The sequence below is a fragment of the Flavobacterium sp. NRK F10 genome (genome assembly GCF_024054235.1).
In the GTDB taxonomy this organism is placed as follows: Bacteria; Bacteroidota; Bacteroidia; order Flavobacteriales; family Flavobacteriaceae; genus Flavobacterium; species Flavobacterium sediminis.
In genome coordinates this window covers 2,358,549-2,473,891 of record NZ_JAMXLC010000001.1, presented here as the reverse complement: position 1 = coordinate 2,473,891, position 115,343 = coordinate 2,358,549, and the positions used below count along the sequence as shown (strand labels likewise).

General features: G+C 35.2%; 111 protein-coding genes, 5 tRNA genes and 1 riboswitch (1 of these 117 only partly in view). Of the genes, 41 read left to right on the top strand and 75 right to left on the bottom strand.

All coding sequences use genetic code 11. The features are described from left to right. From NHF50_RS11175 to NHF50_RS11145, 7 genes are all read right to left on the bottom strand, one after another. Positions 1-235, bottom strand: partial view of a hypothetical protein gene (locus NHF50_RS11175; protein ID WP_109569742.1) — the 5' portion only. 131 nt of this gene lie to the left of the window's left edge; only the first 235 of its 366 coding nucleotides appear in the window; its start codon is at positions 233-235; the stop codon falls past the left edge of the window. Between the two features lie 11 nt (positions 236-246). Further along, positions 247-993, bottom strand: a complete 747-nt coding sequence (locus tag NHF50_RS11170) for a hypothetical protein (protein WP_146193456.1) — start codon at positions 991-993, stop codon at positions 247-249. 107 nt (positions 994-1,100) lie between these two features. Next, complete coding sequence (locus NHF50_RS11165) at positions 1,101-1,877, bottom strand: LytTR family DNA-binding domain-containing protein (protein WP_252776472.1); 777 nt, start codon at positions 1,875-1,877, stop codon at positions 1,101-1,103. Positions 1,878-2,064: 187 nt separating this feature from the next. After that, positions 2,065-3,069, bottom strand: coding sequence for a sensor histidine kinase (locus tag NHF50_RS11160; RefSeq protein WP_170108202.1), 1,005 nt, complete (start codon positions 3,067-3,069; stop codon positions 2,065-2,067). 132 nt (positions 3,070-3,201) lie between these two features. Further along, positions 3,202-3,735: a hypothetical protein gene (locus NHF50_RS11155; protein WP_252776471.1), complete on the bottom strand. Its 534-nt coding sequence runs from the start codon at positions 3,733-3,735 to the stop codon at positions 3,202-3,204. 167 nt (positions 3,736-3,902) lie between these two features. Then, the gene (locus NHF50_RS11150) at positions 3,903-4,259 is read right to left on the bottom strand and encodes a response regulator transcription factor (RefSeq protein ID WP_109569737.1); all 357 of its coding nucleotides are present in this window, start codon (positions 4,257-4,259) and stop codon (positions 3,903-3,905) included. A gap of 2 nt (positions 4,260-4,261) precedes the next feature. Then, positions 4,262-6,190, bottom strand: a complete 1,929-nt coding sequence (locus NHF50_RS11145; protein ID WP_252776470.1) for an ATP-binding protein — start codon at positions 6,188-6,190, stop codon at positions 4,262-4,264. 385 nt (positions 6,191-6,575) lie between these two features. Here NHF50_RS11145 and NHF50_RS11140 point away from each other — a divergent pair, with 385 nt between their 5' ends. Beyond that, the gene (locus NHF50_RS11140; RefSeq protein ID WP_252776469.1) at positions 6,576-6,797 is read left to right on the top strand and encodes an LLM class flavin-dependent oxidoreductase; all 222 of its coding nucleotides are present in this window, start codon (positions 6,576-6,578) and stop codon (positions 6,795-6,797) included. 54 nt (positions 6,798-6,851) lie between these two features. Here the strand turns inward: NHF50_RS11140 and NHF50_RS11135 are convergent, their stop codons facing one another. From NHF50_RS11135 to NHF50_RS11115, 5 genes are all read right to left on the bottom strand, one after another. Next, complete coding sequence (locus NHF50_RS11135; protein WP_252776467.1) at positions 6,852-7,283, bottom strand: hypothetical protein; 432 nt, start codon at positions 7,281-7,283, stop codon at positions 6,852-6,854. A gap of 17 nt (positions 7,284-7,300) precedes the next feature. Continuing rightward, positions 7,301-7,990 carry a hypothetical protein gene (locus NHF50_RS11130; protein ID WP_109569732.1) on the bottom strand — a complete coding sequence of 230 codons (690 nt, stop codon included), beginning with the start codon at positions 7,988-7,990 and terminating at the stop codon, positions 7,301-7,303. A gap of 228 nt (positions 7,991-8,218) precedes the next feature. Next, entirely contained in the window at positions 8,219-8,848 is a 630-nt protein-coding gene (locus NHF50_RS11125) for a hypothetical protein (RefSeq protein ID WP_252776466.1), read from the bottom strand. Then, positions 8,848-12,294, bottom strand: a complete 3,447-nt coding sequence (locus NHF50_RS11120; RefSeq protein ID WP_252776464.1) for a methylmalonyl-CoA mutase family protein — start codon at positions 12,292-12,294, stop codon at positions 8,848-8,850. Before NHF50_RS11120 ends, NHF50_RS11125 begins: the two co-directional genes overlap by 1 nt. Before the next feature lie 113 nt (positions 12,295-12,407). Further along, entirely contained in the window at positions 12,408-14,102 is a 1,695-nt protein-coding gene (locus NHF50_RS11115) for an acyl-CoA synthetase (RefSeq protein ID WP_252776462.1), read from the bottom strand. 278 nt (positions 14,103-14,380) lie between these two features. Here NHF50_RS11115 and NHF50_RS11110 point away from each other — a divergent pair, with 278 nt between their 5' ends. Together NHF50_RS11110 and NHF50_RS11105 are read left to right on the top strand one after the other, a co-directional pair. After that, positions 14,381-15,121: a DUF4197 domain-containing protein gene (locus NHF50_RS11110; protein ID WP_109569728.1), complete on the top strand. Its 741-nt coding sequence runs from the start codon at positions 14,381-14,383 to the stop codon at positions 15,119-15,121. A 137-nt stretch (positions 15,122-15,258) separates the two neighbouring features. After that, entirely contained in the window at positions 15,259-16,500 is a 1,242-nt protein-coding gene (locus NHF50_RS11105) for an MFS transporter (RefSeq protein WP_252776460.1), read from the top strand. Here the strand turns inward: NHF50_RS11105 and NHF50_RS11100 are convergent. The 8 genes from NHF50_RS11100 to NHF50_RS11065 form a co-directional block, all read right to left on the bottom strand. Further along, positions 16,497-16,703, bottom strand: coding sequence for a putative signal transducing protein (locus tag NHF50_RS11100; RefSeq protein WP_109569726.1), 207 nt, complete (start codon positions 16,701-16,703; stop codon positions 16,497-16,499). The two genes, NHF50_RS11105 and NHF50_RS11100, sit on opposite strands and share 4 nt — an antisense overlap. An 11-nt stretch (positions 16,704-16,714) precedes the next feature. Beyond that, positions 16,715-17,302 carry a DEAD/DEAH box helicase gene (locus tag NHF50_RS11095; RefSeq protein WP_308219318.1) on the bottom strand — a complete coding sequence of 196 codons (588 nt, stop codon included), beginning with the start codon at positions 17,300-17,302 and terminating at the stop codon, positions 16,715-16,717. A 59-nt stretch (positions 17,303-17,361) separates the two neighbouring features. After that, a complete protein-coding gene (locus NHF50_RS11090; RefSeq protein ID WP_252776458.1) occupies positions 17,362-18,525 on the bottom strand; it encodes a sigma-54 dependent transcriptional regulator in 1,164 nt (387 codons plus the stop codon). Between the two features lie 119 nt (positions 18,526-18,644). Next, positions 18,645-19,469 (bottom strand): mechanosensitive ion channel family protein, encoded by an 825-nt coding sequence (locus NHF50_RS11085; RefSeq protein ID WP_252776456.1) that lies wholly within the window; start codon positions 19,467-19,469, stop codon positions 18,645-18,647. A 1-nt stretch (position 19,470) separates the two neighbouring features. Then, positions 19,471-20,775, bottom strand: coding sequence for an ABC transporter permease (locus NHF50_RS11080; RefSeq protein WP_252776453.1), 1,305 nt, complete (start codon positions 20,773-20,775; stop codon positions 19,471-19,473). After that, positions 20,775-21,698, bottom strand: coding sequence for an ABC transporter ATP-binding protein (locus NHF50_RS11075; protein ID WP_109569722.1), 924 nt, complete (start codon positions 21,696-21,698; stop codon positions 20,775-20,777). The genes NHF50_RS11080 and NHF50_RS11075 overlap by 1 nt, the downstream gene beginning before the upstream one ends. 154 nt (positions 21,699-21,852) lie before the next feature. After that, positions 21,853-22,977: a molecular chaperone DnaJ gene (gene dnaJ / locus NHF50_RS11070; RefSeq protein WP_252776450.1), complete on the bottom strand. Its 1,125-nt coding sequence runs from the start codon at positions 22,975-22,977 to the stop codon at positions 21,853-21,855. Between the two features lie 55 nt (positions 22,978-23,032). Then, positions 23,033-23,581 (bottom strand): nucleotide exchange factor GrpE, encoded by a 549-nt coding sequence (locus tag NHF50_RS11065; RefSeq protein WP_252776447.1) that lies wholly within the window; start codon positions 23,579-23,581, stop codon positions 23,033-23,035. 157 nt (positions 23,582-23,738) lie between these two features. On the opposite strand from NHF50_RS11065, the gene NHF50_RS11060 reads away from it, so the two are divergent. Further along, positions 23,739-24,404: a YceI family protein gene (locus tag NHF50_RS11060; protein ID WP_252776445.1), complete on the top strand. Its 666-nt coding sequence runs from the start codon at positions 23,739-23,741 to the stop codon at positions 24,402-24,404. Between the two features lie 44 nt (positions 24,405-24,448). On the opposite strand, the gene NHF50_RS11055 is transcribed toward NHF50_RS11060, so the two are convergent. Continuing rightward, the gene (locus NHF50_RS11055) at positions 24,449-25,354 is read right to left on the bottom strand and encodes a TIGR01777 family oxidoreductase (RefSeq protein ID WP_252776444.1); all 906 of its coding nucleotides are present in this window, start codon (positions 25,352-25,354) and stop codon (positions 24,449-24,451) included. 137 nt (positions 25,355-25,491) lie between these two features. Further along, on the bottom strand, positions 25,492-25,947 hold the full coding sequence (locus NHF50_RS11050; protein ID WP_109569717.1) for a DUF4442 domain-containing protein: 456 nt from the start codon (positions 25,945-25,947) through the stop codon (positions 25,492-25,494). Between the two features lie 152 nt (positions 25,948-26,099). On the opposite strand from NHF50_RS11050, the gene NHF50_RS11045 reads away from it, so the two are divergent. From NHF50_RS11045 to NHF50_RS11025, 5 genes are all read left to right on the top strand, one after another. Beyond that, positions 26,100-26,555, top strand: a complete 456-nt coding sequence (locus NHF50_RS11045; RefSeq protein ID WP_109569716.1) for a DUF4870 domain-containing protein — start codon at positions 26,100-26,102, stop codon at positions 26,553-26,555. 104 nt (positions 26,556-26,659) lie between these two features. After that, positions 26,660-26,995 carry a PadR family transcriptional regulator gene (locus NHF50_RS11040; protein ID WP_109569715.1) on the top strand — a complete coding sequence of 112 codons (336 nt, stop codon included), beginning with the start codon at positions 26,660-26,662 and terminating at the stop codon, positions 26,993-26,995. 6 nt (positions 26,996-27,001) lie between these two features. Then, entirely contained in the window at positions 27,002-28,696 is a 1,695-nt protein-coding gene (locus NHF50_RS11035) for a PspC domain-containing protein (RefSeq protein ID WP_252776442.1), read from the top strand. Between the two features lie 29 nt (positions 28,697-28,725). Beyond that, positions 28,726-29,466 carry a head GIN domain-containing protein gene (locus NHF50_RS11030; protein ID WP_252776440.1) on the top strand — a complete coding sequence of 247 codons (741 nt, stop codon included), beginning with the start codon at positions 28,726-28,728 and terminating at the stop codon, positions 29,464-29,466. Between the two features lie 160 nt (positions 29,467-29,626). Further along, positions 29,627-30,463, top strand: a complete 837-nt coding sequence (locus NHF50_RS11025; RefSeq protein ID WP_252776438.1) for a GIN domain-containing protein — start codon at positions 29,627-29,629, stop codon at positions 30,461-30,463. A gap of 68 nt (positions 30,464-30,531) precedes the next feature. Here the strand turns inward: NHF50_RS11025 and trxB are convergent, their stop codons facing one another. Further along, positions 30,532-31,479 carry a thioredoxin-disulfide reductase gene (gene trxB, locus NHF50_RS11020; protein WP_109569711.1) on the bottom strand — a complete coding sequence of 316 codons (948 nt, stop codon included), beginning with the start codon at positions 31,477-31,479 and terminating at the stop codon, positions 30,532-30,534. Between the two features lie 154 nt (positions 31,480-31,633). Here trxB and NHF50_RS11015 point away from each other — a divergent pair. Then, positions 31,634-31,708, top strand: a tRNA-Pro gene (locus NHF50_RS11015). A gap of 57 nt (positions 31,709-31,765) precedes the next feature. Here the strand turns inward: NHF50_RS11015 and hxpB are convergent. From hxpB to thiM, 6 genes are read right to left on the bottom strand one after another with little or no spacing between them, the layout of a single operon-like run. Further along, the gene (gene hxpB, locus NHF50_RS11010) at positions 31,766-32,431 is read right to left on the bottom strand and encodes a hexitol phosphatase HxpB (protein ID WP_252776435.1); all 666 of its coding nucleotides are present in this window, start codon (positions 32,429-32,431) and stop codon (positions 31,766-31,768) included. 11 nt (positions 32,432-32,442) lie between these two features. After that, positions 32,443-32,967 (bottom strand): DinB family protein, encoded by a 525-nt coding sequence (locus NHF50_RS11005; protein ID WP_252776433.1) that lies wholly within the window; start codon positions 32,965-32,967, stop codon positions 32,443-32,445. Positions 32,968-32,994: 27 nt separating this feature from the next. After that, entirely contained in the window at positions 32,995-33,648 is a 654-nt protein-coding gene (gene tenA, locus NHF50_RS11000) for a thiaminase II (RefSeq protein ID WP_109569708.1), read from the bottom strand. Further along, entirely contained in the window at positions 33,635-34,468 is an 834-nt protein-coding gene (gene thiD, locus NHF50_RS10995) for a bifunctional hydroxymethylpyrimidine kinase/phosphomethylpyrimidine kinase (RefSeq protein ID WP_252776431.1), read from the bottom strand. The genes tenA and thiD overlap by 14 nt, the downstream gene beginning before the upstream one ends. Further along, positions 34,465-35,100, bottom strand: a complete 636-nt coding sequence (gene thiE, locus NHF50_RS10990; RefSeq protein WP_252776429.1) for a thiamine phosphate synthase — start codon at positions 35,098-35,100, stop codon at positions 34,465-34,467. The genes thiD and thiE overlap by 4 nt, the downstream gene beginning before the upstream one ends. Further along, the gene (thiM, locus tag NHF50_RS10985) at positions 35,097-35,897 is read right to left on the bottom strand and encodes a hydroxyethylthiazole kinase (protein WP_252776428.1); all 801 of its coding nucleotides are present in this window, start codon (positions 35,895-35,897) and stop codon (positions 35,097-35,099) included. Before thiM ends, thiE begins: the two co-directional genes overlap by 4 nt. 78 nt (positions 35,898-35,975) lie before the next feature. Continuing rightward, positions 35,976-36,068: riboswitch (TPP riboswitch) on the bottom strand. Between the two features lie 806 nt (positions 36,069-36,874). Between thiM and NHF50_RS10980 the strand changes: the two genes are divergently transcribed. The 6 genes from NHF50_RS10980 to scpA all read left to right on the top strand — a co-directional run bounded on the left by NHF50_RS10980 (position 36,875) and on the right by scpA (position 42,971). Further along, positions 36,875-37,636: a hypothetical protein gene (locus tag NHF50_RS10980; protein WP_109569705.1), complete on the top strand. Its 762-nt coding sequence runs from the start codon at positions 36,875-36,877 to the stop codon at positions 37,634-37,636. 226 nt (positions 37,637-37,862) lie between these two features. Then, positions 37,863-38,471, top strand: coding sequence for a uridine kinase (gene udk, locus NHF50_RS10975; protein ID WP_109569704.1), 609 nt, complete (start codon positions 37,863-37,865; stop codon positions 38,469-38,471). Next, complete coding sequence (locus tag NHF50_RS10970; RefSeq protein WP_245896359.1) at positions 38,472-38,819, top strand: septum formation initiator family protein; 348 nt, start codon at positions 38,472-38,474, stop codon at positions 38,817-38,819. 24 nt (positions 38,820-38,843) lie between these two features. Further along, positions 38,844-40,208, top strand: a complete 1,365-nt coding sequence (locus NHF50_RS10965) for a methylmalonyl-CoA mutase subunit beta (RefSeq protein ID WP_252776426.1) — start codon at positions 38,844-38,846, stop codon at positions 40,206-40,208. Further along, a complete protein-coding gene (locus NHF50_RS10960) occupies positions 40,208-40,843 on the top strand; it encodes a hypothetical protein (RefSeq protein WP_252776424.1) in 636 nt (211 codons plus the stop codon). The genes NHF50_RS10965 and NHF50_RS10960 overlap by 1 nt, the downstream gene beginning before the upstream one ends. Position 40,844: 1 nt before the next feature. Beyond that, entirely contained in the window at positions 40,845-42,971 is a 2,127-nt protein-coding gene (scpA, locus tag NHF50_RS10955; protein WP_252776422.1) for a methylmalonyl-CoA mutase, read from the top strand. A 44-nt stretch (positions 42,972-43,015) separates the two neighbouring features. Here scpA and NHF50_RS10950 read toward each other — a convergent pair whose 3' ends face one another. Next, positions 43,016-43,918 (bottom strand): phytanoyl-CoA dioxygenase family protein, encoded by a 903-nt coding sequence (locus tag NHF50_RS10950; protein ID WP_252776421.1) that lies wholly within the window; start codon positions 43,916-43,918, stop codon positions 43,016-43,018. Between the two features lie 423 nt (positions 43,919-44,341). Between NHF50_RS10950 and NHF50_RS10945 the strand changes: the two genes are divergently transcribed. After that, positions 44,342-45,130 (top strand): hypothetical protein, encoded by a 789-nt coding sequence (locus NHF50_RS10945; protein WP_252776418.1) that lies wholly within the window; start codon positions 44,342-44,344, stop codon positions 45,128-45,130. 11 nt (positions 45,131-45,141) lie between these two features. Then, complete coding sequence (locus tag NHF50_RS10940) at positions 45,142-45,612, top strand: hypothetical protein (protein WP_252776416.1); 471 nt, start codon at positions 45,142-45,144, stop codon at positions 45,610-45,612. Positions 45,613-45,668: 56 nt separating this feature from the next. Here NHF50_RS10940 and NHF50_RS10935 read toward each other — a convergent pair whose 3' ends face one another. From NHF50_RS10935 to NHF50_RS10920, 4 genes are all read right to left on the bottom strand, one after another. Further along, complete coding sequence (locus tag NHF50_RS10935) at positions 45,669-46,205, bottom strand: lipopolysaccharide assembly protein LapB (RefSeq protein WP_252776414.1); 537 nt, start codon at positions 46,203-46,205, stop codon at positions 45,669-45,671. Continuing rightward, a complete protein-coding gene (gene prfH / locus NHF50_RS10930; RefSeq protein ID WP_252776412.1) occupies positions 46,189-46,881 on the bottom strand; it encodes a peptide chain release factor H in 693 nt (230 codons plus the stop codon). The genes NHF50_RS10935 and prfH overlap by 17 nt, the downstream gene beginning before the upstream one ends. 11 nt (positions 46,882-46,892) lie before the next feature. Continuing rightward, positions 46,893-48,284: an RtcB family protein gene (locus tag NHF50_RS10925; protein WP_252776410.1), complete on the bottom strand. Its 1,392-nt coding sequence runs from the start codon at positions 48,282-48,284 to the stop codon at positions 46,893-46,895. 352 nt (positions 48,285-48,636) lie between these two features. Next, on the bottom strand, positions 48,637-49,197 hold the full coding sequence (locus NHF50_RS10920; RefSeq protein ID WP_245896357.1) for a hypothetical protein: 561 nt from the start codon (positions 49,195-49,197) through the stop codon (positions 48,637-48,639). 202 nt (positions 49,198-49,399) lie between these two features. Between NHF50_RS10920 and NHF50_RS10915 the strand changes: the two genes are divergently transcribed. The 8 genes from NHF50_RS10915 (at position 49,400) to NHF50_RS10880 (ending at position 56,370) form a co-directional block, all read left to right on the top strand. After that, positions 49,400-50,002, top strand: a complete 603-nt coding sequence (locus tag NHF50_RS10915; RefSeq protein ID WP_109569694.1) for a PAS domain-containing protein — start codon at positions 49,400-49,402, stop codon at positions 50,000-50,002. A gap of 135 nt (positions 50,003-50,137) precedes the next feature. Then, entirely contained in the window at positions 50,138-50,953 is an 816-nt protein-coding gene (locus tag NHF50_RS10910) for an SUMF1/EgtB/PvdO family nonheme iron enzyme (protein WP_252776408.1), read from the top strand. Positions 50,954-51,115: 162 nt separating this feature from the next. Then, the gene (locus NHF50_RS10905; protein WP_109569692.1) at positions 51,116-51,880 is read left to right on the top strand and encodes a ParA family protein; all 765 of its coding nucleotides are present in this window, start codon (positions 51,116-51,118) and stop codon (positions 51,878-51,880) included. A 4-nt stretch (positions 51,881-51,884) separates the two neighbouring features. After that, complete coding sequence (locus NHF50_RS10900) at positions 51,885-52,781, top strand: ParB/RepB/Spo0J family partition protein (RefSeq protein ID WP_109569691.1); 897 nt, start codon at positions 51,885-51,887, stop codon at positions 52,779-52,781. After that, positions 52,781-53,341, top strand: a complete 561-nt coding sequence (locus NHF50_RS10895; RefSeq protein WP_109569690.1) for a DUF5683 domain-containing protein — start codon at positions 52,781-52,783, stop codon at positions 53,339-53,341. The genes NHF50_RS10900 and NHF50_RS10895 overlap by 1 nt, the downstream gene beginning before the upstream one ends. Before the next feature lie 45 nt (positions 53,342-53,386). Further along, positions 53,387-54,091 (top strand): 4-hydroxy-tetrahydrodipicolinate reductase, encoded by a 705-nt coding sequence (gene dapB, locus NHF50_RS10890; RefSeq protein ID WP_109569689.1) that lies wholly within the window; start codon positions 53,387-53,389, stop codon positions 54,089-54,091. A 34-nt stretch (positions 54,092-54,125) separates the two neighbouring features. Next, positions 54,126-55,679 carry a signal peptidase I gene (gene lepB, locus NHF50_RS10885; protein ID WP_252776406.1) on the top strand — a complete coding sequence of 518 codons (1,554 nt, stop codon included), beginning with the start codon at positions 54,126-54,128 and terminating at the stop codon, positions 55,677-55,679. Positions 55,680-55,758: 79 nt separating this feature from the next. Further along, the gene (locus NHF50_RS10880; protein WP_252776403.1) at positions 55,759-56,370 is read left to right on the top strand and encodes a WbqC family protein; all 612 of its coding nucleotides are present in this window, start codon (positions 55,759-55,761) and stop codon (positions 56,368-56,370) included. A 1-nt stretch (position 56,371) separates the two neighbouring features. On the opposite strand, the gene NHF50_RS10875 is transcribed toward NHF50_RS10880, so the two are convergent. From NHF50_RS10875 to NHF50_RS10845, 7 genes are all read right to left on the bottom strand, one after another. Then, positions 56,372-57,403, bottom strand: a complete 1,032-nt coding sequence (locus tag NHF50_RS10875; RefSeq protein WP_109569686.1) for an endonuclease/exonuclease/phosphatase family protein — start codon at positions 57,401-57,403, stop codon at positions 56,372-56,374. Continuing rightward, positions 57,404-58,285, bottom strand: coding sequence for a rhomboid family intramembrane serine protease (locus NHF50_RS10870; protein ID WP_252776401.1), 882 nt, complete (start codon positions 58,283-58,285; stop codon positions 57,404-57,406). It lies immediately after the preceding gene. Between the two features lie 33 nt (positions 58,286-58,318). Next, positions 58,319-59,071 (bottom strand): rhomboid family intramembrane serine protease, encoded by a 753-nt coding sequence (locus NHF50_RS10865; RefSeq protein WP_252776399.1) that lies wholly within the window; start codon positions 59,069-59,071, stop codon positions 58,319-58,321. Next, a complete protein-coding gene (gene mutL, locus NHF50_RS10860) occupies positions 59,068-60,942 on the bottom strand; it encodes a DNA mismatch repair endonuclease MutL (protein WP_109569683.1) in 1,875 nt (624 codons plus the stop codon). The genes NHF50_RS10865 and mutL overlap by 4 nt, the downstream gene beginning before the upstream one ends. 3 nt (positions 60,943-60,945) lie before the next feature. Next, positions 60,946-61,242 carry a hypothetical protein gene (locus NHF50_RS10855; protein WP_109569682.1) on the bottom strand — a complete coding sequence of 99 codons (297 nt, stop codon included), beginning with the start codon at positions 61,240-61,242 and terminating at the stop codon, positions 60,946-60,948. 112 nt (positions 61,243-61,354) lie between these two features. Beyond that, positions 61,355-61,843 (bottom strand): 6,7-dimethyl-8-ribityllumazine synthase, encoded by a 489-nt coding sequence (gene ribH, locus NHF50_RS10850; RefSeq protein ID WP_109569681.1) that lies wholly within the window; start codon positions 61,841-61,843, stop codon positions 61,355-61,357. A 7-nt stretch (positions 61,844-61,850) separates the two neighbouring features. Beyond that, positions 61,851-62,633, bottom strand: coding sequence for a tetratricopeptide repeat protein (locus NHF50_RS10845; RefSeq protein ID WP_109569680.1), 783 nt, complete (start codon positions 62,631-62,633; stop codon positions 61,851-61,853). A gap of 167 nt (positions 62,634-62,800) precedes the next feature. Here NHF50_RS10845 and recF point away from each other — a divergent pair, with 167 nt between their 5' ends. The 9 genes from recF to NHF50_RS10800 all read left to right on the top strand — a co-directional run bounded on the left by recF (position 62,801) and on the right by NHF50_RS10800 (position 71,804). Continuing rightward, entirely contained in the window at positions 62,801-63,880 is a 1,080-nt protein-coding gene (gene recF / locus NHF50_RS10840) for a DNA replication/repair protein RecF (RefSeq protein ID WP_252776397.1), read from the top strand. A gap of 44 nt (positions 63,881-63,924) precedes the next feature. Continuing rightward, a complete protein-coding gene (gene murB, locus NHF50_RS10835) occupies positions 63,925-64,932 on the top strand; it encodes a UDP-N-acetylmuramate dehydrogenase (RefSeq protein WP_252776395.1) in 1,008 nt (335 codons plus the stop codon). An 82-nt stretch (positions 64,933-65,014) separates the two neighbouring features. Further along, positions 65,015-65,221, top strand: coding sequence for a membrane or secreted protein (locus NHF50_RS10830; RefSeq protein ID WP_109569677.1), 207 nt, complete (start codon positions 65,015-65,017; stop codon positions 65,219-65,221). Positions 65,222-65,236: 15 nt separating this feature from the next. After that, a complete protein-coding gene (locus tag NHF50_RS10825; RefSeq protein ID WP_252776392.1) occupies positions 65,237-66,352 on the top strand; it encodes a glycosyltransferase in 1,116 nt (371 codons plus the stop codon). Beyond that, positions 66,343-66,915: an RNA polymerase sigma factor gene (locus NHF50_RS10820; protein ID WP_109569675.1), complete on the top strand. Its 573-nt coding sequence runs from the start codon at positions 66,343-66,345 to the stop codon at positions 66,913-66,915. The genes NHF50_RS10825 and NHF50_RS10820 overlap by 10 nt, the downstream gene beginning before the upstream one ends. 63 nt (positions 66,916-66,978) lie before the next feature. Continuing rightward, on the top strand, positions 66,979-67,854 hold the full coding sequence (gene lipA, locus NHF50_RS10815) for a lipoyl synthase (protein WP_252776389.1): 876 nt from the start codon (positions 66,979-66,981) through the stop codon (positions 67,852-67,854). 11 nt (positions 67,855-67,865) lie between these two features. Next, positions 67,866-68,519, top strand: a complete 654-nt coding sequence (locus tag NHF50_RS10810; protein ID WP_252776387.1) for a DNA alkylation repair protein — start codon at positions 67,866-67,868, stop codon at positions 68,517-68,519. A 7-nt stretch (positions 68,520-68,526) separates the two neighbouring features. After that, positions 68,527-69,531, top strand: coding sequence for a type I glyceraldehyde-3-phosphate dehydrogenase (gap, locus tag NHF50_RS10805; RefSeq protein WP_109569672.1), 1,005 nt, complete (start codon positions 68,527-68,529; stop codon positions 69,529-69,531). A gap of 65 nt (positions 69,532-69,596) precedes the next feature. Beyond that, complete coding sequence (locus tag NHF50_RS10800) at positions 69,597-71,804, top strand: ATP-binding protein (RefSeq protein ID WP_252776385.1); 2,208 nt, start codon at positions 69,597-69,599, stop codon at positions 71,802-71,804. On the opposite strand, the gene NHF50_RS10795 is transcribed toward NHF50_RS10800, so the two are convergent. Together NHF50_RS10795 and lpxK are read right to left on the bottom strand one after the other, a co-directional pair. Beyond that, on the bottom strand, positions 71,788-72,603 hold the full coding sequence (locus NHF50_RS10795) for a purine-nucleoside phosphorylase (RefSeq protein WP_109569670.1): 816 nt from the start codon (positions 72,601-72,603) through the stop codon (positions 71,788-71,790). The two genes, NHF50_RS10800 and NHF50_RS10795, sit on opposite strands and share 17 nt — an antisense overlap. Then, the gene (gene lpxK / locus NHF50_RS10790; protein ID WP_252776383.1) at positions 72,593-73,585 is read right to left on the bottom strand and encodes a tetraacyldisaccharide 4'-kinase; all 993 of its coding nucleotides are present in this window, start codon (positions 73,583-73,585) and stop codon (positions 72,593-72,595) included. The genes NHF50_RS10795 and lpxK overlap by 11 nt, the downstream gene beginning before the upstream one ends. Before the next feature lie 51 nt (positions 73,586-73,636). Here lpxK and NHF50_RS10785 point away from each other — a divergent pair, with 51 nt between their 5' ends. The 3 genes from NHF50_RS10785 (at position 73,637) to katG (ending at position 77,989) form a co-directional block, all read left to right on the top strand. After that, positions 73,637-74,731, top strand: coding sequence for a Nif3-like dinuclear metal center hexameric protein (locus tag NHF50_RS10785; RefSeq protein ID WP_109569668.1), 1,095 nt, complete (start codon positions 73,637-73,639; stop codon positions 74,729-74,731). A gap of 2 nt (positions 74,732-74,733) precedes the next feature. Beyond that, positions 74,734-75,513, top strand: a complete 780-nt coding sequence (locus tag NHF50_RS10780) for a zinc ribbon domain-containing protein (RefSeq protein ID WP_109569667.1) — start codon at positions 74,734-74,736, stop codon at positions 75,511-75,513. Positions 75,514-75,730: 217 nt separating this feature from the next. After that, positions 75,731-77,989 (top strand): catalase/peroxidase HPI, encoded by a 2,259-nt coding sequence (gene katG, locus NHF50_RS10775; protein ID WP_308219317.1) that lies wholly within the window; start codon positions 75,731-75,733, stop codon positions 77,987-77,989. Between the two features lie 115 nt (positions 77,990-78,104). Here katG and NHF50_RS10770 read toward each other — a convergent pair whose 3' ends face one another. Beyond that, the gene (locus tag NHF50_RS10770; protein WP_252776381.1) at positions 78,105-79,172 is read right to left on the bottom strand and encodes a two-component regulator propeller domain-containing protein; all 1,068 of its coding nucleotides are present in this window, start codon (positions 79,170-79,172) and stop codon (positions 78,105-78,107) included. A gap of 112 nt (positions 79,173-79,284) precedes the next feature. On the opposite strand from NHF50_RS10770, the gene rluF reads away from it, so the two are divergent. Further along, positions 79,285-80,076 carry a 23S rRNA pseudouridine(2604) synthase RluF gene (rluF, locus tag NHF50_RS10765; protein ID WP_109569664.1) on the top strand — a complete coding sequence of 264 codons (792 nt, stop codon included), beginning with the start codon at positions 79,285-79,287 and terminating at the stop codon, positions 80,074-80,076. On the opposite strand, the gene NHF50_RS10760 is transcribed toward rluF, so the two are convergent. From NHF50_RS10760 to rpsU, 18 genes are all read right to left on the bottom strand, one after another. Then, entirely contained in the window at positions 80,073-80,564 is a 492-nt protein-coding gene (locus NHF50_RS10760) for a GNAT family N-acetyltransferase (protein ID WP_109569663.1), read from the bottom strand. The two genes, rluF and NHF50_RS10760, sit on opposite strands and share 4 nt — an antisense overlap. Before the next feature lie 66 nt (positions 80,565-80,630). Continuing rightward, complete coding sequence (locus tag NHF50_RS10755) at positions 80,631-80,948, bottom strand: DUF3467 domain-containing protein (RefSeq protein WP_109569662.1); 318 nt, start codon at positions 80,946-80,948, stop codon at positions 80,631-80,633. A gap of 63 nt (positions 80,949-81,011) precedes the next feature. After that, positions 81,012-85,310 carry a DNA-directed RNA polymerase subunit beta' gene (gene rpoC / locus NHF50_RS10750; RefSeq protein ID WP_252776378.1) on the bottom strand — a complete coding sequence of 1,433 codons (4,299 nt, stop codon included), beginning with the start codon at positions 85,308-85,310 and terminating at the stop codon, positions 81,012-81,014. A gap of 72 nt (positions 85,311-85,382) precedes the next feature. Continuing rightward, on the bottom strand, positions 85,383-89,195 hold the full coding sequence (gene rpoB, locus NHF50_RS10745) for a DNA-directed RNA polymerase subunit beta (RefSeq protein WP_109569661.1): 3,813 nt from the start codon (positions 89,193-89,195) through the stop codon (positions 85,383-85,385). Between the two features lie 243 nt (positions 89,196-89,438). Continuing rightward, complete coding sequence (gene rplL, locus NHF50_RS10740) at positions 89,439-89,807, bottom strand: 50S ribosomal protein L7/L12 (protein ID WP_109569660.1); 369 nt, start codon at positions 89,805-89,807, stop codon at positions 89,439-89,441. Between the two features lie 63 nt (positions 89,808-89,870). Next, positions 89,871-90,368 carry a 50S ribosomal protein L10 gene (rplJ, locus tag NHF50_RS10735; protein WP_109569659.1) on the bottom strand — a complete coding sequence of 166 codons (498 nt, stop codon included), beginning with the start codon at positions 90,366-90,368 and terminating at the stop codon, positions 89,871-89,873. A gap of 25 nt (positions 90,369-90,393) precedes the next feature. Next, a complete protein-coding gene (gene rplA, locus NHF50_RS10730; RefSeq protein ID WP_109569658.1) occupies positions 90,394-91,083 on the bottom strand; it encodes a 50S ribosomal protein L1 in 690 nt (229 codons plus the stop codon). An 18-nt stretch (positions 91,084-91,101) separates the two neighbouring features. Continuing rightward, the gene (gene rplK / locus NHF50_RS10725) at positions 91,102-91,539 is read right to left on the bottom strand and encodes a 50S ribosomal protein L11 (protein ID WP_109569657.1); all 438 of its coding nucleotides are present in this window, start codon (positions 91,537-91,539) and stop codon (positions 91,102-91,104) included. Between the two features lie 66 nt (positions 91,540-91,605). Further along, entirely contained in the window at positions 91,606-92,157 is a 552-nt protein-coding gene (nusG, locus tag NHF50_RS10720; protein WP_109569656.1) for a transcription termination/antitermination protein NusG, read from the bottom strand. 12 nt (positions 92,158-92,169) lie between these two features. Next, positions 92,170-92,364: a preprotein translocase subunit SecE gene (gene secE / locus NHF50_RS10715; RefSeq protein WP_109569655.1), complete on the bottom strand. Its 195-nt coding sequence runs from the start codon at positions 92,362-92,364 to the stop codon at positions 92,170-92,172. Positions 92,365-92,378: 14 nt separating this feature from the next. Further along, positions 92,379-92,449, bottom strand: a tRNA-Trp gene (locus NHF50_RS10710). 47 nt (positions 92,450-92,496) lie between these two features. Beyond that, positions 92,497-93,684: an elongation factor Tu gene (gene tuf, locus NHF50_RS10705; RefSeq protein ID WP_252776376.1), complete on the bottom strand. Its 1,188-nt coding sequence runs from the start codon at positions 93,682-93,684 to the stop codon at positions 92,497-92,499. A 60-nt stretch (positions 93,685-93,744) separates the two neighbouring features. Continuing rightward, positions 93,745-93,816, bottom strand: a tRNA-Thr gene (locus tag NHF50_RS10700). Positions 93,817-93,845: 29 nt separating this feature from the next. Beyond that, positions 93,846-93,928, bottom strand: a tRNA-Tyr gene (locus tag NHF50_RS10695). Between the two features lie 37 nt (positions 93,929-93,965). Continuing rightward, a tRNA-Thr gene (locus NHF50_RS10690) sits at positions 93,966-94,039 on the bottom strand. Positions 94,040-94,130: 91 nt separating this feature from the next. Then, complete coding sequence (gene hpf, locus NHF50_RS10685) at positions 94,131-94,433, bottom strand: ribosome hibernation-promoting factor, HPF/YfiA family (protein ID WP_109569653.1); 303 nt, start codon at positions 94,431-94,433, stop codon at positions 94,131-94,133. 30 nt (positions 94,434-94,463) lie between these two features. Next, positions 94,464-95,357 carry a tyrosine-type recombinase/integrase gene (locus NHF50_RS10680; protein WP_109569652.1) on the bottom strand — a complete coding sequence of 298 codons (894 nt, stop codon included), beginning with the start codon at positions 95,355-95,357 and terminating at the stop codon, positions 94,464-94,466. A gap of 66 nt (positions 95,358-95,423) precedes the next feature. Then, positions 95,424-95,618 carry a 30S ribosomal protein S21 gene (gene rpsU / locus NHF50_RS10675; protein WP_109569651.1) on the bottom strand — a complete coding sequence of 65 codons (195 nt, stop codon included), beginning with the start codon at positions 95,616-95,618 and terminating at the stop codon, positions 95,424-95,426. A gap of 154 nt (positions 95,619-95,772) precedes the next feature. On the opposite strand from rpsU, the gene NHF50_RS10670 reads away from it, so the two are divergent. Next, positions 95,773-96,669, top strand: coding sequence for an MBL fold metallo-hydrolase (locus tag NHF50_RS10670; protein ID WP_109569650.1), 897 nt, complete (start codon positions 95,773-95,775; stop codon positions 96,667-96,669). Between the two features lie 78 nt (positions 96,670-96,747). Here NHF50_RS10670 and NHF50_RS10665 read toward each other — a convergent pair whose 3' ends face one another. From NHF50_RS10665 to NHF50_RS10640, 6 genes are all read right to left on the bottom strand, one after another. After that, positions 96,748-97,890, bottom strand: coding sequence for an acyl-CoA dehydrogenase family protein (locus NHF50_RS10665; protein WP_252776374.1), 1,143 nt, complete (start codon positions 97,888-97,890; stop codon positions 96,748-96,750). Between the two features lie 20 nt (positions 97,891-97,910). Beyond that, the gene (locus tag NHF50_RS10660) at positions 97,911-98,804 is read right to left on the bottom strand and encodes a helix-hairpin-helix domain-containing protein (protein ID WP_252776373.1); all 894 of its coding nucleotides are present in this window, start codon (positions 98,802-98,804) and stop codon (positions 97,911-97,913) included. 12 nt (positions 98,805-98,816) lie between these two features. Further along, positions 98,817-98,972, bottom strand: a complete 156-nt coding sequence (locus tag NHF50_RS10655) for a hypothetical protein (RefSeq protein ID WP_170108201.1) — start codon at positions 98,970-98,972, stop codon at positions 98,817-98,819. Continuing rightward, complete coding sequence (locus tag NHF50_RS10650; RefSeq protein WP_109569647.1) at positions 98,969-100,789, bottom strand: sodium-dependent transporter; 1,821 nt, start codon at positions 100,787-100,789, stop codon at positions 98,969-98,971. Before NHF50_RS10650 ends, NHF50_RS10655 begins: the two co-directional genes overlap by 4 nt. Positions 100,790-100,873: 84 nt before the next feature. Further along, entirely contained in the window at positions 100,874-101,095 is a 222-nt protein-coding gene (locus NHF50_RS10645) for a PspC family transcriptional regulator (RefSeq protein WP_109569646.1), read from the bottom strand. A 14-nt stretch (positions 101,096-101,109) separates the two neighbouring features. After that, positions 101,110-102,378, bottom strand: a complete 1,269-nt coding sequence (locus NHF50_RS10640; protein ID WP_252776371.1) for a DUF2851 family protein — start codon at positions 102,376-102,378, stop codon at positions 101,110-101,112. Between the two features lie 77 nt (positions 102,379-102,455). Between NHF50_RS10640 and NHF50_RS10635 the strand changes: the two genes are divergently transcribed. Continuing rightward, complete coding sequence (locus NHF50_RS10635) at positions 102,456-104,117, top strand: GLPGLI family protein (protein WP_252776368.1); 1,662 nt, start codon at positions 102,456-102,458, stop codon at positions 104,115-104,117. On the opposite strand, the gene NHF50_RS10630 is transcribed toward NHF50_RS10635, so the two are convergent. From NHF50_RS10630 to NHF50_RS10600, 7 genes are all read right to left on the bottom strand, one after another. Next, entirely contained in the window at positions 104,114-104,986 is an 873-nt protein-coding gene (locus tag NHF50_RS10630; protein ID WP_252776365.1) for a cation diffusion facilitator family transporter, read from the bottom strand. The genes NHF50_RS10635 and NHF50_RS10630 overlap by 4 nt on opposite strands. A 21-nt stretch (positions 104,987-105,007) precedes the next feature. Beyond that, positions 105,008-106,369: a pyridoxal-phosphate dependent enzyme gene (locus tag NHF50_RS10625; protein WP_109570663.1), complete on the bottom strand. Its 1,362-nt coding sequence runs from the start codon at positions 106,367-106,369 to the stop codon at positions 105,008-105,010. 136 nt (positions 106,370-106,505) lie between these two features. Continuing rightward, positions 106,506-108,449: a putative porin gene (locus NHF50_RS10620; RefSeq protein WP_252776363.1), complete on the bottom strand. Its 1,944-nt coding sequence runs from the start codon at positions 108,447-108,449 to the stop codon at positions 106,506-106,508. A 161-nt stretch (positions 108,450-108,610) separates the two neighbouring features. Then, on the bottom strand, positions 108,611-109,657 hold the full coding sequence (locus NHF50_RS10615; RefSeq protein WP_252776362.1) for a hypothetical protein: 1,047 nt from the start codon (positions 109,655-109,657) through the stop codon (positions 108,611-108,613). 11 nt (positions 109,658-109,668) lie between these two features. Beyond that, complete coding sequence (locus NHF50_RS10610; RefSeq protein ID WP_252776361.1) at positions 109,669-110,460, bottom strand: hypothetical protein; 792 nt, start codon at positions 110,458-110,460, stop codon at positions 109,669-109,671. Between the two features lie 12 nt (positions 110,461-110,472). Continuing rightward, positions 110,473-111,948, bottom strand: a complete 1,476-nt coding sequence (locus NHF50_RS10605; protein ID WP_252776360.1) for a SusD/RagB family nutrient-binding outer membrane lipoprotein — start codon at positions 111,946-111,948, stop codon at positions 110,473-110,475. A 10-nt stretch (positions 111,949-111,958) separates the two neighbouring features. Further along, a complete protein-coding gene (locus NHF50_RS10600; protein ID WP_252776359.1) occupies positions 111,959-115,069 on the bottom strand; it encodes a SusC/RagA family TonB-linked outer membrane protein in 3,111 nt (1,036 codons plus the stop codon). Positions 115,070-115,343: the final 274 nt, after the last annotated feature.

Here is a 115,343-nt window from a genome sequence, read left to right as displayed (position 1 = left end):
CTTTTAATTCCTTAAACTTTGTCATTCTACCGGAATCCTTTTCTTTGATCTCTTCTGTTTTAGTTACAAAATCTAAATTGATCTCCTGAACTTTTTTTTCGGTTTCTTCATTGAACCCGATTTGTTCTTTCATTCTTTCCGTCATTTCTGTTGCTTTCTCTTCTGTAGTTTTTTCTTGTGCAAAAGCCCCGAAGCTTACAAAGAAAACGGCAAGCAATACTACTGCTTTTTTCATTTTTTTAGTTGTTAAAGATTAATAATATAAGTATTTCCGTTGATAACTAATGTTGCTGTTCCGTCACCGTTGAATGTAACAGAACCATTGTATGTATATTGATTTCCGTTTGAAACTGTTCCGACAAAATGCACAGAAGCTGTACCGGCCTGAATTTCATAAGATGTTTTGTTTACTTGCAAATCAGAGATGCTATATGTTAACGTACTGGTAAATGAATTCCTATAGCGCACTTTAGAAACCTGAGAACCGTTACGCTCATAAGAACCGTTTAAAGATATATTATCTACTAAAGTATTTAACCCTGTTAAGTTCCAATCGGCATTTGAACTGTCATCAGAAGTCATTCTAGGCGTATCATAGTTTCCTGTATTAGTAAACTGATATGAAAAATTTTCAGGAGCAGAGTTCCCGGCACAATTCATCTGATAAGTCGATACAAATTGGTAATTTGCTGAATAGCTATTGACTTCATTTTGAAATGAATAGTTATGATTGTATGTTTCTCCGCAATTAATATCCGGTGTCTCTGTATAGACTCCCTGCTCGCCTGCCAATGAAACGGTTACTTCAATGGTTTTAGACAATCCTCCGGTATCTTCTTTTAAAGAATTTTCGATTATTTCAACAACATCTTGCTCCTGTAATGTTTCAGATGAATCAGTTTCGTCATCACTACAAGAAACTACCACCTGAGCCGACATAAAAAGCACTGTTATTATTGTCAGCCTTTTTAAGGAATAGATCAACTTTTTCATAATTCTTGTTTTTAATTTCTTACTCAAAAGTAACATTTCCTGTTTTTGGCTTTTAAACTTCCATTATGAAAGTGACAAAATAAAAACTGAACGGCACAAGGTGTGTATTAAAATTTTTCAATCCATTTTATCAATAGGGGTGATTTAGTCTTACTGATTATAATTTCCTGAGAAACGGGTAGTTGTAACTTAAGCAACATTCTTCTGGAAAAATAATTCTCCAACGATTGTATTGCTGTCCGATTCACTATGAACTGACGGTTAGCTCTAAAAAACTGATCAGGATGCAACAGTGTTTCAAATTCATCCAGAGTCTGGTTGATAAAATATCTTTTTTTCTCAAATGTCATGATGTAAACATTCCCTAATTCGTAATGAATATAAGCGATCTGCTCTGTTGCTAACGGAATGATCTTTTCCTGAAAATGAACCAGAACGGTTTTCTTATACTGATTCTCAGATACCGAATTCACTAGGGTTTGAATCGTTGTATAATTAGGTAAACGATCTGTTGGAACCAGCGCTTTCTTTAAGTTTTGATATTTCTGAATACTTTGCTTTAATTTATCATCATCTATCGGTTTCAGCAGGTAATCTATTCCGTTAGTCTTAAAAGCATCAATAGCATATTCATCATAAGCTGTACAAAAAATTATAGGTGTTTGTACTTCGACCTGCCTAAAGATCTCAAAACTTAGCCCGTCGGCTAGTTGGATGTCTGAAAAAATAATATCCGGACGGGAATTCTCTTTTAACCATCGAACCGCACTTTTGATTGAAGCGAGCATATCTAAAACTGTAACTTCTTCGAATGACTGCTCAATACTCTTCTTCAATTCCCGAGCCGTTTTTATTTCGTCTTCTATAATTAAAACTGTCAGCATCTTATTTCGTTTAATGTATTAATTGGTTCCGTTTTTGATATCAGGATGTGTACAACACCACATTCGTCCGAAAACCTGAAATACAATCCATAATTTTATTAAAATATATTTATAATGTATTCAAAATAATAAAAGTATATTGAATTCCTCCTACATATCCTTTAACTTAAAGAAGAGGTTTTCTCTTTCATAACAAAGGGAGTTTTACAGTGAAATAATCATCCTTTACAGCTATCTCTATTTCTTGTTCCGAAAGATATTCGTAGCGTTTCTTTATATTCTGCAGGCCTTTACCGGTACTCTTTTCCACCGACGATTTAGGTTGGTAGTTGTTTCGAACGAATAGCATTTTTTCTTTATCAAAAATTTCGATCTTTAACGGATCCTCAAAAGAAATAACATTGTGTTTAATGGCATTTTCGATCAAAAGCTGTAATACTAAAGGCGGTACCTGCAATTGTAGCGCTTCTGCTGAAATATTGACAGAAACTTCTATTGCTTCTTCAAATCGTTCTTTTACAATATGCAAATAGGATTCAATAAAATCTAACTCTTCTTTTAACGAAGTTAAATTAGAATCGCTCAAACTCAGTAAATACCGATATACATTAGATAACTTATTGATATAGACTTTTGAACTCTCATCGGTAACCATTGTACGAAGTGTACTCAGCGAATTGAATAAAAAATGAGGGCTGATCTGCTGCTTTAAAGAATCTAACTGAGCTTCTAGTTTTTCTTTCTTTAATTGCTCTATTTCTGTTAAGGCATGTTGTTTTTCGTATAATAAATTGAGATAAAAGACTATAAAGTAAATAATTGCACTGAAGAGGATTCCCCTAAAGAACAACATCAATAGCTGTTTTTTTTCATTCAGATCCCGGATCAACGGAAAATCAGAATACAGTATTCTGAAGTCTCCGAAAAAAGCTTCCAGAATCAATTGATAAAAAATAGAAATCAATCCGGACAGTAGTAAAAAAATAGCAGTATAGAGAATCACTTTCTTTTTTTTGTAAACAAATGCCTGACTGAGGATCCAATACATTAAAGTAAGTACGAACAGGTACATAAAATGATTGAACAGGTATTGCAAATCATCTTTATTCAGACGAATGAATCTTGGGGCTGTTGCCAGTGCACTAATTACAAAACTGATTAAAATTCCTTTATTGAGGGCAGACCACTTCATTTTCATTTTCAACTTTAAATCAAAGATAGTGTATTGTTCTGCAATGAGATACTAAAAACGAAATGAAACTGCCATATTGGATTTTGAAAAGGGCAATAAAAAAGCCTTGAAAAATCAAGGCTCATATTATTTTTATTTCAAGGGAATCTTTGTGACATTACTGTCATCTATATGATAATATTCTATGACGGCATTGTAATCTGAAAAATCTACAGATGCAGTCATCTTATTCCCAAAATATCCGGGAATAACAACCACTCTAAAGATTTGGTCATACTTATAAGAATCATTTAATGTTAGTAAATCATAACCGGATAATACGATTTGCGTATCATATTGGCTAAAATCATTTGAATAACCAAAATCTAAAGTTCCATCAGGAAAAAAATATGTTTCAGGAAGCGGTTTCCAGATATCTCCGACTCCACCTCCGTCATAGGCTGCTAAACGATAAACCAAAACCATATCGGAAGTATATGTTACTTGTGGGAAACCTAAAATTACAGTATAATTATTTGTGGAAGTAAAATCCACATTGGTATATTCCCAAACTTCACTGATAGTATCACTATCATAACCATCGTCCTGAACATAATATTCTTCTTTTGTACAACTCTGTAAAATTGCCATTCCGGCTAATGCGAATAATAGTATAACTTTTTTCATAACCTGTTTGTTTTTTGTGGTTCTATATGTGTTGTTTTCAATAGTCGTGCCAAAAAATAAAAATCGCTCACTTGTATTAAAAACAGCATCCCAAATTTACTCAAAAGGTCAATACTAGAAAAAACAAAAATGTTAAACAGGACTATTTTATTTCTGATAAAACCGAATCAGCATTCGAACAGTTTCTCCATTCGGTTTACAAAATCGTTGATATCAAAAGGTTTCGAGATATAATCCACTTTATGAAGCTCTCCGCTTTCAACGATATTGTCTACACTCGCAGACATCATTAATATAGGAATATTCTTTAAACCTTCGAGACTTTTAAATTCTTTGGCCAGATCTGCTCCGTTGCCATCCGGCAACATCATGTCCAGAACAAAAAAATCAGGAGTTGTTCTGTCTAAAGCTTTTAACAAGGAGTTTATATCATGAAATGCATGAGCATCATAACCTTTGCGTTTAAGTAGCAACAGTACTAATTGAGAAATTGCCAGATTATCTTCAAGAATAAAAATTTTCATACCTAAACGTTTTTTTGGGGAATTTTAAATATAAATTCTGAACCTTCATCTAAAACACTATTCACAGAAAGTGTTCCTCCATGCTTTTTGATGATCTTACTGCATAAAAACAGACCTATTCCTATACCACTAATATTTTTCTTTGACGGAACTCTGTAAAATCTATCAAAGATATTGTGTATGTGTTTTTCCGAAATACCTATTCCGTAATCAATTATTTTGACTATTACTTCGTCTTTTTCACTTTTTATCTGAACGAGCACCTTATCTGCATCCGGTGAGTACTTAACGGCATTGTAGATCAAATTATATAATACTTGCTGAATTCTTCTTTTATCAGCTGTAACTATCATTGGCCCCTTATTATCAAATAGGATTTCATGCGTATTCTGAGCATATAATACTGTTTCTATCGTGTTTTTTACTAAATCTGATAAGCAGAATTCGCTTTTTTCTAAGGATATCTTACCGGCTTCTATTTGTCCTATATCTAAAAGATCGCTCACTAAAAGGTTAAGGGCTTCTACCTGTTCCAGTACTTTTTCAATATATATACATAGATCATTGTCCTGATTGACTTCGCTTAATACTTGTATAAAACCTTTAATAGTCGTCAGTGGACTTCTAAGCTCATGCCCGACAACTGTAATGAACAGGTCTTTTTTATCTGACAACGTCTTTACATTCTCTAATAATTTGGAGTTCTCTAATGCAACTGCTGCCTGGCTGGCTATACTTTGCATCATTTTAATATGTTCTTGTGAAAATTTTCCCGGTTCGGGATGTCCGAATAATAAACTTCCCATATTCTCTCCCGTCATAGAGACTACGGGAATTGACATATAGCTTCTTACCGGCAGATGACCTTTCGGCAAACCATTATGAGGTGAATTCTTTCCGAAATCATAGTGTTTTGTAACATCGTTTGCAATAAACCCTTCTTTACTATTAAATGTTTTTTTGAAAATATCGGTATTTCTAGGCATTCCTAACTTCATAAAATCTTCTCTCCTAGCCCCGGACAAAGTAAACAGTTTCATCGCCTCACCATCTTCAGTTAGCGAATTATAGAAAAAAGCTCCGTAAGCTGCTCCGCTAAATTTAGTTGTGACATCCGTTACTATTTGTAAAATATTCTGGACATCAAGATTTTGAGACAAACTTTCCCAAATATCATTCAAATACTGTAAATTTTCGACATGCTTTTGTAAAAGTTGGCTATCTGTCACATACCGTGTCACATCTGAAAAACACTTACTGACACCGATGACCTCATTAGCTTTGTCATGAATTAATTTGGCTGAGATCTTAACATATCGCTCACCTATCTTAATTTCTTTTTCGATAATTGCAGCTTCGCTTTGTTTCAGTTTTATAATTTCCGACAAAACGTTGTCTTCACTTAAAACAGGAATATCTAACGCAACTTCAGTTATTTTTTTCCCGATGAGTTCGCTTCCCTTTATTCCGAACAATTTTTCGGCTTCTAAATTCCAAACGACTATCTCACCTGTAATTGTATAACAAATAACGCCCTCTGCTGTTTCATTTACTAAAGAATCTAAAAACACCGGCAAGTTGTTCTGACTTTCCTCTTCTTGAGTTTTAAAAAAGAATACGATTAATTCTTCATCAACTTGTTTAACACTGAAAATATTTTTTAATAAAGTATCCTTCTCCAAAAGCTCTACAGCTTCAGAAATAGTGTTTTGAGAATTTAAGATTGTTCTGAGTTTCTTGTTGATTAACGGGTAAGATTCCCGAAAAAGTGACTGAATACAATTATATACATTGAGAGACCCTTCCTGTGAATTGATCCCAACTTCTTTTTTATTGGAATATAAAATCTCTCCTATACTATTTGTTACACAAATATAAAAAGGAGCAAGATCGTATAATTCGAACTTCTTTTTTATCAGATTCAATGGCATTTTTAAGTCTCTTAAATTGTTTTCTTATCTCTTTTTGTTCTCTCTATACAAAAACATACTTGTATTACAACTCAATCCGAAAACAAACACGGTATGATTTGGGTCTAATTTCCTCTTATAAAAGCAGCCTACTCCTTAGCGCTTGCTTTTATTTTTAAAGCAACAATTTAGTAAAAAAAACATATTCATCAAAATATTATGATTATTATTACATTTTTAAATCCATAATACCTGTAATAAATTACAAAAAAATATGTCAATGTTATTTTTTTAAGGCTATTCCCCATTATTCCCTTTAATCGGAATGTTAAAAGAGTGATAACAAAAAAGGATTTTTACAGGCTTTTTTATAAGTTTACTTTATGAAAAGATACAACTAAGCCTCATGATACCTTATTCCTTTTTAGATCTGGCTCACGTTTGTGAAGGCAGCTCCATCACTGAAACCTTTCAAAAATCTGCTGAAACGGCACAACTAGCCGATACATCAGGTTATACCCGATATTGGTTTGCAGAGCACCACAATATGAAAAGTGTGGCTAGTTCGGCTACTTCTATTTTAATAGGACATATCGCCGGAAAAACATCAAAAATAAGAGTGGGATAAACTAAAAAAGCAACCTGTTTAGGTTGCCTTTTATTATATAAATCAAAGTATATTTTACAAATAGAACATTTTAAGTACGCCTAATAAAACAAAGTTTAATATAAGATGAGATATTAACATATCCTTTTCAACCTGTTTTTTATCAAAAATTAAGAAGAAAGTAAAAAAGCCTGCCACAATGGATATTATCTTTCCATAAATTTCTATAGGTTCAACACTAATGATAGAATATAAAGCTATAAAAGTAACCGAAAAGGCAAAAATTAATTTAGATATAATCTCAACTGTCCTGTTATCTTTATATTTTATCTTCAATATTTGAAAAGGAAAAAAATAAAATGATATACCTAATAAAATAAAAAAAGAAAAGTGTTTGAATATAGAAGCAATAATGTTATTAATTGAAAAAAAAGAAATAACACTCAGTAAAAAAATAAATATTATTAAGTTCATATAATATTTATTATTATTTAATAATGTTTTCATAATTTACTTTGTTTAAATTAATAACACCCCCAACTACATGATGCGTAATCCCACATAACATTTGCAGCAGGGTTTGTTGCTATCCAATAAACCCAATCAACAATATTTTTGTCTTTATATTTGTTTCCCATACAAATATTAACACACATTTCCCAACAATTGAACCCCGGACAATCAGGATTTCTAACTTTCATAAATTGCTCTTCATACTTCACGATAGAAAGAGTAATTAAAACATTCTTAACTTCTTCTTGATCTTGAAAATTATCTATTACAAATTGCTCATATTCTAAAGCCTTTTGAAGACGATCATTTTCAACAATACTATTAAAATAGCTTTCTAAAATAATTTCTTCTTTTTCATTCAAATCAAATTCCGTATACGAATATTTACTCATTTCATTTTCTACAAATAAGTCAAAAGTCTCTTTACTCCCGGATGATTCTTTAACTTCTACAAGTTTCTCTGAAATTTTATCTAATGAGTTATATAACTCTAATCCTAAATAATCATAGCTGTTATCTTTGTTTTCAATTTCTGAATAAGATTCTCTTAACATATTAGAAAGAGATGAGTTTTCAATACTCTTAAGAGCAGTTCTAAGATCTGAATACTTATCTTCTTCAGATACATTATTTTCACAAGAATAAAATGTAACAACAGTTAAAACTAAAACTGATGTAAAAAATAAAAACGATTTTTTCATTATTCTTTTAAATTTAAATTAATCTTGTAAAGATATACACAAGTTAACAGCACTCGGATACAGATTTTCTGTACATTTTGTTAAAATTTTCGGTTAATAGCCAGCTCTTAAAATATCAATTACGTCCATCATTTTTAACAAAAAACAAAGAATAACAGAATATAATAACTATTAAGTACTATGTATGCCTCTTTTGCTGAAATCATGTCGTCATAAATTTTAAGAGAACTACGAATCCAATTCTTTTTCAAATTGCTTTTTTACTTCATCGTAGCTGATACGACTGGCAGTAGAAGTCGAATTTAAGACTACACAATCGATAATTCTCCCGTATACACTGATCTTAAAAGTGGTACCTGAATTTAGCGTTTTAGGAACAGAACCAATTATTTCAATCTCTTTTGTTTGATTGATGTACTTTAAAAATGCTTTAGCTGTACTATTCTGAGATGAATATCCGGGTAGTACTATTTTCTTCAATTCCGGATGTTTTTTCAGTATTAGCAGAATATCCTGAAATGTAGTTATTTCTATGGCTGTATCTAAGGCACTGGTTCCTTTTCGAAGAATTGTTTTTCCTAAGTTCTGAACTCCTGCATTCAGTTTCTGCATAATAGAAAATCGCTCTTCAACAGCTTCTTTTTCTGAAACAATAGGAACAGTAAGGTTAACTTTTGCTATTTCTGCCAGGATCTTCCAGAAACGGTTTATTTTATTGGGATAATAAAAAGGATAATCCCAACGTTTCGCATGAGGTGGAAAACTGCCCAATATTAAATAATACATAGGAGACACATCCCGATACCACTTAGGATGTGTCTCTTTTATTCTTTCATTGCTTCCGCTATGGGTGCTCATTACATATTACGTCTATACTGCCCGCCTACCTCAAACAAAGCAGTCGTAATTTGTCCTAACGAACAAACTTTAGTGGCTTCCATCAATTTTTCAAAAATATTCTCATTTTGAATCGCTGCACTCTGAATGTCTTCAATCTGAGCTTTTACCTCAGTTACTTTAGCTTTTTGCAAATTGTTCAACGTGGCAATCTGGAATTGTTTTTCTTCTTCTGTTGCACGAATAACTTCAGCAGGAATTACAGTTGGCGAACCTTTTGAACTTAAGAATGTATTCACTCCGATGATCGGGAACTCTCCGGTATGTTTCAAAGTTTCATAATACAAGGATTCTTCCTGGATTTTCGAACGCTGATACATCGTTTCCATTGCTCCTAATACACCGCCGCGTTCTGTAATTCTGTCAAATTCCGCTAAAACAGCTTCTTCAACTAAATCTGTCAGTTCTTCAATAATAAACGAACCTTGGATCGGGTTTTCATTTTTAGCCAATCCTAATTCCTTATTGATGATCAACTGAATCGCCATTGCTCTACGCACAGATTCTTCTGTTGGCGTTGTAATAGCCTCATCATACGCATTCGTATGCAATGAATTACAGTTATCATAAATAGCATATAACGCTTGTAAAGTGGTACGAATATCATTGAAATCAATTTCTTGTGCATGTAACGAACGACCTGAAGTTTGAATATGATACTTCAACATCTGTGCTCTTTCATTTGCTCCGTATTTATTTTTTAAAGCTTTAGCCCAGATTCTTCTGGCTACACGTCCGATCACTGCATATTCCGGATCAATACCATTAGAGAAGAAGAACGACAAGTTCGGCCCGAACGCATTGATATCCATTCCTCTGCTTAGATAATACTCAACGTAAGTAAATCCATTAGCCAATGTAAATGCTAATTGAGTGATCGGATTTGCTCCTGCTTCTGCGATATGATATCCCGAGATAGAAACCGAATAGAAATTACGAACATTTTTTCGGATAAAATATTCCTGAACATCACCCATTAAGCGCAAAGCAAATTCTGTAGAAAAAATACATGTATTTTGTGCCTGATCTTCTTTTAAAATATCCGCCTGAACCGTTCCGCGTACTTGTGATAATGTTTTTATCTTAATTTCATTATATACCTCAGTCGGTAAAATCTGATCTCCTGTTACTCCTAAAAGCAGTAATCCTAATCCATCATTACCTTCCGGTAAATCACCATTGTATTTAGGTCGGTTTAACCCTTTATCATCATATAGCGCTTTCAGTTTTTCTTCTACCAAATGCTCTAATTCATTTTCTTTGATGTATTTTTCACAATTCTGATCAATAGCCGCATTCATAAAGAAGCCTAATAACATAGGTGCCGGACCGTTGATAGTCATGGAAACAGAAGTTGCCGGATGACTTAGATCAAAACCTGAGTATAATTTTTTAGCATCGTCCAAACAACAAATCGAAACTCCTGCATTACCGATTTTCCCGTAAATATCAGGACGTAAATCCGGATCATTCCCATACAAAGTAACCGAGTCAAAAGCGGTTGATAAACGCTTAGCCGGCATTCCTAAACTTACATAATGAAAACGTCGATTGGTTCTTTCAGGTCCGCCTTCACCGGCAAACATACGAGTCGGATCTTCTCCTTCCCGCTTGAACGGATACAAACCTGCAGTAAACGGAAATTCTCCCGGCACATTTTCCTGTAAACACCAATGCAATACATCGCCCCAAGCCTGATATTTAGGCAAAGCGATTTTAGGAACCTGCGTATGCGAAAGTGACTCACTATGCGTTTTAATTTCGATAACTTTATCTCTAACTTTAAAGCTATAAACCGGATTTTTATATTTGTTTACTTTTTCATCCCATGTTGTGATGATTTCCCAATTGTATGGATCTAAATTCATTTTTACACGGTCGAATTCTTTAAACAATAAGTCTAAAAATTCTTTATTACCATTATTAGCTACGTTGAGAATCCCTTCTTGATTCAATCCGGTTTTCTCCAAAAGAGATTTCTCACTTTCGCTCGAAATGGTAGCTACACTACAAATCGTTTTGAAAATTCCGTATAATTTTTGCGCTACTTCTTTTTGCGACAAAGCACGCTCATCATAGCTTCTGTTGTTTTCTGCAATTTCTGATAAATAGCGGGTTCTATGCGGCGGAATTACAAATACTTTTTCACTCATTTCTTTGGTAATCGCAAAAGTCGATTGTAGATCAACACCTGTTTTTTCCGCTACTTTATCCATAATGGCCTTGTACAACGAATTCATTCCCGGATCGTTAAATTGTGAAGCAATCGTTCCGAAAACCGGCATATCGTCCGGTGTTTTATCCCAAAGGTTGTGGTTGCGTTGGTATTGTTTTTTCACATCACGAATAGCATCTAAAGCACCTCGCTTGTCAAACTTGTTCAAGGCTACTAAATCAGCAAAATCCAACATATCAATTTTTTCCAATTGAGTAGCTGCTCCGAATTCCGGAGTCATGACGTATAAAGAAACGTCGGAATGATCTAAAATTTCCGTATCACTCTGACCGATACCTGAAGTTTCCAGAATAATCAAATCGTATTTAGCGGCTTTTAATACCTGAATCGCTTCAGCCACATATTTGGATAGTGCTAAATTCGACTGGCGCGTAGCCAAAGAACGCATATAGACTCTTGGATTATTGATCGCGTTCATACGAATTCTATCCCCTAACAAAGCTCCTCCTGTTTTACGTTTTGAAGGGTCTACTGAAATTAATCCGATTGTTTTTTCTGGAAAATCGATTAAAAAACGACGAACCAGTTCGTCTACCAATGACGATTTACCTGCGCCGCCGGTACCGGTAATTCCTAACACCGGAATTGTAGTTTCTTTATTTTCCTGATGGATTTTATCTAAAGTGTCTTTCGCAATTTCCGGAAAGTTCTCTGCTGCTGATATCACTCGCGCAATAGCTCTGCTGTTTTTTTCTGTCAAATGATTAACCTCTCCGTTCAAATGATCTCCTACCGGAAAATCAGCTCGTTGCACCAAATCGTTAATCATTCCCTGAAGTCCCATGGCGCGACCGTCATCCGGTGAATAGATCTTTTCTATTCCGTATTCGTGTAATTCTTCGATTTCCGAAGGAAGGATCACTCCGCCTCCACCGGCAAAGATTTTAATATGACTTGCTCCTTTTTCATTCAGCAAATCAAACATATATTTTAGATATTCTGTATGTCCTCCTTGATAAGAAGTCATTGCAATAGCATTCGCGTCTTCCTGAATAGCAGTATTCACGACTTCTTCCACACTTCTGTCATGTCCTAGGTGAATCACTTCGCATCCGGTAGACTGAATAATTCTACGCATAATGTTAATGGCTGCATCATGTCCGTCAAACAAAGACGCTGCCGTAACAATTCTTACTTTATTTTTAGGCTGATAAGGTTGTACCTGTTCCATTTTTAGTTTTTGTTATTTTGGGTCTGCAAGGTAATCAATTATTACGTTTTCGTAAAATATTTAACGTAAACAAAGCTTTGCTTTAAGGCTTTATCAATAATAATTTCATTTTGTTATTTAGAATAGAAAAATTCGCTATCTGATCCGGATTGTTTAGCCTTATTTTCTGCTTCTGATGCTCTGAGTTCTACACGTCGTATCTTACCGCTGATCGTTTTAGGCAACTCGGCAACAAATTCAATGATCCTTGGCATTTTATATGGCGCCAGATAACTTCTGCTAAAGGTAAAAATGTCAATTGCTAAATGTTCCGTAGGTTCGTGTTCCTGATGTAAAACTACAAATGCTTTTACCTCATGTCCTTTAATAGGATGTGGTGAGCCTACCACTGCCGATTCTATTACGGCATGATGTTCCAGCAAAACACTCTCTACTTCAAATGGTCCGATACGATAATCAGACGCTTTAATTACGTCATCGTCACGACCTATAAACCAAATATAACCTTCCGCATCCCGATAAGCCTTATCTCCGGTATAATACAACCCACTGTGAAAGGCTTTTGCTTCTCTTTCTTTATCAAAAAGGTACCCTTTAAAAATTCCGTTAGCTGTTTCACCTCGTTCCATTCGTACACAAATATTTCCTTCTTCGTTATCCGGCAGAATATTACCATCGTTGTCTGCTATGACCACATCGTATAAAAAAGTTGGTTTTCCCATAGATCCGAATTTTACCTTTTGTCCCGGTAAGTTTGCAACCATACAGGTACTTTCAGTTTGCCCGAAACCATCTCGAATGAGAACTCCGGTTGCGTCTTTCCATGCCTCTATGATTTCCGGATTTAAAGGTTCGCCCGCTGCCACACATTCTCTTAATGAAAAAGGATAAGACTTAACATCCTCTTGAATAAACAAACGCAAAACTGTTGGCGGCGCACATAAAGTGGTAATTTTATGCTTTGAAATCAGTCCAAGTGTGGTTGCGGCATCAAAACGATTGTTTGTATGATACGCAAAGATCGCTGCGCCAACATTCCAAGGAGCAAAAAAGCTACTCCAGGCAAATTTAGCCCAACCCGGCTGTGAAATATTATAATGTACATCGTTTTCCGTTAACCCTATCCATGTTGTTGTCGTTAAATGCCCTACCGGATATGAAAAATGAGTGTGGCACACAATTTTAGGCATACCTGTTGTTCCGGAAGTAAAGAACATAAATAAAATATCATCCGCTTTGGTAGCCACAGCTTCGGCCACTGTACTTTCTTTTTCAATATCTTCCAGAGTATACCATCCTTCTCTGACACCATCGCAAATAATCTTCACCGGGATTTTAGATCCGGAAAACGCTTCAGCTTCATCTGTTTTGTGGGCATTATTCATATCTGAAATAATGACTTTAGGTAATGTTTTTTCAAAGCGATAGGCTAAATCCTGAACTCCCATGATCGTCGCTGTAGGAATCATTTGCAAACCTCCCTTAATAGTTGCTAATGTTGCAGCCCAGCTAATGGGCTGCAACATCAACTGTGTTAAAATGATATCGCCCTGCTCAACGCCTTTATTTCGTAAAAAATTGAGTAGTTGATTACAGTTTTGACTCATTTGAAGATACGAATAAGAAACTGTTTCCTCCCCGTCTGTCCATAACAAAGCTGTTTTATCCGGCGTATTTTTTACATGAATGCCTTCAAATATTTCGGAAGCCCAATTAAAATATTCGGGTTTATCAATTGTTATGTTTTCCAGTTGTTCAAACGTTCTGTTTTGTATAATTTGAGTAATTTGCTTAAACGTATTTTTCATTTTTTACAGTTAATTTGGTTCGTTTTATATTTATTCTTGTATTAGCTTTATAAAACTATTAAAAATTTATCTATATATTTTTACAAAATTCATTTTAACACCACAATATATAGTATTTTAGCAATATTTAACATTTTTTACATTCATTCGTACTTTAACAACTTACTAAGAACCTTAGTATACAGAATTTATTATTTTTGATCTATTAATGAATTCATGAATATTGGCATACTTCATGATATACAATTGAAAAAATGTTTAACCATAAATGGTATCTGATGAAAAAAATTATTTTTGCTTTAGTTCTACTTCCTGTATTTTCAAACGCTCAGTTTAAAGATTTATTAAAAAAAGCGGAAGAAAAACTAAATTCAACTACTTCTACTACATCTTCCACTTCCGGGATTTCTCTAAGCAATACTGATATCAGTGCTGCACTTAAAGAAGCTTTAAACAAAGGAGTTTCTGAACAAGTGACAAAACTTACCGCAGTAGACGGATTCTATAAAAACGAAGCGGTAAAAATTTTGCTTCCGGATGAGTTACAAAAAGTAGATGCTACTTTGCGTAAAATGGGAATGAGCGACCTGGCTGACGAAGGAATTAAATCGCTGAACCGGGCTGCTGAAGAAGCTGTAAAGGAAGCAACTCCTATTTTCACTAATGCTATTACTTCCATGTCTATAACGGATGCTAAAGATATTTTAATGGGAGAAGAGAATGCCGCCACCACTTATTTAGAAAATACAACTACAACAGATCTGTATGCTAAATTTAATCCGGTGGTAAAAGAATCATTAGGAAAAGTAGGTGCTGATGCTATTTGGAGTAAGATCATTACAAAATATAACGGCTTACCTTTTGTTTCCAAAGTTAATCCGGATCTGAACGATTATGTTACTCAAAAGGCTTTATCAGGGGTTTTTACGATGATAGCTGTAGAAGAAAAAGAGATCAGAAGCTCTATTGACTCCAGAACAACTGAATTACTTCAAAAAGTATTTAAATTACAAGATTAAAATATAGGGTCATTTATCTGTCCGTATTCAACAGACCATTTTTTTAATGGTCTGTTTTTTTATTGCTTTTGTATAAAATAGTATTACCAACCTATTGTTTAACTTACTATTTTTATGGTATTCTAATGTTGTAAAATATGCCTTTATTCAATTATCGCTTTATAGAATTGATCGCTTCCAAAACCAAGTTTAAGAAAAGGTTCAAAAATCTTGGTTTATCGGCACAGCACAGAATACTATTAGCTACAGCTCTTTTCTTTTTCGGAATGGGTTTTTGCTTTGCCAGTTGGGCAAGCAGGATCCCTGACATCAAAACTTTTTTAAATTTATCCGAAGCAGATCTTGGATCACTCCTTTTTGCAATTCCTGTGGGACAAATTCTGGCAATGCCCTTTTCCGGCAAGGTGGTAACTCGCTATGGCAGTAATAAGATCGCTATTTTCGGTTTATTGTTATATGCTTTTTTCTTAATTATCGTCGGACTTTCAGACACGGTTTACAGCTTAGCCCTCAGTTTATTTTTCTTTGGTTTCTTTGGTAACTTCTGCAATATTGCTGTCAACACACAGGGAGTTGTCACCCAACAACTGTTAAACAAACCGATTATGGGAAGTTTTCACGGTTCCTGGAGTTTAGCAGGATTTAGCGGTGCTCTTTTTGGTCTTTTCATGATTTCTTTGCATTTAAGACCATTTGTTCATTTTATCTTGGTCTTCTTAATTATAGTATTGATCGTTCTCTTTAACGGTTCTTGGTTAGTTAAATCAAAAAAAGTTAAAAAAGAAGACCAAACGGATAGCGCTTCAAAAAACAGCTCCTCCTTTTTTAAAATTTCTGATTCCAATTTAATCTGGTTCGGAATCATTTGCTTTTGTGGTATGGCTAGTGAAGGGATAATGTTTGACTGGAGTGGTGTTTATTTTAAAGAGATCATAAAAGCTCCGGAAAACTTAGTTATATTAGGCTATACTTCTTTTATGATCACAATGGCATCCGGAAGATTCTTAAGCGATTATTTAGTCGTTAAATTCGGTTCTAAAAAAGTACTTATCTATAGTGGTATTGCTATTTCAACAGGTTTATACATTGCTGTTTTGCTTCCCCATTTAATCAGCTGTACTTTAGCATTTATGTTAGTCGGTTTCGGCGTAGCCAATGTTGTACCGATCATGTTCAACGCTGCCGGAAGATCAGAGAAAGTTGCTCCCGGAATTGCTCTGACAATTGTTTCCGGTATCAGTTTTTTAGGTTTTTTAATCGGGCCACCTGTAATAGGTTTTATCGCTGAAGCAACCAGCTTAAAGTATTCTTTTGCCTTAATCGGAATTTTCGGTTTTCTGATCGCCTTGATTGTAAGTCGTCTTAAAATTTCTTTTTAAAGTTTGTCAAGAATATCTTTTATTTTTTCATATTCTTCTTCTGTAACATACAATTCAACTGCTGCATCTGTATTCCCGAAGCCGGCCAGTCTGGCAGATTCATACCCATTTTTCACAATAGGTTCTATTCCTCTTTCTTCTAATTGTTGCTTTACGGCTAAAGCTTCAATCTCGCTTCCTGAAAATATTTTAATTTCTTCCATAACTTACATTTTTATTCCATTTCATAAAATAGAGGTTCTCTTTCTTCGTCGTTTAAAGCTACTGTTTCTACTCTTTCTGTGATCTGCGAACAAAAGAACAATCGCTGCCCTTTTTCCATACTTGACAACAACCTTAATATAATTGAATCGTATCGGCTTTTAAGCATACTGTCCAGATCGTCAAATGCTATAATTTGTAGTTTATTGACATTATATCCGGCTCCGGAAAACATTTGGTTCAAACGGTTAGGTGTACCTATTAAAACATCTATTCCGGCAGAAATCTCATTTTTATCCTCGTCAATATCCGTTTTATCATGGGTACTAAAAATACGAAGTTTATTGTACTTATTTAACTTCTCAAACAGTTCACCTATTTCCAGTACTTTCTGCTTATCCTCTACCATGATCAAAGCACGGGGCGATTCTTCTGCCGGTTCTTTCAGTTTTTGAATGATATTCAGTACTAATGTTGTTGTCTTTCCCGTTCCTTTCAGACTTTGAATAACTAAATCTGTTCCGCTCTTTATCGGTGAAAAAGTTTCCTGTTGCAATTCATTGGCTTCCGTAAAACCGTTTTCTACTAAAGCTTTTTGCAAATTTGTATTTATCTTTTTGAGTTGCATTTATTCTGTTACTGATGAATTGTACTTATAATTTACTTGGAAGCGAATAATTTTACATCTTGTTCAGAAATTTCATTTCCTCCCAAAATAATCAATCGCTCCACCACGTTTCGTAATTCACGTATATTACCTGTCCAGTCATACTCCTGTAGCAATTGAATCGCTTTATCTGAAAAAGACTTAACCGATGTTCCTTGTTCACCTGCTATTTTCTCTGCAAAATGTTCCAAAAGCTTCGGAATATCTTCCCTTCTATCATTCAGTGCCGGAACTTTAATTAAAATAACAGCTAAACGATGGTATAAGTCTTCCCGAAAACGTCCTTCCTCAATCTCTTTTTTCAGATCTTTATTCGTTGCTGCAATTACTCGTACATCAACTTTAATATCTTTGTCAGCCCCTACTCTCTGGATCAGATTTTCCTGTAGGGCTCTTAATACTTTGGCCTGTGCCGGCAAGCTCATATCTCCTATTTCATCCAAGAAGATAGTACCTCCGTTAGCCGTTTCAAATTTTCCGGCCCGATCCTTTACCGCAGATGTAAAAGCTCCTTTTATGTGCCCAAACAATTCACTTTCAATCAACTCAGACGGAATGGCAGCACAATTTACCTCAACTATCGGCTTTGCCGAACGGTTACTTTTTTCATGCAACTGATGTGCCACTAATTCTTTTCCGGTTCCGTTAGGTCCCGTAATCAAAACCCGGGCATCTGTCGGAGCAACTTTATCAATCATTTCTTTAATTTGATTGATAGCATCGCTATCCCCTATCATTTCATAATTCTTGGAAACTTTCTTCTTTAGAATTTTATTTTCAACTACCAGTTGTTTCTTATCTAATGCGTTGCGTACGGTATTGAGTAAACGGTTCAGATCCGGTGGTTTTGAAATATAATCAAATGCTCCTAAACGCATAGTGTTCACCGCTGTTTCCAGATCGCCATGCCCGGAAATCATGACCATAGGAGTTTCGGGTTTTATTTTTTTTACGGCTTCCAGTACTTCAACCCCATCCATCTTCGGCATTTTTATATCACAAAGCACTAAATCGTAATCTTCGTTTTTGATCTTTTCGACACCTTGTAAGCCATCTTCTGCTTCTTCCACTTCATAAGTATCACTTTCTTCAGAAAGAATCTTACTTAACACACGACGAATTGCGGCTTCGTCTTCTATTACTAGTATTTTAGGCATTTATTATTTTTTTTAGACTTTACTCAACGGGGATAAAGTTAGTAAAAAAGTAAGAGAATGTAAATCCTACCTTATATAAGCTACTGAAACTTTCCGGGCTAAATGATTGCTCTGAAAATTTAATTAATGATATGAATATCTCGTTGCGGGAAAGGTATTTCAATTTTATTTCTTCGGAACGCTTCGTCGATCTTAAAACGAATTTCACTTTGAATGATAGGGCTTTCCATACCATTTTGTACGTAAAAATACACTGAAAAGTTAAGTGATGAATCGCCAAAGTCTTCAAAAAGTACTAAAATAGATTTAGTTGTCACCACTCCGTTTACTCCTTCTACACATTGCTCCAATATTTTTTTAACCAAATTGACATCACTCCCGTAAGCTACACCTACAGAAACCTGCTCGCGATTAATCTTAGAATTTTGTGTCCAATTGAACAACGGATCAGTCATAAACTTATTGTTAGGAATGATCATGATGCGATCGTTACGGGTCTTCATACGGGTACTTCGTAATTTAATTTCTGTAACCTGACCTACTTTACCATCAACTTCAATAATATCTCCTACGTGTAACGATTGGTCTAAAATCATTAAAATTCCGGAAATAATATCCTGAAAAAAAGTTTGCAACGCAAAACCTATCCCAACAAAAACGGCAGCTGAAGCTGTTAAAAACACATTAATGTTTACCCCCGAAGAATGTAGTGTAAACATTACTGCTATAATATAGGCTATATATTTAATGAATTGAAAGACACTGACAAACTTGTTCTTATCTTCTAACGGTAACCTTCTTGTTATTAAATTCCGAATGAATCGCAGGGCATAGGTTGTAAAAACAAGTGCAAAAATTAACAACAATAGATTCCATACGGTAAAATCAACTTTATCCGTATCGATCAACTTGAATGAAAGAAAGTCAATTATTTGCTTTCGCATATTAATATTTCAGCCATTTATACAATTCTTTCCAGGTCGGACGTTTGCCGTACATCAATATTCCTACTCTGTAAATCTTAGACGCAAACCACACTACTAAAGTAAAGGTAGCAAATAATAATACCATTGACAAAATAATTTGCCATGGCGGTACTCCAAACGGAATACGCATCAGCATTACGATAGGCGAAGTAAACGGGATCAAGGAGAATACCGTTGCAACCGTACCATGAGGATCATTAATAACCGTAAAGAAACCAATATAAACCCCTAACATTAACGGCATGATGATAGGTAACAAAAATTGTTGCGAATCGGTCTCGGAATCTACAGCCGCTCCGATAGCAGCGTACAAGGAGCTGTATAAGAAATAACCGCCGATGAAATAAATTATAAATGAAACGATCATTAACCCTAAAGGCAAATTCATGATTTCGTTAAAATACAATTGCATTTTAGACAAATCTGCTGATTGTTTAGCCATTTCTACTGCTGCCGGGTCAACAGAACCAGACCCTAATTCCAAGCCTAAAAAGTTTTTAGCTACAAAAGCCAAAATAAGTCCGACTACCACCCATATTAAAAATTGCAAGATTCCGGCTAAGGAATTCCCGATGATCTTACCCATCATCAATTGGAATGGTTTTACAGAAGAAATGATAATCTCAATAATACGATTGGTCTTTTCTTCAATAACACTTCGCATAACAAAATTTCCGTAAATGATAATAAACATCATAATCAGATATCCCATCACACCTCCGATAGCTATCTTGATCTCATTCAATCCTTTTAAACTTTCTTCTCCGGAGAATTTTGATAATTTCAAAGTTGAATTTGCTTTTGCTTCTTCAATTTTATCGGCATCAAATCCCAACTTCTTTAATTTATCTGATGTTAATGCTGAATCTACAACAGTTTCCACATTTGATATAAATTCAATACTCGGGCTATCTTCTGATATGTATTCTACTTTGTCTTTTAATTGCTGAATAGAATCCACCTTAGGAATATACAATAGTCCTTCATAGCTTTTACTTGCTGTATCTTTAGCTGTTTCAAATGGCATCGCCGACAAATCAGTATAGGCAGTAAATTTATCACTTTTAAAATCCCCTTTTAGGTAACCGGCTTCGTCATGAATCGCAATTTTTGTCACCGAATCTTTATTCATTGAAGCCAAAACGCCTATTAAGACTCCCATTCCAACAAATAAAAGCGGACTTAAAAAAGTCATTACAATAAATGATTTATTGCGCACTTTTGCGACAAATTCTCTTTTTATAATAAGGAATAATTTTTTCATTATTTGCTGCTTACAGTTTGAATAAATATATCGTTAACACTTGGAATCTTTTCTACAAAATGAGTAACCTGCCCGAAAGCAGTTAAAATTTCCAACAACTCATTTGATTTATGTTCGCCTAACTGCACTTCCAGTTTCAGATCATTGTCTAAAGATTTAAAATCCGTTTGCCCCACTGTAAACTTTTGAGTCAACTGATACATTAAACCTTCAACATTATTAGTCAAAATACCGACCTGAAACGTGTTGCTTCTGAACTGGCGTTTAACATCCGTTAATTTCCCTTCCAGCAGTTTATTTGATTTATTTATTAAAGCAATATGATCACACATTTCTTCCACACTTTCCATTCGGTGGGTTGAAAAAATAACGGAAGTTCCTTTTTTATTCAATTCTATGATCTCGTCTTTAATTAAATTAGCATTGACGGGATCAAATCCTGAAAAAGGTTCGTCTAAGATCAATAGCTTGGGTTGGTGCAATACCGTTACAACAAACTGTATCTTCTGTGCCATCCCTTTTGATAATTCCTGGATCTTTTTATTCCACCAGTCTTCTATTTCAAATTTTTCGAACCAATATTTTAGCTGTTTCTGTGCTTCTTCTTTTGACAATCCTTTTAACTGTGCTAAATACAAACATTGTTCACCGACTTTCATGGTTTTGTACAACCCTCTCTCTTCCGGCAAATATCCAATATGTTGAATATGTTCCAAATTTAGCTTTTCTCCATCCAGCAGAACAGTTCCGCTATCCGGGATCGTTATTTGATTAATGATTCGGATCAATGAAGTTTTTCCAGCCCCGTTAGGTCCTAATAATCCATAAATACTTCCTTTAGGGACTTGAAGCGAAACATTATTCAAGGCTGTAAAATCACCATATTGTTTCACTACATTTTGAACGTCAAGAATATTGTTCATTACAGTATTTTAGTTTTTTACTGTTAGTAATGTTTTGTAAAGAATTGTTACAAAAAAACCCATCCTATTTTTAGGCAGGATGGGAAAAATTGCTATGAAAAAGAAAATTCACTTTATAATAAAGTGAGGTTCAAATGTATATATTTTTATTTAATTATGAAAACATATCTTTTACTTTTTCAAAAAAAGATTTGTCTGATTTTTCAGGCTTTGGTTTAAAGTTTTCGTCGCTTAACATTTTTTCAAAAAACTCTTTTTGTTCTTTGTTTAATGATTTCGGAGTCCAGACGTTGACATGGACAAGTAAATCTCCGTTGCCGTATCCGTTTAAGCTAGGCACTCCTTTTCCCTTCAATCTTAAGATTTTTCCGGATTGAATACCGTCTTCCAGTTTAATTCGTACACGACCTCCGACTGTTTCAATTTCCTTAGAAGCACCTAAAGCAGCTTCCGGATAGCTGATATACAGATCATAATGAAGATTTTCTCCTTCACGTTTTAAAAATTCATGTTCTTGTTCTTCTATCGCAACAATCAAATCTCCCGGAATACTATTACTTCCCGGTGCTTCATTTCCTTTTCCGGAAACTTTTAACTGCATTCCGTCTACCACACCTGCCGGAATTTTGATAGAAACCGTATCGTCTTCCATTACCATACCGTATGCATCAGCACCTGATGGTTTTTGGTCTAATATCTGACCGGAACCCTGGCAAGTCGTACATGTTGTAGCAGTTTGCATTCTTCCTAAAATAGTATTTGCTATTTTAGTTATCTGTCCGGAACCATGACAGGTAGGACAGGTTTTATACGTTACTCCTTTGGCCTGAACTTTTCGTTTTACTTTTACTTTTTTCTCAACTCCGTTAACAATTTCTTCAAGTGTTAATTTCACTTTGATTCTCAAGTTACTTCCCTTTACACGGCGTTGACCACCTCCGGAAAATCCGCCACCGAATCCCGAGAACCCGCCACCAAAAGCACTTCCAAAAATATCTCCGAACTGGCTGAAGATATCATCCATATTCATGTGTCCTCCGCCAAAACCTCCTGCACCGTCAAATGCGGCATGACCATACTGGTCGTAACGTGCTTTTTTGTCAGGATCACTCAATATCTCATAAGCTTCTGCTGCCAATTTAAAATTTTCTTCCGCCTCTTTGTCACCCGGGTTTTTATCCGGATGATACTGAATGGCTTTTTTTCTGTAGGCTTTTTTAATTTCTTCTACTGTAGAAGTTTTGCTGATCTCTAATATTTCGTAATAGTCCTTTTTCATTTTTACTAACCTTAATAATCAAGTCTTAAGCTTTTAACTCTCAAGTCCTGTTAATTTACATTCCGATCACTACTTTTGGAAAACGAATAATTTTGTCTCCTAACTTATATCCTTTTTCCACTACATCTACTACCTTCCCTTTTAAATCATCAGAAGGAGCCGGAATTTGAGTTATTGCTTCTGCGAAATCAGCATTAAAATCATCACCCGTTTTAATATCTACCAGTTCTAAACCTTTAGATGCCAACGTATTTTTTAACTTTTCATGAATCAATTCCACACCTTTTACCAAAGCCTCATCTTCTGAATTCGATATCTGAGCCCAAGCTCTGTCAAAATCATCTAAAACAGGTAACATAGCTTGTAAAACTTCCTGATTAGCCGTTTTAAACAAATCTATTCGTTCCTTACCGGTTCTCTTTTTATAGTTCTCAAATTCAGCAAATAAGCGTAAAAATTTATCTTTTTCTTTTGCCAGATCTTCCTCTAATTTTTCCTCAGCAGTCATTTGAGGGTCTTGAATTTCCTGATTATCCGATTGATCGTTTGCGCCTTCGTTTCGGATGGCATCTTTTTCAACATTTTCAGTACCTTCTTGATTCATATCTCTGTATATTATTTTAAACTTTTTATTGTGAGTAGCAAATGTATTGCCAATTCATTAAAAATGTCAAATTGACAGCTTTTTATTTAAACACATTCTAAATTTAAAAGAATTTTAGTATTTTTGAGAGAAACTAATTCTAAAAACTATATAAATTATGAAAAAAATCCTTTTAAGTTTGTCTTTAGTAGCTTTCATTGGTCTGAATAGCTGCAAAAAAGAAGAGAAAGCAGAAATGCCTAGTGAAACGGCTGCCGTTGAAGAAGCTGTTGATAGCCTTGGTAATTATAAAATAGATGCTGCTGCATCAGTTATTAACTGGACCGGATCTAAACCAACCGGAAAACATACCGGAACTATTTCATTGAAGGATGGCGGATTTACCATTACTGACGGCAAAATAGAAAGTGGTAATTTCAGTATTGACATGACTTCTATCAATGTTATGGATCTGGAAGGTGACGACAAAATGAAACTGGAAACACACTTAAAAGGTTTAGGTGATAAAGAAACTGAGGATCACTTCTTCAATACTGCAAAATATCCTGACAGTCATTTTAAAATACTTAGCACTGAAGAGGCTAACGGAGCTTATTTTGTAAAAGGGATCTTAACCATGAAAGGAATCTCTAAACCTGTTGAGTTCCCTGCTGAAATCACTATCAATGATTCTGACGTAACTTTACACTCTGATCCCTTTAAGATCAACAGAACACTTTGGGGTGTTAATTATGCTTCTAAATCTATTTTTGACGATCTGAAAGATAAATTTGTCGATGACGATATTGAACTTGAAGTTACAGTGAAAGCTCATAAAAAATAAAGCCTTTGCTATATGATAAAAAAATCCCGATTTCTCGGGATTTTTTATTGTAATATATCTTGTAATGCTTTATCTAAATTAGAATATTTGAATTGGAATCCCTCGTCTAATATCTTACGGGCACTTACGTGCTGACTTGAATACAATAGTTCGTGCATTTCCCCTAAAAGCAACTTCATGGCCATTTTAGGAATCCCCGGTAAAAAAAGCGGTTTGTCTAATGTTTGTGCTATGGATTTAACCAACACTTCATTCGTTACCGGATAAGGGGATACACCATTATAAATTCCCTCCAGTTCATTATCCATTATAAAAGAGAATATGCGAGCCAAATCTTTTATATGTATCCATGATTGATATTGTTTTCCCGATCCGAATGTTGCGCCTAATCCTAATTTAATCGGCTTAAGCATTTCTGTTAAAGCTCCTCCGTCAGGTGCTAGTACCAATCCAATCCTAACAAAACTGACTCTTATGCCTAATTTAGCAAAGTTTTTTACCTCATCCTCCCATTTTGCTACTACACATCCCAAAAAACTGTTATCAATCTGGTTGGATTCTTCTGTATAAATAGTCGTTTCACTGCTAGGATAAACTCCGATTGCAGAAGCAGAAATAATCTGTTTTACCTCAAAAGAGTCTTTTAAAAGTGACTGATAGAGCAAGCGTGTCGATAATACACGACTTTCAATGATTTCCTGTTTGTATGCCGGTGTCCATTTTTTAGATACAGTGGCTCCTGCTAAATTGATAAGACATTCTACTTCTTCAAAGGCATCTAAGTCAATTTCACCTTTATCCGGATTCCAGTAAAAACCTTGATAATTTTCTTCTTTAATCAGTTTTGATTTACTGGAGGTTAAATAATTGACTTTTACCCCTCTCTGCAGTAGTAATTTTACCAATTCACTTCCTATTAAGCCAGTAGCTCCTGTAATTAACACTTTCATGTTTTCAGTCTTTACAAACTACAATTGTATTTTTTGTAGTTTTTTGGTTACTACAAATTTACAAACAAAATAGGCTTTCAGACGGAAATTAACTTTTGTTAACAGATCAAGCATCCGGTCCAAATTAGCGTGTGAAATCAGTTTCTAACCTTAATGGTCCATTCAAACTGCATTTCAGAAACCTGTTCTCCTTTTTCATTCACACCTTTTGAGGTTAGCCAAACCGTTTGTCCTTCTTTAGTTGCTATTGCTTTTTCTATGGTTTCTTTTATTCTATTTCCCTCAGTACAAGTAAATGTGATTCTGCCTGTTGCTTTCTTAGTAAATAGTGCTTTGTTTTGCGCTACAAGCATAGAAATACTTTTGCCGCTTTTCTGAATCTGATACATTACTAAAGCTCCGGTAGTGAATTCAGCGGCCATTGCCTGTACTGCGAAATACATTGAACGAAACGGATTTTGATTGAACCATTTATACTTCACCGTTACACTACATTGCTCCGGTTGGATTGCTTTTACTCTTACTCCGCTCCAATAAGCTGAAGGTAGTTTAAAAAACATAAAAGCGTTTAATTTAGAAGGTGTGAATTTCATTTTTGATTTTATTTTTTGTAAAAATACAAAAAATACTATGCGTTCATAATATTTTTATATTTGTTAAATTTTTGTTAATTTAAGGTACTATGCGTAACATAATACCTTCTTTTAGACTTATCTTTGTATAAGAAATTATTAGTTATAGTAAAATGGCAACTTCAAACGAAAAAAACACATCCACTCTTTTACAATTAAGCTTACTGAGCCAATATTGTATTCCTTTCGGAAATTTTATATTTCCTTTATTAATATGGTCCTCTAAAAGACAAGAATCTCAATTTGTAGATAAACATGGTAAACAAGCTTTAAATTTTCAATTAAGTATTCTGCTGTATTCTTTAATCTTTGTTTTAATTGCAATACCTACAGCTGTCTTTTGGTTATACAATTTACTTAAAACTGTTGATTTTAACGAACATCACATTGAGATCAATAATTTAATTAGCAGCCAAAATATATCAGGATTAATTATACTGGGGTTAGTTGCAATATTATTAACTGCCATAATCAAAATATTTGAATTCATTCTAATCATTTATGCTGCTTATAAAGCGGCAAACGGACAAGAAGTTTCTTATCCATTAACTATAAAATTTATTAAGTAAACGTTTCAATCATCAATCAAATCAATCAAAAAAATGAACAGTTTAATGCATGCTGAGATCCACAAAAAAATGCTGTGGGTTTCAGTTAAAAACCTTAAAAAATCATGAACATCGAGAACACTAAGGCACAGATGCGCAAAGGAATTCTAGAATTTTGTATCTTATCTGTTTTAAAAGAAAAAGATGCTTATACTTCAGAAATTCTGGAAACCCTTAAAGAAGCAAAGCTCCTTGTTGTGGAGGGTACCGTTTACCCTTTATTAACAAGGTTAAAAAACGATGGGCTTCTTAGCTATCGTTGGGAAGAATCAACATCGGGGCCTCCGAGAAAATACTACGGGCTTACCGATGAAGGAAAAGAATTTTTAAAAGAACTAAACAATACTTGGGTCGAACTATCAGATGCCGTAAACATCATCACTGGGAACAGTCAAAACTAAAAAGTCATGAACAAAACAATCAGCATAAATTTAGGCGGTTTTTTCTTTCATATAGATGAGAATGCCTATCAAACACTAACTCGCTATTTTGACGCCGTTAAGCGTTCTCTTTCGCCGGAAGGCAGAGATGAGATCATTAACGATATAGAGAGCCGTATTGCCGAACTTTTTCAAGAACGCCTAAAAAGTGAAAAACAAGTGGTAGGCATCACTGAAGTTGAAGAGGTAATTGCTATTATGGGACAACCGGAAGATTATTTAATCGACGAAGAACCAAACTACAATCAGAAATCAACAACATATTCCAAATCTACATCTCGTACCAGAAGATTGTACAGAGACCGTGACAACTCTATTTTAGGAGGTGTAGCTGCCGGGTTCGGACATTATTTTGGTATTGATCCGCTTTGGGTGCGTATCTTGTTCATAATTTCTCCGTTTATCAGTTTCGGTACATCCGTATTGATCTATTTAGTATTATGGATCTTAATACCGGAAGCTGTTACTACAGCACAGAAATTAGAAATGAGAGGCGAACCTATTAATATCTCTAATATCGAAAAAAAGGTAAAGGAAGGTATTGGTGAGATTTCAGATAAAATCAATAATCTGGATTCTGAAAAGATCACCAATACTGCAAAATCGGGAGCCAACCAGATTGGAAAGACTTTAGGTGATGTTTTTATGGCTATTTTTAAATTTCTGGCCAAATTCATCGGAGCCTTTATTATTCTTTTTGCTTCAATGACCTTACTTGGTGTGATCATTGGTTCTGTGGTTATGATTTTCACTTCATCAATGCCAGACACCTTTATTTTTAACCATATAGAAACACCTTTTGATTTTGAAGTGCCGCTCTGGATCCAAGGTATCTTATTACTATTTAGTGTGGGTATCCCTTTCTTGGCTTTACTCCTGCTAGGTTTAAAACTTTTGGTAACCAATATGAAGCCGATCGGTAACTATTTTAAATATACGCTTTTAGCTGTATGGTTGCTTTCAATTATTGGAGTCGTTTATTTCGGCTTAAAACAGGCTACTGCCATCGGTTATGACGGTAAATCAGTTCAAAAAGAAGAATTCTTTTTAGAACCTCAGGACACCTTATATGTAAAAATGAGCTATGACGATTATTTCACAAAAAGCGTCTACGAACATGAAAGAGCTAAATATACTCATGATGCCAACAATAATGAGATCATTTTTTCAACAAAGGTTAGAGTACATTTCCTGATTTCTGAAACTGACCAACCTTACATACAAATTGAAAAATCAGCAACCGGTAAATCGCATAAAGATGCAAAGGATCGCTCTGACAATATAAACTATCATTTTGAAATTCAAAAAAATAAGATTAATTTAGACAACTATTTTACAACGGATTTCAAGAACAAGTTTCGGGATCAAGAAGTAAATGTTTACCTCTATTTACCTAAAGGCGTACATATTAAACCTGATAAAAGCATTCAGGATTTTGATTGGTCTGACAATAAAATCTTTGATTTGCATCATAACTCTGATGAGTATATTTATCAGGTAGCCGATGACGAGATCATCTGTCTGGATTGTCCTTCTGACGAAGATGACTTTGATTTCGACGAAATTACAGATACTATTAACGAAAATGTTTCCTTAAAGATCAATAATAAAGAGTTGAACATTAACGTTAAAAAAGATGAAATCAACATTAAAACCAAATAACATCACACCACAACTATAAAATAAAAATCATGCTTAAAATCATTGTAGAATTTACAAAAGTTATCATCCTGATACTTATCGGGATCTTGATGAATTCGTGCACTAAGTTCAATTCCAATTTCCAATCTGTAAGCGGAAACGGAAATGTTGTAACTGTAAACAGAACTATCACAGAACCTTTTACTGCAATAAAAGCAAAAACAGGTTTACAGGTAATTGTTAAACAAAGTCCGGATCAGAGCATTACTATTGAAGCAGACGAAAACTTACAGGATCATATTTTCACAGAAGTAAAAGAAGGCTGCTTGGAAGTATATTCAGATGCTAATATCCGTAAAAGCTCCGCCAAAAAAGTTTATATCACATTACCTGAACTTACTGAATTATCATCGTCTAGCGGAGCCAATGTGACTTCAGCAAATACTTTTCACTGTAAAACTATAGATTTTGATTCCAGCAGCGGAAGCAACCTTAACTTTTCCGTTGAAGCTCAAAAAATAGATTGTGAGAGCAGTAGCGGAAGCACCATGAAACTAAACGGGCAAACAGTTTCTCTTGAAACGGATTCTTCCAGCGGAAGCAGTATGAATCTTGAAAACCTTGTTGCTCAAAATGTTGATTCCGAAGCTTCAAGCGGAAGCTCTACTCATGTAAATCCAACTGAAAACCTGAAAGCTGATGCCTCAAGCGGTGCTTCCATCACGTATGTGAGCCAACCTAAAAGGATCACGACAGATAAAAGCTCGGGAGGCAGTGTCAGCCTGCAATAAGTTTCACCAAAAGCAAAGCATAAACATCGGTTTTTACCGATGTTTTTTTATACAAAAAATTATATCATATTTTTGGTTCACCGATCTTTTTTGTGTAGGTTTGTTTGCAAAGATTCCATTTGGAACAGTATTTGTAATAGATTGACCAAATCCAACAAAAATGAAGAGATTAACAGTACTTACCCTATTAGTTTTCAGTGTTACTTTTTTAACTCAGGCACAAAAGAAAGAAAAAGTAAAAGGTTCAAAAATTGTCACACATACTATTAATGAAATAGAAAATTTCGAAAATATTGAAATAGACGATAATTTAGAAGTCTATTTAGTAAAAGGTGACAAACCTTCCGTTGAAATTGAAGCTGATGATAATCTTCATGACGCCATTAACTTTTCAGTTGCAAGCAACACATTGAAAGTATATAGTTTGAAACATGTTATCAGTGCCAAAAAATTTTCTATCCGAATCAATTACACTAACGATCTGAAACTGGTTGTTGCAAAAGGAGAAACTGTAATCAACGCACTAAATGAATTACAAGGCGAAAACGTAACCGTTAAAAACTACGGCAAATCCCGTTCTTACCTTAATGTAAATTCTACTTATTTCACTCTTATCCTAAGTGATAAATCCGAAGCAGAACTTAATGTTAAAGCACAAAGCACTACCTTAGAATTAAGCAACAATGCTGAACTAAAAGCTTTAATTGCTTCTCCGGAATTCAAATTAGACATGTATGAAAATAGTGAAGCTGAAATAGAAGGAGATGCAGCACAAGCAAAAATAAGACTTGACAACAGTGCTTCTTTAACTTCTGATAATCTTACCTTAAAACAACTGGATCTTACAGTTGAAGGATATGTTAAAACTCGTGTCAATGTTATTGACCAAATTGCCATTTCAGCATCAGGAAAAGCAGAAATTGAATTATACGGTCAACCTAAAATTGAAATGGTGCAATTTACCAATAATGCTACTTTGTATAAAAAAGAAAAATAGTGATACTATCTTCATAAAAAAAATCCAGCTATATGCTGGATTCTTTGTTTATAAATTTCAGATTAACTTTACTCTTTAGAAGCTAAATAACGCTCAGCATCCAGTGCTGCCATACATCCTGTTCCGGCTGCAGTAATTGCTTGTCTGTAAACATGGTCAGCGGCATCACCGGCAACAAACACCCCAGGAACATTTGTTTTTGTACTTCCGCATTCATTAACAATATATCCCGTTTCGTCTAATTTTAAATAATCAGCAAAAATATCTGTATTAGGTTTGTGTCCGATAGCTACAAAGAAACCTGTTGCCGTAATTTCAGTTATGTTTCCGGAAGCTCTGTTCTTTGCTTTAACTCCGGTTACAACATTACCATCACCCAAAACCTCTTCTGTTTCTGTATTCAATAAAATTTCAATATTCTCTGTTTTGCGAACGCGCTCTTCCATAATTCTGGAAGCTCTGAATTTATCACTTCTAACCAACATGGTTACTTTTTTACAAATTTTCGATAAATAATGAGCTTCTTCACAAGCACTATCCCCTGCTCCAACGATCACTACTTCCTGATTTCTATAGAAAAAACCATCACAAACCGCACAAGCAGAAACACCACCTCCGAGTTGCAAATAATGTTGTTCTGACGGTAAACCTAAATACTTTGCAGATGCTCCTGTAGAAATGATTACCGTATCAGCATGGATCTCTGTTGTTTCATTAACCCAAATTTTATGCGGAGCAGCCGAAAAATCAACTTTAGTAACCCAACCGTCACGAATATCTGTTCCGAAACGTTTAGCCTGAGCCTGTAATTGAATCATCATTTCCGGTCCCGAAATTCCATCCGGATACCCCGGGAAATTTTCTACATCATTAGTTGTGGTCAACTGTCCTCCCGGCTGTTGCCCTTGGTATAACACCGGATTCATATTAGCTCTCGCCGCATAAATAGCGGCTGTATAACCTGCAGGGCCTGAACCTATTATTAAGCATTTTACTTTTTCTATTGTATCAGCCATAATTCATTTTTTTATTAGAGAAGCAAATTTAAACTATTCGAAAGAAAAATTCCTTAAAATTTGATTAGAATTCATTATGACAAAATAAATTGATTTTATTTCAAAAAACATTTTGTAAATTAAAAATTAGCTATATATTTGCACTCACAATTTTCGGGGTGTAGCGTAGCCCGGTCATCGCGCCTGGTTTGGGACCAGGAGGTCGCAGGTTCGAATCCTGCCACCCCGACGAAAATCAATTAAAGCCTTGTAAATTGCATGATTTACAAGGCTTTTGGTTTTTAGACTATCGTAAGAACTGAATTATTATGGTCACCTTATCCTCTTCAAAACTATTGATACTACAATCTGCTATTTCAAAGGTTACGTTCCTATTTCCATTTGTGAAAGCAGCAACTGACATTCCTGCATTCTTGGCAGCAAGCATTCCCGAATATGAATCTTCAATAACGAAACAGTTCTTAGGTTTTACGCCTAACTTTTTAGCTGTGGTAATATAAATTGCGGGATCCGGCTTTCCGTTTTTTTCAAATTCTGCCGAAGAAACGGTATCAAATAAATGTGTGATTTTTAACTTTTCTAAAACAATTGGAATAATTGCATAAGGTGAATTGGTTGCTAATCCAATTTTATAATTTTCAGATTTTAACCTCTCAATAAAAACTTTCACCCCTTTTATTAAACACGTTTCTGATTGAATTAGTTCAACAACCCTTGATACAACCCTTTGCTCCACTTCCTGTAAACTCGTTTGTTGCCAGGGAAACTTTTCATACCAAAATTGAGTAACTTCAGCAGTTGTCATCGATTGGGTTATTTTAGTGTATGCTTCACTTACCTTCACTCCGAGCGACGAAAAAACTTCTTCTTCTGCCTGTTTCCAAATATTTTCGGTATCAATTATAACACCATCCATATCAAAAATCACGGCTTTGTTGTCTTTACGATTCATCTTGTCCGGTTTTATTTTTTCAAAATACCCAAATATGCTTCCCAAGGACCAACTTCTTTAACATATTGTTTTGCCATGACACGTGAAATTTGGGCTATGTGGCCTAAATCATGCACTGCCCAAGTAGCTAATAATTGTTGAAGACTTACTTCTCCTAATTCCGGATGGACTCCGATACGGCTTAAGTCTCTTTCTGTGATATGTAAAGAAGCTAACTCAGCTAGATTCTTCTTTCTCAAGTTTTTGAATTCTAAAATTATTTTTTCTATCGGTAGATTTTGTTCTTCTTTTAACTGAGCAAACCGGTCAAATGATTTAAAAAGTTTGTTTTCCGATTCACTTAAAATTATATTGATACGTACCATCCAATCTGTTTTTTCACCGTGGATCAAATGCCCGAGAACATCATACGGACTCCAGGTATCTTTCCCTTCGTTATTTTCTACCCACTCTTTAGATAGCCTGAGTAGGTAGGATTCTATTACAAAAGGAGTTGTTTCTAATATTTCGATTGTTCGTTTTAAACTAAATTCCATTATTATTCAATTTTTTGAAGTTATTACTTACGATTCCCACCGCTTCATTTTATAAGCGGCATCCCAAAACTGATATTCCATACGAGATGCTGTAATAAAGGCTTCGGTCATCTTTTGTCTAATTGCAGGAGTCGTATTTTGAGCAGCTCTATCGCAAATTGCTACCGCCTTGTTTACAGCTTCAGTAAAATCTTCTCCACCATACGTTGCAATCCACTTCTCAAAAGGGTTATTAGAAGATTGGTAGCGGGCATGGATATATTCTCCCACATTTTTATAAATCCAAAAGCATGGTAATGTTGCAGCCATAGCCACTTCAACTGTTTCAAAAGCCGCGGTACTTTTTAAGAAATGAGTATAATGATGGCACGCAGGCTGAATAATTCCTTTATCGGATACCCTGAAATCTTTAAAATAGGATTCGTGCAATGCGTTTTCTACCACAATGGCATTTTCTGCAAACCGTATATATGCTAACGTATCGTTAATATGATAGGCTTTGGCTCCGATAAGAGCAAGAGCTCTTCCGAAATGTTCCAGATATAAAGAATCTTGTAACATATAAAACTGAAATTTATGCATAGGAAGGCTACCGTCTGATAACTCTTCAATAAAAGGCATTTTGAGAATAGATTCATAAATTCCGTCAATAGATAGCCAAGTTTTTTCAGACCATTTCATTTTTAATAAGTTTTTTGGGATTAAAAAAGTGATTTAAAGGGCCGTTTCCTTTTCCGGTTTGTGTATCGGCACCATATTTTATAGCATTATACACATATTGCTGACCAAGTTCCACAGCCTCATACATATTTTTCTCTAAAGCCAGAAATACAGCTATGGCGGAAGACAAAGTACAACCTGAACCGTGTGTATTGCGGGTTTCAATTTTATTAAATTCAAAGGAATGATAATTATTTTCCCCATCTAACAACAACGAAGTAATAATTGTTGTTTTTTGATGACCTCCTTTCAACAAGATATTTTTACACCCCATTTTTTTGATACGCTCTACGGCCAACTGCATATCGTCTAAGGTCTCTACTTCCATCTGAGCAAGAATAGCTGCCTCATCCATATTAGGAGTAATAATATCTGCAATGGGCAATAGCTTTTCGATAATAACGTTAATCGTTTCTTCCTCGATAAGGCGATGACCACTGGTAGCCACCATTACAGGATCGAACACGACAGGAATTTGACTATGTTTTTGCAATGTTTGCACAATAACATCAACCAGTTCCGGGGTATGTACCATACCTATTTTTATGGCATTGGGAACAATATCTTCCATAACGGTTTCGAGCTGTTCGGCTACCGCTTTTATAGGAATGGGAAATATATTTTTTACACCTTGTGTGTTCTGTACAGGTAGTGCAGTTAAAACAGAGGTCGCATAACAGCCTAAAGCTGAGATGGTCTTAATATCCGCCTGAATTCCCGCACTACCACTACCGTCAAAACCTGCAATGGTTAATACGGAAGGGTATTGATATTTTTTCATTTTAAGATTTCATTTTTTAATTCATATGCTGCTTTTTGAGGGTCGGTTGCACCACATATCGCAGAAACCACAGCAATACAATCTGCTCCGGCATTTATTACAGATTTTACATTATGTCGATGGATATTGCCTATAGCAACCAAAGGTTTATCTGTAAGCTTTCTTATTGTTCTGATTCCCTCAAGTCCCCATTCAGTAATGGTATCGGTTTTGGTCGATGTTTTAAAAATGGGACTAATACCCAAATAATCGGCAACGACCGTTTGTTCATTTTCCAATTGATCAATAGATTCTATGGAATAACCTATTTGTTTGACTTTACACCATTGTTTTTTAACCTCAACAGGGGCAATATCTGTGTTTCCTACGTGTATGCCGGTAGCTTCTACTTCTTTTGCGACTTCAAAATCATCATTGATAATAAGAGGAATTTGATATTTATCGGTGATTTCTTTTAGTTGGAATGCCTTGCGAACAAATATATCCGTTTCATCATTCTTTTCCCTTAGTTGGATGATATCTACACCGCCCAAAATAGCCTGTTCTGCAACAGTAAGAAAATTTCGGTCGCTACAATCCGCTTGGGAAATAACTAAATAGAGTTTATATGGGAATGTGGATTGTTCTTTCATTCCATTGCAACTTTAAGGTATCCGCTAAATTCGGTTTCTGTTACAGCATATAATTTATCCAATAGATTCATTTGCAGACTTCCCGGTCCGGAAGACTGTTTTTCGGCGAGTTCACCCGCTATACCCAGTAAAGCCATAGCCGCGGTGGTTGCTTCTGTTTTGTTTTCTGCTACAGCAATAAAAGCAGCTGTTAAAGCTGAAGCAGTACATCCCAGTCCTGTCACTTTGGTCATCATAGGGTGACCATTCTTAATAAAGTAGATTTGCCCACTGTCATTCAAAATAATATCTGTTGCTCCTGAAATACAAACAATTGCTCCATAATCATTTACTAAATCACGAGCTGCCTGAACAGCTTCATTACTTAAAGCAATACTATCTACTCCTTTCGTGACAGATGAGTTCGATTTGGCAAGAGCTAATATTTCAGACGCATTCCCCCTAATTACCGTAGGGCGGTATTGTAATAGTTTTTGGAGGATTTCATTTCTATAAGGTGTTGCTCCGGCGCCTACAGGGTCGAGCACCCAAGGCTTGTTTAAAGTATGGGCTGCTTTCGCTGCTATCAACATCACTTCAGACCAATATTCATCCAGCGTACCAATGTTAATTAATACAGCACTGGCAATACTTGCCATATCTTTAATTTCAGATTTTGCATGAGCCATTACAGGAGAAGCACCAACCGCAAGTAAAGCATTGGCCGTATTGTTCATCACCACATAGTTGGTAATATTGTGTATTAACGGAGATTGATCTTTTACTGATTGAATGTATTCCCAAAGTGTTTTTTCCATTGTAATAATCTATTTATGAGGTAAAAATAGCTTTAGGAAAAAACTGAAAACAAAAGAAAGAAACAACTTTTGTACAAGAAGTCTTTTTTTGCTTTTCCCTACGTCGGTGTAAGCCGTATCAGGTTCAAAGGGACTCTCTCAATTCTTTTCAGAATACCCCTAAAGCGAAGACAAATATACAAAATATTATTGTGTCACTTAACCAGCAAAACATCATCAAACGAGATTTAACATAATCAGACGAAGATTGGGATAACGTTATTAACTGAGAATTCTCTTTTAATCAATATCTGACTTCTGGCAATCGTAATGTCAAATCAAGATCCGTTTTAGCATCAGTATAAGGGACATTAGAATTTGATGTTTGTATTTCGTTTACCGTCGTATCGCTTTGCTTTATGCTCCTAAGTTGTGGATAATTTTAAGACAATATACGGATGCCTATTTTTGGCAACAAGCAAAAACATTTCAAGAAATGAAGTAACTTATAAAGTTACAACAAGACATTTAGTTACATTCAGATAAATAATACTATAATTCTGGAAATAACGGAGAGAATACTCATTTCAGTTTGAAAGAAAGTTCCAAGGGTATTTGGAACAGACAATAGATTTTTTCAGACAGGAGAAACTTTACTGGTATTCGAATCACTCTACTCCTGTAAAATAAAAACCGCTTTGAAACCATACAATTAATCATTTGCTTTCTTCAGAATGTACACAACGATAAAAAACTTTCAGCAATGACGTTTTTTATTTATATTATTAGATCTTTTTCTAAAAAGCATAAAATTTTCAAAAAGAGAGGAGTGAATAATTTAAAAATACTCTTCAATGTCACTTTCAACCTAAAAAAAGGATACTTCAAATCTTTTTTCTAAAACAATTTCCTATGTTCTCTTAGTTTCGCTGACAATAATTAATTATTTGATTTAATCAACCTTTAAATAGTATTCCTATTTTAATTAAACTCAATAAATGAACTCACAAAACGATTTCTATAAGGTAAAAAAGCAGATCCTTTTTTTAATTATATATTCTGTATTTATTTCTTTGATTTTGATTTTTGGACTATTTTTCAGAATCTATACTGATAAAAACCAAACCTTTAACGAAATAAGTGTAAAAAGAATAAACGTTTTAGAAAATGATGGAACTCTCAGAATGACCATATCTAATAAGGAAATGTCTCCTGCTCCCCTGTCGTATGGTAAACCTTTTGGTCTACAAGGAGGAAATAGAACAGGAATTATCTTTTTTAATGAAGAAGGAACAGAGGCAGGAGGACTCATTTTTGCCGGAAAAACAGATACTTTAAACAACAACTATGAAGCTTATGGTCATCTTTCTTTTGATCAATACAATCAAAACCAAGTCCTTTATTTACAATATTCAGATGAAAATGGAACAAAGAAAACCGGTTTGTATATAGATGATTGGCAAGAAAAGCCCATTTTTGCTGAATGGAATTCAAAATTCAAAGAAATAATAGAGTCTTCTTTAGAAGAAACTGAAAAAGAACAAGCCATCAAACAATTAATGGAGCCGACCGAGGGACATCCTGCATTTGCAAATCGGGTTTTCATAGGTAGAGATACTAATAAATCTGCAATACTAAACCTTTGCGACGGACAAGGGAATACAAGGCTTCAACTCTTAGTCGATTCATTAGGAAACGCAAAAATTAATTTTCTCAACAGTAAAGGAGAAATTGATTATAGCTTTCCTCCAGTAAATTAAAAGATCCCAACAACAATATAATTAATCATTTGCTTTCTACAGAGTGCTCCCAATAATAAAAGACTTTCAGTACTGAAAGTCTTTTATTATTTACACACTTTCTTCTTTGAATTCAATCTATATAGCACTTAGAACTATAATAATTTACCATAAAAAAATAAAAAGTAAAGCTTTATATTTTAGAATTAGTTATTTTTGCTTTGTATATAACAAATAAAAACACTGAATGTTAATTATTGGTATTGCCGGCGGAACCGGTAGTGGAAAAACTACTGTAGTTCACCAAATTATGAACGAATTACCGTCCACTGAAGTTGGAATTATTTCTCAGGATTCTTATTATAAAGAAACACACCACCTCTCTTATGAAGAGCGTACAAAAATTAATTTTGACCATCCGAGAGCAATTGATTTCGATTTATTAGTTCAACACTTAAAAGAGTTAAAAGCCGGAAAAACCATTGAACAGCCCGTGTATTCATTTGTAACACACGATCGTACAGATGATAGCATTGTAACACATCCCAGAAAAGTGATGATCGTTGAAGGCATCCTGATCTTAACCAACCCTGAATTGCGTGATATGTTCGATATCAAAGTATACGTTCATGCCGATTCAGACGAAAGACTGATCAGACGCTTAAAAAGAGATATTGCCGAAAGAGGAAGAGATATGGAAGAAGTTTTAAACCGCTACCAAACCACATTAAAACCAATGCACGAACAATTCATTGAGCCCACTAAGGCTTTTGCCGATATCATTATTCCTAACGACAAATACAATACGGTTGCCATAGACGTTGTAAGAGCCGTAATCAAACAAAGAATCCATTAATTGAAAAAACTAAAGAACATAGTCAACCATTTTCCTTTCCTTAAATACTTAGGAAACAGATATGTTTTGGCCTCCGTTCTGTTCATTCTTTGGATACTGTTTCTGGATAACTACTCTTACCTTGAAAGCCGTGTTTTAGACAAACAGATTGAGGAATTAGAGGATAACATCAGTTATTACCAAAAAGAAATTACAAAAGACAGCATCAAAATTAAAAAATTAAAAAATGCTGATCAGATAGAAAAATATGCTCGCGAAAAATATTATATGAAAAGAGCGAATGAAGATGTTTACGTCATAGAATATGAAGATGATACCAACCCTAAAGACGACACATCTGATTTTTAACAGACAAACCAAGCTTAATTGATTATGGAAAGTAAAAAATTGTTTAACGAATTTAATGCCGTTTCTTCTAAAGAATGGAAGCAAAAAATTCAGTTTGAACTTAAAGGTGCCGACTACAACGAAACCCTCGTTTGGGAAAGTCCGGAAGGTATTAAAGTAAAACCGTTTTACCACGTTGACGAATTTGAAAATAACGTAACGGTTTCCACAGATGTAGCCGATTTTAAAATTCTGCAAAAAATCTTTGTTCACGATGTAAACAAAGCCAATGAAAAGGCCAAAGATACTTTGAACCGCGGAGCAGAAAGCATCCGTTTTTCAATTGAGAACGAAAATATCTCTTTAGAAGACTTATTTTCTGACCTGCCTAACGAAACTATTCTTTACTATTTTTATTTGCCTTTTCTCTCAAACGATTTCGTAACTAAAATCGAATCGTTCAGCAAGCAAAATAAATACCAGATCACACTTTTAATTGATAGCATCGGAGAACTGGCTAAAGAAGGAAACTGGTTTGAAAATCTGGAAAATGATTTTGCGAAATTAAATCAAATAGCCACAAAAAACAGTCTCCCTTTTTTAAACATTAATGCGGTAACGTATCAAAATGCCGGAGCCAATATTGTTCAGCAAATTGCGTACACTTTAGCTCATGTTAATGAATATTTTAACCGCATCGAAAATATCAATACCCCAATTACCATCGAAATTGCTGTAGGCTCTAATTACTTCTTTGAAATTGCAAAATTGAGAGCTTTGCGCATGTTGTTCAATATATTAGCTAAGGAATACAATCATACTTCTGATTGTCAAATCATTGCCACACCTACTAAACGAAACAAAACGTTATACGATTACAACGTTAATTTACTTCGTACTACAACCGAATGTATGTCAGCTATCTTAGGCGGAGCCAATGCTGTTAGTAATTTAGCCTACGATGCTCTTTACCACAAAGACAATGAATTTGGCGACAGAATTTCAAGAAACCAACTTTTAGTTCTAAAGAATGAAAGTTATTTTGACAAAGTGAACAATCCGGCTGACGGCGCCTACTATATTGAAACATTAACGGAACAATTAGCCGAAAAAGCTTTGGCTTTATTCAAAGATATTGAAGCAAACGGCGGTTTCATCACACAATTAATAGAAGGAACTATTCAGCGTAAAATTGCTGAAAGCGCTCAGAAAGAACAAGAATTATTTGAAAACGGAAAAGAAATTTTATTGGGAACCAATAAATATCCGAATAAGAATGACCAAATGAAAAACGATTTGGAACTATATCCGTTTGTAAAACAAAATCCGAGAAAAACATTGGTTACGCCAATCATTGAAAAACGATTGGCAGAAAAAATGGAACAAGAACGACTAGCTACTGAGCAATAATGAAATTAAAACACCTTTTATTTTTTCTTTTCTTAAGCTTAATTTCTTGTCAACAAGTAATTGAAGAAACTTCAAAAATTGTAAGTGAACAAGCTAAACCTAAATTAAAAGGGAAATATCATTCGTTACAAAAAGAAAATGTAAAAATATTTCTTCCTGAAGGATTTAAATACATTACACACGAAGAATATAAAAATGTTTTAAAACAAATCGGTGACAGCACTCTTTATAATGCAGAAGTACAGAGATTAGATAATATAAAAATTAATGATAAAAAGCTTTACATTTTTGAATATCCGGAATCTGCCTCTACATTAAATGTATTAGTAGAAAAATATTTACCTTTTAATAAAGAAGATGGTAAATATTTATTAGGCATTATTTCAACCATGCAAAAAAACACATATAATATTAAAGATTTAAATACTGAACTTAAAGAAGCTAGAGTAATGGGAAATAAAAACTTGAAAATTTTTAAAGCAATATACAAGTTTACAAACCCATCTTTTCCTGCCAGTCAAAAATTTTTCAGACATTACTATTTAATTAGTTACAATAAAAAAACGCTATTTCTAAATATGGAAAGCACTCAATTAATTGATTTTGATCCTTATTTAAGAAAAATAAAAATGTAATATGAGAAAAGACATACAACATATACAATTAGTCAAAAGTCAAAAGTCAAAAGTCAAAAGCACTACTGATGACAACTTTACAACTGCCGAAGGAATTGAAGTAAAACCGACTTATTCCGAAGAAGATGTTCAAAGTTTAGAACACATTGGTTTTGTCGCAGGTTTTGCACCCAATCTTCGTGGTCCCTACGCTACCATGTACGTTCGCCGCCCGTGGACCATTCGTCAATACGCCGGATTTTCAACCGCCGAAGAAAGTAATGCTTTTTACAGAAGAAACTTAGCTGCCGGACAAAAAGGACTTTCCGTTGCTTTTGACTTAGCTACACACCGTGGTTACGATTCTGACCACGAGCGCGTGGTAGGGGATGTCGGTAAAGCAGGAGTAGCTATCGATTCTGTGGAAGATATGAAAATACTTTTTGACCAAATTCCTTTGGGAGAAATGTCGGTTTCCATGACCATGAACGGTGCCGTATTACCGATCATGGCTTTCTACATTGTAGCAGCGGAAGAACAAGGTGTAAAACCGGAATTACTTTCCGGAACGATTCAAAACGATATTTTAAAGGAGTTCATGGTGCGAAATACCTATATTTATCCACCTACTCCCTCCATGAAAATTATCGCCGATATTTTTGAATACACGAGCAAATTCATGCCCAAATTCAACTCGATCTCTATTTCTGGTTACCACATGCAAGAAGCCGGTGCTACAGCCGATATTGAATTGGCCTACACTTTAGCTGACGGTTTAGAATATGTAAGAACCGGATTAGCTGCCGGAATGAAAGTAGACGACTTTGCTCCTCGCCTTTCGTTTTTCTGGGCTATCGGCATGAACCATTTTATGGAAATTGCCAAAATGCGCGCCGGTCGTATGCTTTGGGCTAAATTATTAAAACAATTTGATCCGAAAAGTGAAAAATCTTTAGCCTTGCGTACACACTGCCAAACTTCAGGATGGAGTTTAACTGAGCAGGATCCGTTTAACAACGTGGCTCGTACGGCTATTGAAGCTGCTGCTGCTGCTTTTGGCGGAACACAATCATTACACACCAATGCGCTGGACGAAGCGATTGCTTTACCAACAGACTTCTCAGCTCGTATTGCCCGAAATACTCAGATTTATTTACAGGAAGAAACCAAAATTTGCAAAACGGTTGATCCTTGGGCCGGAAGCTATTACATTGAAAGCCTGACCGCTGAAATTGCTGAAAAAGCCTGGGCTTTAATTCAGGAAGTAGAAGAATTAGGCGGGATGACCAAAGCAATCGAAGCCGGGATCCCGAAATTACGCATTGAAGAAGCTGCTGCCCGTAAACAAGCTCGTATAGACAGCGGACAAGATATCATTGTGGGGGTAAACAAATACCGTTTAGAAAAAGAAGATCCTTTACATATTTTAGAAGTAGACAACCAGGTTGTTCGTAAACAACAAATTGAGCGTTTAGAACAAATTAAAGCGACTCGTGACAATACAAAGGTTCAGGAATGTTTGGCCAAATTAACAGAGTGTGCCCAAACAGGAAGCGGAAACTTATTAGACTTAGCAGCAGATGCAGCACGTAACAGAGCCACTTTAGGTGAAATTAGTGACGCATTAGAAACTGTTTTCGGAAGATACAAAGCACAAATCAGAAGTTTTAGCGGCGTGTATAGTAAAGAGATTAAAAACGATGAAAGCTTTGAAAAAGCAAAACAATTAGCAGATGAATTTGCTGCTAAAGAAGGTCGAAGACCTCGTATTATGATTGCCAAAATGGGACAGGACGGACACGACCGTGGCGCTAAAGTAGTGGCTACAGGTTATGCCGATGTCGGTTTTGACGTAGACATCGGACCATTGTTCCAAACACCGGCCGAAGCTGCTAAACAAGCTGTAGAAAACGACGTTCACGTTTTAGGCGTTTCTTCTCTGGCAGCGGGACACAAAACGTTAGTTCCGCAAGTAATTGAAGAATTGAAAAAATACGGACGTGAAGATATTATGGTAATTGTTGGCGGTGTCATTCCGGCACAGGATTATCAATATTTATTTGATGCCGGTGCAGTAGCCGTTTTTGGTCCCGGAACAAAAATCAGCGATGCGGCCATTACTATTTTAGATATTTTAATGGAGGATTAAACTACTACTCTAATAAAAAACCAGCATAATGCTGGTTTTTTATTTTAAATCCACTCCGTAGGTTCTTTATAATTTTCTCCAAAATAAGTTACATATTGTACCATTCGAGGTTTTTTGCCATAATTCGGTGTTGCACAATGCGGTAAAGATTGATCCCAGATTACCATATCTCCTGCTTCACCGGTAATAGCAATGGGTTGTAAAGTCTCTACGGCATAATCTCTCGGATGTTTCGTTTCAGGAATCTGTGTTAGCCAATCCCCTATTTTGTGTTGAAAACCCGGCACACAATGGAAAGCACCGTCCATCGGACCACAATCAGAAAGATAAATTAATCCTTGTAATCGAAACGGTATGGGTTGCCGGAGGCTAACATCCCAATGCAGACTACTTCCTTTGAAAGAATAATTTGGTCTTAAAGGCGGATTGAAACTTACTTTATCAATGGTTTTATATATTTTTTCAGATTGATACAATTGTTCGTACGCTTTTTTAATGCGCGCTGATGATCTGTTTTTTTCCAATATCGGATGATCAAAAAAATTAACCATCAAACCTTTTTGCATAGGATGGGTTGCATACCAGGAATCCGGATTATCGGGTTGCATTCCTAAAAATTCCCAAATAATTTGTTGGGCGGATAAACAATCTTCTTTAGCAATAGCGTTCTTTAACACCAGATAGCCATTGGTCTCAAAAAATCGCAAATCACTTTCACTCAAAACCATTTCATCCTGTTCATCGACAGTAATAAGCATGGCTGCTTTTTTATGTATCCATTTTTCAAAATCCTCGGCAGAGGGCTTATCAAAATATAGATAGTGTAAAGCTTCATCTAATCCTATTCCATTCTTATACAAATACTCCATTTCCTGGGCCCAACTTGTTGTGGCTGTAGATTCTCCTTGTAAAATACGATTTCGGAATGAGGCTGATATAGGATTCATAGTTTGTATTATTATGTACCTATCAAAAATATGAAATTCTTATTTTATTTTCTTACAAAATCACCATTAGTATTTTGAACGTTTTATTTAGAGGATAATCTATAACTCTAAAGAAAAGTAGAGACTTAAAGCTAAACATTTTATCCAAGTATATTACATATAACTCTTGTTATAATTTAACATTTTTTACAGAAAAACTGTATCCAAGTTTGATTAAAAACCATTTAGATTTGCACCAATAGTTATAAGATAAAACTCAAAAAAATTATTAGCTAAAAAAGCTTCCTCTAATTTGATTAAAAAATAGAAAATCAAAAACAGATTAATATTTAATACTTGACTTTTACTTATAACGGGGAAAATAAGCCAAACAGACACCCGATAACAATAGTAAGTGATCAATAATAAAATCATTTATAAAAAATGAAAAATAAATTAATTATCCTAATTACTTCTTTCTTAACATTGTCTTTAGTCAAATGCAGTACTGATGAGAAAGAAAACAACTCAAATGTTTTAAATTCAATTCAAAAAGATATTGCTGATCAGAAAGCATATCCGAATGTAAAGAATAGATATGATTATAGTTCAAAAAATTATTTCGATTATATAAAAAGTAATTCTTCTATTTATTCTAAAACCGACTTAAGTACTTTTAAAAGTCAATCCATCTCCTTAGATAGCATAAAACAATCCGTTAAAGATTTCTATTATGATAAAGGATATTCAGAAAATCAAATTGATGCTTTCTTTGATGAAAATCTTCAAAATTTAAAACAATATCAAAGCTACCAGGAATTATTATCTGCTAAAGTTAAAGATGGTATCATCCCTAAAGAAGAAAAAGAAATAATAGAATCTTTTTTGGATTACTACTTTGAAACTGATACTTATGAAGATTTCTCAAAAATAACTGATATATTTATTTACAATGTAAATTCGTCCAATTTTAACGAGTTCGAAAAAAGAGGTATGTTAACAATCTTCGATACATTTAGAGCTAATTTCAATAAAAACTATGATACCATTGAAGACTTTTCGCTTACTAACAAAACTAATACCCTAACTGCTAAAGTAAGTAAAGATACTGAATGCGGTGGTCGAATGTTGATTGGAATGATAGGTGGTGCACTTACTGGCAATGGCATTGGTTTCGTTGTAGGAACGGCAGCTGCTTTTTTTGAAAATTGGGTAGCTGGTTGTTTTGACTAAAATTTATGCTTATGAAATCTATATTTATATTGCTGGCGAAAAGCATACTTTTTTTCTCTATAATATTTTTATTATATAGTTTTTTCTTAGATAGTGAAAATATAAAAATTTTATACCAAATACTTTTTCCATCTATGATAATAAGTATTTTACTGCTTATAATACACATATTACTATCTAAAAAGAATGGAGTTATAAAAGATTTTTCACCTAATCAAAGCTTTATACTTAAGAATCCTGTTAATTTAGATGTATTAGACTCGAAAATCCAATCTGTTACCAACTGGAAACTAATTACCAAAAGTAATAGTACTCTTATTTATAAAAGTAAAGCCAATTTTTTTAAATCCTTTGGTGAAGTTATCAAAGTATCTAATGAAAAAGATTATACTGTACTTTCAAGTAAGCCTTTAGTTTTTACAACAATTTTTGATTTTGGTAAAAATTACCAAAACTTAAATTTTCTGAAATCAATTATTTGATTTCTTTTACATAATTTTCTTGATAAAAAAACGCCAGCTTAAAGCTGGCGTTTTTTTTATTTCCTTTTCTTACTTTTAGATCTATCTTTTTTAGATTTCTTCTTTTTCTTTCCTTTTAGCAACTCTCTCTTAGATTTGATCCGTTTTTCGGTTTCTTCAATTTCTGAAGAATAGTTCGAGAAATCTAACAATTTAGCTTCTTTTACCAATTGTAAAGCTATTTTCCATTGTTGTTGTTTTTCCAAAACCTTAACTTTCTTCAACAACATTATTACTTTATCAATACCTTTAACCGTCAAAGAAAAGTCGATTAATTTCAAGGCTTCATCTAAATCATCGTTCCAAAACAAGGTTTCGGCATAATACGGATATACCATTACAGCATTGATATCGATAGCCAACGCTTCGCTATAATATTCCTTGGCAGCTTCATAATCTTGCAACTGTTCGGCATAAAAACGCCCGTACAAGCATAAAGCCACGACATTTTTATCATCATAAGCCAAAGCATAACCTAAAGATTCCAAGGATTCTTCCAAATAATACGGATAATTATCCAATGCCTGAACTACATATTTATCTATTGATTGCATCTCTGATCTGTTTTTTGCCGTTTTGGCGTTCTTTTTTGTTTTTATTTTCTTTTTTCTCTTTCTTAAAATCAGTTCCTTCAAAGGTGCGGACGGGATTTCCACGCTCAATTTGCATTTGATTCATCCAGACTTGTTGAAACTGATTCTGGTACTGCTCTTTTTCGGCTTCCTGTAATTTTTGCATCAAACGCTCGGTTGCTACTTTTTTGTTTTGATGCTGCGAACGTGAATCCATACTAACAGTCGAAATTCCTGTCGGAATATGGATCGCTCTTACAGCTGAACTCACTTTATTAACATGTTGACCGCCTGCACCCGAACTTCGCATAACTTGGTATTGAATCTCTTTTTCTGAAAACCGAAATGCTTTTTGCGGTTCAATTTCAAAAATCCCGATAAACCAATTCTTCCGTTTGTGGAACTTCCGAAAGGTACTTTTGCCAATCCATTGAACGGTTCCCAACCAAGAAGCCGTAAAAGTTGCTACCTCTTTACCTTGCAAGGCAACAATAGCCGAAACTACTGTTCCGTTTTCTTGTCCGGCTTCGCGATGCAATACCGTTGCAGAAATTTTATAAACTGGTGCTTCTTCGAGCACTTTTTTTAATACTTGTGCCACTACCCAGTCGCACTCTGCCGGACCTCTGCCCGATGTAATTTGTATAATCTTGTCCATTTTACTTTTCATTATTTATCCATTCGTACAATTTTGGGCGTAAATGTTCCCAAAACGCTTACTAACTCCTTTTGTAGTTCCATTACGGTATGGATATTTTTATACGCCATTGGCGCTTCATCAACACTACCGCCAATTAAGGAAACGTTGTGTTCTTTCAGTTCCTTTTTAATTTGGCCTTGCGTAAATGTTACTTTACACTTTCCTCTGGAAAGTAATCGTCCGGCACCATGCGAAGCTGAATTCAAAGCCTCCGGATTTCCTTTTCCCATCACAATAAATCCCGGTGCTGTCATAGAACCCGGAATAATACCGAGTTCGCCTTGTGCTGCCGGAGTCGCTCCCTTGCGATGCACAATACATTCTTTGCCGTTTACTTGCTCTTTCCAAGCAAAATTGTGATGGTTTTCTATGGTTAAAGCAATACGTTTTCCCAGTGCTTTGGCTATTCGGCGGTGAATGTCTTCGTGACAAGCTTTGGCATAATCACCGGCTAAATTCATTGCCATCCAATATTCCTGCCCGTCATGTGTATTCAGATCGAGCCATGCTAAATGTTGTACATTCTTAGGTAACGGACATTGCTTTGTAGCCAAATAGGTGTAATGCTTCGCAATATTAGCTCCGAAACCTCTAGAACCACTGTGTGACAAAACCGCCAGATATTCCCCTGCTTCTAACTTCCACTCCGGTAAAGTTTCCTGCAAATTGACTACACCAAACTCCACAAAGTGATTCCCTCCACCGGAAGTTCCCAACTGTTTATAGGCTTTATCCAATAATTGCTTTACAACCGGAATGTTCTTGAACTCTTCGCGATAAAACACTTCATGATCGGCTTTAACCTTATGTGTTTCTGACATACCGAATTTGGTGTGATCGGATAAAATAGCCTTCAATTGTTCTTCTTTACCTTTTATAAAAGAAGCCGGCAAGTCAAAAACCGACAAGCTCATTCGGCAGCCGATATCCACTCCTACTCCATACGGAATGACAACATTATCGGTTGCCAAAACACCACCGATCGGTAACCCGTAACCGGAATGTGCGTCAGGCATTAAAGCTCCCTGAACGGCGATCGGAAGTTTAAGAGCATCGTACAACTGAAACTTAGCTTGCTCTTCTATTTCATTTTCTCCGAAAATAGAGAATGGCACTCTGCTGTTTCGCAATTGTTGTAATTTGACCTGAACCGGATTGACCAAACCTTCAGCTAATTTGCCCCAAGTTCCGTGGTTTTTGAACTTTTCAGGATATAAAAGCACTTCTTTAGCTTCGGATAAAATACTTTCCTTTTTTTCTTTTTTACGATATCTGTTAATTTGCCCTAAAGCTATATTGATTGTATTATTTTTAGGAAAACCCAATTTGATTAGGTCTCTTCCTGATAATTTATTTCCCATGATAAAAAATTGAATTGATTCATTCCTTTCGTGACAAAACATGCCATAGCAAATTTGTCCTGACAGGATTTTGATAAAATGTTCCGGAGAAATTTTGGAGAGTCTAGAATACAAAAAAGCCCGAAACTAATTGTCTTCGGGCTTTTTCATATTTTGAGTTCTTTTAGTCTAAATATCAGAAAGGCCACGAAGAAAAGTCACATCAGTTCCAACTGATCCGTAACTTAAAGATGTTAATTGTAGTACAAACATTTTTCTTCGTTTTTATAGATTAATACTTATTTTCTGTGCAAAGATTTGTATTTATTTTTCAATTTTCCAAATATTTTTTACCTCAATTAAAAACTGGCACCTAAAAATCAACTTCTTCAATGGCTTTTATAGCTTCATAAAAACTGATTTGCTCTACTTCTTTAAAAAAATCAATTTCAGTAGCATGCGGTAAAAAATCGGAAACAATACGAATAATAAAATCCTGTGGTTTCTTTAAAAACATAAACGTATAATCTTCCATATTGACAATTGTTCCGGTTGTAAGATGAGTCGTCTTTACAAACTTATCGGAAGTCAGAGAAGTAAGACAAGGTAAATTAGTTCTGGCACTTTCAACGATTAATCTCCCGTTCTCAAAAAGTTCTCCTTGATAACCGTACAACGAACAAGCCGTAATCTCAACTGGTTTTCCTAATCTCAGCTGCTTCGGCAATACATTTTCCTGACCGATAACTGCTCCGAAACCTAATAAAACACAAAGATCATGTTCCGGTAAATTCATCAAAGCTTTAGCTGTATTTTCCCGACCAATTCCGGAAATTACAACGTTGTAGTCGTTTTTTAAAGTAGAAAATTGAGCAAAAGCCTGTTGGACTTTTTGCTTCTCTATATCCATCGGAGTCAACAAAATGATTTTCATCTATTAAAAGCACTTAAAAATAACGTATTTAACAAAAAGTTAAAAGGCAAATTAAAAATTCAATATTTTTTACGTTAAAAAAAACAAAGCAAGGCTTAATGCAAAAAAAAATGATTTTTCCATAAAAAAATATGACAAATATCATTATTTTTGTAAACAAATAACAACTAAACGAAAATTATTATTTAACCAAATCTCGAAGATGGAAGAAATTCAAAGACCTACACCTATTGATAAGGAAGTAGTATGGGACAAATCAAAGATTTTAATGAGTAAAACTGATAAATTCGGAACTATCGAATATGCAAATGATGCATTCGTAGACGTTTCGGGTTATGAAGATTACGAACTAGTAGGTAAGCCTCACAATATCATCAGACATCCTGACATGCCTAAAGTTATCTTTAAAGTTTTATGGGATAATTTGAAAAAAGGAAATAACTTCCATGCTATTGTAAAGAATTTAGCTAAATCAGGAAGGTATTACTGGGTAATCACAGATTATGAAGTTGTAGAAGATCAAAACGGAGAAATCATAAATTATATCGGTAGAAGAACAGCTGTTCCGGACGATGTAGTTAGCAAAAGTATTGAACCGCTTTACAAAAAGTTACTTCAAATCGAAGAAGCAAGTGGTGTTGAATCTTGTGAAAAATATTTAACAGGGTTCTTAGAAGAAGAAGGTAAGTCTTATGACGAATACGTTCTTAAATTACTTGCTGATTATGAAAAAACAAACAATCCTCAGCCAATCGTTGAAGAAAAAGAAGAAAAAGGATTTTTCGGAAAACTTTTCGGTAGATAATTTTTTATAAAAACACACCCTAAAAGCGTCTATTTGAGACGCTTTTATTTTTTAAAAACCTAACAAATATCATATTATCTTTTTAAAACTTCTTATAATTTCGTCGCCGTAAATAACCCTTAAACTAACCTAAGAATGAATAAAAATTACAAATTTGCTCTATTACTTATCATCTTATTTCCCTTCCTTAACACTCTACAAGCACAATACAAACCGGAAATGGTTACTGTAAAAGGAGGAACCTTTATGATGGGAACTAAAGAAAACCCATACATTGAAACAGACGAACAATTAGCTCATGAAGTTACGGTTAAAGATTTTGAAATCGGAAAATACGAAGTAACTATCTACGAATGGAGCTTATATGTTAGAGACAACAAATTAAAATTCCCTAAAATAGATTACCTATCTAAAAACGCTCCTATACGAGAAATCTCATGGATTGACGCAATCAACTATTGCAACTGGTTAAGCAAAAAGAACGGATTCAAACCTGCCTATAAAAGAGTTAACAACCAATACGTTTGCGATTTTTCATCAAACGGATACCGTTTACCTACTGAAGCAGAATGGGAATTTGCTGCTAAAGGCGGAAACGAAACTAAAAATTTTAAATATTCAGGAAGCAACAAAGCTGATATTGTATCGTGGTACAAAAACAACAGCAATAATAAAATTCACCAAGTAGGCACTAAATTAGCTAATGAACTAGGCATTTACGACATGAGCGGAAATGTTTGGGAATGGTGTTGGGATTGGTATAACAAAGATTTCTACTTAACTGAAAGCGGCAATAACCCTATAGGTCCGGAACGAGGTACTGAAAGATGCCTGAGAGGCGGAAGCTGGGACAGTCGATTGTATTCTTTAAGATGCGCCAATCGTTTAAAAGACAAACCTTTTCTATCCTCTGAATTTTACGGCTTCAGATTAGCAAGAACCATCAATTAAAGAGAAACATTTTGTTTCTCTTTTTTTATAAAAAAATCTTAAGACCCATACACCCATTAAAGGATTTTCATAACTTGTAACAAAAGTTCTATTGTTAACAAATTTGAGTTGAAAAAACAATAAATAATTGTATTTTTACCACTCAAAAATTTTAATCATCAAATGGGTAAAATCATAGCAATTGCCAATCAAAAAGGAGGAGTTGGCAAAACAACTACTTCTGTTAACCTTGCAGCTGCCTTAGGCGTGTTAGAAAAAAAGGTGTTATTAATTGATGCTGATCCGCAGGCTAATGCTAGTTCCGGCTTAGGTATTGATGTTGAAAATATAGAAATAGGCACATATCAGATCTTAGAACACAGCAACACCCCTGATGAAGCTACTATAGGCTGTACTTCTCCGAATGTCTCTGTCATTCCGGCTCATATTGATCTGGTTGCTATTGAGATCGAATTAGTAGATAAAGAAAATCGTGAGTACATGCTTAAGACAGCATTGGAAAGCGTAAAAGACAAATACGATTATATTATTATTGATTGTGCTCCGTCGCTCGGACTTTTAACCCTTAATGCTCTAACCGCTGCTGATAGTGTTGTGATCCCTATTCAGTGCGAGTACTTTGCTCTTGAGGGGCTGGGTAAATTACTAAACACGATTAAAAGCGTACAAAAGATACACAATCCTGAATTAGATATCGAAGGTTTACTACTAACAATGTATGATTCCAGATTAAGGCTTTCTAATCAAGTTGTTGAAGAAGTACAGAAACACTTTAACAATATGGTATTTGACACGATCATTCAACGAAACATTAAATTGAGCGAAGCACCGAGTTACGGAGAAAGTATCATCAATTATGACGCAACCAGTAAAGGTGCCAGCAATTATATTAACTTAGCAGAAGAAATTATCAAGAAAAACAAATAAGAGAATGGCGAAAGCAGTAAAAAAGCAAGCTTTAGGAAGAGGATTGTCAGCTTTATTAAAGGATCCTGCAAATGATATCAAATCTGCTGAAGATGCCGGAGCAGATAAAGTTGTAGGTAATATTATTGAGCTTGAATTAGATGCAATTGAAATAAACCCTTTTCAACCCAGAAGTAACTTTAATGAAGAAACCTTAAAAGAATTAGCTACTTCAATTAAAGAATTGGGAGTAATTCAGCCTATTACTGTTCGTAAACTGGATTTCAATAAATACCAACTTATTTCTGGGGAACGAAGATTACGTGCTTCTAAATTGGCAGGATTAACAACTGTACCTGCTTACATTCGCCTTGCTAATGACAATGAATCTTTAGTAATGGCACTGGTTGAAAACATTCAACGTCATGACTTAGACCCTATTGAAATAGCAATCTCTTATCAACGATTAATTGATGAGATCAGCCTTACGCAGGAGGAATTGAGTGAACGTGTAGGTAAAAAACGTTCAACGATTACTAATTATCTTCGCCTGTTAAAATTAGACCCGATCATTCAAACCGGAATGAGAGACGGTTTTATTTCCATGGGTCACGGTAGAGCTTTAATCAATATTGATGATACTGATGTGCAAAGTGATATTTACCATAAAGTAGTTACACAAAACCTGTCTGTTCGTGAAACGGAGGCTTTAGTAAAAAAATATCACGAGAGCTTAAAACCTAAAACTGCTAAAGCAAACTCAGGCAGCTTTGAAGTTAAAGACACCGACAAAAAGGTATTTACAGATTTCTTCGGCACTAAAGTAGATGTTAAAGCTGCTACAAACGGAAAAGGAAAAATCACGATCCCTTTTCATTCTGAAGAAGATTTTAATCGAATTTTGAAACTCATCCATAGTTAGTGAATTTAAGGCTTACATTAATATTCGTTTTTATCTTTCTTTGGAGTATCGATAGTAACGCTCAGGAAGAAGTTAGCATAGTAACAAAAGATACTGTTCAGGAAACCATTAATCCGTTGTCTCCTTCTAAGGCGGCTTTCTATTCAGCTGTCGTTCCCGGATTGGGGCAAATCTATAATAAAAAATACTGGAAACTGCCTTTAGTATACGGAGGATTAGCTGCCGGTATTTATTTTTACACTTGGAATAACAATAAATATCACGAATACAGGGACGAATACAAGCGAAGGTTAGACGGAACTTCTGATCCTAACCACCCAATTTATGCAGGCTTAGATGATGATCGATTGATCAGAGCTCAGAAATTCCACCAACGAAATCGCGATTTATCAGCATTAATAACAGCCGGTATTTACATTTTAAACATTGTTGATGCCAATGTAGACGCTCACTTAATGCAATTTAATGTCAACGACAATCTATCATTGGCTCCGGATATACATCAAAACCAAATTGATTATAAATTCAACACCGGTGTAAAACTCACTTTTAACTTTTAACATTTCATTAGGTAACAAAATACGTTAAACACTACTAACTACATCATGAAAATAGCACTTTTAGGATACGGGAAAATGGGTAAGGTAATTGAAGGAATTGCCATAGAGCGCGGGCATGAAATTGTTTTGAAGAAAAGAAGTCAGGATACATTTGAAGGTCTTGCAAATGCTGATGTTGCAATTGATTTCAGCGTTCCTTCCAGTGCTGTAGAAAACATTACAGCTTGTTTAGAGCATAACATACCTGTTGTAAGCGGAACTACCGGCTGGCTGGAAAAATATAATGAAATGGTCGCTCTATGCAAAGCTAAGAACGGTAGTTTTATATACGGATCAAACTTTAGCTTAGGGGTAAATATCTTTTTTGAACTGAATGACTATTTAGCCAAAATGATGGCTAACTTAAAAGAATATAACGTAAGTATGGAAGAAATTCACCATACTCAAAAATTAGATGCCCCAAGCGGAACAGCCATATCATTAGCAAAAGGAATTATTGAAAATTCTGCTTATACAAGTTGGACTTTGGAAAAAGATGCTCAGGAAAATCAGATACCTATTGATGCCAAACGCATTGAAAATGTTCCCGGTACACACAGTATTTTTTATGACAGCAAAGTAGATCAGATTGAAATCAAACACACAGCTTATAGCCGTGAAGGTTTTGCTTTAGGTTCTGTTATTGCTGCCGAGTGGCTCGTTGGTAAAAAAGGAGTCTTTACAATGAAAGATGTTTTAGGACTTAAGTAAAAAACAAACGAATTAACGCATAAATAAAATAAATATGGAATTATCAGGTTGGATTTTATTCATACTAATTGTCCAAGTGATTCACGGATTAGGAACTTGGAAACTATACACAGCAGCCCAAAGAAAAGCTTGGGAAGCCTTTGTTCCTGTTTACAATGCCATTGTTCTGATGAAAATCATCAACCGCCCTACTTGGTGGACGTTGCTACTTTTCATTCCGATCATTAATCTGTTTATGTTTCCCATTATTTGGATTGAAACATTGCGAACTTTCGGCAAGAAAACAACACCGGACATGCTGTTAGGTATTTTTACACTTGGCTTTTACATTGCCTTTGTCAATTATACACAAAATGTTACTTATCACCCTGCCCGTGAATTAAAAGCTCCTACGAAAGCTATGGATACCGTTGGCTCACTGGCTTTTGCTATCATTGTAGCTACTTTTGTACACACCTATTTCATTCAGCCTTATACAATACCTACTTCCTCTTTAGAGAAATCACTATTAGTAGGAGATTTTCTTTTTGTGAGTAAATTTCACTATGGCGCCAGAACTCCTATGACAACAGTTGCGGCTCCTATGGTTCACGATACTTTACCCATTCTGAAAACTAAATCTTATATCAAGTGGCCACAACTTCCTTATTTCAGATTGCCCGGTTTTCAAAAAATACAACGCAATGATATTGTTGTTTTTAACTGGCCGGTAGATACTGTTTATAAATTTTTTGATCGTTCCGGAAGAAGAGCTGATAAACCGATTGATAAAAAATCAAACTATGTCAAAAGATGTGTAGGCTTACCAGGCGACACGTTGAGTTTAAAAGACGGTTATGTTTATATTGACGGGAACAAATTACAACTTCCTGAAAGAGCAAAACCTCAATATTCTTATAAAGTTGCTTTTGATAAAAATTCACCCCCGAATTTTGAATACATTTTAAAAGAATTAAACATCACCGATGCAGCTTATCAAACGGCTCAGGATACTGTTATGTTCTCTGCGCTAACTGACGAGAGCGTTAACAGAATTAAAAATGTTCCCGGAATCAAAGGTGTCGTAAAAATGGTTTCACATGCTGTTGAAAAAGCTATTTTCCCTCACACTCAAAACTGGAATGTAGACAATCTGGGACCTATTTATATTCCAAAAGCCGGTGTTACAGTTGAACTTAATAGTAATACACTACCTTTTTATAAAAGAATTATTACTGATTATGAGCACAACACTCTTGAAACCAATGGTAATGAGATCAAAATCAACGGCACTCCCACCCATTCCTATACATTTAAACAAAATTATTATTGGATGATGGGAGACAATAGACATAATTCTGAAGATTCCCGTTATTGGGGATATGTTCCGGAAGATCATATTGTAGGGAAACCTATCTTCATCTGGATGAGTATTGACGGTATAAACAACGGGATCAAAAACTGGAAAATCCGTTGGGACAGATTATTTACTACTGTTTCCGGAGAGGGGCAACCACAATCTTATTTTAAATATTTCTTAATTTTGTTAGCCCTTTATTTTCTAGGGGAATACTTCTATAAAAAGAAGAAAAAGAAAGCGAATGCATAAGAAAGAAATAATATATAACCTAAAAGTTCAAAGTACACTACTTTGAACTTTTAAGTTTAAAAGAATAATATAACTACCTATGGATATTTTATTACACCCGACATATTTCCCTTCTATTAGTCACTATGTAGCTATGGCTCAAGCGGAGAATATCGTTTTTGAGACAGAAGACAATTTTCAAAAACAAACCAACAGGAACCGAATGTACATTTACAGTCCAAACGGACTGCAAATGCTTAATATTCCTGTAAAACATTCAAAAGACAAACATCAGAAGTTTAAAGATGTAAAAATTGAGAATGCCTTCGACTGGCAGAAAAATCACTTTAAATCCTTAGAAGCTGCTTACAGAACTTCTCCGTTCTTTGAGTACTTTGAAGATGATCTTCGACCTGTTTTTGAAAAGCAACATTCTTTTATGCTGGATCTTAATCTGGAAATTTTTGAGATACTGAATGACTGTTTAGGAATTGATCTGCCTTATTCCAGAACAGAAGAATATTTTCACGAAGTCACTGCCCAAACTGATTTTCGCTACTTGGCAAACGGCAAAAAAGATACTTTCATTAACGAAGCTTACACTCAGGTTTTTGATGAAAAACACGGTTTTATTCCAAATTTAAGTATTCTGGATCTTTTATTTAACGAAGGTCGGCATGCTAAAGAATATTTATTGAAGCAAAAATTATAAATTATTTCTCTAAGCTAATTCTGGTATACACCGGAAAATGGTCGCTTAGCTTAACCTTTGTATCCGTTCTATAGGTTTTAATAGTAAAATCTTTATCAGTCAGAACATAATCGATACGAGCCGGATAGAAATCAAAATTATACGATTTCCCGAAACCCGTCCCGGCTTCTTCAAAGGCGTCTTTCATTTCGCCTTTAATCGTTCGGTAAACATACGAAAAAGCGCTATTGTTCATATCGCCACAAATGATCTTAGAGTAAGGACATTGAGCAAAATGCTCGCGAATGATCTCAGCTTGCAATTGTTGTTCGCTAAAAGCCTGACTAATTCGTTTAAAAATAAATTTCGATTTATTTTCATCAAATTTTTCGTGAATATCAGTACTGATCTTAATCGATTGCAGATGCATGCTGTAAACACGAATGGTATCTTTCTGACGGACTAAATCAGTATAGATAACATTGTTACTCGTATTAGGAAAATCAATTTCTCCGCTATTGATTATTTCATATTTAGAAAAAATAGCCTGTCCGTATTTATTTCTTTCTCCGTACACCTTAACGTAACGATACGGAAAGTTTCGCAGCCTTACTTTACTATTCGGAGAATATTCTTGTAAACACAAAATATCGGGATTATAATCCTGAATAACATCTGTAATTTGTTCTGGAATATCTTTTACCGGCAACCACTCGTATAAATTAAACAAACGAACATTATAACTCATCAGCTTAAAGTCTGACGGAGACTCCGGCAAATCAGTTTCTGAAAACTTGTAAAATTTATTGATGAATGTGAAACCGATCAGTAGTACAATTCCCGACAGGACAGCTTTTCGCTTAAGTTGCAGGATCCAAACTGTAAAAAAAGCAAAATTAAGAATCAGAAACAAAGGCATTAACAACGTTAAAACGCTTAGAAAAGGAAATAATTTCGGAGTGAGAAAAGGTAAGATATAAGCAAGAAAAGTCGCTAAAGCCAAAACCTTATTGAAAAAAAACGCAATTTTAGTAATGACTGATTCCTTTTGCATTTACTTGCCTACCTTAAATAAAAAATCTTTTTCCTCCTTAGTCAGACTATCGTAACCTGATTGACTGATCTTATCCAAAATCTCATCAATTTTCTTTTGTTCTACACTTTTATCTTTATCAGTTGTTGATGAACTTCTGCTTGCTGTACTTTTATTAGTCGTTGTATTTTTATATACTGTTTTAAACGGAGTTTTCTTTTTAGGGGTAGACAAATTTTCAAAAAAATCCTGAATTTTAGAAATTCCTTTCGATAAATCGACTCCTCCTTTCAAACTTTTTATATAAATATAACCAAATAAAGCGCCTCCTAAATGCGCTAAATGTCCTCCTGTATTACTTACCGGCAACTGTATCAAATCTAAGAACAGAATCACTATTGCGATCCAGATCAACTTAACATTACCAATCAACAGCAAACGAACCTGCATTTCAGGTGCATATGTAGCCGTTGCTAACATAACAGCCATAATAGCGCCACTTGCCCCAACTACTATAGAAGAGGCTCCTAAAAGTGCATAAGACAACAAAAAAACAAATCCGGAAAATAATCCTCCGAGAATAAAAACCCCTAAAAGTTGGCGTTGGGTAAAAAAAGTGGTAAAGATCCTTCCGGTAAAATGCAACACCAACATATTGAACAATAAATGCAAAAATCCGGCGTGAACGAACATATAGGTAAAAATCGTCCAAGGTGTTTTAATAAAATAAGACAAATCGGAATGTAAGGCAACTAAATCATAACAGTCAAAACTCCATACTTCTGTAATATAAAGCAATTGTAATAATGCTGTTACTACAAAAATACCAATGTTCCAAAAGATTAGCTTTTGAGCTACACCTCCGATCTTGTATTGCACTTTTAAATCTTCCAGTATTGACATGTAAACCTATTTACTTTTACCTTCTACTCCTACTTATCTATCCCAACGATTGTTATTGAACTGGCCTTTTTTCCAATACCACATCATGATAAAACCAACAATAGCTCCCCCTATATGGGCAAAGTGTGCTATACCGGTTCCGGAACCTCCGAAAATAGAACTTCCTTGTAACCCCAAGTACAAATCTAAAGCTACAATTCCAGGTACAAAATATTTAGCTTTAATCGGTATCGGAATAAACAACATCATTAATTCGACATTCGGAAACATAAAAGCAAAAGCAACTAATAAGCCGTAAATTGCCCCGGATGCTCCTACTGCTTCTCCCAAGTAAGCCTGCATCATTCCATTGAATTGCGAATTGCTTAAGACTTCCTCCCAACGTGTGTCGTATTTACCCTCACCCAGTGCATTCATAATATCCGTTTTCTCAAACCCATTAGCCATTAAAACATTCAATGGTTCGTGAAAAGAATAATAATTAGCTGCCGTATGCAATAACATTGCTCCTAAGCCACATGAAATATAAAAAAATAAAAATTTATTACTTCCCCAAAAATGTTCCAATGTACTTCCAAAAGTGACTAAAGCAAACATATTAAAGAAGATATGCATTAGATTAGCATGCATAAACATGTGTGTGATAACTTGCCAGAAACGAAATTTATCACTTTCTACATAGTGCAATGCCAATAAATCCTGAGCCTGTGGCACTAGGTAACTTCCTATAAAAAATATAATATTAATGATCAGCAAATGCTTGACCATGTCTGTCATTCTCATCATAATGTAAATTTTTTGTCTAAATCTTCCACACTTAATGTCACAAAAGTGGGTCTGTTAAAAGGTGAAACATTAGGTTCTTTACAGGCAAATAAGGCATTTACCAAGTTTTCCTGTTCTCTTTCGGTCAATAGTGTTCCGGTTTTTACCGCCAAACTCTTTGCCATAGATTTTGCAATACCATCGTTGAGCGAAAAAGTATTTTCCGGAACTTCATTTTGTAAATTAGAAATTAATTCTTCTAATACGATAGAAACTTCACTTTCCTGAACTGTTACGGGAATTCCCGAAATCAACACCCTTTCTTTATCCATTTTATCAAAGATAAAACCGGTATTTTCCAAAGACGGTTTCAATTCTTTTAGAAGTTCCATCTCCTCAAAAGAAAAATACAACTCTAAAGGAAACAGCAATTGCTGACTCGAAGCACTCTGCACTGTAATATTCGCCAGATACTGCTCATACAAAACCCGCTGGTGAGCCTTATTCTGATCCACAACTAACATTCCTGATTTAATAGAACTAATGATATATTTCTTATGGAACTGATAGGTCTTAGAAGCTATTTCTTCTTCTTTTTCCTCATGTTGAAATAAGTTTCCGGTGACTTCTTCACTCTCAAAAGAAATAGAAGCAACTTCCTCAGTATCGCTCTTTAAGTCCACATATAAACTTTCCCATGAAGTCGTTTCCTTTTTAGGAAAGGGATTTGAAGAATAAGAACCTCCTCCGCTACTCTTTTTAGCTACAGTGGTTGTTGCACCGTCTGCAAAAGGATTAAAATTAGAATCTACCTGTATAAGAGGCATTTCACTTTCTTTACTTCTATAATCATAAGGCGTATCCAAATTAGGATCACGTTCAAAATCCAATACCGGAGCCACGTTGAATTGCCCTAAACTATGCTTTACAGCTGAACGTAAAATAGCATATAACGATTGTTCGTCATCAAACTTAATTTCCGTTTTAGTCGGATGAATATTTATATCGATCGTATTCGGAGGCACCTGAAGGTATAAAAAATAGCTCGGCTGATTTCCTTCTTTCAACAGACCTTCGTAAGCACTCATTATAGCGTGATGTAAATATGCACTTTTAATGAATCGATCGTTAACAAAGAAAAATTGTTCGTTTCTGTTCTTTTTAGCAAACTCCGGCTTACCTATAAATCCACTGATCTTAACAATTTCAGTATCTTCAGTTACCGGAACCAGCTTTTCATTAGTTTTTCCTCCTAAAAGGTTAACGATACGCTGACGGTAATTAGACGGAGGTAAATTGAACATTTCACTTCCATTATGGATCAGCGTGAAATAAATAGACGGATGCGCTAAGGCTACCCGTTGAAACTCATCAATTACATGACGCATTTCTACTGTATCCGATTTCAAAAAATTGCGTCGTGCCGGAATATTAAAAAAAAGATTCTTTACCAAAAAAGAAGTCCCTTTTGGTAAAACAGCAGCATCCTGAGCAACAAACTTACTTCCTTCAATAACAATATGAGTTCCCAGCTCTTCCTGATCACGTTTTGTTTTCAATTCCACATGAGCAATTGCGGCAATTGAAGCTAATGCTTCTCCTCGAAAACCTTTGGTATGCAGATCAAACAGATCCTCAGCGTGGCGTATTTTAGAAGTTGCATGACGTTCAAAACACAAACGGGCATCAGTAACGCTCATTCCCATGCCATTATCTATAACCTGAATTAATGTTTTTCCGGCATCTTTTACTACAAGCTTTATATCGGTTGCTTTGGCGTCAATAGCGTTTTCCAACAATTCTTTGACAACAGAAGCAGGTCTTTGTACCACCTCCCCTGCAGCAATCTGATTGGCTACGTGATCCGGTAAAAGTTGAATTATACTTGACATGTACTATTTTTTGAAGATCGACAAATCAAAATCGATAATATACAGGAATATTAATAATAAAATCAGAACGATAATCAGAACTCTCAGATTGAAACTACGATTTCCTCTATGCCGACTATTAGCTCTCGCCTCACTCCAGTGTCCGCGTAGGTCGTTGTAACCTATTGCCTCCCGATCTTTGCGAATAACAGAATCAAAATCGTATGGATTATCGATTTTTTTCCCTTCGTAATGTCGGGGCGTATAGTTAAACTTTTTATTTTTAGGCAACTTGAACGATCCTCTTCCAAACTTAAGCATATATCGTTAATTTTTTCAAATTTAGGGATTTTTGACTGTTTTTCTCTCAATTTTTTGTTAACAAAAAATCCCGAACGAATCGGGATTATGTTCTGCTATTTATTGACAAAAACTATGCCTTTCTATTTAAATCTACCATTTTAATAGCAGCTATAGCCGCTTCTGTTCCTTTGTTCCCATGTTTTCCTCCGCTTCTGTCAATAGACTGCTGCATGTTATTATCGGTTAACACACAAAAGATCGTCGGAACATCGTATTTAACATTCAGATCTTTAATTCCCTGAGTCACCCCTTCACATACAAATTCAAAATGCATTGTTTCGCCTTTGATCACGCTACCGATAACAATCACACAATCTACATTTTGCGTTTCGATCATACGCTTCGCTCCGAAAGTGAGCTCAAAACTACCCGGAACATCCCAACGAATAATATTTTCTTCTTGTGTACCACAGTCTAACAAAGCTGTTTTCGCTCCGTCAAAAAGGCCTTCTGTAATCGTTTCATTCCATTCTGAAACAACAATCCCAAACCGAAAATCTTTCGCATTTGGGATTGTGTTTTTATCGTATTGTGATAAATTTTTATTTTCTGTTGCCATAAAAAGCTTATTCTGTCATTGCAATGTACATATCAACACTCATAGCCTCACGAGAGCTCCCGTAATTTTCTTTGATCTTAACAAATAAGCTATGCGCTTCTTCTTTCTTGTTATTCAACAATGCTAACTGAGCTGCTTTATTTAAGAATCTTGGTGCAGTAAAGTCATTATCGTTAGCATCTACCGCTTTTTTATAATAAGCAATCGCATCATCCACCTTATTCAACTCAGAATAAGCATCTCCTAATGCCCCGTAAGCTGTAGCCTGTAAAAGCACATCATCGGATTTGAATTTTAACAGATAGCTTTCTGCTTTTTGAAAATCTTTCAAATGTAAAAACGACATACCGGCATAGTAGTTCGCTAAGTTTCCTGTTTTTGTTCCGGAATACTCATCAGCTACACCAACGAACCCTAACTTTCCTTCAGCTCCGTTTAAAGCTAATGTAAATAAAGAATCGGCACTTTGTTTATTGGTCAATGCATCATTGAAATACGATTGTGCTAAATAAACATCATTTAATGCTTTATCTTCCTGAGGTTCTACCATAAATTTATTAAAGAAGAAATATCCTAAAGTCACTACAGCAATTGCTCCGACAACTCCTAAAATGATCTTTTGATTTTTAGCTACCCACTCTTCTGCTTTATTTGCAGTTTCATCCAGTGTATTAAAAACTTCCTCCGTTGTACTGTCACCAGCTTCTACAACTTCTTCAAACTCATTTTCAGCGTTCTCTACTTCTTTTGGTTTAGGTGCTTTATAACCTCTCTTATTATATGTTGCCATTTGTTTTTAATTTATGAGGTGCAAAAATATAATTTTTATTGAAACTGCCACAAAAATAAATTAATTTTCATTCATTTACTACTTTAAATAAAATATCTTTTCAACACAACTTTTGTTTATAACTGTTATTTTTGCATGAAATAACTTTTCGATCTAAATCCGTCAGCGTGTTTTTAAAACAACTTACTCTTTTAAATTACAAGAACATTAGCCAGCAAAATTTTGATTTTGATACTAAAATCAATTGTTTTGTCGGGAAAAACGGTATCGGAAAAACTAATATTTTAGATTCCATTTACCATCTTGCCTACGGAAAAAGCTATTTCAACCCTTTAGCCGTTCAGAACATTAAACACGATGAGGATTTTTTTCTTTTAGATGCTGTTTTTTTAAAAAATGACAAGGAAGAGAAAGTTTCCTGTAGCTTAAAACGCGGACAAAAGAAAGTGATTAAGCGGAATAATAAAGCTTACGAAAAAATAGCAGAACACATCGGACTGATTCCTCTGGTGATTATATCTCCGGCCGACAATGATCTCATTGCCGAAGGCAGCGATGTAAGACGAAAGTTTATTGACGGGGTGATCTCTGTATTGGATCAATCCTACCTCAACCAATTACTACAATACCAAAAGCTAATTGCCCAACGCAATGCTCTTTTAAAATATTTTGCCCTGAATCAAACTTTTGATCAAGATACATTGACTGTTTATAACGAGCAGTTAGCTCCTTTAGGCAATACTATCTTTGAAAAACGCAAACAGTTTCTTGAGAACTTTATCACCATCTTTACAAAATATTACGATCTGATCTCAGACAAAGCAGAATCAGTAGGTCTGGTTTACCAATCACAATTAAAAGAAGAATCTTTAGAAAATCTGCTACAAAACGGCATTGCTAAAGACCGTGCTGCCCAATACACTAATTTCGGGATCCATAAAGACGACCTCAGCTTTGAGATCGATGGTTATCCCATAAAAAAATTCGGGTCGCAAGGTCAGCAAAAATCATTTTTGATCGCTCTGAAATTAGCACAATTTGAATTTATCAAAGAAAAAAGCGGCGAATTACCTCTCCTTTTATTTGATGATATTTTTGACAAACTGGATGAGTTTCGCGTTACTAAAATTATCAATATGGTAAACAATGATACTTTCGGGCAAATTTTTATTTCTGACACGCATCCGGATCGAACAGAAAAGATCGTACAGCAAACCCACCAAACCTATAAAATTTTCAATTTATAAAGGTTCAATTCTTATCTTTACCTTTGCTTTTCAATCGTATTAAAATGACTATCCAAACTCACTTTTCATTAAAAGAATATAACACTTTCGGAATTAAAGCTGCTGCTAAAGAATTTATTTCCGTAACTTCAGAAAAAGAACTTAAAGAAGTACTCCGAAACAACAAAGATGTTTTTGTTTTAGGCGGCGGAAGCAATATGCTTTTAACACAAGACATTAACAAGCTTGTCGTTCATGTTAATCTTAAAGGAATTGAGATCACCGATGAAAACGAAGATTTTGTTTGGGTAAGAGCTAATGCCGGCGAAAATTGGCACGAATTTGTTTTATGGTGTATTGAACATAATTTTGGCGGCTTGGAAAACCTTTCTCTTATTCCGGGAAATGTTGGCACTACCCCCATTCAAAACATAGGCGCTTACGGAAAAGAGATCAAAGACATTCTTTTTAACTGTGAAGCTATTGCTGTTGAAACCTTGGAAAACAGAACTTTTTCTAACGAAGAATGTCGTTTTGGTTACCGCGAAAGTATTTTCAAAAACGAATTAAAAAATCAATACATTATTACTTCGGTGACTTTTAAATTGACAAAAAACAATCATGTTTTAAATACATCTTATGGAGCAATTGAAGCAGAATTGAAAAAAATGAACATTGCATATCCAACTATCAAAGATGTTAGTGATGCCGTTATTGCTATTAGAAGCAGTAAATTGCCTAACCCAAAAGAATTAGGAAACAGCGGAAGTTTTTTCAAAAACCCTATAATTGCTAAGAAACAATACGAAAAAGCGGTTGTTCAATTTCCGGATATGCCACATTATAAAGTCTCGGAAACCGAAGTTAAAGTTCCTGCCGGTTGGTTGATAGAGCAAGCCGGTTTTAAAGGTAAACGCTTTGGCGACGCCGGAATTCATAAAAACCAAGCGTTAGTTTTAGTCAACTATGGTAATGCAACCGGAAAAGAAATTTTAGAGGTTTCTCAAAATATCCAAAAAACAATCTTAGAACGATTCGGAATCGCTATTGAAGCAGAAGTGAATATCATTTAATTACAAATTATCAATTATCAATTGCGAATTATGAATTGTAAATCATTTTTCTTTCGTAAATTTGCTGTCAAATAGAATTGTCATGAAACTAGCATTACTTACTATAGGATTATTGTTATTAGGTGTAATTGGCCTTGCTATTAAAATTTGGGCTAAAAAAGACGGAAAATTTGCCGGAACTTGCGCTAGCCAAAGTCCGTTTTTGAATCAAGAAGGCGAAACCTGTAGCTTCTGCGGAAGAACTCCGGAACAATACAAAGACTGTAACGAAACTAATCATTCAGCCTAATTCCCTTAGACTTTTATGACGCTTTTGCTCAACACTTTACTCATTGGATTAGGTGTTATCACTTTCATTCAATTGATTTACTATGTTTTTATTTTCGGTAAGTTCTCATTTGCCAAACCTCAAGTACCAAGCCCTAAAAAATTACCGGTTTCGGTAATTGTTTGTGCCAAAAATGAAGCCGAGAATATTAAAAAATATATCGCACTGTTACTATCACAAAATTATCCGGCATACGAACTGGTTCTGATCGATGATGCTTCCAGCGACGAAACACGTGACCTGTTTGAGGCTATTGCTAAACAACACGATTTCGTTAAATTGGTAAAAGTAGACAATAACGAAGCTTTCTGGGGCAATAAAAAATATGCTTTAACTTTAGGCATTAAAGCCGCCAAGAACGAATACCTGCTTTTTACTGATGCCGACTGTTATCCGCAATCGCAAAATTGGATTGCTGAAATGACGGCTCATTTTTCAGCCACTAAAACTATTGTTCTGGGGTATGGCGCTTATGATAAAATCAAAAATTCGTTTCTAAATAAAATCATTCGTTTTGAAACGCTTTTAACTGCCACTCAATATTTTGCCTGGGCAAAAGCCGGCAAACCTTATATGGGTGTCGGTCGAAATTTAGCCTATAAAAAGGAAGAGTTCTTCAGAGTTCGCGGTTTCATGGATCACATGCAGGTTCGCTCGGGAGACGATGATCTGTTTATCAATCAGGCTGCTACCGGAAGTAATACAAACATTTGCTTTTCAGAAGCCGGTTTTACCTATTCAATGCCTAAGACTAGATTCAAAGAGTGGTTCAACCAAAAAAGAAGACACGTTTCTACCGCTAAATTATACAAGCCTTTTGATAAATTTCAATTAGGATTGTTCTTTATTTCCCAGTTTTTATTCCTTGTACTCGCTGTTTTACTTCTAGCATTTCAGTTTCAATGGATGATCGTAACCGGAATCATTGCCTTCCGGTATATATTTGCTTGGCTTTCATTAGGCTTTGCTGCTGGAAAATTAAAAGAAAAAGATGTGATGTATTGGTTTCCTTTCATCGAAATTTTCCTTATCTTCACTCAAATAAACGTTTTCATTACTAACATTTTTTCAAAACCGGTTCATTGGAAGTAAATTCAGAAGCCATACAACGTACCATTGAAAAAGCAAAAGCCGGAGATCAGGTTGCTTTCACTTTTTTATTAGACTTCTACTGGAATGAAGTGTATGGATTTATGCTAAAACGAACCGAGAACGAACACGATACTGAAGATATTGTCATTGAAACTTTCGCCAAAGCATTTGACAAAATATCCAATTATAATCCGGAATATGGTTTTAACACTTGGCTGATCGCTATTGCTAAAAATGTACACATTGACATGCTTCGGAAAAAGAAATCTTCTTTATTCGTTGACATGACCGATGATGAGAATAACAGTACGTTTAATGTAGCCGATGATACGCCTACTGCCGAAGACGACCTGATTACCGAACAAAATTTATCGCGGCTTCTTTACTACATTAAAACCTTAAAACCTGCTTATCAGGAAGTCATACAGCTTCGTTATTTTCAGGAAATGAGTTATCAGGAAATGGCAGATGCTCTAGACGAACCCTTGAACAATATTAAAATCAAGCTACTCCGTGCTAAGAAGCTTTTAGCTGAAACTATTACTAAAAAGAAAAAAGCTTAAACGCAATCTTAACACTTCTTTTTTGAATTCTTCTTATCTTTGCTCTTCAAACACATTATGAGTATGAATACAGAAACAGCAAGTGTTTTTCCTCCAAGAGAAGCCAAACCGAAATGGTTGCGAGTTAAATTACCTACCGGAAAAAAATATACCGAGTTAAGAGGTCTTGTTGACAAATATAAATTAAATACTATTTGTACCTCAGGAAGTTGCCCGAATATGGGAGAATGTTGGGGAGAAGGTACAGCAACTTTCATGATCTTAGGTAATATCTGTACCCGTTCCTGCGGATTTTGCGGTGTTAAAACCGGAAGACCAGAAGATGTAGACTGGGAAGAACCTGAAAAAGTAGCACGTTCCATTAAGTTAATGAACATCAAACACGCTGTTATTACCAGTGTGGATCGTGATGACCTAAAAGATATGGGATCCATTATTTGGGCTGAAACGGTTAAAGCTATACGTCGTATGAACCCTCATACCACTTTAGAAACATTAATTCCTGATTTTCAAGGAGTAGAAAAAAACATTGACCGTATCATTGCGGTTGCTCCTGAAGTTGTTTCTCATAATATGGAAACCGTACGCCGTTTAACCCGTGAAGTACGTATTCAGGCTAAATACGACAGAAGTCTGGAAGTGTTGCGCTATTTAAAAGCGCAAGGCATCAACAGAACCAAATCAGGAATCATGTTAGGTTTAGGCGAAACAGAAGAAGAAGTGATTCAAACCTTGCACGACCTGAAAGATGCTAAAGTTGATATTGTTACTATAGGACAGTATTTACAACCTAGTAAAAAACATTTGCCCGTGAAAGAATTTATCACACCGGAGCAATTTGAAAAATACGAAAAAATAGGAAAAGAATTAGGTTTCAGACATGTAGAAAGTGGTGCTTTAGTACGTTCTTCTTATCATGCTGAAAAACACATTCATTAAGATTTTTTGTTGTGGAGATAGAGCAACTAACGGCTATTTTTTATTCTCACAGCAATCCTGAGAAGCGTTTGAAAATGGAAAATTATATGAAAAATAATTTTCCGTTTTTAGGCATTCAGACACCTGTTCGCAGCAAACTGCAAAAACCTTTTTTACAGCGTTTTAAAAGCGAAAAAAAAATCAACTGGGATTGGGTTCAATCGCTTTGGGACTTAAAAGAGAGGGAATTTCAATATAGTGCTCTTGATTATTTAATCACTAAAAAAAAACACCTTACACCTGCTGATCTGAATCAGCTCAAATACCTGATTATAACAAAATCCTGGTGGGACAGTGTTGATCTGATAGCCAGTCATCTTATCGGTTTTATAGTCCGAAATTATCCGGAGGTCAAACAAGATGTTTTACAATGGTCGGCATCAGAAAACATTTGGCTTAAAAGAACCGGCATCATTTGCCAATTAAAGTTCAAACAAGAAACCGACACCCTCTTTTTAAGTCAGGCTATCACTAAAAATTTAAACAGTAACGAATTTTTCATCAACAAAGCTATCGGTTGGGCTCTTCGGGAATATTCCAAATGCAACCCGCAATGGGTTTCTGAATTCATAGAAAATCACCCCTTGAGTTCCCTTAGTAAAAAAGAAGCCGGTAAATACCTGTAAAAATATTATGTCAAAAGAAATAAAAATAGCAATAAACGGTTTCGGACGAATTGGCCGAAATCTTTTCCGTTTACTCATTAATCATCCGACAATAGAAGTTGTAGCTATTAACGATATCGCTGACAACAAAACCATGAGCCACTTACTGAAATATGATAGTATTCATGGTATTTTACCCAATACTATTAACAGTACTGACGAGGGCATTTTAGTTGATGAAAAACTCATTCACTTTTTCCATGAAAAAGAAATCAAAAATCTGGATTGGAAATCGTTAGACATAGACTTTGTAGTCGAATCAACCGGAAAATTCAAAACGCAGGAACTGGCGCTGCAACACATTGAATCCGGAGCTAAAAAAGTAATCTTATCGGCACCGCCGGAAGATGACAAAATAAAAACCATCGTCCTCGGAGTAAATGAGTATCTGATAGACGGATCAGAACTCGTGATCTCGAATGCCAGTTGTACTACTAACAACGCTGCGCCAATGATTAAGGTAATCCAAGAACTCTGCGATATTGAACAGGCATACATTACCACAGTGCATTCCTACACTACCGATCAAAGTTTACACGACCAACCTCATAAGGATTTGAGACGAGCTCGAGGAGCGGCGCAATCTATTGTTCCGACCACAACGGGAGCAGCCAAAGCTTTAACTAAAATTTTTCCGGAATTGAATGAAAAAATAGGAGGTTGCGGTATTCGCGTACCGGTACCTGACGGATCTTTAACGGATATCACTTTTAATGTCAAACGAAAAGTAAGCATCGAAGAAATAAATGAGGCATTTAAAAGAGCCTCTGAAACCAACTTAAAAGGAGTTTTAGCCTACACAGAGGATCCTATTGTGTCTGTTGACATATTAGGAAATACCCATTCGTGTTTATTTGATGCCCAATTGACCTCTGTAATTGATAGAATGGTTAAAGTCGTGGGCTGGTATGACAATGAAATCGGTTATTCGTCCCGATTAATCAATTTAATCGATTTCATGGCAAATAAATAATTTTTCATATATTTATATCCCCTCTTTACAATGGACTTTAACCTGTTTTTAAATTATCTAAAAGTTTGAGAGCAATACTATTCTTGTTACTGTTTGTCCTTTTCCCTTTTTCAGGGAAATCTCAAGCCTTATACAAAGAAGTCGCTAAAATTAATGATAGTGTAGACTACTATTTAGAGATTGCTATCTTCAATAAGGAAGATAAAAAATCATTCAACAAAGCCATTTTTTATACTGAAAAAGCAATTGATTTTGCCAAAAACAGCAATCTCCAAAGCAAACTGGGAGATTGTTACTTAGTCTTAGGTGGTATTTATTTTGAAATTCAAAAGATTGATGACGCTATTGACAATTACATCAGAAGCATTAACTCTTACGGGAAAAATGTTCCTAAATCGAATTTGGCTCTGGCTTATTACAACTTAGGAAAATGTTATATTGCTAAAAACAAACCTGAACTCTCTGACATCTATTTTAAAAAAGCCTCGCTTATCTTTCAAGAACTTAACTTCACGGATGCTATTGAACTCATCAACTTACAAAAAGCAATCCTGCTTACTGAAAAAGGTGAAAAAGAAGAAGCTTCAAAAATATTTAAAAGGATCATTATTAACTCTAACGAAAATGAAGCCCTTACTGAGACTCGAATCGAAGCTCTTTATCAGTTATCCCTGATTGAATTTGGAAATAAAAATTATAACGAAAGTATTAATCTGCTTAACAAGGCACTCACTTTAAATTCAAATGGACCTAAGAACCTCAACCTGCAAAAAAAAGTTCTGAAACAAATCAGTGATACCTATAAAGCAAATACTGATTATGAAAAATCATATAAATATCTTGCTCTATATGCTACTATAACAGACTCTATAGGAAACTTTTACAGCAATTATGTCAACGAAAATGCTTACGATAAAATTCAGTTTGAAAAACAGTTAAAAACAATTGAATTACTGGATAAAGAAAAAAAGAGTCAACAAAAAACATTGCGCTTTTCTAAGTTAATCAGTATTTTGAGTATTGCTTTGATTTCAATTCTATCCCTTTTAAGCTTGTCGTTATACAAGAACAATAAGATCAGAATAAGTACAAACAAACTTCTAAAAGAAAAGAATAAAGAACTAATTAAAGAAAAAGAAAAGGTAGAAAAAGCCTCCAAAGCCCGTGCTGAGTTCATGGCTACAGTGAGTCACGAATTGAGAACACCTTTGAATGCCATCAACGGAATCACTTATTTATTGCTTCAGGAAAAACCGAGAGCCAATCAGTTAAATTATCTGAAATCTTTAGAATTTTCCGGAAACTACCTCTTAAACTTCATCAACGACATCTTAGAAATTAACCGTCTGGAATCTGATAAGATACTCGTTGAAAAAATAAGTTTCAATATTCACGAACTAACTACTAATATCAGAAATTCATTTAACGAATTTATACATGAGAATAAAGTAAACTGTCATCTGGATATTGACGATTCTATTCATCATTATTTGATCGGGGATCCGACTAAACTCTCTCAGGTGATTATCAATTTGATGAATAATGCCATTAAATTTACCAAAAACGGAGATGTATGGTTTACGGTAAAAAAACTGAATGAAAGTAATACGAATATCAAATTATATTTTGAGGTACGTGACAACGGTATTGGTATCCCAAAAGACAAACAAGAAACTATTTTTGACAGTTTTAGTCAGGGATCCGTTGAAATTAACCGAACATATGGTGGTACCGGCTTAGGATTATCTATCGTAAAGAAAATCTTAGAACTTTTAGGTACTGAAGTAAAGTTGGAAAGCGACACAGACAAAGGTACCTCTTTCCGCTTTGTAGTTGATTTTGAAAAAGGTAAAGAATTATCCGAACAGAAAATATTTCATGCTAATACTGAAAATCAATGTTTTAAAGACAAGTCAGTTCTTTTAGTAGAGGACAACAAGATCAATCAGATGATCACATTAAAAATGCTTGAGAAAAAAGAAGTAAAATGCACGATCATAGACAATGGTGAAGAAGCCATAGAACATTTGAAAGATCATCATTATGACTTAGTTCTAATGGATGTACATTTGCCGGGCATTAACGGTACAGAAGCTACTGCTGCCATTCGTGAATTTGACACTGATACTCCGATTATTGCCCTAACGGCAATTTCCCTTAACGAAAACAGAGAAATGCTATTATCTTACGGAATGAATGATGTGATTACCAAACCATTCATTCCTGATAATTTTTATGCCGTTATTTCAGAATATCTTAATATTCCAAAATAAAATTCCGGATCAGATCTCTTACATGAGGTTCGGCTTTTTGAGCAGCTAAGAGTACTTCTTCATGATTTACCTCATTGATATTAGCCTCATCTCCCATATCTGTAATAACAGAAACGCCGAAACAATCCATGTCCATATGGCGTGCTACAATAACTTCGGGAACTGTAGACATTCCTACACAGTCTGCTCCTATTGCTTTTACCATGCGATATTCTGCCAGCGTTTCAAATGTTGGCCCCTGTAGTGCTAAATACACTCCTGTTTTTAATTCAAAATTCAGATTTTGTGCTATTTCAGTTGCCTTAGCCATCATTTTTCGGCAATAAGGTTCGCTCATGTTCAAAAATCTCGGTCCGAAACGTTCGTCATTCTTCCCTCTTAACGGATGATCCGGCATCATATTGATATGATCTTTGATCATCATAACATCTCCGACTTTAAAACCGGGGTTGACACCTCCTGAAGCATTGGAAACAATAACCTTGTTAATTCCTAAGAATTTCATTACCCGCACCGGAAAAGTTACCTCTTTCATCGTATATCCTTCATAATAGTGAAAGCGTCCTTGCATTGCCATTACTTTCTTAGTACCTATAGTTCCGAAAAGTAAGGCTCCTTTATGTCCTTCTACTGTTGACACCGGAAAATGCGGTATATCTTTATACTCAATTGTATATTCAATTGTTATATCATCAGCAAACCCTCCTAAGCCTGATCCTAAAATAATTCCATATTCCGGTTCAAAACCATGGGTTTTATCTTTTAAAAAAGCTATGCTTTCCTGTACTTTATCCCACATAATTAAGTATTAATTTATTTAATTCATCTTGGTTCTCAATGATCTCAACTGTTATGGGTAAATACCCTATTGATTGTTCTTGAATTTTTCCTTTTAACCTCATATAATCTTTCTCCGTGGTCACAATTCTTCTTCCCTTTGCCGTCTTCAGTATGTTTTCTATATCCTTGTCCGTAAAATCATGGTGATCCGGAAACAACATAACCTCATCCTTTTCTCCTTTTAAGAATTTTACAAATCCGGTCGGATTGGCTATGCCGGCAACGATCAATTTACTTTCGATCAAATGCTGTACTTCTACTTTTTCTTTCCAGCCCCATAAAAAATCATCATATTTTATCCGGCTAAAGAATATCGGTACAGCAACATTTAATTCCTTCTTGATATTTTGCATTGCAATTTCAGAAATATCATCGGGACATTTAGTGACAATTATCACGTTTGCTCTCCTTTTCCCGATTGAAGGCTCACGAAGATCTCCGAAGGGTAAAATATAATCCCGTGTAAACAAATGATTGTAATCCGTTAATAAAATATAAAATCCGGCTTGCACTCTGCGATGCTGAAAAGCATCATCCAGTAAAATCACTTCCGGATGTATTAATTCCTGTAATTTCTCAATACCATTTCTGCGATCCGCATCTACTGCAACAGCAACTTCTTTAAATTTAGAATAGAATTGAAAAGGCTCATCACCAATAGTCGCAGCATTAGCTCTTTCATCTGCTAAAATAAAACCTTTCGTTTTACGTCCATACCCTCTGCTTAAAGTCGCTACTTTCTTATTTTGTAATAAGCGGACTAAATATTCTATATGAGGTGTTTTTCCGGTTCCTCCCACACTTAAATTTCCTACAGCTATAACCGGCAAAGAAAATGTATAGCTCTTAAACCACCCTAAATCATAGAACAGATTTCGGCAATAAGTCACCATCCAATATACAAATCCTAACGGAAAGAGTAATTTTCGTAATAAATTCATAGTACGAAAGTAGCATTTTTTTATCTTTGATAGAAATAAAAATACCAGTCCATGAAGTTATCTGAAATTCTTACGGTCTTAGAAGAAATGGCACCACTTTCGTATGCTGAAGATTTTGACAATGTTGGCCTGCTGGTAGGGCAACCGGAACAAGAAGTCAGTGGAATTTTGGTCTGTCATGATGCCTTAGAAAGTGTCATAGAAGAAGCTGTTGAAAAAAAATGCAATCTGGTAGTCTGCTTTCACCCTATCCTGTTTAGCGGTATAAAAAAGATAACGGGAAAAAATTATGTTGAAAGAGCTATTCTTAAAGCCATTAAACATGATATTGCTATTTATGCTGTACATACCGCTTTAGACAATCACAAAAAAGGGGTCAACAAAATATTCTGCAATGCTTTAGGACTAACCCATACCAAAATTTTAATTCCTAAAACCAACTATATCAAAAAACTAATCACCTATACCATTCCTGAGAATGCCGAAAAACTAAGAAATGCACTTTTTGATTCCGGAGCCGGAAAAATAGGAAACTATGAAGATTGCAGCTTCAATAGCCAGGGAATAGGAACCTATTTAGGAGGTGAAGACAGCAGTCCTCAAATAGGAGAACGCTTTGAATTTGTAGAAAATACTGAGATAAAAATTGAGGTTACGTTTGAAAAACATCTGCAAAGCAAAATATTAAAAGCATTGTTCAGAAACCATGCCTACGAAGAAGTAGCCTATGAGATCTATTCTTTAGACAATTTACATCAGAATATAGGGTTGGGAATGATCGGCGAATTTGAAACTCCGATTTCTGAAACTGAACTATTAGAACTTACTAAGACTACAATGCAATGCGGCGGTATACGCCACAGCTCTTTTACCGGAAAAGAGATTAAAAAAGTAGCCGTTTTAGGCGGATCAGGCAGCTTTGCCATTAAAAATGCTATTGCCGCAGGAGCCGATGCTTTCCTGACTGCTGACCTGAAATACCACCAATTTTATGAAGCAGAAGGTAAACTACTTCTAGCTGACATCGGACATTTTGAAAGTGAAAGATTTACAAAAAATTATATTGTTGATTATCTTAAAGAAAAAATCACTAATTTTGCAATCATTTTATCAGAGGAAAATACAAACCCGGTTCAATATTTTTAAATATGGCAAACACAAAAGAACTAAGTGTAGAAGACAAATTAAGAGCGCTTTACAGTTTACAACTTGTTGATTCTAAAATAGACGAAATCAGAAGCGTTAGAGGAGAATTACCTTTAGAAGTAGAGGATTTAGAAGACGAAGTTGCAGGTCTTACCACTCGTTTAGAAAAATTCAAAAGTGATTTAGAATCCATTGATGCTCAAATTAAAGAAAAGAAAAATGCAATAGACGAGCACAAAAGTACCATAAAAAAATATCAGGAACAGCAAAAAAATGTTCGTAACAACAGAGAATACAACTCTTTAACTAAAGAGATCGAATTTCAGGAGCTTGAAATCCAATTAGCTGAAAAGCATATCAAAGAAATGAAAGCTTCCATCGAACATAAGAAAGAAGTTGTTTCTCAAACTAAAGAGAAGTTAGAAGCAAAACAAACACACTTAAAGCACAAAAAAGCTGAGTTAAACGACATTATGTCTGAGACTGAAAAAGAAGAAAACTTCTTAATAGAAAAGTCTGAAGAATTACAAAAACAGATTGAAGGTCGCTTATTAACTGCTTATAAAAGAATCAGAGGAAGCGTTCGCAACGGATTAGCTGTTGTTTCTATTGAAAGAGGAGCTTCTGCCGGGTCTTTCTTTACAATTCCTCCGCAAACACAAATGGAAATTGCCGGGCGTAAAAAGATCATTACTGATGAACATAGCGGACGTATCTTAATTGATAGTTTCCTTGCTGAAGAAGTTAAACAAGATATGGAAAACTTATTTGCTAAGTTATAAGAACTGGTAAATTATAGAGATAAAATCCCGATTGAAAACCAATCGGGATTTTTTTTGTCTTTTTAAAAGTAACAAACGCCTTAATTATTTCATCTATAGAAAACAAAATTACTATTGATTTTATTTATTACATCATAAAAACTCAATATAAAACCTAAGATTTAATAAAACAAAAGTCAGATATATTTGAAAAATCTAACATCATAATATATTTGAAATGAAAAAAATAATCTTATCAGCTGGTTTATTGGTACTACTTAGCTGTAACAACAAAGCAGAAGAAAGCAACGCAGAAGCGGAAAGCTGTCCTTTTGGTTTCGGAAGTAAACCAAAAAAAGAAATGGAAAAAAGCAGTGCCACTACCAATAAAGATTGGTGGCCGAACCAATTAGACCTAAGCACACTCCGTGCTAATTCCAGTTTATCCAATCCGTTAGGAGACGAATTTGACTATACAAAAGAGTTTAGCACTTTAGATTATTTTGCATTAAAAGAAGACATACGCAAAGTCTTGACTGATTCTCAGGAATGGTGGCCTGCTGACTATGGACACTATGGTCCTTTTTTTATTCGTATGGCGTGGCACTCAGCCGGAACCTATCGTACAGGTGACGGACGTGGCGGAGGTGGCGAAGGACAACAGCGCTATGCTCCGTTAAATTCCTGGCCAGATAACGGTAACCTTGATAAAGCCAGACGCTTATTACAACCTGTAAAACTAAAATACGGACAAAAAATCTCTTGGGCCGACCTTATGATCCTTGCCGGTAATGTAGCGCTAGAAGATATGGGATTCCCTACTATCGGTTTTGCAGGTGGACGTGCAGATACATGGGAACCTCAAACGGTTAACTGGGGGGAAGAAAAAAAATGGGTAGAAGAGCATCGCAATCCGGAACATTTAGCCAACGCTTTATCAGCTACTGAAATGGGGCTTATTTATGTTAATCCGGAAGGACCAAACGCTAACCACGATCCTAAAAATGCAGCACTGGCTATTCGTGCTACCTTTGCAAGAATGGGAATGGATGACGAAGAAACTGTCGCTCTAATTGCCGGAGGACACTCTTTTGGAAAGACACATGGTGCCGGATCGGCAACTCATGTTGGAAAAGCTCCAGAAGCAGCCGATATTGAAGCTCAAGGTTTAGGCTGGAAAAGCTCTTATAAAACAGGAAAAGGTACTGATGCCATTACTTCCGGCTTAGAGGTAACCTGGACAACCAATCCTGTTCAATACACACATGGATTCTTTAAATCTTTATTCGGAAATGAATGGGAACTTACTAAAAGTCCAGCCGGAGCCTATCAGTGGGTAGCAAAAGATCCGAAAGCTATGGTTCCCGATGCTTTTGATAAAAACAAAAAGCATAAACCAACTATGTTGACCACAGATCTATCCCTACGTGAAGATCCCATCTACAACAAAATCTCTAAACGATTCTTAGACCATCCTGAAGAGTTTACCAAAGCTTTTGCCCGTGCTTGGTTTAAATTAACTCACCGTGATTTAGGTCCTAAAACAAGATATATTGGTCCGGAAGTACCAACACAGGATTTTATTTGGCAGGATCCTCTTCCGGAAGCGGATTATGATCAAATTAATTCGACAGATATTACCAATCTTAAAAAAATGATCTTAAACTCGGGATTAACCTCTTCTGAATTAGTTTCTACCGCTTGGGCTTCAGCAGCCTCTTTCCGTGGTTCAGATTACAGAGGTGGTGCCAATGGAGCTCGCATTCGCTTAGAACCACAAGTGAATTGGGAAGCTAATAATCCTACTCAACTTAAAAAAGTACTGGCTACATTAGAAAAAATACAAGCTGACTTTAATGCTAAGGCCGGTAAAAAGAAAGTATCTATGGCTGATCTAATCGTTTTAGGAGGTTCAGCAGCCGTTGAAGATGCCGCTAAAAAAGCAGGTTTTACTATTGTCGTTCCATTTACAGCCGGTCGTGTTGACGCTACTCAAGAGCAAACCGATATCAAATCATTTGCTGTACTTGAACCTATTGCTGATGGTTTCCGAAACTACTTACATGCAAATCATCCGGCAAAATCGGAAGAATTATTAATTGACAAGGCCGAATTACTAACTCTAACCGCACCGGAATTAACGGTTTTAGTAGGTGGATTACGTGTATTAGATGCCAATTACGACCATTCAAAATATGGCATTTTTACGGACCAACCAGGTGCTTTGACGAATGATTTCTTTGTAAATCTATTAAGCATGGATACTGAATGGACTGCCATTGATGAGAAAAAAGAATTTTTTCAAGGAAAAGATCGTAAAACCGGAGCCGCTAAATACACAGCAACTCGTGCAGATTTAATCTTTGGTTCTAATTCTGAGCTAAGAGCTTTAGCAGAAGTTTACGCAAGTTCAGATGCGAAAGAAAAATTTGTGAAAGATTTTGTTTCTGCTTGGGTTAAAGTCATGAACTTAGACCGTTTCGACTTAAAAAAATAACAATTTCTACATATTACTAATTAAAAAGGCAGTTTGGAAACAGGCTGTCTTTTTTGTATTCTTCCTATAATATGAAAACAAAAATATATAAATAAATGATGTGGGAGCCCTTGTTTTAAAAAACTTTCTCAAAAGTCTTTCCATTAAATTTATAGACACCTGCATTTGCCATTCCAAAGAGTAAGTTATTGGCATTATCTTTATAAATACACCAAATCATGGATGAAGAAAGCCTATTGTCTATTTCATAATTTGTCATGATTGTTCCGTCAAATTTCCACGCTCCAGTATCTCTATCGCCAAACCAAATATTTCCTTCGCTATCTTCTTCAATTGCAAAAACATGTTCTAGTGTTCCTGCCGGAGATTTAGCACCGCTTCTTTTGCTTTCAGGATGTATTAAATTTTGTTTTTCAGAAAAATTAATAGTCGTATTCCCTTCTTTTAACAAAACTCCTATTCCATTATTGCCTATCCACAATCTACCTTTAGAATCTTCTAAAACACTTCTCACGTGCAACATCCCATTTTCCATATTCAAACCTAAAGATGCATCATCCATTATAGTAAATTGGATACCATTGTAGCCATAAACTCCAGTATAACTTGCAATCCATTCTGTATTATTTTTTCCTGTTGCATGGCTTGTTACTACATTATTACCTCCAGTATTTTCAGGCCTTGGAAACGGAAACAATAAGAAATATATTTGTTGACCATCATATCGATAAACACCATCTGTATTACCCGCAGTAAACCAAAGATCATCTTTTGTTTTAATCCATTTGCTGTTTGTGTTTCTAATCTCTTCCTTTGGATAAGTCGCAATGGTTTTTCCATCATAACTACAAGGTCCGTTCGCGGTTTCAAACCATATAGTTCCATTTGAATCTTCTTGAATAGAGCGTACCTGATTATCTGGCAAACCTTCTTTGATTGTAAAATATTCAAATGTTTTTCCATTAAACTTACAAACTCCTTCGGTATGACTTCCCAACCAATAATTGCCTTTTCTGTCTTGTAAAATAACACGTATTCCTGAAGTAAATTGAAGGCTATCTGATTTTAAAGTGTTTAAAACTTCACTATTTATTGGTTCAATTTCAGCTATTTTTTTCTCTATACATGAAAAATTAAGCAACACTAATAGTAATAGTATAAACATCTTTAGAAAATTTTTCATTTATAGTTTTTATTAATTTTTCCTCTAAAATAATCAAAAACAAGCACTTTATACCTTTTTCTAGCTTCAAAATTAAACGTATTCATAACTGGTAAAAGTTTATCTTTGCATTATGGAAGAAAACAAAACACGTATTAATAAATTTTTATCGGAAAGTGGATTTTGTTCGCGTCGTGAAGCCGATAAATTAATTGAACAAGGTCGGGTTACTATTAACGGAGAAATTCCTGAAATGGGAACCAAGGTTGGTCCGGATGATGAAGTACGTGTTAATGGCAAATTAATCAACGAAAAAAAAGAAGGATTTGTTTATCTATTATTCCATAAACCTGTTGGTATAGAATGCACTACCAACCAAAGTGTTAAGGGCAATGTTGTGGATTATATTAATTATCCGGAACGTATTTTTCCTATTGGTCGTTTAGACAAAGCCAGTGAAGGTTTGCTGTTAATGACAAACGATGGTGATATTGTTAATAAAATTCTTCGTGCGCGCAACAACCACGAAAAAGAATATATTGTTACGGTAAGCAAACCTATCACCGAACGTTTTATCCAACGCATGAGCAATGGTGTTCCTATTTTAGATACCATTACCCGAAAATGCAAAGTAGAACAGATCAGTAAATATGTTTTCCGTATCATCTTAACTCAAGGTTTAAATCGTCAAATTCGTAGAATGTGTGAATATCTGGATTATGAAGTAACCGCTTTAAAACGTATTCGTATTATTAATATTTCACTTGATGTTCCTGTAGGTAAATATCGTGAATTAACGAAAAAAGAACTTGATGCTTTAAATAAATTAATTGAACCGTCCAGTAAAACGGAAGAAGCCAGTTTACCGGCAAACAATAAAAAAGGATTTTCGGGTAAAAGAAATTACGGTACAAGGAATCGTTAAAAAGTGACTTCCATTACATAATCGTCCATTACGTAACCCAAACCGATATCAATTACTTCGTCTTTTACAATTTTGAAGCCTAATTTGGTATAAAAATCTTTTGCCTTGTTGTATTTATTCACATTAAGATAAATAGCTTGCTGATTGGCTTCAAGAGCAAGTTCTCTTACTTTCTCAAACAACAACTTCCCTACTCCTGTCCCTTGTGTCTCTGGTAATACATAAATCTTATGTATTTTAGTTCTATCAGGGGAACAATTGATCTCATACGAAACAAAGCCTACATATTTACCTTCTTCGTTTTGAGCCAAGTAAAAAACATGATTGTGTTTCATTTGTTCAGAGAGCGCTTCTTTAGCATAAAATTTATTGAGCATATACTGAAGTTGTTCCGAACTCAGAATATCTTTGTAAGCCACAGGCCAGATTTGGCATGCCAAATCATCAATGACCTCTAAATGATCAGAATCTGCTTTAATCAATTGCATAACAAAAAATTTTTCTCAAAAATAAAAAAGTCTCGTTATAAATAAACGAGACTTTTTTACTATTTCTTAAGCTTGACCTGTTGGCCCGAAATTCAGTGGAATATTAGGTGTTTCACCTTCTTTTATTTCTCCGTGTTGCGCTTCAAAGCGTCTCACATTCTCAGCTAAAGCTTTCAGAAGTCTTTTTGCATGCTGTGGTGTTAACACAATACGCGACTTCACTTTTGCTTTAGGAACACCTGGCATAATAGACACAAAATCAACTACAAATTCACTATTTGAATGATTGATAATCGCTAAGTTAGAATAAATACCTTCAGCGGTTTTTTCATCCAACTCAATATTGATCTGACCTTGTTGTGGGTTGTTATTGTTATTTTCCATAGGTATAAAGTTAAAAAAACCTAACAGAAATCTGTTAGGTTTTTGTTATTTACATGCTTTAATTTAGAAATTAAATTCTTCTTTAGCAGCCATTAATTCACTATATTCCTCTTTAGAACCTACAATAATGTTATCGTATTCTCTCATACCTGTACCGGCCGGAATTCTGTGACCAACGATTACATTTTCTTTCAATCCTTCAAGAGTATCAACTTTACCTGCTACAGCAGCCTCGTTCAACACTTTTGTAGTTTCCTGGAAGGAAGCTGCAGAAATGAAAGATTTCGTTTGTAATGATGCTCTTGTAATACCTTGTAGTACCGGAGTTGCCGTTGCCGGAATAACATCACGTGCTACTACTAAGTTTTTATCACTACGTTTTAACAATGAGTTTTCATCACGTAATTGACGAGGTGTTACGATCTGACCTGCTTTTAGTGTATCAGAATCACCTGCATCTTCAATCACTTTCATTCCGTATAATTTGTCATTTTCAGTAATAAAATCTGAAGTATGCGCTAATTGATCTTCTAAGAATAAAGTATCTCCCGGATCTTCAATTCTAACTTTACGCATCATTTGACGAATCACTACTTCAAAGTGTTTATCGTTGATTTTTACCCCTTGTAAACGGTATACCTCTTGAATTTCATTAACCAAATACTGCTGAACAGCTGAAGGTCCTTTAATTCTCAAGATATCTTCCGGAGTAATAGCTCCGTCTGATAATGGCATTCCTGCTTTTACGAAGTCGTTCTCCTGAACTAAGATTTGGTTCGAAAGCTTAACTAAATATTTCTTCACTTCACCAAATTTAGACTCGATAGCGATCTCACGATTACCTCTCTTGATCTTACCGAAAGTAACAACACCATCAATCTCAGAAACAACAGCTGGGTTAGATGGGTTACGAGCCTCTAACAACTCTGTAATTCTTGGTAAACCTCCTGTAATATCTCCTGCTTTAGAAGAACGACGAGGAATTTTAACTAAGATCTTACCTGCCTTAATTTTTTCTCCGTCATCAACCATCAAGTGGGCACCTACCGGTAAGTTGTAAGAACGGATCAATTCTCCGTCTTTACCGTAAATATGTAGAGTAGGGATTAATTTTTTATTACGAGCTTCAGAAATAACTTTTTCCTGGAAACCTGTTTGCTCATCAATCTCTACTAAGAAACTTTCACCTTGCTTAATATCTTCATATTCAACTTTACCTGTAAATTCAGAGATGATCACACCATTATAAGGATCCCATTTACAAATTACCGTTCCTTTTTCGACTACATCACCATCATTTGCAAAAATATAAGAACCATAAGGTATATGGTGCGTATTTAATACAATGCCAGTTTTAGCATCTACTAATTTTAATTCAGTAGAACGAGAGATTACGATATCCACAATATTTCCTTCGTTATCTTCTCCTTTAACTGTTTTAAGATCTTCAATCTCTAAACGTCCGGCAAACTTAGTAATGATACTTGACTCTTCAGATAAACCTCCTGCTACCCCTCCAACGTGGAATGTACGTAGGGTTAACTGAGTACCTGGCTCACCGATCGATTGTGCAGCAATTACACCAACAGCTTCACCTTTCTGAGTCATTTTTCCTGTTGCCAGGTTTCTACCATAACATTTTGCACAGATACCTTTTCCAGCCTCACAAGTCAATGGCGAACGAACTTCTACGCTTTCTAAAGGAGAAGCATCAATTCTTTTGATCACTGCTTCGGTGATTTCTTCACCTGCAGGAACAATAACTTCCGAAGTTAAAGGATCCACTACATCATTCAATGCAACACGTCCTAAGATTCTCTCTCCAAGAGTTTCTACAATTTCTTCATTTTTCTTAAGAGCTGTTACCTCAATACCTCTCAATGTACCACAGTCAACTGAATTAACAATTACATCTTGTGAAACATCATGCAACCTTCTTGTTAAATATCCGGCATCGGCTGTTTTTAACGCGGTATCGGCAAGACCTTTACGCGCACCGTGCGTAGAAATAAAGTATTCTAAGATCGAAAGACCTTCCTTAAAGTTGGAAAGGATCGGGTTTTCAATAATTTCACCACCTCCGGCAGTTGATTTTTTAGGCTTAGCCATCAAACCACGCATACCGGTTAACTGACGAATCTGTTCTTTTGAACCCCTCGCTCCAGAATCCAACATCATGAATACTGAGTTAAATCCTTGTTGGTCTTCGCGAATGTTTTTCATTGCTAATTCTGTTAACAATGCATTTGTCGAAGTCCAAACATCAATTACCTGATTGTAACGTTCGTTGTTGGTAATAAGTCCCATGTTATAGTTCATGGTAATTCCGGCAACTTGTTCGTTTGCATCAGCAATCAATTGTTGTTTACGATCAGGAATCTTAATATCACCCAATGAGAATGATAATCCTCCTTGGAATGCAAAACGATATCCCATATTTTTAATATCATCTAAGAAAGCAGCTGTTGTAGGAACATCTGTTACACCTAAAATATTACCAATAATATCACGTAGTGATTTTTTAGTTAATACTTCATTGATGTAACCGGCTTGTTCCGGAACCACTTCATTAAACAATACTCTACCTGCAGTAGTCTGGATAATTTGATATGTCAATTCTCCGTTTTCATTAAAATCTTTAGCTCTTACTTTAACACGAGCATTTAGATCTAACTTCCCTTCATTGATAGCAATATGAACTTCCTCAACTGAATAGAACGTTTGTCCTTCTCCTCTAATCGGATTTTCAGGGCTCGAAAGTCTTTCTTTGGTCATATAATACAATCCAAGAACCATATCCTGAGACGGTACTGTAATAGGAGCACCGTTAGCAGGGTTCAAGATATTATGAGAAGCTAACATTAACAACTGTGCTTCCAAAATAGCTTCAGGTCCTAATGGTAAGTGTACCGCCATCTGGTCACCGTCAAAATCGGCATTAAATGCCGTACAGGTTAACGGGTGTAACTGAATAGCTTTACCTTCAATCAATTTTGGCTGGAACGCTTGAATACCTAAACGGTGAAGCGTAGGAGCACGGTTTAGTAATACCGGATGACCTTTAATTACATTTTCTAAGATATCCCATACTACCGGCTCTTTTTTATCAATGATCTTCTTAGCTGATTTAACTGTTTTAACGATACCTCTTTCGATCAATTTACGAATTACGAAAGGTTTGTATAGTTCGGCGGCCATATCTTTTGGCAAACCACACTCATACATTTTCAATTCAGGTCCAACAACAATTACTGAACGAGCAGAATAATCCACACGTTTACCTAATAAGTTTTGACGGAAACGTCCTTGCTTACCTTTTAATGAATCTGATAATGATTTTAATGGTCTGTTTGATTCTGTTTTTACAGCTGAAGCTTTTCTTGTATTGTCGAATAAAGAGTCAACGGCTTCCTGTAACATACGTTTTTCATTACGTAAGATTACTTCCGGAGCTTTGATCTCCATCAATCGTTTTAAACGATTATTACGGATAATTACACGACGGTACAAGTCATTCAAGTCAGAAGTAGCAAAACGTCCTCCGTCTAGTGGCACTAACGGACGTAACTCAGGCGGAATAACCGGAATTACTTTTAAAATCATCCATTCCGGACGATTCTCTCTGTTTTGGTTAGCCTCACGGAAAGACTCAACTACCTGAAGGCGTTTTAAAGCCTCTGTTTTACGTTGTTTAGATGTCTCATTATTCGCTGCATGACGCAAATCGAATGACAATTGATCTAAATCAATTCTTGATAATAAGTCCATGATACATTCCGCACCCATTTTGGCTACGAATTTGTTCGGATCATTATCGTCTAAATATTGGTTCTCCATCGGAAGAGTATCTAAAATATTCAAGTACTCCTCTTCTGTTAAGAAATCTAATCTATTTAAGGTCTCTCCATCAGGACCTTTAGCAATACCCGGTTGAATTACTACATATCTTTCGTAGTAAATAATCATATCTAATTTCTTAGACGGCAATCCTAAAAGGTAACCGATTTTATTCGGTAATGAACGGAAATACCAAATATGAGCGATAGGCACCACTAAATTAATGTGTCCTACACGATCTCTACGTACTTTTTTCTCTGTTACTTCAACACCACAACGGTCACAAACGATTCCTTTGTAACGGATTCTTTTATATTTCCCGCAGGCACATTCATAGTCTTTTACCGGACCGAAAATTCGCTCACAGAAAAGACCATCTCTTTCTGGTTTGTGAGTACGATAGTTAATTGTTTCAGGTTTTAAAACCTCACCTCTGGATTCGGCTAAAATAGATTCCGGAGAAGCCAAGCCTATCGTAATTCTGTTAAATCTTTTAACGGTGTTTTTATCTTTTAATCTTGTCATGATATGAATGCTATCGATTTTGTAAAAAACGTTAAACGTTATAAAGGGGAGTGCTTTCACACTCCCTTGAAATTATTCCTCTAATCTGATGTCTAATCCAAGACCTTTAAGTTCATGCATCAATACGTTGAATGACTCCGGTAATCCTGGTTCAGGCATTGTTTCACCCTTAACGATTGCTTCGTAAGTTTTAGCTCTACCCATCACGTCATCAGATTTCACCGTTAAGATTTCTCTCAAGGTACTTGAAGCACCGTATGCTTCAAGAGCCCATACCTCCATCTCTCCGAAACGCTGACCACCGAATTGAGCTTTACCTCCTAATGGTTGTTGCGTAATCAATGAGTATGGTCCGATAGAACGTGCGTGCATTTTATCATCAACCATGTGACCTAATTTCAACATATAGATCACACCTACTGTTGCCGGTTGGTGGAAACGTTCACCTGTACCTCCATCGTAAAGGTAAGTATGACCGAATCTCGGGATTCCTGCTTCGTCAGTCAATGCATTAATTTCATCTAACGTTGCACCATCAAAAATAGGTGTTGCGAATTTTTTACCTAATTTTAAACCTGCCCATCCTAAAACAGTTTCATAGATCTGTCCGATGTTCATACGAGATGGTACACCTAGTGGATTCAATACAATATCAACAGGAGTTCCGTCTTCTAAGAAAGGCATATCTTCCTGACGAACGATTTTTGCCACAATACCTTTGTTACCGTGACGACCCGCCATTTTATCTCCTACTCTTAGTTTACGTTTTTTAGCAATATAAACTTTAGCTAATTTTAAAATTCCTGATGGTAACTCATCTCCAACTGTAATAGTAAATTTCTCTCTTCTCAACCAACCTTGTAAATCGTTCAATTTGATTTTGTAGTTGTGAACTAAATCATTTACCATTTTATTTGTTGTATCATCAGTTGTCCATTGCCCTTTCGTTAAATGAGCAAAATCATCAACTGACTGTAACATTTTTTTAGTAAATTTCTTACCTTTTGGTAATACTTCTTCACCTAAATCGTTCAATACTCCCTGAGATGTTTTACCATCAACGATCAAGAACAATTTATCAATTAATTTATCTTTTAACTCGTTGTATCTTACTTCAAATTCTACATCAAGTTTATCGATATCTTCTTTATCTTTTGAACGCTTACGTTTATCTTTTACTGCTTTAGCAAACAATTTTTTATCTAAAACAACACCACGTAATGACGGAGAAGCTTTTAATGAAGCATCTTTCACATCTCCTGCTTTATCACCGAAGATAGCACGTAATAGTTTTTCTTCCGGAGTAGGATCTGATTCTCCTTTCGGTGTGATCTTACCGATCAGTATATCACCAGGTTTTACTTCAGCTCCGATACGGATCATTCCGTTTTCATCCAAGTCTTTAGTAGCTTCTTCAGAAACATTCGGAATATCATTTGTTAACTCTTCGTTACCTAATTTAGTATCACGAACTTCTAATGAATAATCGTCTACGTGAATTGATGTAAAGATATCGTCACGAACTACTTTTTCAGAAATCACAATCGCATCCTCGAAGTTGTACCCTTTCCAAGGCATGAACGCTACTTGTAAGTTTCTACCTAGCGCTAACTCTCCGTTCTGCGTTGCATATCCTTCACAAAGAACCTGACCTTTATTTACACGATCCCCTTTTCTAACGATCGGTTTTAAGTTGATCGAAGTACTTTGGTTTGTCTTTCTGAATTTGATCAACTGATATGTTTTTTCATCTTCGTCAAAACTTACCATTCTTTCTTCGTCGGTTCTATCGTATTTAATGGTAATCTTGTTTGCATCAACATAAGTAACCAATCCAGCTCCTTCAGCATTAATCAATACTCTTGAATCAGAAGCAACCTGACGTTCAAGACCTGTACCAACGATTGGTGATTCCGGACGCAATAAAGGAACTGCCTGACGCATCATGTTTGATCCCATCAACGCACGGTTCGCATCATCATGCTCCAAGAAAGGAATCAATGAAGCCGAAATAGAAGCAATCTGGTTCGGAGCAACGTCTGTATAATTCACTACATTAGGCTCTACAACAGGGAAATCACCTTCTTCACGGGCAATTACTCTTTCTGCTGTAATTTTTCCGTTCTCATCCATTTCGATATTTGCTTGCGCAATCATCTTACCTTCTTCTTCTTCAGCGCTCAAATAAATTGGTTCATTTTTCAAATCAACAACACCGTCTTCAACTTTACGATAAGGAGTTTCAATGAATCCCATTCCGTTTACTTTAGCATAAACCCCTAAAGATGAAATCAAACCAATGTTTGGTCCCTCTGGAGTTTCAATCGGACATAAACGCCCGTAATGCGTATAGTGAACGTCACGAACCTCGAAACCTGCTCTTTCTCTGGATAAACCTCCGGGTCCTAAAGCAGACAAACGACGTTTGTGTGTAATCTCTGCTAACGGATTCGTTTGATCCATGAACTGAGATAACTGGTTTGTTCCGAAGAACGAGTTAATTACTGAAGATAATGTTTTCGCATTGATCAAATCGATCGGAGTAAACACCTCATTGTCACGAACATTCATACGTTCACGAATAGTACGTGCCATACGGGCTAAACCTACACCGAATTGTGCAGAAAGTTGTTCCCCAACTGTTCTTACACGACGATTCGATAAGTGATCGATATCATCAATCTCTGCTTTTGAGTTAATCAACTCAATCAAATATTTAACGATAGTAATGATATCTTCTTTCGTTAAAACTTGTTTATCCATCGGGATATCCAAGCCTAATTTTTTGTTCATTCGGTAACGACCTACATCACCTAAGTTATAACGTTGGTCAGAAAAGAACAATTTATCGATAATGCCTCGAGCAGTTTCTTCATCAGGCGGTTCTGCATTACGCAACTGACGATAGATGTGTTCTACGGCTTCTTTTTCTGAGTTTGTAGGGTCTTTTTGTAACGTATTATGGATAATAGTATAGTCTGCTGCATTGTTATCCTCTTTGTGTAAAAGGATTGTTTTTACATCAGCTTCAATAATTTCTTCAACGTTATCTTTATCTAAGATAGTATCACGATCTAAAATGATCTCATTACGTTCGATAGATACTACTTCCCCTGTATCTTCATCAACGAAATCTTCATGCCATGTATTCAATACACGTGCAGCAAGTTTTCTTCCGATGTATTTCTTGATCCCTGATTTAGAAACTTTGATTTCTTCTGCAAGGTCAAAAATTTCTAAAATATCTTTATCTCTTTCAAAACCGATAGCACGGAAAAGAGTGGTAACCGGTAACTTTTTCTTTCTATCGATATAAGCATACATTACACTGTTAATGTCTGTAGCGAATTCGATCCAAGAACCTTTAAAAGGAATAATTCTGGCAGAATATAATTTTGTTCCGTTTGCATGGAACGATTGTCCAAAGAACACACCAGGAGATCTATGTAACTGAGAAACTACAACCCTTTCAGCTCCATTAATAACGAAAGTACCGCTTGGAGTCATGTAAGGAATAGTTCCTAAATATACATCTTGAACAATAGTTTCGAAATCTTCATGTTCAGGATCTGTACAATACAATTTCAATCTAGCCTTTAGAGGTACACTGTACGTTAAACCTCTATCAATACACTCTTCTATTGTATAACGGGGTGGATCGATAAAATAATCTAGGAATTCTAATACGAATTGATTTCTCGTATCCGTAATTGGAAAATTTTCCATGAAGGTATTATAAAGACCTTCATTACTTCTTTCATCTGATTTCGTTTCTAATTGGAAAAAATCCTTAAACGATTTCACCTGAATATCCAAAAAGTCAGGATAATTAGGAATGTTCTTTGTAGAAGCAAAATTTAATCTTTGAGTCTGATTAGCAATCATCAATGGACAAATTTTTGATTTAAAAAAGTAATTTTCGTGTCAGAAACACTATGTAATTTATACTTCCTTTTAAAAATAATCAACACATCTTTAAAAATAACCAGGAAAGTTAGTTTATTTTCTTTCTTCGTATTGACTACTATTTTTTTGTAAAAAAGATAAAATTCTTTTTATACGCAAAATGGTTTAGGCCTTTGAGACAATATCTCAAGGCCTAAACCTGGTTTTTTACCTAAGTTTAGCTTATTTTAGCTCAACTGCAGCACCTGCTTCTTCTAAAGATTTTTTAAGACCTTCAGCCTCATCTTTAGAAACTCCTTCTTTAATGTTAGCCGGAGCTGAATCTACGATATCTTTAGCTTCTTTCAATCCTAAACCAGTTAATTCTTTAACTGCTTTTACAACTGCTAATTTAGAAGCACCAGCATCTTTCAATACTACTGTGAATTCAGTTTGCTCTTCAGCAGCAGCAGCATCACCACCTCCACTTACAACTACTGCAGCAGCAGCAGGTTCGATACCATACTCATCTTTTAATATTGTTGCTAATTCGTTAACTTCTTTAACTGTTAAGTTAACTAATTGTTCTGCGAATTGTTTTAAATCTGCCATTTTTCTATCTTTTAATTTTGTAAAATATAATAATTTATTTGTGCGTTCTTTTTATTCAGGAAATTACTCCGCAGCTTCTTCTTTTTCTTCTTGATTTTGAAGAGCAGCGATAACTCTCTGAGCCGGAGATTGAAGCAATCCGATGATTTCTGCAATAACTTCTTCTTTAGATTTAATAGATACTAATGAATCTAATTGATTGTCTCCGATATAGATTTCCTCATTGATATAAGCTCCTTTTAACAAAGGCTTGTCGCTCTTTTTACGGAATTCTTTGATTACTTTTGCAGGACCATTAGCTGTTTCTGCAATCATAATAGAAGTATTTCCTTTTAAAACTGTTGGCAATTCACCATAGTTTGTTTCAGAAGCTTCCATTGCTTTATCAAGCAATGTATTCTTAACCACTTCTAATTTAATTCCTGCTTTAAAACAAGCTCTTCTTAAGTTAGAAGTTGTATCTGCATCAAGTCCTGAAATGTCTGCTAAATACAATACATTCACTCCCGCTAACTGTGCAGTTAAATCTTCAATAGCTAATGCTTTTTCTTCTCTAGTCATGATACTAAAAATTTTTAACTACCAATTATACAGCTTTAGGATCTAAAGCAATAGCAGGACTCATTGTACTTGATAAGTGGATTGACTTAATATAAGTACCTTTAGCTGCAGTTGGTTTTAATTTTATTAATGTTTGAATAATTTCGTGAGCATTGTCATAGATTTTATCAGCATCAAAAGATACTTTACCTATACCTGCGTGAACAATACCGGTTTTATCAACTTTAAAGTCAATTTTACCAGCTTTAACTTCTTGAACAGCTTTAGCAACATCCATAGTTACAGTACCTGTTTTAGGGTTCGGCATTAAACCACGAGGTCCTAAAATACGACCTAACGGACCTAATTTACCCATAACAGCTGGCATAGTGATGATTACATCCACATCAGTCCAACCGTCTTTAATTTTTTGTAGATACTCATCTAAACCAACATAATCTGCACCAGCAGCTTTTGCTTCAGCTTCTTTATCTGGAGTTACAAGCGCTAAAACGCGTGTATCTTTTCCTGTTCCATGAGGCAATGTTACTACACCTCTAACCATTTGGTTCGCTTTTCTCGGATCAACTCCAAGACGAACAGCGATGTCTACAGACTCATCAAATTTTGCAGTAGCTACATCTTTAATTAATGCAGAAGCATCTTTTAAAGTGTATAATCTGTTTTTTTCAATTTTTGATGCAGCCTCTTTTTGCTTTTTAGTCAATTTTGCCATGTCTAATTCATTTAACGATTAAAAAGGAGCATCTCCTGTTACTGTAATTCCCATAGATCTTGCAGTACCGGCAACCATACTCATTGCTTTTTCAATTGTAAAAGCATTTAAGTCAGGCATTTTGTCTTCTGCAATAACTTTGATTTGATCCCAAGTAACGTTTGCTACTTTCTTTCTGTTTGGTTGTCCTGAACCAGACTTAACTTTAGCCGCTTCTAATAACTGAACAGCAGCAGGTGGCGTTTTTACAACAAAGTCGAAAGACTTGTCTTTGTACACAGTAATTTGTACTGGTAACACTTTGCCGGGTTTATCTTGTGTTCTGGCATTAAATTGCTTACAGAACTCCATGATGTTAACTCCAGCAGCCCCCAAAGCAGGTCCAACCGGTGGCGATGGATTCGCAGCACCTCCCTTAACTTGTAGTTTAACTACTTTACTAACTTCTTTTGCCATTTTTTAAAAAAATTTAGCACATCTAAACAATTGGAAGCAAAGATGCGATTGTATATGTAACAAAAATTATACTTTTTCAACTTGCATAAAATTCAGCTCTAAAGGTGTTTTTCTACCGAAAATTTTCACCATCACCTCAAGTTTACGCTTTTCTTCATTAACTTTTTCAATAGTCCCGTTAAAACCATTAAAAGGACCATCAATAACTTTAACTGTCTCCCCGACAGCGTAAGGGATAGCCACATTATCCGCCTTAATTGATAATTCATCAACTTTACCTAACATTCTGTTTACTTCAGATTGTCTTAAAGGCACTGCATCACCTCCCTTAGTTTCTCCTAAAAAACCTATAACACCAGGAATAGACTTTATAATATGAGGAACCTCACCCGTTAAGTTCGCCTCAATCATCACATAACCCGGAAAATACACTCTTTCTTTAGTGATCTTTTTACCATCCCTAACCTGAACTACTTTTTCAGTAGGAACCAATACCTGAGCAACATAATCAGACATCCCCAAACGAGAGGTTTCAGTCTCAATATAATTCTTTACCTTATTCTCCTGACCACTTACGGCTCTAACTACATACCACTTTTTAACATTATTATCTGCCATTGTAGCCTATCTTTATTTAATAATATTAAAAAATCCCGCCAATGCCTTAACAAACAACTGATCTACACCATATGTTAACAAAGCAAAAACAACAGAGAAAACAGCAACAATAATTGTCAAACGTTGCACTTCCGCCCATTCCGGCCAGGTTACATTAGTTTTCAATTCTTGAAAAGCTTCTGAAATATAATTAACAAATTTTGCCATTTCTTTCTTTTTTGCACGGGCGGAGAGATTCGAACTCCCACCAGCGGTTTTGGAGACCGCGATTCTACCCTTAAACTACGCCCGTATATAAGCCGGATTACTCCGGCTTAAGTTTTATAAATCAACTAAAAATTAGTCTAAAATTTCAGTTACCTGACCAGCACCTACTGTTCTACCACCTTCACGGATAGCGAAACGTAAACCTACTGATAAAGCAATTGGATTCAACAACTCAACTTCGATAGTTAAGTTATCACCTGGCATAACCATCTCCACACCTGCAGGTAATTTAATTGTACCTGTTACATCAGTTGTACGTACGTAGAACTGAGGACGGTAATTGTTATGGAATGGCGTATGACGACCACCTTCTTCTTTTTTCAAGATATAAACCTCAGCTTTAAAATGAGCGTGCGGTTTTACAGAACCTGGCTTACAAATTACCATACCTCTTTTAATATCAGCTTTATCAATACCTCTCAATAACAAACCAACGTTATCTCCAGCTTCACCTCTATCTAAGATTTTACGGAACATCTCAACCCCTGTAATTGTAGAAGTCAATTTATCAGCCCCCATACCAATGATTTCAACCGGATCACCTGTATTAGCAATACCTGTTTCGATACGTCCTGTAGCTACAGTACCACGACCAGTAATTGTAAACACGTCTTCAACCGGCATCAAGAATGGTTTTTCGTTATCACGAACTGGCTCTTCAATCCACTCATCAACAGCATTCATTAATTCCATAACAGTTTCAACCCATTTTGGCTCACCATTCAATGCACCAAGAGCAGAACCTTTAACAACAGGACCATTATCACCATCATATTGATAGAAAGACAATAGATCTCTGATTTCCATTTCTACTAACTCTAACAACTCAGCATCATCAACCATATCCACTTTATTCATGAATACAACGATTCTAGGCACACCAACCTGACGACCTAATAAGATGTGCTCACGAGTTTGAGGCATCGGACCATCAGTAGCAGCTACCACTAAAATAGCACCATCCATCTGAGCAGCACCCGTTACCATGTTTTTAACGTAATCCGCGTGACCTGGACAGTCAACGTGTGCGTAGTGACGTTTTGCAGTTTGATATTCTACGTGAGATGTATTAATAGTAATACCTCTTTCTTTTTCTTCCGGAGCATTGTCAATCTGATCGAAAGATCTAGCTTCTGATAAACCAGCATCTGCTAATACTTTAGTAATAGCAGCAGTCAAAGTGGTTTTACCGTGGTCAACGTGTCCGATAGTACCAATATTTAAATGGGGTTTCGAACGATCAAAGGTTTCTTTTGCCATGACTTAATAATTTAATCTTAGTTATTATATATTAGTGTTCAAATTTAATACACCATAAAGAGCCAATGACGGGATTTGAACCCGTGACCTCTTCCTTACCAAGGAAGCACTCTACCCCTGAGCTACACCGGCTTTTCCCTGTCATCAACAGGTTAAAAATGTGGGGAGAGCAGGATTCGAACCTGCGAAGGTGAAAACCAGCAGATTTACAGTCTGCCCTCGTTGGCCGCTTGAGTATCTCCCCAATCCATATTTTTTTTTTCAATTCTTTAAAGAACAAGAGCCGATGGAGGGACTCGAACCCACGACCTGCTGATTACAAATCAGCTGCTCTAGCCAGCTGAGCTACACCGGCGACTCTCAATAAAAAAGTCCGCTATTTCTAACGGACTGCAAATGTATATAATTTATTTTTTATTCAAAACTTTTTTTGTCTTTTTTTTATCTTACAAATAAGCTCTTACTTTTTCTTTATGTTTTACCAACATTCTTTCTAATGATTCTTCAGCCGAATCTATGCCTTCTTCAAATGTTTTACACGTTTTTTTTACAACCAATTCATCGCCGGGAACCTGAACTTTAACCTCTACGGTTTTATTTTCTTTATCACTGGTATTCTCAACTCTTAAAAAGACATCAGAAGCTACTATTTTATCAAAATACTTTTCTAATTTTCCTAACTTCTCATTAGTAAAATCAACTAATTTTTTGTCAATGTTAAAATTAACTGCCTGAACATTTACTTTCATATTTAAAATGTTTTAAGGTTAAACGATGAGTTATTTCAGATTTCTAGGATGCGACTTCTCGTATACATTTTTCAGCTCTGCTAAGCTACTATGTGTATAAATCTGAGTTGAGGCTAAACTAGCATGACCCAATAACTCTTTTACTGAATTAAGATCGGCTCCGTTATTTAACAAGTGTGTTGCAAACGTATGCCTAAGAACGTGCGGACTCTTTTTTACTTTTTGAGACACACTACTAAAGTAATCATTTATTAGACGATAAACAAACGATTCGCTTATTTTCCTGCCTTTTTTAGACAAAATTAACACTTCGCTTTCTGACAGTATATTTTCACTTTTTTTAAGCCTTTGGTACTCAACAATCAGCTCTATTGTAACCGGCAACAAAGGAATAATCCGCTCCTTATTTCTCTTCCCTAAAACCTTAACCGACTTGTTGTAAAAATCCACATTAGACTCCTTTAAATCAATCAACTCAGCACGCCTCATCCCGGTAGTATAAAACAACTCTATAATCAACCGATTCCTAACTCCTTCAAACCCGGAAGGAAAATCAGTAAGTTCAACAACCTGTTTCAGCTCTTTTTCAGAAAACGGAACCTGAACTTTCTTCGCCACTTTCAATGATTTATGCTTTACCAACGGATTTACAGAAATCACCTTAACCTTAAGCAGAAACTTATAAAAAGACTTTAAAGATGATATTTTACGATTCACAGAATTATTAGAAACGCCTTTCTCGATCATCATAACAATCCAAGCTCTTACCATATTGTATTTCACTACATCCAAGAACTCTTCCTCAAACTCCTTTTTTATAAATTCCCGAAATTCAGAAACATCATTTACATAAGCCAACACTGTATGTCGGGAATACTTTCGTTCCTTTTCCAGATAATCTTTATAAGCTTGGATATTTCGCATAAAAAAACCGTTAGTAACAAAGGTAATCTTTATTACTAACGGTTTTAAACTTTTAATTCAAAAAAATTATGATTCAGCTGAATCTTTCAATCTTTGAATATATTGTGCTTTCTGTACTTCAGCTCTTCTTGCAACTGACGGTTTCGTAAACTGCTGACGTGATCTTAATTGACGAACTGTTCCAGTTTTATCAAATTTTCTCTTGTAACGTTTTAACGCTTTATCGATATTTTCTCCGTCTTTAATAGGTATAATTAACATAGTCTAGACACCTCCTCTCATTTAGGCTGCAAATATAGAAAACTTTTTTCATTAGGAACAAATTTTATTTTTTAATTTTTCTTTCCTTATCTATTCTTGTAGATATGAGTATTTTCCACTATTTTTAAGCTTATTAAAAACCAAACAGAATAATATGAACACAATTGATGTAATTGATCTGCACTTTCAATCAGAGGAAAGTATTGCTTCTTTCCTGATCCCGTCATCCGACGGCTTAATCCTCATAGAATCGGGACCTGAAAGCACTTGGAAAAATCTAGAGAAGGGAATTATAGACTTAGGATATAAAACAGAAGATATCAAACACGTTTTCCTTACACACATCCATTTTGATCACGCCGGTGCCGCTTGGAAATTAGCTGAAAAAGGCGCTACTATATATGTTCATCCGATAGGATTACCTCACATGGCTAATCCTGAAAAACTCTGGAATTCTGCAAGTCAGATCTACGGAGATGACATGGACAGGCTTTGGGGAAAAATGAGACCCATTCCGGAAAATCAATTAAAAGCAGTCGACGACGGAGATGAAATCACAATAGGAGAACACAAGATCAACGTTTGGTATACTCCAGGACACGCTATACACCACAATGCTTATCAGATCAACGACATCATCTTTACCGGAGATGTTGCAGGGGTAAAAATAGAAAACGGCCCCGTTCAACCTCCTTGCCCGCCACCCGACATCAATCTTGATCTATGGATTAAATCAATAGCTAAACTAAAAGCTCTAAATCCAAGTACGCTATACTTAACACACTTCTCTCGACAAGAAAACCCTATAGCCTTATTAGAGGAATTAGAAAACAGACTTTATTCTTGGGCTAACTGGATCAAACCTTATTTTGACAGCCAAGCTCCCATTGCAGAAGTTACTCCGAAATTTGTTGAATTCACAAAACAAGAATTGATCGCAAGTGGTTTAACCCAACACGAGATCAAACGATACGAATACGCAAATCCTAGTTTCATGTCAGTTACCGGGCTTTACCGTTACTGGAAATTAAAATCGGAAGGAAGAATATAACAGAAGTAAAAAAAAGCTGCCTGAATTCAGGCAGCTTTTCACAATCAAACATCTATTGTAACCTTAGTTAAATAAACATTATTCTTTTAAAATATTTCGAGAAATAACCAATTTTTGTATTTCTGTTGTACCTTCTCCTATTGTACATAATTTAGAGTCGCGATAGAATTTCTCCACCGGAAAATCTTTAGTATATCCATAACCTCCGTGTATCTGAATTGCGTCCGTAGAAACCTTCACACACACTTCAGAAGCATACATTTTTGCCATTGCCCCTAATTTGGTAACTGGTTTATGGTTATTTTTCAGATAAGCTGCCTTATGCAATAGCAATTCAGAGGCTTCTATTTCAGTAGCCATATCCGCTAATTTGAAGCCTATAGCCTGGAAATCACTGATCGGTTTTCCGAATTGATGACGCTCTTTCGAATATTTCAGAGCAGCTTCATAAGCTCCTTTAGCAATACCTAAAGAAAGTGCCCCGATAGATATCCGACCGCCATCTAAAACTTTCATAGCTTGTATAAAACCTTCTCCGACCTCACCTAAACGATTAGCATCCGGCACCACACAACTATCAAAGATCAACTCAGCAGTTTCACTGGCTCTCATCCCCAGTTTATTCTCTTTTTTCCCGGAAGAAAATCCCGGTGTTCCTTTTTCAACAACAAAAGCCGTCATACCTCTTGAATCTCCTTTTTCTCCCGTTCGGGCAATAACAACCGCTACATTTCCTGTAATTGCATGTGTAATAAAGTTCTTGGCTCCGTTAAGCACCCAATTATCCCCTTGTTTAACAGCAGTGGTATTCATCCCTCCCGCATCTGAACCGGTATTATGCTCCGTTAATCCCCACGCACCTATCCATTCTGCAGTGGCTAACTTAGGTATCCATTTTTTCTTTTGCTCATCATTTGCAAAAGTTAAAATATGATTTGTACAAAGTGAATTGTGGGCAGCTACTGAAAGCCCTATCGACGAGTCTACTTTTGAAATTTCTTCTATAACGGTAATGTATTCATGATACCCTAATCCCGAACCTCCAAGCTCTTCCGGAACTAACACTCCCATAAAACCCATTTCCCCTAATTTCTTAAAAAGTTCAACCGGAAAAATCTGGGCTTCATCCCATTCCATTATAAAAGGCCTAATGTGAACTTCTGCAAAATCCCGAATGGATTCTGCGATCATTTTTTGCGTTTCAGTATATTCAAAATTCATGTTTAGAAATGCTTATTTTTTTACATTTCCAAATATAAAGCTATTATTTTTATTTTTTCAACAGGAAAATCATTTATTTTTGTTAAATCTTCAATATTTTGAACTCCTCCATTCATACTTCTGTACGTCACAATACCTTTAGCTAACTTGTAATCAAAATAAGGAAAAGAAGCTAATTCTTTAACCGAAGCTGAATTAACATTAATTTTCTTAATCAGTTCCTTATTCTCTTCAGAAACAAAGAAACGATTATGCACTTTTTCATACACTTCAGGGGTAATTCCCCAAACATATTGCAATTGTTCAATTGCAACAAATGCCCCGAATTTCTCTTTTTCTTTTAATATAATATCAGAAATTTTATCTCCTATTCCATAGACCTCCATCCAATCTTCTTTAGTTGCCAAATTAGCATCTATTAACGAAACTACTTTTGATTGTGAATCTAAAAATTTATGATTTGAATTATTCTGCTGAACCTCCTTCCTATTAACCCAATCAGGGAACTTAAAATACGGAGAGATCAGAGCCAATAGAGAATCCGAAACACCCGTAACTTTCTGAAACTCCTTGGCTGAATTAACAAAAGTTCCTTCTGCTCTGAATTTACGAAGCTTATCCAACTCTTGTACTGACATTCCTAAAACATATCCTTTATAATCTGTAATAAAGTTGGGATTAAAAGGATAAATTTTAGATTTAGCATTAATCTGACTCCCTTTAAGCGAATCTATTTCCTGCTGAACCGCCAGCCATTGCATTTCTTTTTCAGAAAGTTTATATTCCGAAAGACTTCTGTTTTTATAAAAATAATAGAAAACCTGAATCAACAGTATCAACAGGGTCAAAATAAAAATCCCACTTCTGTGTTCAGACGAATACACAAAGTAGGATTTTAATTTCTTTATACGCATAGCTTGATAAAACTACTCAGGTTGTCTTTCCTGAACATCATCATTCTCACTATATGAATCCGGCTCTTGCTTAGGCGGAGTAGTCAATACTTTATAAAAAAAGTAACTGGCAAAGGCAATCACAATACCTTGTGCACAAACCATAGTTATTAACGCTGCTGTATTCATAATGTTGCTCTCCCTTCTTTTACACGTTTTCTATATGCTAAATATACCACAACTGATATAAAAATAAATAAACTCAACAGTAACATTCTCCCTATAAATTTATAAAATGCACTGTTCGTAAATTCTCCTTTAGCTATAACATCATTCGGTTTCACAACATCTCCTAATTGAACTGTTGCTTTTTGTCCTTTTGATGGATCAAAGCTATATTCTTTATAATCCGTAAAACTAACAACCTTAACTTGTTTGGTTTCCTTATCAAAAACCTTCTTCTCACTATCAAAAGCAATTTTAACATGATCTTCTGCCACATCAACTACTTTTCCATCCTTTTCACCGGCGGCATCAAAATTCTCTGCTCTGAACTCTTTAGCAAACCATTCTTTATTATAAGTATCATTATCTTTTACCTTATCAACCCAGTCAGGCACACTTGAAACCAAAACCCAACCTAGCAATAAAGGTGTAACAATTAAAATAATATACTTATAAATTCCCGGTAATTTAATATCTGCACCTTTATTGATCTCTGCCCATCCTTTTTTAATTCCGAAAATATAGGAAAACAATACAGTTTCAAGAAAAGCAAAAACCACCAAACTCACAGTCCCTGCCCAATAGTCGTACTGATCGAATAATCCTTCATTATAGAAAATCACAGTTGGCAGTCCCATGATCAAGGCTAATGCTCCGAAAGACCAGGCCCCTTTTGTTTTACTCCAATTAAACTCATCCTGCATAAAGCCCATCCACGGTGTACCCATAGCCAAAGAAGATGTTATCCCTGCAAAGAACAATAAGCCGAACCAGAATACTCCGGCAAAAACTGCTAAAACAGAACCCCATTGCTGGAACAGATAAGGCATTGTTTGGAAGGCCATACCAAAACCTGCATTTTGGATTACCCAATCTAAACCTAAATAACCTGCCGCAATAGGAATAACAATTAAACTTCCTAATACTACTTCCACGAATTCATTCATAAAACCGGCTGAAACAGCATTTAAAGCAATATCATCTTTTTCTCTCACATAAGCAGCATAACAATGAACCGTCCCCATACCTACAGAAAGCGTAAAGAATATCTGACCTGCGGCTGCCAGCCATACTTTCGGATTTGATAGTGAATCAAATTGGGGTGTCCAAAGGAAGTTTAAGCCATCCCATGCATTTGCATCCGGAAAAATATCCGATGCTCCGGATGTTCCCAAAGTCAAACCTCTGACTGCTAAAATAAAACCGAATAGGATCAATAACGGCATACCAATTTTAGCTACTTTTTCAATTCCTCCTAATCCTTTAGAAAGGATATAGGTGTTCAACAATAAACAGATGATATAAAAAACAATAGATTCATAAGGAATACCTGTTGTAGAATGGGACACATCTACATAAGAGTTAAAGAATCCCGCTACTTCACCCTGACTCATTTCACTGAATGTTCCCACAACAGAATGGTAAACATAAGACATAGTCCAAGATTCAATATAGCAATAATAGGAAGCAACCGCAATGTTAGTAAAAATACCGAAAACACCTATGTATTTCCATATTTTCCCTTTTGCCATTGTATCTAAAATATAAGGAGTACTGTGATTCCCGAATTTACCTCCGTAACGTCCGGTAGACCACTCTATGAATAATAATGGGATACCCATTACCAAGAAACATATTAAATAAGGAATAATAAAGGCTCCTCCTCCATTCTGTACTGCCTGAACCGGAAATCTTAAAAAATTCCCTAGCCCGACTGCATTCCCGGCCATTGCCAAAATGAGTCCGACACGCGAACCCCAAGACTCTGTTTTTGTTGACATATTATAGTTTTGGTTGTTAATTCCCCAAAGATACTAATTCTTAACAAAAAACAAAGAAAAGTTAATTTTAAGCTAACCTGCTTTTTACAGATCAAATACAGAGCTACGCTTAGTGTAAATCATATCTTTAAGTTTTAACAAAAAAGCTAACGTAAGATAAAACCCAAAGCCTAAACCAACAGTTATAAATGATATGTAAATAAAAAACAAACGTACATTTGTAGCACGCATTCCAAGACGCTCAGCCAGCCTTGATGCTACAAAAAAACCATGTTTTTCAAAAAAATGAAGCAGTTTGTAAATCATGGCTTAAAGGTACATCATTTTTTTAAAAGTTGTATTCCTATTGCACATTTTAAGCATTGCTTGTCATTGCAATACTTTTTCTTTAATTGTAGTAAAGCCTGTGAATCGTACGCATTCCTATTGGAAATATTAAGCGCTTCAAAATTACTTAGAATAGCATTGTGCTCCGGTTTCAATTCTCGCAAAAAAACTATAATTTTCTCTGTAATATCCTTATCCTGATATTTACTATAAGCATATTGTAACGGAATAACCGCGTTAATTGCCAAAAGTTCCGTAAACTCTGCCGACATCCTTTTCGATCTAAACTTACTCACCTTATCAAAAGTATAATGTGTATTCCAGTATTCAGAAACTTCTATCCTCAACAATTCTGATAGTTTTTGAACGGAATTCATTTGGTTTACCAATGTATAGATACTATGCTCATGACAAACCAAAGCGGCTAACTGAGCTAAGCGAATTGTCGGAAAATTATCCGGACGAAGCTTATAGAACTGCAACTCAATATAAGCTATCTTTAACAGTTGATATTTTTGTTTTTGATAGTTCCATATTTGCTGTAATTCTTTTGGATATTGCTCTTCAAAATCAGATTCCAACAAACCGGAAACACCAAAGAGCAAAGCTTCTATATTTTTTGGTTCGTGTCGCTCTTTCCGTAAAACAGAAACCGGAATTGCTTTTAGAATATTTAAAAATGCCTCTCCATTTGTATTTAATCCGAAATTCTTCGCTAAAACCGCCATGTAAGTAGCTTCCCAATCTTTGTTCAAACTACAAAAAAGCTCATGAATATCAACGGCGCGTTCTTCCAATCGTTCAAAGAACAAACGTTCTTTCCAATTTTCCAGAATAAAGTTATCAACTGAAGCTATTGAGCTTTCACAATTGATCCACTGTTTGGTGTTTAACAAATCATCTATCTTTTGAATCAAAAGACTATCTACAACATTTTGAAGTTCTAATACCGAAATTTCTGAATTATCTTTTCGGTACACTTCGGTATCGTGCTCCCAAACCACATGTAAAATAACATTATCATAATTAGCATCGGTTTCATGATGATGCAAATACCAATCGGATGATTTAACATGAATCTCAATATTACCGGCCCATTTTTGGTTACCGATAAACATTTGAGCATTAAAAAAATCAGGACCTGAAGTCTGTAAGTAGGAACCAAATTGAAGAATTTCAATTTTTTCTCCTTTCGTAGTAAATAAACGGGTTACATCAACTTGCTTGTGCAACCACAAGTAGTGTAAAATTTTTTCTTTCATAATAAATAATCTGTATGGCGTATATGACTGCTAAAATAATCAAAGTTTTATATTTGTAAAAACAATCCAACCAAAAAATGAAAAGATTTTTCTTACTACTCGTTTTTTTAAGCTTCTTATTTTCAAATGCTCAACATAAAACAGCATACAAAATCAGTTTCTCTAAAATATATAATGGTAACCCAATTGATACGGAAAACCCGATTATAACTTTCGCTACTACCGAACAAGGCTTGATCACAACTCATAACATTCAGACCCAAAAAGCGGATTTCCCTTTCGAACAAACTATTGTATATCCAAAGTCGGGTGAATTTGTAAAAATGAACAATTTGTCTAAAGACAAAACGATCAGCACAAAAGACACCGCTTCCTTAGCAAAGCAAGAATTTAAAATTACAGATGAATTCAAATCTATTTTGGGCTACAAATGCCGAAAAGCCGAAACAGTCATTAATTCCAATCATATCGATATCTGGTATACCACTCAACTACATATAAACGGAGGCCCGAGTGTTCTGGGACAAACTCTAGGTTTGGTTTTAGAAATAAACCGCAATAATAATTACATCATCACTGCCGAAAAAGTTGAGAAAACAAAGAACTTTACGCCATTACAATTAGACGAAAAACAATTTGTTGACATCTTAACTTATAACGATCTGGTATGGAAAAGTCGGTTTAAGATCATCCCCGTCTTTGAAGAAGAATTAGTCCGTTTTTCCGACGAAGCCCGCTCAAACGACAGTATTTTACGTTTCGCCAACGGTACTATTATTCTAAAGAAAATCCGATTTCCGGAATTTAAAAAAGGAGATCAAATCTTTGTGGAACTGAAAGAACAATCAAATGGAGATGCTTACGACCGAACCGGAAGTGTTTTTATAATACCGCAAGACAAACCTATCTCTTTTTTAAACGGACTGCAAGAAGGTGCGAAAACCCTACCGATCTATACTAACGGAAACGGAAAGGAATATCAAGGAGTTGTGGCTACTCCCGAATATTCTCCATTGATTGAGCTTATGCGCTTTTTCACACCTTTCGGCATCCATCAATACAACCATATCAGATTAAAAAATAAAGAATGGTATGATGCCGTTTCTTATAGAGAAGAAGTTTCTGAATTGCGTTCTTTTCTTTCCGGAAAAGAATTTTGGGTAGGTTGTTTTATCGGGAACTATGACAAAGGCGGACATAAAATATCTCTGAACATAAGCATTCATCACGAAGAAACGGAAGTTTTCAATTACGACACCGTTATTCCTTTATTTAACACTACCAATGTCATGGAAATGGCCGGTCAGGAATATGGTACAATGTTCAATAGTGAAAAAGGATTACTTGTATCTTTCAGAACTCATACAAAAATTGAAAATGCAGTATTGCGTTATACTGTAACCGGACACGGAGGTTGGGAAAACGGCGATGAATTTGTCCCGAAAGCCAATACTATATATCTTGACGGACAAAAAATACAAACGCTAATTCCGTGGCGACAAGATTGTGGCTCCTATCGCTTATTTAATCCTGCATCGGGTAATTTTGCCAACGGCTTGTCTTCATCTGACTACAGTCGCTCTAACTGGTGTCCCGGAACAGTAACCTATCCTTTTTATATTTTTCTGGGAAATTTATCTGAGGGTGAACATACCTTACAGGTACAGATCCCGCAAGGCGAACCTGAAGGCGGAAGTTTCAGCGCCTGGAATGTATCGGGAGTATTGCTTGGGAATTAATATTTATCAGGTTCAACATGGATGAGGACATGTCCTAAATTAGGAATTTCGTTTCGCAAATAGTCTTTTAATTTATGAGCAATTGCATGTCCTTCTCTAACGGATACATTTCCGTTTACAATAGCATGAAGATCCACGTGATGTTTCATTCCTGATTTTCGAATGAAACACTTTTCCGTTCCTAGAACACCCGGAACTTCAATCGCTTTTTCACGAATTTCCGCAATTAAATCATCATACAAATGTTCGTCCATAATTTCGCCTAAAGCAGGTCTGAAAATTTTATAACTGTTATACAGAATAAAACCGGATGCTAATAAAGCAGCCCAATCATCAGCCGTTTCAAAGCCTTCTCCAAAGTAAATCGCTATAGAAATACCAACAAAAGCAGTTACTGAAGTTATAGCATCGCTCCTATGGTGCCACGCATCTGCTTGTAACGAAGTACTATTGGTTTCTTTCCCTCTTTTCATAACGATACGATAGGATATCTCTTTCCAGATGATAATACCTGCCAGCACTAACAATGTCCATTTTTCCGGGGTTTTATGTGGCGTTCTGATGTTTTCAATACTTTCGTAGGCAATGATCGTTGCAGAAGTAACCAAAAAAGCAACTACTATAAATGTTATTAAGGGTTCTATTTTCCCATGACCATACGGATGGTTGTCATCTGCAGGACGCTCAGCATATTTTAGTCCGAATAAGACTAACAGTGAGGAAAAAATATCCGTTGTAGATTCAATAGCATCAGCAATAAGCGCATAAGAATTTCCCAAAATACCTGCTACTCCTTTAATAGCAGCCAAAGCAGTATTTCCAAAAATACTGAAATACGTGGTTTTTATAGCTGTTTTTTCGTTGTTCATTTTTTCAGAAAAAAAGCGCTATTATTTAATAGCGCTGATGATATCATGTTTGGTTATAATGTGAAATTTGCTTTCTCCGAGATCTACCAAAACCGCTTGATTTTCTTTGGTGATCAATTTTGAAATTTCTTCTACCGGAACCGAAGCTTTCACTACAGGGAATGGTTTTCCCATTACTTCTTTAATCGGTTTATCGGCAATGTCTTTATCCTCCACATAACTACGAAACAAATCTGCTTCGTCTACACTACCTACAAATCCTTTACTATCCACTACCGGAATTTGAGAAATTTTATATTTCTTCATACGTTCAATTGCATGTGAAACCAATTCTTCTGTCTTAACGGTAACTAAAGGCTTATCTATATGATCTTTAATCAAATCTTCTGCTTTTGTAATTTCTTCTTCTAAGAAACCGCGTTCACGCATCCAATCGTCATTAAAAATTTTGCCTACATAACGGCTTCCGCTATCGTGAAATAAGACCACTACTACGTCTTCTGGTTTAAAATGCTCTTTTAGCTGCAAAACTCCTTTAATTGCTGCACCTGCTGAATTTCCAACAAAAATCCCTTCTTCCAAAGCCAGTTTACGTGTAAAAACCGCTGCATCTTTATCTGTTACTTTGGTAAAACCATCAATCAATGAAAAGTCTACATTTTTAGGCAAAATATCTTCACCGATTCCTTCTGTGATGTATGAATAAATTTCATTTTCATCAAAAATACCGGTTTCGTGATACTTTTTAAATACTGATCCGTAAGTATCAACACCCCAGATTTTCACATTCGGATTTTGTTCTTTTAAATATTTAGCAACTCCAGAAATAGTACCTCCGGTTCCGACTCCCACTACAAAATGTGTGACTTTACCTTCTGTTTGTTCCCAAATTTCCGGTCCGGTTTGTTCGTAATGTGCTAAAGCATTACTAGGGTTATCATATTGATTTACATACCACGCATTCGGCACCTCTTCAGACAAACGTTTCGAAACCGAATAATAAGAGCGTGGATCTGTAGGTTCCACATCTGTAGGACAAACAATTACTTTTGCTCCGACAGCTCTAAGGATATCCATTTTCTCTTTTGATTGTTTATCCGTGATTACACAAATCAGTTTATACCCTTTAATAATCGCTCCAAGAGCTAAGCCCATTCCGGTATTTCCTGAAGTTCCTTCAATTATTGTCCCTCCGGGTTTTAATCGCCCGTCGGCCTCAGCATCTTCAATCATTTTAACAGCCATACGATCCTTTACGGAGTTTCCGGGATTAAAAGTTTCTACTTTAGCCAAAACCAAAGCATCAATCTCTTTTGTTATCTTATTGATCTTTACCAAAGGGGTATTTCCGATGGTCTCTAATATATTCTTTGCGTATTTCATTGTAACATGTAAAAGTTTAATGCCGAAGAAATAAGGCTTCTTCGTAATTTCCGGCAAAGTTATTTTATATATTCATGGTTTCCAAATAAACCTTTACCACTCCATCATTACGAGCCAAATTCTAACCTAGTATCTTTTATTTAAAGAAATTCCATACTAAACCGAAACGTACTAAGAAGTCTCTATACGGATAATTCGGCGCAGAAAAATAATTATATCCTGTCCATGCCGAATTGAAATGTTCAGCTTTCAGAAAAATACGGGTTTGGCGAACCTTAGCATTGATAAAAAAATCAACAAGCGGGAAGTTCCCTATCTTTTTCTCATGCTGGATATAAAACTCTCCGATCAACGGATTATAATCGTTCTGATAATACTCTGTAAAATAATTAAAGACAAAACCTGTTTGGATAAACATTGCTTTCTTAAAGGCATGCCCTGAAAAATAGAGCGACTGACGTGTTACAATTTCAGGAACGTTGATAATAGCATCTGTTTGTGATACATTTTGATACAGTACAGTATTATCTAAAGCCAATTTCCAAAATTTTATCTCTTTGCTTGCTTTTACCGAAAGGTAATTAATCGTATTCCCGTATTGAAAAGGTTTAACTGTTAAGGTCGCAATATCATTAGTTATATTATCAAAATACAGGTAATCATTTAAAATAGTATAATTAACATCTAAATTCAACCATTTTGTTTGAGCTTCAAACTCAAAATGATTCCGCTTTTCATTTTTAAAATTATTATACCAATTATAATCTACATAATCACTTTGAAACAATGTATAATTCAGATTGGGTAATGAGTTTTGCTTTTGGTATTTAAAATAAAAACTATAATCTTCGTTCAGATTATACCGGGCAGAAGCTTCAATATTAGAAATTGACTGATCAGTTATGGAATTGGAAAACAGCAAATTCAACTTAATCCCGTTAAGAAAATAAGTATAATTCCCTCCAAAAGAAGCTATTTTATCATTTAAAGAATTAGGCACTAAAATATTCTCATTAGCATCATAGACCACACTATTGTAGTAATAATTATACGTGTTATAGTCCACAAAGCCTATGAAATCTCCATATTTTTCAGTTGTGAACCCTACTCCTAATTTATTGTACAAATGATTATACCTTGTCTTATCATTGATCTCATTTGTATAAGAATCTCCCAATCTTTCAGACACAGTAGACTGCGTAAACTCAAAAAACTTATATTCCTGATTGAATTGATGCTTTATAATTAAACTATTGGGATTTGTTTTATTCAATTTAAAAGAATGGTCAATAAAAAAACGGTTCCCTTTTAAAAGAGAAGTCGCATCATAAAAATACACGTCTAGTCGATCTCTTTCCGTATAAGGATCTTCACTTGATTCAAAAAGAGACACGTCTATTACCCCTCCGTTTTCTTGATTGGAAATATCTTGCCCTGCAAAATGAGCATTTAAAATATAGCGTTTATCTTTTGTAAAATAACTGGTTGTTAAACGGAAATTACCGGAACTACTAATATTATTTATGTATTTACCGTTAGAACGCAAACCTTTATAAGCAATGGAGAAATTCAGATTAGGTTTCGTATTTACAGTCAAAAAGGCATCTAGGGTTTGACCCTGTTCCATAACTGTTTTATAATAAAGATCCGTTAGAGGAGTCGGAACAGAATAATACTTTATATCCTCCACTTCCATATAATTGAAATGTTTAGCACTGAATCCGAAATTAGGAAAAGTACCTTTCTCAACACGATTAAGATCTAAAGTATTATAAGTATGTCCTTCATTAGCAAATGGCAAAAGTCCGAATATATCTTTTCGAAGTAAATTGTATCGATATTCTTTTTGTATGCTTAAAGTTGTATCTACATAAGTTGTATCATTATGCAGATCATAGATTTTGTATAAATCGATCGGAGGTTTAGTTCCTTTATCTGTCAATCTTGACTTGAATGGCTTAGTAGTATCAGAATGAGTCTGAACCTGATTTTCTGAACGCTGGTCTAACTGCAAAGTTTTTTCCTGTGCTACCAAGGAAAATGTAAAAAAAAGTAAAACGCAAATAAAAAGATTTCTCATTATATTTTCAATAATGGCAAATCTACATAAAAAATACATATTCTCTATTCAAATGAGCTAATTTCAAAAAAACAGATACTTACCTGAAATAAATTTTGATATACTGCAAAACAAAAAAGGCTCCATAAAATATGGAGCCTTTAAATTATATATTGACTAAACTATTTTACTCTTTTAAAAGAATTAAAATAAACTTTCAAGTCAGTAGAAGATTTTCCACTTGCCAATAAAGTATCATCTGCTAAATTATAAACTTCGTAGGTTGCTACTCCGTTTGTAGTTGTTTTAACAAAATATACCGGTACTTGGTAAGCATCAGCATTACCTTCATCATCACCTCCGTCAGTACTATTCCAAATTCCGGACATGTCATAATCATATACAAAAACACCTGGTTTTGCAATTGTTAAAGTCACATCAAAATTAATTGGCAACATAGGTACTGCTCCGTAAGTAGAATAGAACCCAGCTACTACAAAGTATAATCCGTCTGCATTTGAAGTTGCAAAATTAACTCGCTCTGGACTATCAGACCAGCTATAATCTACTAATGAGAAACCTGAATTATAAACTTCTAAATCGAAATCATAATCTGCTAAAGTACTTTCATAAGGATCGTTTGGATCAGTAATATTAGTATAAGTTCTATCTCCGTTCCAATCCAAGATCAATACTAACTCATCAGAAATAGAGTTTCCGATAGTTAATTCTATTTTTTGACTTGAACCGGCAACAGTTCCGTTCAAATCAGCCATAGGTTTAATATCAAAAACTAAATTCTCAGTTGACTCAGGATAAATATCAAAATTAGCTGCAACAGTAAACGTTGTAGAAAGAGTATTTGCAGGAATTGTTGCTACAAAAGCTCCGTCAGTACCGTAATCTAAATCTGCTTCAGATAAAGAAATTGTAAAATCATTAGCATCAGCTGTAGATTCTGCTGCATTCAATTTAATAGAGAATTTCATATCCTCTTTGTAAATTCTGTCAGCAGTCAAAACAAATGTTGCAAGGTTCTCATTAACTCCAACAGTTGTCTCATTGTCTAACTCTAAAATATCAAGATTATCATAGGTTACAGTTACAACTGGCTTATCAGCTAAAGCAGGGTAGCCTGGCTCATCCATATTGTCATCACAAGAAGCTAAAGCTAATAATGAGAATAAAGGTAGAGCAAATCTAAAATTATTATTAATTAATTTCTTCATAGTTTATTTTTTTAATATGGATAAATTGTCCAAGTAAGATTAACGTACCAAGATACTCCGGTAACATTAACACCTGTGAATGTCAAGCTACCATCACCATTGATTACCCCATGAGGCATTGGTGACGTAGTACCAAAAATAGCGTTACCATCTTGATATTGCCAATCTGTAATTACTAAGTCTCCACAAACATCAGAAAACTCCCACCAATATACTGATGCAAATGTTGGGAAATAACTAGCTCTGTATTGACCAGGTCCGATTTCTTCAATTGTAATATTTTGTGGTCCGGATGCATAGTTAATATAATATTCACCTGCTAAATAAGAAGGACAAACTCCTTGTAATATAATAGTAACTTTTTGATATTGAGCCCCAATAATTGCATTATTAGAATCAACAACAGTCATATCCAAAACAATTTGTTTAGGATCAGCCGGATCAAAAACTACCGGATAAACTTTAAAAGGAATTAATGCCGCAGAAGTTCCTCCTGTAATTGTTGTACTAGTTGATGCTTGAACAAAATCAAAATCAACACCTTCTACGGCAGTAGTTTCAGTAGTGTTAATTTCCCAACTAACTACTACATCATCAGAAGGAAAAGTTTCATTAGCATAACTAATTAAATTTACAGGAACGTCAATCTGTGCTTCAGTTACATCTGTAAGGAAATTATAGGTAGTTTGGTCTTCCGGAAAACCTACAATCGTTGAAGTAGGCCCTAAAGACGTCACATCGTCATCACTACAACTCGCAAGAGTGAATAGTGAAAAAATTGATAATAAAAATACTTTTTTCATAACTATTTATTTTTAATTTTTCCAGAATGGTCCAACTTGGAACAATTGAGCTTGAGGAATAACAGGCACATTAGCAGAATTAGCTACAAACTCTGAAAGAGGATATTGCAATCTGTAAGGTCTATTCGGATATAAAGCAGTTGTAGCTAAAGGAATATTCGGATATCCTGTTCTAGTCATATCAATATAAGCTTCAATTGGATTAACACTATTTGTTGCTAACCATTTTTGAGTCATAATAGCTTCCATGTGATTTCCACCATTCCACCCTAAACCTGCAATTGCATCAATTTGAGAGTAATACGTTGAGAATCCACCGGCTCCGTATAAACTGAATGAAGCCTGAACTCCTTCATAAAAAGCCATTTCAGCATCACCTGATAAATAACCTTTGTCATAAGCTTCTGCTAATAAGAATCTAGATTCGGCATAAGACATTAAGATACCATCTGAATCAGCATCAGGCATAACCGGAACGATGTGAGACAACTCAGCAGGACCGTTAAAGTCTCCTTGAACAGCCCCAACAATATCACTACTTGACCCCACCAATTCATATAATACAGAACCTCTTGGATCAGTTACTCCATTAATATCTCCATTTAAGAAATCAGCTATATAAGCACTTGCTCTCGTATAATTATAATACTGTTGAGCTGACCCTGCTGAATTATAGAATAAATTATTGTAAGGATTCATATTAGCATCAGTAGCATCACTATATCCCGGATTGATTAATGCATCTGTTGACAAGAATACACCAGATGTAGCAATAACATCAAATTGATCTTGAATATAAGTCTGAGTCGCAGCATCAGTTAATTCAGACTGACGCAATAAGATTCTCATTTTTAAAGTGTTCGCAAATTCGATCCATTTATTGATAGCACCTTGAAAAAGAACATCTTCAGTACCTAAAACAGCATCATTAGAATCCGCTGTATAAAATAAATCGATACCTGCATTTACATTGTCAATCAAAGCTCTGTAGATATCAGCATCATTATCATAAGCTGGAGTCAATAATTCTTGACCCAAGAAAGCTTGAGAATAAGGAGCATCCCCATATAAATCCACTATATATTGCATATAGAATGATTTCATGATCAAAGCTACTGCTTTATGATTGTCATAATCCTGACTATCATAATTAATAATTTGCTGAAAATTATTAACCCCAACATACAAACCATCCCAAATATCATCATAGAAATTATTACTAATATCAAGAGTATACTCATCACTAGTGTTAACTCCTGTAAAGTTATTAACATCAGCGTACCAATTCTGCATAAAAATATTACCTAATATATTCATAGATCTGGCCTGAACACGGTAAGTCATAACCATTGCACCTGGCAATTGCATATCCGGACGAATATCCTCCTGATGAATATTATTAGGATCATCATTAATATCAAGGTAATCATCACAAGATAACATGGACAACGCCAAAAATCCTGCAAATAAATACTTTATCTTTCTCATATCAAATTAATTAAAAAGTTAGATTTAAAGTAAAACCATAAGTTCTTGTAGGAGGATAAGTCCCTACAACATTCAACCCTTGAGCATTACTTGTTGAACTCCAGTTATTTTCTGGATCTGAATAGAATCTGTTTTCTTTAGGTAACCACATGAATACATTTCTAGCATTTACCCCCATAGTCACTGATGAAATACCTGAGTTTTTCAACAATTTTGAAGGTAATGTATAACTCAATGCAATCTCTCTTACTTTAACAGCAGTAGCATCTAAGATATTATTTTCTGCATTGTTAAAAGCATAGTCATTACTAAAATAAGTTTGGTATGTTGCATATGAATTACCACCAGTTACAACATTAGTGTTTTCAATATATTGACCTGGATTATTAGGGTCTTCATATACAGAATTAGGGAAAATAAATCCACCTGCTCTACCATTTTCAGCAGACTCGATTAAGTTTCCTGTCCATGCTAATTGATACATAGATCCTGAGTAGAATACTCCTCCACTTCTATAATCACAAACAGCAGTTAATTTAACTCCTTTGTAAGCAAATGAATTAGTGAAACCAATTGTAAAATCAGGAGTAGAAGTACCAAACTTTTTAAATTCAGATGTATATAACGGATTACCTGATGTAGCATCTACAATCACGTTACCTGCATCATCTCTTAAATATCCGATTCCTTTAATTGTTGGAAATTCCTCACCTTCAACAGCGAAAACACCAGCCAAATCATTTATAGTTGCTAAGTTAACTTCGTTTGCCCCATCAGACACTTTATCAATAATTGTCTTATAAGTAGAGAAGTTTACTTTTCCAGTCCACTCAAAATCTCCTTCTTCTTTAGCTTTGATCGGAGTATATCCTAAATCAATATTGAAACCTGTTGTATGCAACTCTCCGATATTTTGTAAACTACTAGTTAATCCAGAAGTAGAAGAAGCTGTTGCTCTAGTAATCAAATCTTTAGTCTCTGTATAATAGTATTGACCATCTAAAGTCAATCTATCCTTAAAGAACCCTAAACTTAAACCAAAATCTCTTGTATAGTTTCTCTCCGGTTTAATATATTTATAAGTAGGTGACGTATTTGCAATATAAGAAGATAAATCACCATAAGGGAATCCTGAAGGAACAACCCCAATTTCATCCACACCATAAGTACTAACTGCTGAAGAGTTACCTGTTGCAGTAAAACTTCCATATACTTTAGCATAGTTAAGAATATCTCCTTTTATATTTTCAAATGCTTTTGTAGGAATGAATGACAAACCTGCACCTGGATAGAAATAACTATTATTGCTAGGATCAAGAACTGATGACCAGTCATTTCTACCTGTAATATTTAAGTTCAAATACTCTTTATAACCTAAATCAACATTAGCAAAAAATGAAAAAGTTCTTTTTCTTGAATATGCATTTGTCAAATTACCACTTGTAGGTAAATCAGGCGTTAAAACGTTAGTATAATTATAGAAAGCATTTGCAACGTCTAAATCAGACCCACCAACTGTGTTAGTTCTTGAATAATAATCCTGAACATTATTACCGATATTTGCTTTTAAAGTCAAATCTTCAGTTAAATCATAATCAAGATTAATCATGAAGTCAGAATAAATTCTTCTTGAAAATCCAGTTGCATCATAAAAAGAAGAACGAACAATTCTGTTTGAGTAATCGTTATACAAATCATCTTCACTTGTAAAAGCGTTTGTCCATGTAGTTGATCCAGAAGATGTAACTTGTACGTTAGGAGCCCAAGTTAAATTAATATTCTTATTGATCTCATATTTCAAAGACGCTCCGGCATTTACATAATCTGTAACATATTTACCTCTTACATTATCTCTAGTCCAATAAGGGCTTCTGTAATAAACATTCCAGTGACCATTATTTCCTGAGTTTTCAAACATACCAACCGGAATAGTTGTTGCTGTTTGTAACAATTGTGAATACAAACCTGCTGTAGTATTCTCCTGAACTTGAGAATAATACTGAACACTTCCTTCAGCAGTAAACTTCCCTACTTTTTTACCACCTTTAAACATAACATTTGTACGTTTCAAGATATCTCCATCAACAACAAACTCTCTATCTTGTCTATTGATTGACAATAATGCATATCCGTTTTGTAAAGACCCTGCAGAAACTGTCAAACCGTTTTGTTTGATAACCCCTGTTTTGAAAAAATCTTTAATATTATCAGAATCTCCTGTATATGGAGCAGTAAAAGTAGTTCCATCAGCTTGCGGTAAACCTACAGGTTGCATTGAACCGTCAGTTTCAGCACCCCAAGAACCATTCTCTATTGCCACATGCTCACCGTACCATCCTTGACCGTAACGAGTTTGTCTTACCGGCAAATAAGAAACTTTTTGAAAATCTATTGCTGAATTAAAAGTAACAGTTATTTTATCTTCAACACCGCTACCTTTTTTAGTAGTCACCAAAATAACTCCGTTTGATCCTTGTTCACCATATAAAGCAGACCCTTGCGCCCCTTTAATTACGTTAACAGATTCAATGATTTCAGGAGGTAAGCTTTGTAAAACAGACGCAGTCGAAATCGCATTATCAATAACAACTAAAGCTTGGTTGTTACCAGTAATGGAACGAGTACCATTAATTACAATTCTAGTAGAAGAGTTAACACTGTTACTTGCAGTATTAATCTGTAAACCAGAAACCTTAGCCGCTAAAGCCTGCACAACATTAGGATTAGCCGCCTGAGTAATTTCTTCATTTTTTACCACTTGATAAGAAGAAGTAACCTCATCTGCCTTACGCTTAATACCTAACGCTCCGACAACCTCAACAGCTTCAAGCTGCATAGCGTTCAATGTAACATTATAAACATTACCATCTCCAACAGTAACCTCTTCTTTCATACCTACATAAGAAACTTCTAAAACGTCTCCTTTTTTAGCTTTGATTGAAAAGTTACCATCGAAATCCGTGGTTGTACCATTTGAAGTGCCTTTTACCACAACATTAGCACCGGCAACGGGACCTAGTTCGTCAGTAACTACACCCGTAACAGTTTTCTCCTGAGCAAATGAAAACTGCATTGTTAACGCTACTAAAAGCGTAAAAATCCATTTAAACTTTGATCTCATATTAAATTTATTTGAGTTAGTTATTCCGCAAACTTCTTAATTATTTCTTAATTTACCAAATATTTGCAAGGAATATTAGTATTTAATAATGTTAAAACTTTTAGCGCTAAAAATATCTTTTTGGGAATACTAACACTATAAAGATGCACAAAACAGCAAAAGGTTGCGTTAAAAATTATATTTTTGTCAAAAAAATGCAATGTTAAGCAAATGTTATAAACAAAAGGTTTTAGAATGCGGTACTGACGAAGCCGGAAGAGGATGTTTAGCCGGA

Excerpts from the sequence above, each read along its gene's own strand:
- NHF50_RS10755 (WP_109569662.1), bottom strand. The coding sequence starts at position 80,948 with ATGGAAAATAACAATAACAACCCACAACAAGGTCAGATCAATATTGAG.
- NHF50_RS11035 (WP_252776442.1), top strand. The coding sequence starts at position 27,002 with ATGAACAAAACAATCAGCATAAATTTAGGCGGTTTTTTCTTTCATATA.
- NHF50_RS10780 (WP_109569667.1), top strand. The coding sequence starts at position 74,734 with ATGGCAAACACAAAAGAACTAAGTGTAGAAGACAAATTAAGAGCGCTT.
- NHF50_RS10770 (WP_252776381.1), bottom strand. The coding sequence starts at position 79,172 with ATGAAAAATTTTCTAAAGATGTTTATACTATTACTATTAGTGTTGCTT.
- lpxK (WP_252776383.1), bottom strand. The coding sequence starts at position 73,585 with ATGAATTTATTACGAAAATTACTCTTTCCGTTAGGATTTGTATATTGG.
- prfH (WP_252776412.1), bottom strand. The coding sequence starts at position 46,881 with ATGGACAAGATTATACAAATTACATCGGGCAGAGGTCCGGCAGAGTGC.
- murB (WP_252776395.1), top strand. The coding sequence starts at position 63,925 with ATGACTATCCAAACTCACTTTTCATTAAAAGAATATAACACTTTCGGA.
- NHF50_RS10615 (WP_252776362.1), bottom strand. The coding sequence starts at position 109,657 with ATGAAGAAATTAATTAATAATAATTTTAGATTTGCTCTACCTTTATTC.
- NHF50_RS11045 (WP_109569716.1), top strand. The coding sequence starts at position 26,100 with ATGGCAACTTCAAACGAAAAAAACACATCCACTCTTTTACAATTAAGC.
- NHF50_RS10880 (WP_252776403.1), top strand. The coding sequence starts at position 55,759 with ATGGATATTTTATTACACCCGACATATTTCCCTTCTATTAGTCACTAT.
- NHF50_RS10870 (WP_252776401.1), bottom strand. The coding sequence starts at position 58,285 with ATGTCAATACTGGAAGATTTAAAAGTGCAATACAAGATCGGAGGTGTA.
- NHF50_RS11060 (WP_252776445.1), top strand. The coding sequence starts at position 23,739 with ATGAAAAAAATCCTTTTAAGTTTGTCTTTAGTAGCTTTCATTGGTCTG.
- NHF50_RS10905 (WP_109569692.1), top strand. The coding sequence starts at position 51,116 with ATGGGTAAAATCATAGCAATTGCCAATCAAAAAGGAGGAGTTGGCAAA.
- NHF50_RS11150 (WP_109569737.1), bottom strand. The coding sequence starts at position 4,259 with ATGAAAATTTTTATTCTTGAAGATAATCTGGCAATTTCTCAATTAGTA.
- NHF50_RS11115 (WP_252776462.1), bottom strand. The coding sequence starts at position 14,102 with ATGAAAAATACGTTTAAGCAAATTACTCAAATTATACAAAACAGAACG.
- hpf (WP_109569653.1), bottom strand. The coding sequence starts at position 94,433 with ATGAAAGTAAATGTTCAGGCAGTTAATTTTAACATTGACAAAAAATTA.
- NHF50_RS10825 (WP_252776392.1), top strand. The coding sequence starts at position 65,237 with ATGACGCTTTTGCTCAACACTTTACTCATTGGATTAGGTGTTATCACT.
- NHF50_RS11025 (WP_252776438.1), top strand. The coding sequence starts at position 29,627 with ATGAAGAGATTAACAGTACTTACCCTATTAGTTTTCAGTGTTACTTTT.
- ribH (WP_109569681.1), bottom strand. The coding sequence starts at position 61,843 with ATGGCAACAGAAAATAAAAATTTATCACAATACGATAAAAACACAATC.
- NHF50_RS11135 (WP_252776467.1), bottom strand. The coding sequence starts at position 7,283 with ATGAAAACATTATTAAATAATAATAAATATTATATGAACTTAATAATA.
- thiM (WP_252776428.1), bottom strand. The coding sequence starts at position 35,897 with ATGGAAAAAACACTTTGGGAATACATTCAATCAGTAAAAGATCAATCT.
- dapB (WP_109569689.1), top strand. The coding sequence starts at position 53,387 with ATGAAAATAGCACTTTTAGGATACGGGAAAATGGGTAAGGTAATTGAA.
- NHF50_RS10645 (WP_109569646.1), bottom strand. The coding sequence starts at position 101,095 with ATGATTTACAAACTGCTTCATTTTTTTGAAAAACATGGTTTTTTTGTA.
- NHF50_RS10680 (WP_109569652.1), bottom strand. The coding sequence starts at position 95,357 with ATGCGAAATATCCAAGCTTATAAAGATTATCTGGAAAAGGAACGAAAG.
- NHF50_RS10935 (WP_252776414.1), bottom strand. The coding sequence starts at position 46,205 with ATGCAATCAATAGATAAATATGTAGTTCAGGCATTGGATAATTATCCG.
- NHF50_RS11130 (WP_109569732.1), bottom strand. The coding sequence starts at position 7,990 with ATGAAAAAATCGTTTTTATTTTTTACATCAGTTTTAGTTTTAACTGTT.
- rplA (WP_109569658.1), bottom strand. The coding sequence starts at position 91,083 with ATGGCAAAATTGACTAAAAAGCAAAAAGAGGCTGCATCAAAAATTGAA.
- NHF50_RS10605 (WP_252776360.1), bottom strand. The coding sequence starts at position 111,948 with ATGAGAAAGATAAAGTATTTATTTGCAGGATTTTTGGCGTTGTCCATG.
- NHF50_RS10910 (WP_252776408.1), top strand. The coding sequence starts at position 50,138 with ATGAATAAAAATTACAAATTTGCTCTATTACTTATCATCTTATTTCCC.
- NHF50_RS11055 (WP_252776444.1), bottom strand. The coding sequence starts at position 25,354 with ATGAAAGTGTTAATTACAGGAGCTACTGGCTTAATAGGAAGTGAATTG.
- NHF50_RS10865 (WP_252776399.1), bottom strand. The coding sequence starts at position 59,071 with ATGATGAGAATGACAGACATGGTCAAGCATTTGCTGATCATTAATATT.
- NHF50_RS10625 (WP_109570663.1), bottom strand. The coding sequence starts at position 106,369 with ATGAAATACGCAAAGAATATATTAGAGACCATCGGAAATACCCCTTTG.
- NHF50_RS10600 (WP_252776359.1), bottom strand. The coding sequence starts at position 115,069 with ATGAGATCAAAGTTTAAATGGATTTTTACGCTTTTAGTAGCGTTAACA.
- secE (WP_109569655.1), bottom strand. The coding sequence starts at position 92,364 with ATGGCAAAATTTGTTAATTATATTTCAGAAGCTTTTCAAGAATTGAAA.
- NHF50_RS10950 (WP_252776421.1), bottom strand. The coding sequence starts at position 43,918 with ATGAATCCTATATCAGCCTCATTCCGAAATCGTATTTTACAAGGAGAA.
- tuf (WP_252776376.1), bottom strand. The coding sequence starts at position 93,684 with ATGGCAAAAGAAACCTTTGATCGTTCGAAACCCCATTTAAATATTGGT.
- NHF50_RS10965 (WP_252776426.1), top strand. The coding sequence starts at position 38,844 with ATGGAAAGTAAAAAATTGTTTAACGAATTTAATGCCGTTTCTTCTAAA.
- NHF50_RS10620 (WP_252776363.1), bottom strand. The coding sequence starts at position 108,449 with ATGAGAAATCTTTTTATTTGCGTTTTACTTTTTTTTACATTTTCCTTG.
- trxB (WP_109569711.1), bottom strand. The coding sequence starts at position 31,479 with ATGGCTGATACAATAGAAAAAGTAAAATGCTTAATAATAGGTTCAGGC.
- rpoB (WP_109569661.1), bottom strand. The coding sequence starts at position 89,195 with ATGATTGCTAATCAGACTCAAAGATTAAATTTTGCTTCTACAAAGAAC.
- NHF50_RS11005 (WP_252776433.1), bottom strand. The coding sequence starts at position 32,967 with ATGGAATTTAGTTTAAAACGAACAATCGAAATATTAGAAACAACTCCT.
- NHF50_RS10640 (WP_252776371.1), bottom strand. The coding sequence starts at position 102,378 with ATGAAAGAAAAAATTTTACACTACTTGTGGTTGCACAAGCAAGTTGAT.
- NHF50_RS10655 (WP_170108201.1), bottom strand. The coding sequence starts at position 98,972 with ATGAATACAGCAGCGTTAATAACTATGGTTTGTGCACAAGGTATTGTG.
- NHF50_RS11040 (WP_109569715.1), top strand. The coding sequence starts at position 26,660 with ATGAACATCGAGAACACTAAGGCACAGATGCGCAAAGGAATTCTAGAA.
- NHF50_RS11140 (WP_252776469.1), top strand. The coding sequence starts at position 6,576 with ATGATACCTTATTCCTTTTTAGATCTGGCTCACGTTTGTGAAGGCAGC.
- rpsU (WP_109569651.1), bottom strand. The coding sequence starts at position 95,618 with ATGTTAATTATACCTATTAAAGACGGAGAAAATATCGATAAAGCGTTA.
- NHF50_RS10830 (WP_109569677.1), top strand. The coding sequence starts at position 65,015 with ATGAAACTAGCATTACTTACTATAGGATTATTGTTATTAGGTGTAATT.
- NHF50_RS10940 (WP_252776416.1), top strand. The coding sequence starts at position 45,142 with ATGAAATCTATATTTATATTGCTGGCGAAAAGCATACTTTTTTTCTCT.
- NHF50_RS11165 (WP_252776472.1), bottom strand. The coding sequence starts at position 1,877 with ATGCTGACAGTTTTAATTATAGAAGACGAAATAAAAACGGCTCGGGAA.
- NHF50_RS10875 (WP_109569686.1), bottom strand. The coding sequence starts at position 57,403 with ATGCAAAAGGAATCAGTCATTACTAAAATTGCGTTTTTTTTCAATAAG.
- NHF50_RS10760 (WP_109569663.1), bottom strand. The coding sequence starts at position 80,564 with ATGCAATTGATTAAAGCAGATTCTGATCATTTAGAGGTCATTGATGAT.
- NHF50_RS10900 (WP_109569691.1), top strand. The coding sequence starts at position 51,885 with ATGGCGAAAGCAGTAAAAAAGCAAGCTTTAGGAAGAGGATTGTCAGCT.
- thiE (WP_252776429.1), bottom strand. The coding sequence starts at position 35,100 with ATGAAAGAACAATCCACATTCCCATATAAACTCTATTTAGTTATTTCC.
- lipA (WP_252776389.1), top strand. The coding sequence starts at position 66,979 with ATGAATACAGAAACAGCAAGTGTTTTTCCTCCAAGAGAAGCCAAACCG.
- mutL (WP_109569683.1), bottom strand. The coding sequence starts at position 60,942 with ATGTCAAGTATAATTCAACTTTTACCGGATCACGTAGCCAATCAGATT.
- thiD (WP_252776431.1), bottom strand. The coding sequence starts at position 34,468 with ATGAAAAAATATCAATACCCTTCCGTATTAACCATTGCAGGTTTTGAC.
- NHF50_RS11155 (WP_252776471.1), bottom strand. The coding sequence starts at position 3,735 with ATGAAAAAAGTTATACTATTATTCGCATTAGCCGGAATGGCAATTTTA.
- tenA (WP_109569708.1), bottom strand. The coding sequence starts at position 33,648 with ATGAAATGGTCTGAAAAAACTTGGCTATCTATTGACGGAATTTATGAA.
- NHF50_RS11085 (WP_252776456.1), bottom strand. The coding sequence starts at position 19,469 with ATGCGAAAGCAAATAATTGACTTTCTTTCATTCAAGTTGATCGATACG.
- NHF50_RS11050 (WP_109569717.1), bottom strand. The coding sequence starts at position 25,947 with ATGAAATTCACACCTTCTAAATTAAACGCTTTTATGTTTTTTAAACTA.
- NHF50_RS10915 (WP_109569694.1), top strand. The coding sequence starts at position 49,400 with ATGGAAGAAATTCAAAGACCTACACCTATTGATAAGGAAGTAGTATGG.
- NHF50_RS11160 (WP_170108202.1), bottom strand. The coding sequence starts at position 3,069 with ATGAAGTGGTCTGCCCTCAATAAAGGAATTTTAATCAGTTTTGTAATT.
- hxpB (WP_252776435.1), bottom strand. The coding sequence starts at position 32,431 with ATGAATCGTAAAGACAACAAAGCCGTGATTTTTGATATGGATGGTGTT.
- NHF50_RS10960 (WP_252776424.1), top strand. The coding sequence starts at position 40,208 with ATGAAATTAAAACACCTTTTATTTTTTCTTTTCTTAAGCTTAATTTCT.
- NHF50_RS11145 (WP_252776470.1), bottom strand. The coding sequence starts at position 6,190 with ATGCCATTGAATCTGATAAAAAAGAAGTTCGAATTATACGATCTTGCT.
- NHF50_RS10650 (WP_109569647.1), bottom strand. The coding sequence starts at position 100,789 with ATGTCAACAAAAACAGAGTCTTGGGGTTCGCGTGTCGGACTCATTTTG.
- lepB (WP_252776406.1), top strand. The coding sequence starts at position 54,126 with ATGGAATTATCAGGTTGGATTTTATTCATACTAATTGTCCAAGTGATT.
- rpoC (WP_252776378.1), bottom strand. The coding sequence starts at position 85,310 with ATGACAAGATTAAAAGATAAAAACACCGTTAAAAGATTTAACAGAATT.
- rplL (WP_109569660.1), bottom strand. The coding sequence starts at position 89,807 with ATGGCAGATTTAAAACAATTCGCAGAACAATTAGTTAACTTAACAGTT.
- NHF50_RS10785 (WP_109569668.1), top strand. The coding sequence starts at position 73,637 with ATGAAGTTATCTGAAATTCTTACGGTCTTAGAAGAAATGGCACCACTT.
- NHF50_RS11125 (WP_252776466.1), bottom strand. The coding sequence starts at position 8,848 with ATGAGCACCCATAGCGGAAGCAATGAAAGAATAAAAGAGACACATCCT.
- NHF50_RS10660 (WP_252776373.1), bottom strand. The coding sequence starts at position 98,804 with ATGCGTATAAAGAAATTAAAATCCTACTTTGTGTATTCGTCTGAACAC.
- NHF50_RS10635 (WP_252776368.1), top strand. The coding sequence starts at position 102,456 with ATGAAAAGATTTTTCTTACTACTCGTTTTTTTAAGCTTCTTATTTTCA.
- NHF50_RS10665 (WP_252776374.1), bottom strand. The coding sequence starts at position 97,890 with ATGAATTTTGAATATACTGAAACGCAAAAAATGATCGCAGAATCCATT.
- NHF50_RS10845 (WP_109569680.1), bottom strand. The coding sequence starts at position 62,633 with ATGGCAACATATAATAAGAGAGGTTATAAAGCACCTAAACCAAAAGAA.
- scpA (WP_252776422.1), top strand. The coding sequence starts at position 40,845 with ATGAGAAAAGACATACAACATATACAATTAGTCAAAAGTCAAAAGTCA.
- NHF50_RS10980 (WP_109569705.1), top strand. The coding sequence starts at position 36,875 with ATGAACTCACAAAACGATTTCTATAAGGTAAAAAAGCAGATCCTTTTT.
- katG (WP_308219317.1), top strand. The coding sequence starts at position 75,731 with ATGAAAAAAATAATCTTATCAGCTGGTTTATTGGTACTACTTAGCTGT.
- rplJ (WP_109569659.1), bottom strand. The coding sequence starts at position 90,368 with ATGACTAGAGAAGAAAAAGCATTAGCTATTGAAGATTTAACTGCACAG.
- NHF50_RS11100 (WP_109569726.1), bottom strand. The coding sequence starts at position 16,703 with ATGGAAGAAATTAAAATATTTTCAGGAAGCGAGATTGAAGCTTTAGCC.
- gap (WP_109569672.1), top strand. The coding sequence starts at position 68,527 with ATGTCAAAAGAAATAAAAATAGCAATAAACGGTTTCGGACGAATTGGC.
- NHF50_RS11110 (WP_109569728.1), top strand. The coding sequence starts at position 14,381 with ATGAAAAAAATTATTTTTGCTTTAGTTCTACTTCCTGTATTTTCAAAC.
- rplK (WP_109569657.1), bottom strand. The coding sequence starts at position 91,539 with ATGGCAAAAGAAGTTAGTAAAGTAGTTAAACTACAAGTTAAGGGAGGT.
- NHF50_RS11090 (WP_252776458.1), bottom strand. The coding sequence starts at position 18,525 with ATGCCTAAAATACTAGTAATAGAAGACGAAGCCGCAATTCGTCGTGTG.
- nusG (WP_109569656.1), bottom strand. The coding sequence starts at position 92,157 with ATGGCAGATAATAATGTTAAAAAGTGGTATGTAGTTAGAGCCGTAAGT.
- NHF50_RS10945 (WP_252776418.1), top strand. The coding sequence starts at position 44,342 with ATGAAAAATAAATTAATTATCCTAATTACTTCTTTCTTAACATTGTCT.
- NHF50_RS10630 (WP_252776365.1), bottom strand. The coding sequence starts at position 104,986 with ATGAACAACGAAAAAACAGCTATAAAAACCACGTATTTCAGTATTTTT.
- NHF50_RS11030 (WP_252776440.1), top strand. The coding sequence starts at position 28,726 with ATGCTTAAAATCATTGTAGAATTTACAAAAGTTATCATCCTGATACTT.
- NHF50_RS10610 (WP_252776361.1), bottom strand. The coding sequence starts at position 110,460 with ATGAAAAAAGTATTTTTATTATCAATTTTTTCACTATTCACTCTTGCG.
- dnaJ (WP_252776450.1), bottom strand. The coding sequence starts at position 22,977 with ATGAAAAAGGACTATTACGAAATATTAGAGATCAGCAAAACTTCTACA.
- NHF50_RS11080 (WP_252776453.1), bottom strand. The coding sequence starts at position 20,775 with ATGAAAAAATTATTCCTTATTATAAAAAGAGAATTTGTCGCAAAAGTG.
- udk (WP_109569704.1), top strand. The coding sequence starts at position 37,863 with ATGTTAATTATTGGTATTGCCGGCGGAACCGGTAGTGGAAAAACTACT.
- rluF (WP_109569664.1), top strand. The coding sequence starts at position 79,285 with ATGGAAGAAAACAAAACACGTATTAATAAATTTTTATCGGAAAGTGGA.
- NHF50_RS11120 (WP_252776464.1), bottom strand. The coding sequence starts at position 12,294 with ATGGAACAGGTACAACCTTATCAGCCTAAAAATAAAGTAAGAATTGTT.
- NHF50_RS10920 (WP_245896357.1), bottom strand. The coding sequence starts at position 49,197 with ATGAAAATCATTTTGTTGACTCCGATGGATATAGAGAAGCAAAAAGTC.
- NHF50_RS11105 (WP_252776460.1), top strand. The coding sequence starts at position 15,259 with ATGCCTTTATTCAATTATCGCTTTATAGAATTGATCGCTTCCAAAACC.
- NHF50_RS10855 (WP_109569682.1), bottom strand. The coding sequence starts at position 61,242 with ATGCTTAAGTTTGGAAGAGGATCGTTCAAGTTGCCTAAAAATAAAAAG.
- NHF50_RS10670 (WP_109569650.1), top strand. The coding sequence starts at position 95,773 with ATGAACACAATTGATGTAATTGATCTGCACTTTCAATCAGAGGAAAGT.
- NHF50_RS11075 (WP_109569722.1), bottom strand. The coding sequence starts at position 21,698 with ATGAACAATATTCTTGACGTTCAAAATGTAGTGAAACAATATGGTGAT.
- NHF50_RS10925 (WP_252776410.1), bottom strand. The coding sequence starts at position 48,284 with ATGGGAAATAAATTATCAGGAAGAGACCTAATCAAATTGGGTTTTCCT.
- NHF50_RS11065 (WP_252776447.1), bottom strand. The coding sequence starts at position 23,581 with ATGAATCAAGAAGGTACTGAAAATGTTGAAAAAGATGCCATCCGAAAC.
- NHF50_RS10795 (WP_109569670.1), bottom strand. The coding sequence starts at position 72,603 with ATGTGGGATAAAGTACAGGAAAGCATAGCTTTTTTAAAAGATAAAACC.
- NHF50_RS11170 (WP_146193456.1), bottom strand. The coding sequence starts at position 993 with ATGAAAAAGTTGATCTATTCCTTAAAAAGGCTGACAATAATAACAGTG.